Genomic DNA, 83,800 nt, shown 5'->3' with positions numbered 1-83,800 from the left:
TGAAATTGAAATTGCCGTGAAGATGCGGTGTACCCGCGGCTAGACGGAAAGACCCCGTGAACCTTTACTACAGCTTGACACTGAACATTGACCCTACATGTGTAGGATAGGTGGGAGGCTTTGAAGCGTTGTCGCTAGATGACGTGGAGCCGACCTTGAAATACCACCCTTGTAGTGTTGATGTTCTAACGTTGGTCCCTTATCGGGATTGCGGACAGTGTCTGGTGGGTAGTTTGACTGGGGCGGTCTCCTCCCAAAGAGTAACGGAGGAGCACGAAGGTTGGCTAAGTATGGTCGGACATCATACGGTTAGTGCAATGGCATAAGCCAGCTTAACTGCGAGACAGACACGTCGAGCAGGTACGAAAGTAGGTCATAGTGATCCGGTGGTTCTGTATGGAAGGGCCATCGCTCAACGGATAAAAGGTACTCCGGGGATAACAGGCTGATACCGCCCAAGAGTTCATATCGACGGCGGTGTTTGGCACCTCGATGTCGGCTCATCACATCCTGGGGCTGAAGTCGGTCCCAAGGGTATGGCTGTTCGCCATTTAAAGTGGTACGCGAGCTGGGTTTAGAACGTCGTGAGACAGTTCGGTCCCTATCTGCCGTGGGCGTTTGAGAATTGAGGGGAGCTGCTCCTAGTACGAGAGGACCGGAGTGGACGAACCGCTGGTGTTTGGGTTGTTATGCCAATAGCATTGCCCAGTAGCTACGTTCGGAACTGATAACCGCTGAAAGCATCTAAGCGGGAAGCAGGCCTCGAGATTAATTCTCACTAGGACTTTAAGTCCTCTGAAGGGCCGTTGGAGACTACAACGTTGATAGGCAAGGTGTGTAAGTGCTGTGAGGCATTGAGCTAACTTGTACTAATTACCCGTGAGGCTTAACCATACAACACCTAAAGGGTGTTGCTTATAGATACTTTATTTAGAAACCATGAATACTTGTTAGTGCTCATGAGGTATTTCAGCTTTTTCGAATGTTAAAGACAACAGTTTTTGCCTGGTGGCAATAGCGTTGTGGACCCACCTGACTCCATGCCGAACTCAGAAGTGAAACGCAACTGCGCCGATGATAGTGTGGGGCTTCCCCATGTGAAAGTAGGTCACCGCCAGGCTCTCATTATCGAAAAGGGCTTCCCGATTGGGAAGCCCTTTTTGTTTGTGTTTAGCGTGGCCTGCTTTCAAAAGTAGGGCGGAGGCGGTTAAAGATAAAACGCAGTTTTGTTCCGCTGAAGCACAAGCAGCTATGGCGCGCACCTGACCACCGCTAGGCTCCTATACTAAGCCCTCGTCTTACGACGAGGGCTTTTTTATTGCCTGCGGTTTAGTCGCCCAGGCATACCAATCACTCGAACCTCTATAGATTCATCAACAGCACTAACCTAGCGCATCACAGACATCACCCTCTTGTACATACAAGGTCGACCAGTGATTACGTTTGGCGTGTTTTTTAGCAAGGCTCGCCCGCTTGCTTAACTCGTTGATACTTAGTGGTCGCATGTGTTCATCGTCTAAGTCTATGCAGATAGTGTTGAGGGACTTTTTCTTAAGGTATTGGATTCTAGGAGGTATACTAGGTGTGTGGTTGGGTCAAAATTCGAAATAACAAAACCCTCTTGTTGCTAGCAGGCTTTAGATTCTGACTTACATGATAGTTGTAGGGCTTATTAAAACCTTAGATTAGAAAGGTACTTTCGAATTAGTCAAACAACTCTGGGTGGAGCTGGCCAAGCTCACTCCCGTTGAAGTGAGTATCCGATTCTTCGACGACTGTGGAACTAATGATTATTCTGAGAGCAGGAGGCGTTGGCGCAATTCTTACTAAAAAGAGTTTTCGAGCTTACAACCGGTAAACTGAGGATGATTTGGCTTGAACAAAACTGCTAGTGGTAAACAAAACTAGTTTTGCTTACCACCTATGCTTTTACTTAACTAGGCGTTTGAATCTTAATATAGGGTTTTAAACTCGGAACACTATTCAAACTAATTTTTTCAGGGAGTTTGTGTTGTGCTTCTATAAGCATATCTACAGCTGGTTTAATATCACCTAGCTTCACCAAAGCGTTAATCTGGTGAATATATAGTTGTGGTAAAGGAGTCTTTTCAATCTCTGCTTTATTCCATAGCAAGTACTGTCGTAGTGTTTCCTCGCCGCCATTAGTTGCTGAAACAAGCTTATAGGATACACGTTCAAAGTTTGGATATATATCGTTAGCCAGTTTGTCATTAGCTTTTGCTTGGTCGTTTAAGCCTAGGGCTCGTAAAGCAACTGAGCGATTATAAAAATGTTCAGTTCTGGCTTGCCTCTTTAACAGCTTTTCTGACCATGCTAGGTAGCCTTTAAGTTCTTCTTTGAGATCTAAAGACAAAGCTGCGTTTAACCTAAATGACATAGCGTTGAATTCATAGCGAGTTTGCAAGGGTACTGGATTGATCACTTCTTCGAGCAAAGCTGCATTTGTACTACCGGTTCGTTCAAATTGGGTGATTTTATGGATGGCCTGTAATCCAGTTGCCATGAACACGATAGTGAAGCATGGAATTAGAACTCCAAATATCTTTGGGGCAAATTTAGCCGGGAACGTTTTGACTACAATTTCTTCATTTTTTAGGATCTGACTGATTAATGTGCAGAATAGAATCCATAAGACCGCAGAGTGATAAAAAGGCAGTTCAGTCATGCAGTGAAGTAGGCTAGGAAACAATATTGCAAAATAAAATAATCCCTTAGCCCAGCTTTGTTTGAGCATGCTCGTTATTATTAGGAAAGCCATCGCGAACAAAGCTGTGACTGGCAGAAGTCCACCTTCAACCGCCCAATAAGCTAGTTCGTTATGGGGGTGAGCTACATTAAAATGATAACCATCGATTAAGCTTTGTTGATTAAGTAAAGCTTGCGCCCCATGGTAAACACCGTCATAAGCACCATAACCCCAACCTAGCAACGGTTGCTGCTTAAACAGCTGCCAACTAACCTCAAGCATTGTTACTCTATAAGCTGTTGTTACGCCTCCTAAGGCATCTCTTGCTTCGTTAGAATTGAATAGTTCGGGAAGCGTAGGTGCAAAAACGCCCAACAAAATACTAACTAGCCACCATCTAAGGTGCGATAAATTTGCAGTTCTAAATAGGTTAGGAGCCATTAGCGGGAGTATTAGAAACAACGCTACTACTGTTGTCCTAGATCCTGTTAAGAAACATACCCATGTTGCTGCAAAGCTAGTTACAAGTATAAGTAAGAGCTGCCATTTTTTGTTTATAGCTTGTTGTGACAACAACCAAGCGGATATGGCAATGCCAAACAGCACAAAGGTTCCTAATACATTCGGTTGCTGAAAAATGCCGGCAGCTCTGGTTGAATTAACATTAAAGCCGACCCAATTACCCTCTGTTAATAGGTGCATTTGGGTTAATGCATAAAGGCTCTCGATTAAGACTGCTGCAACAATCACGTACATCATTTGGTGCCATTGCTTTTGGCTTATTTCGAGCTGAATAATGGAGAAGATAAGCAGTAAACCTGCTGCCAATCCGATTAAACGGTCTAAAGCAAAAGCGCCAAATTCAGCATTTGGATAAAACAGTGGGATCCATAAGCCCAAAGCACAAATAGCTAAACCGATAAGTGTTTTGTTATAGCGCAAAGTTTGCGATTGACTCACTTTAATAAGGCCAAGGCCGATGAGAATGCTAGCAAAGCACCATATAACCAAATTAAAAGGGAGGGCTAGGCCTGTTCCACCTTGGTTGTGTTGAAAGTAATGCATGCCTAGCAACATCATTGCAGAAAATACATAAAAAAAAGTACGCTCTAGGCTAAACTTCGATAGCATGTTACATCCTTGATAATCTGGCTTTTGGCCTTATTTTTGATTTATTAGCATTGGTTTTAAGAATCGGGCAGTATGTGAGCGCGGTTCACTAACGATATCTTCCGGAGTGCCAGCAACTAGAATTTCTCCGCCACCTTTGCCCCCTTCTGGCCCAAGATCGACAATCCAATCTGCGGTTTTAACGACATCTAGGTTGTGTTCAATTACAACAATAGTATTACCATGGTCACGTAAGCGATGAATAACCTCTAACAGCAACTCAATATCATGAAAGTGCAAGCCTGTGGTTGGTTCATCAAGAATATAAAGGGTTTGCCCTGTATCGCGCTTGCTAAGTTCGCGAGCGAGCTTAACTCGTTGAGCTTCGCCGCCCGATAAGGTAGTAGCCGACTGACCGAGCTTGATGTAGGTAAGGCCAACATCAATCAAGGTTTGCAATTTTCTGGCAATCGCTGGCACAGCATCAAAGAAGGGGCGAGCTTCCTCTACCGTCATTTCCAGAATTTGATGAATACTCTTGCCTTTATACTTAATCTCTAAAGTTTCGCGGTTATAGCGTTTGCTTTTACATACGTCGCAGGGCACATACACATCGGGTAAAAAATGCATCTCTACTTTAATAACGCCGTCTCCTTGGCAGGCTTCACAGCGGCCACCTTTTACGTTAAAGCTAAAGCGACCGGGTTTGTAACCTCTTGAACGGGCTTCTTGCGTTGCAGCGAATAATTCACGAATAGGAGTGAAGATCCCGGTATAGGTAGCGGGGTTGGAACGCGGTGTTCTGCCGATCGGGCTTTGGTCTATATCAACCACTTTATCGAGTTTATCGAGGCCTTTTACCGATTTGTGTGGAGCGATATCTTCGCCAGCTGCACCATTGAGCGCCTTTTGAGCAATTTTATATAAAGTATCGTTGATTAAGGTAGATTTACCGCTACCCGATACACCTGTTATACAGGTAAGCAGGCCTAGTGGGATATGCAAATCTACATTCTTGAGGTTGTTGCCACTAGCGCCGAGTAGGCTTAAGTAATCGCCTGAGCCTTCTTGTCGCTTGCTAGGTACTGCTATCGATTTACTGCCAGATAAATACTGTCCAGTAAGTGAGCTTGGGGTATCAATCACTTGTTGCATTGAACCTTGAGCAACAACTTCTCCGCCATGTACACCAGCGCCTGGGCCAATGTCTACGATATAGTCTGCGGCTCGAATGGCATCTTCATCATGTTCTACCACTATTACGGTATTGCCCAAATCACGTAGATGGTTGAGAGTGGCGAGTAAGCGCTCGTTATCGCGTTGGTGTAAGCCGATAGACGGTTCGTCGAGCACATACATAACACCGACTAGACCTGCGCCAATTTGGCTGGCGAGTCTTATTCGTTGCGCTTCGCCGCCAGATAATGTGTCGGCACTGCGATCTAACGAAAGGTAATCGAGGCCCACGTTGATTAAAAACTTAAGCCTCTCACAAATCTCTTTTAGGATTTTGTCGGCAATTTGTGCTCGTTGGCCTGTTAGATTGAGCGCTTCAAAAAAGTCCATGGCTTCGCCAATGGACTTACAGCTCACTTCCGGAAGGTTAGTTCTACCAATAAATACATTGCGAGCTTCTTCGCGCAACCGACTGCCGCCACAGCCTGGACATTCTTGGTTGCTAATGAATTTGGCCAACTCTTCGCGTACCGCGTTTGATTCGGTTTCTTTATAGCGGCGACGCATATTGGGAATGATCCCTTCAAAAGGGTGTTTGCGCACGGTAACATCACCGCGATCGTTCATGTATTTGAACTCAATACTGGTGCGGCCCGAGCCATGCAAAATCACTTTTTGGTGTTTGTCGCTAAGGTCTTGAAAGGCCATATCTAAGTTAAACTCGAAATGCGCCGCTAATGACTTGAGCATTTGGTAATAGTAGAAGTTGCGTTTGTCCCAACCGCGGATGGCACCGCCTGATAAACTAAGCTCAGGATTTACAATCACCTTCTTATCGTCGAAGAATTGATCCACACCTAAACCATCACAGGTTTGGCAAGCCCCAGCTGGGTTATTAAAGGAGAATATCCTTGGCTCTAGTTCGGTCATACTGTAGCCACATATTGGGCAGGCAAAATTTGCCGAGAACAGTTGGCGAGTTTCGCCGCTGTCCATGTCAACTAAAATGGCAGTGCCCTCGGCAAGCTCTAGGGCTGTTTCAAAAGATTCGGCCAAACGTTGGGCTAAATCTTCACTGGCGCGAACTTTAAAGCGATCAATCACCACTTCAATATTGTGTTTTTTGTGCAGCTCTAGCTCTGGAGGATCGCTTAAGTCACACACTTCTCCATCTATGCGTGCCCGAATAAAACCTTGTGCCGCTAAGTTTTCCAGAGTTTTTACATGTTCGCCTTTGCGGTCTCGTATTATCGGGGCTAACAACATCAGCTTGCTATTTTCTGGCTCCTCAAAAACTTTATCAACCATTTGGCTAATGGTTTGTGCAGCTAGCGGTTCGTTATGATGAGGACAGCGAGGCTCACCGACGCGAGCATAAAGTAAGCGCAAATAGTCGTAAATTTCGGTAATGGTTCCCACTGTAGAGCGCGGGTTGTGAGATGTTGATTTTTGCTCGATAGAAATAGCTGGTGATAAACCTTCGATATGATCAACATCGGGCTTTTCCATTAATGACAGGAACTGGCGAGCATAAGCAGAAAGAGACTCTACATAGCGTCGCTGACCTTCTGCGTAAAGTGTATCGAATGCGAGAGAAGATTTCCCAGATCCCGACAAGCCAGTGATAACAATTAGCTTATCGCGAGGGAGGGTCAGTGAAATGTTCTTAAGGTTGTGGGTGCGGGCACCACGAATATCAATACTGTCCATTGTTAGCTGTTCACTGCTGCACTAAATCGCCCAGTATTACACATAATTTATTGAAATGCGCCGTTGAAAAGCCGAGCGCTTACTTATTACTTGCTGACCATCTTGCGCTGGTTTGCGGCTTGCTGCTTGTGATAGCATTGCCGGTTCTTTAATGACGTATTTTTGATGGTTATGAACCTAGACGAACGATTAAACCCTACAGAGAAGCGCGCAGCCTATTCATTGGCTTTGTTATTTGCCTTGCGCATGGCCGGTTTGTTTATGTTAATGCCAGTATTAGCCGTTTATGGCCAAGAACTTGTGGGCTTCTCGCCTTTGTGGGTGGGCTTCGCAATTGGTGCCTATGGCTTAACCCAGGCAATGTTTCAAATCCCCATGGGTTGGTTGTCCGACAAAGTTGGCCGTAAGCCGATTATCTTCTTGGGATTAAGTATTTTTGCGTTTGGCTCAGTAGTGGCTGCTACAGCTGATTCTATTTATGGCATCGCGTTAGGGCGTGCCTTGCAAGGCATGGGCGCTATCGCTAGCACGGTGATGGCCTTAGCTGCTGATTTAAGCCGAGAAACCCAGCGTGCGAAAGTAATGGCCTTTATTGGTGTTAGCATTGGTTTATCGTTTGCTGCCTCACTGGTTTTAGGGCCCATTCTCTCTGCTTATCTTGGCTTGTCGGGTCTGTTTTGGTTGATTGCTGTATTATCCCTGTTCGCAATGTTTGTGGTGCAATTTGCTGTACCAAGTGCTGATTCTAAAGCACCTAGTGGTGAAGTAAGTGCTAACTCTAAACAGATGCTTGAGTTACTTAAACATCCTCAGTTGCTGCGCTTAGATTGGGGGGTGTTTACCTTACACTTAGTGCTTACCGCTTTGTTTGTTGTAATGCCGTTTCGTTTGCTTGACGCAGGCCTAAATGCCGAAAATCATTGGCAAGTGTATTTGCCAGCTGTTCTTATTTCTTTTGTATTGATGGTGCCCTTGTTGATCATTGCAGCGAAGCGTAATCAGCAGCGTGCTTTCTTCATATTTGCTATTAGTTTGTTGTTATTTGCCAACGCTTTGTTATTGATTAACGGTTCCTCGGTTTGGGTGTTGGGAGTAATTTTGGCAGTGTTTTTTGTTGGCTTTAATTATTTGGAAGCCAGTTTACCAGCGCTAATTTCTAATTTGTGCCCTCCGGGCAACAAAGGCGCTGCACTTGGTGTATTTTCTACTAGTCAGTTTTTGGGGGCATTTATAGGTGGCTCTAGTGCTGGCGTTTTGTACACGGCTGGCGGGGCAAATTTAGTAAGTTGGTTTGCTATTGCTCTATTGATTATTTGGATCGTTGTGAGTTTAGGATTGCGTGCGCAAAGTGGCATAAAAAGTTATTCATTAACGATATCATCTCCCGATCAACCTGCTAGCATTTTAGAAAAACTGCAGGTTTTACCTGGGGTTGTAGAAGCAGTTGTTATTGCAAGTGACAATACTGTTTACCTTAAAGTTAAAACAAAAGAATTTGAATTGGCTAGAGCATTGGATTTGGTGCGTGCAGCCTAGTATGATAGCGGGTCTTCCTCGCCACAACAGATAGAACATAGGAGCGATATACATGGCCACTCGGGGCATTAATAAAGTAATTTTGGTTGGTAACTTAGGACAAGATCCTGAAGTTCGTTTTATGCCAAACGGAGGGGCCGTCGCCAATATTACTATTGCAACTTCAGAAAGCTGGAGAGACAAGCAAAGTGGTGAACAAAAAGAGCGTACTGAATGGCACCGTGTAGTGTTGTTTGGCAAGTTAGCCGAAGTTGCAGGCGAGTACCTTAAAAAAGGTTCGCAAGTATACATTGAAGGTCAATTACAAACACGTAAGTGGCAAGACCAAAGTGGCCAAGATCGCTACTCTACCGAAGTGGTTGTGCAGGGCTTTAATGGCGTGATGCAAATGCTAGGTGGACGTCAAGGTGGTGGGCAAGGGCAAAACATGGGTGGTGGTGCCCCGCAGCAACAAGGTAACTGGGGCGGCCAACAGCAACAAGCTGCGCCTCAAGCAGCCCCTGCTCAGCAAGGTGGTTTCCAGCAACAAGCTCCGCAGCAGCAAGCGCCTCAGCAAGGTGGTTATCAGCAACAGCCTAAACCAGCTCCGGCACCTCAACAAGCTCCACAGCAGGCAACTCAGCAGTTTAATGAGCCTCCTATGGACTTTGATGATGATATCCCGTTCTAAAAACAGGATTTCTTAGAAGTGTACGAATACTAATTAAGCCCTTACTTATAAGGGCTTTTTTGTATCCGTAAGTTTTCAAAACACTACTTCAGGCTGCTGAGAAGTTGCTTTAGATGAATTACCGGAATGGCATAACTGATCGCGCTTGGGTCAGCCAACACGGCTTCTTTGGTCGTTTTGACAAAAACTTTATTGATGATAGCGATAACTTCGCCTGTTTCTGGGTGATAGAGGGGGCTGCCACTATTACCAGGATAGGCAGTGGCATCAAGTTGATAAATATTATAGGGTGATTTGAGACGTTTTAATTGAGCAAGGTTTAGTTCGCTGGCATTTCTCGCCGGTATAACCACGGGTGTAATACTTGAGATAATCCCGCGGTGCGTAACTGGATATAGGCCTAATACAGCACCTATTGGGAAGCCCGTGAAGGCATATAGTTCTCCTTCGTGAACTTTCTGGTTTGAAAGCATTAGCGGTTTTAGGGCTTTGCCTTCAATTTTTAGTATGGCTAAATCGTGTTGTTCAATGCTAGCAACTACGCTGGCAATACGTAGTTCTGGCGAGCGACCTTGGCCAACAAATACAACTAACTTTTCGTTTTGTTGTTGGTTTAGGCTTTTTGGGATCACATGTGCATTGGTGGCGATAAGGTGAGAGCCAACAACAAATCCGGTACCGCGCAAGCTGGCTCTAGGAGAATTTAGTTTATTGTAGGTGCCAATTCCTACAACAGACGGTTTGATTTTTTCTATAGTGTCTGCAAGTGCGCTGGAAGCTTCTACACTAAACAGAGATGAAAAAGAGGCTAGGATTACGATGAAGGCGAGTTTCATACTATATTCTTCCTTGAATGACCTTTTAATCTTAATTTTTACTATGCATTAGAGCAAGTTGCTATGTTGTTCGTGGTTATATGCAGGCGAATGGATGTCGTCAATCTTATAAGGCTAACTAGTTATGAGTTTTAATTACGAAGATGCGTTTTCTCGGAATATCGGTTGGGTAACGGAAGCAGAGCAACAGGTGTTACGTGGAAAGCGTGTTGCAATGGCGGGGGCCGGGGGCGTTGGCAGTGAGCACATTGTTACCTTGGCGCGCTTGGGGGTTGGCAAGTTTCACATTTCTGATTTTGATGAATATGAAGTTCACAACTTTAATCGTCAAGCTGGCGCGTTTATGTCTACCGTTGGCCAAGACAAAGTAAAAGTAATGGAAAACATCTGCTTAGATATAAACCCTGAAGCGGAGGTGAAGTCCTTCCCTGAAGGTATTTTTGAGCACAATGTTGATGAGTTCCTTGAAGGTGTGGACGTATATGTAGATAGCCTAGACTTTTTTGCCTTGGCTGCGCGAAAGTTGGTCTTTCAAAAGTGTTTAGAGAAAAAGATCCCCTTAGTTACTGCTGCCCCGTTAGGTATGGGCTGTGCATTTTTGTGTTTTATGCCTGGCAGTATGAATTACGAAGAGTATTTTCGATTTGAAGATGCCACTAGTGAAAACGAGCAATATATTAAGTTCTTAATTGGTTTATCCCCCGCAATGTTGCAGCGCCCTTATCTAGTTGACCCTAGTCGAGCAGATTTTCACGCTAAAAAAGGACCATCGATGCCTATGGCGGTGAAGATGTGTGGTGGTATAGCGGGTACGTATGTTTTAAAAATCCTACTTAATCGTGGAGATCTAATTACCGCACCTTACGGTTTACATTTTGATGCTTATCGAAATCGATTTAAGAAAACGTGGCGACCAATGGGTAATCGTAATCCCTTGCAGCGAATGGTATTTAAGATAGCCAAAAAGATAGTTTTAAAAGAAGAAAGCTGAGCGTTTTTTATGTCAGTAAGTTTTACACATCATAATTGATTTATTTGTTTTTAGAGTATAACTATTTGTTAATATTGATTAATTATATTTGGCCCGAGTTTTGCTTTATGCACGGTCTTTATATCTAAACGCTATTACCAAATTGGATGGGTGAAATGAACAAATTGAAACTTACTTGCTTGGCTGCAGGCCTAGGATTTGCAAGTATTTCTGCTAACGCTGAACTAATCACTGAATGGAATTACTCGAATGATGCGGGTTTTAAAGAGTGGAGTTCAAACGCTGGCCAACTAGGTATTGATACCGGCGGCGCAACAGCCGATGAGTTTGATCCTCTTTTTGGTGGTGAGTTACCTAAAAGCCTTGCATGGGGTACACCATACGGCGCTGTAAATCCTCAACTTATCAAAAGTTCACTTGAGATTGACGACGCTCAGTCTGGTCAAGTAAGTACAAGTGTAGTTGACGGTGTTGGTGCATTGGATTTCGTAACAGGTACAGGCCTTACCCATGAAAACTGGGGTGTAACTGGCAATACTTTGTCTTCAGCAGTTTTGTTTGATGGCTTGTTTCTGCAACCTCTAGCTCCTTTTGTTGGCCCTGCACTTCCTGCGCCGGTTCTTGAGTTTGATGTATTGTTTGAAGAAACGTACAACACTCCTACTAATGACACCTGTAAATACGGTGATACTAAAGTAGGTGAAGCTGGCATTAATGAAGCTGGTTGTGCTGACTTATTCACATTGGTACTAGATGACGGAGTTACGTTTACTGAAGTTGGTGACGATATCTACCTTCAAAACAGCTTCATTCTACCAATTCCTGGTTTTGACGATTACGTGTATACCTTAACTACTCGTCTTCAAGGCTTAACTGTATTAGATAATCTAGATTGTGGTCCTGACTCTACATGTATTGGTTTCTTAACTGAAGAAAACCAGAAGAACGAATTAAAGGCAGCTTTCGCTATTTCTGCTGCTCAAGTAACTGAGCCAGGTACTTTAGCTATCTTTGGCTTAGGTTTGCTAGGTTTGGCTTCTGTTCGTCGCCGCGCTTAATTAGCTGCTCTTATATAATTACTGCTGCGCTTTCGCAGCAGTAATTTTTTATTTCCTTCAAGAAACTCTCACTTCCAAAGCTCAAATTCTCAATCGTAACTGTCTTGTTCGAAGGTTCTGCTTTCTCATCTACCTTTATAGTGCTTAGCAACTTAACAGCAGAATGTTGTTTGTTGGTCCAAGGTAAATCGTTAATTGGATTTAGTAAGGGTAATCTTCATACATTAAGCTTTAGAACAAGGATCTTAAGGATCTTAAGGATCTTAAGGATCTTTTACGGTGGTAAACATAATGGGTTTTTGTGTCAGTAATTTTTACATCCTATTTACTTCAATGATTTGGTTATTTCTTAAGCTACTGCTTTTAAAGGTTTTTTAAAGTTGGCACCTAGATTGCTTTGTATGACTTGTATTTCGAATCGTACTGACCAAATGGATGGGTGACATGAACAAATTAAAACTTACATGCTTGGCGGCTAGCTTAGGTTTTGCAAGCATCTCTGCTAACGCTGCTCTTATCACTGACTGGGATTACCTAAACGAAGCTGGTTTCGATCAGTGGACTTCTGATGCTGGTTCAATTGACCCAACGGGTATTGATGCAACTGGCGAAACTTTAGATGATTTTGACCCACTTTTTGGTGGCGAGCTTCCTAAGTCTCTTGCTTGGGGTGACCCGTACGCTGCTGAAAACCCAGATCTTAAGAAAAGTGCTTTGAATATTGAAGATTCTAAATCAGGTACTGTGACTACCAGTGTTGTAGATGGTGTTGGTGCTCTAGCATTTTCAGAAGGTACTGGCCTTGTACACGAAAACTGGGGTGTAACTGGTGATACTCTAGTAGCAGCTACATTGTTTGATGGTTTGTTCCTTGCACCTACAGCACCTGTTGCTTTCCCATTAGCTCCAGCACCTGTACTTCAGTTCGGTGTGATTTTTGAAGAAACCTACAACACACCAACTAACAATGTTTGTAAGTACGAGCCAACTCAGTTGGTAGGACAAGCCGGTATTAACCAAGAAGGCTGTTCTGACTTATTCACTATCGTGTTGGGTCCAGATGTTACATACACAGAAGTGGGTGATGACATTTACTTAACAAATAGCTTCGTACTACCAATTCCAGGTTACGATGACTATGTATACACCCTAACTACTCGCCTACAAGGTTTAGAAGTATTAGGTGATATTGATTGTGGACCAAACGCAACTTGTATTGGCTTCCTTACAGAAGAAGATAAAACTAACGAATTGAAAGCTGGTTTCGCTATCTCTGCTGCACAAGTATCAGAGCCAGGAACATTAGCTATCTTTGGATTAGGTCTATTAGGCTTGGCAGCTGTTCGTCGCCGCGCATAATGCTTAATTAAAAGTCGCTAAGTTTTAGCATTGTACATCCAAAGCGCAGCCTAGTTCTGCGCTTTGTTTTTTCTGCAAGCCTGCCTTTTATAATTCTAAATTGTTTCTAAAATCTAAATGTTATGTTTAGAAAGTTTGAAGCTTTGAGAGCGCTTTATGATCCGAAACAAACATGTGAAAAACCTAGCAAGTATCCCTTATCTTGGGGCTGTTGTGAGAGGTGGCATTTCGTTATTGGTTAAGCGAGAAGCTAAGCTAATTGCTCAGCACTTTGCAGAGTATCTTCGCCCGGTAGTTGCTTATAAAACCGATACCGTACAAGAAGCATTTCGAATTCGTCATGACGTATACTGTGAGGAACTTAATTTTGAGCCAGTCCGTGAAAACGGTATGGAACAAGATGAGTTTGATGAATACTCTCGCTTTTGTTTAATCGAGCACAAACCTAGTACCAACTATGCAGGCTGTGTGCGAATAGTATCTCCTTCTAGTAAAGATGAGTTACTGCCCATCGAGAAGTTTTGTTCTAATGCTATTGAAGGTGCTAAATATCACCCTTCGCAATTTGCTAGAAGCGAAATTTGTGAAATATCGCGTTTAGCGGTTCGCCCACAATTCCGACGTCGTAAAGCGGATAACTTTGATGGTGCTGCCTCTGGTGCGATCAATGAGCAAACCTATTCTGAGGAAGAGTTACGTTGCTTTCCTTTTTTAGCTATTGGTTTGTATTTGTCTATTGCCGCTCTAGCTGTGCGAGCTGGCACCCATCACGCGTTTGTTATGATGGAGCCGCGTCTTGCTAGAAGTATGAGCTTTTTAGGCATTAAGTTTGAGCAGCTTGGTCCAGCTATTGAGTATCATGGCTTACGTGCGCCTTACTACATTAGTGCAGGAACACTTACACGTACGTTACCGGTAGGCTTTCAAGTCTTGATGCGTAATATTGATAAAGAGGTAGAGAAGGGTTGTCTAGCAGCAAGAAACAATGATGACAATGATGACTATATTAAAAAAATGTATTCACCGAGTTTCTATAAAAATGACTCTCCGAACATATCGTTACGAGAGAGCCATAAATGGTGTGAATCTAAAGGTTTATATTTGCCCCAATAAAGTCTTATTAGGGCTATATAGATTAATTTAGCTGAGCTTCTAGTTCAGCTTTTTTATTGGCTAACTCTGGCTCAATATTTATTAATCCATCGAGTAGCTGTTTAGCTTCTTTGGTTTGCTTATTTGCAATTAGTGCTTCTGCTAAATGCAAACCTACCTCATTACTAGCATCTTGCTTGTAACTATCTTCAAGCGCTTTAGTTGCTTCTACTATTTTCCCTGACTTAAGTAACATGTAGCCGTAGGTGTCTTTTACCTGTGGTATATCCGGCTTTAGTTCGTGGGCTTGCTTGGCGTAAGTTAAGGCTACTTCAAATTCGTTTAAGTCATGATAAACCCAAGCGAGGTTGTTCCAGGCAACAAAGTTATCCGGCTGATCTTTAATGATCGCTTGGTACTCCTCAATTGCTTGCTGCGGGTTAGCTTTCATTTGCAGTTCTGCAAGTTGCAGTTGAAGAGGTTTTGCCGCTTCGCCATGAACATCGATAGCTTGTCTAATGAAAGCAACGGCTTGCTCGATTTTATCTGCTTCTTTGTATGATTTGATTAACAGGTTGGCGGTTTGGGTACTTGGATAAGCTTCATATAGTTTATTGAAAGTGTCCGTTGCCGCAGGCCAGTTTTCTTGAACTAAATAAATGTAACCTTGCTGCTGCAAAACCGCTGGTGTGTTCATTTGATTTGCATCAAGGTTGTTTAGGGCATCTTGGCTGGCTACGGCATCACCCGCTTTTAACTGCAATACAGAATGAACAAACAGTAAACGTTGGTTGTTTTTATATAGTTTTACTGCTCTATTGCTTAAGGCTACGGCTTCTTTCAAGTTACCAGAAGATTCTAAGATGTTGATGTTCTTAACATACGCCGGTAGCGAGAGAGGAGAGTTTTCTAGCCAAGCTTGATAACTTAAAATGGCCTTCTCTTGATTATCCGTTTCTAGGTACAAATCACCGATCAATTGCCAAACTCTGTCTTCACGGGTTAAAGCATCAATTTGCTCAAAAGATTCAATGGCTTTAGGAAATTCTCGGGTAAATAAATAGTATCGGCCTAACTGTTCTTTCAACAATGAAGAATCTGGAGCCTCGGCAAGTTGTTTATCAAGAAGTGCCTTTACCTCCTCAGTCTTTTCTATCTGAGAAGCGTGACTCATTAGAAACTCAAAAACACGTAAGTTTTCGGGCTGCTCGGTTTTAACCTCGTAGGTTATCTCATAGGCTTTTTCTACTTCGCCTTTTTGCACATAAACCGATGAGCTAAATAGTTTTGCTGCTAGGTCATCAGGTTGGTCTTTTAATATTGATTGATAAGCTGCGAGAGCTTCATCATAGCGCTCTTGCTGCTCAAGAATGGCACCTTTAAATAGTTTTACACTTTGATCTTCTGGGTGAGCATCTATCCAGCTATCCAGAGACTTTAGCACTTCATCAGCTTTTCCTTGGCGGAAGTAATGAGTCTGTAAACCTAAAAATGCTTGGGCATGAGCAGGATCTTCAGCTAGCACCTCTTCGAGTATGCCAATTCCATCTAAATCATTTTGTTTAAGCTTAAGTAAACCCAGTTTGGCCTTTTCTGATAAGCCGCCTGAACTTGCAGCTTTTTCGGCAATTTGTACTGCTTCTTCGGTGCGACCTAAACGGTTGAGCTGCATGCTCACTGTGCTTAAGAAGTCGCTGTCTTGGCCCTCAGCAACCGATGCTTGGTTAAGCTGATTGAAGGCGTTATCTAATTGGCCAATTCTAAATTGAGTGGTTACGTATAAACGTTGTGCCAGGGCATTCTGAGGATCTTTAGTAATCACTCGTTCTAGTTGAGTTAAGGCTTGTTCGTACTTTTGTAATTTGTAAGCAGAGATACCCGCAACAATTTGGGTAGCAGTGTTATGAGAACCACTTTGCAAGGCTTTAGTTGATAAGGTAAATGCATTCTCAAAATCTTCATCTTGAAAACGTACATAAGCTTTAAGTTGATTGCTAAGCATGTGGTTTGGTGCGATTTTCAAAATACTGTCTAAGTATTTCTCCGCTTCGCTAAATTGCTTATTTTTTACTAAAGCTTGTGCCAAATACAAAGTGAACTGAGCAGCATCTGGAGCCAGTTCCACCGCTTTGCTGTATGACTCTACTGCTACTTCTGTGTCATTAGACATAGACGCAAGGTGGCCTTTTAGCAGCCATACATCGGTATTGTCTGGTACTTCTTGGCTTAGCTGTTCCAGTGTTTCGTTGGCAGCCCCAAATTGTTGATCTGCTGCTGAGATACTGGCTTTTACCATCCGCGAGTAGGTGCCTTCAAAACCAAGCTCTTGGGCCTGGTTTAAGGTGGTTTTAGCCGGATCAAATTGCCCATTTCTAAATAGCGAAAGGGCGTGGATTGCCAGTAATTCGGTTTCTAGCTCAGCCTCAAAGGGTCTATTTTGAGTAATCAATTCGCCTATCTTTTCAGGCTCATTTTGATTTAAATAGGTTCTAGCTAGTAGGGGAATGAGTTGCTGTTTTTCAGCGTTTAAGTCTAAGGCTCTAAGTAGCTCTTTTTCTGCTGCTGGATAGTTACCACGTTCTAGGTAAATTTCACCCAAATTCAAGCGTGCCTGTGCCAATGAGGCATCTTTTTTTATGGCATTTTTTAGTTCGATGATTGCAGCGTTCTGATCATTTTTTGCTAAGTATTCGGTAGCCTTAGATAAGTGCTGTTCTGCGGTGTCCCCACCACAGGCAGTTAATGCGATGGTTAAGGCACTAACTGCCAGAATTTTCTTCATTCCAAACCTATGATTACTCATATTATTCCCTGTTTGTTGGATTGATAAATCACATTAAAATAATACAGCTTAATTAACCCGATGTCTTACTTTGTAGCGTGTTTTGTTTTTATGTGGATTTTGACCCTTACTTTCTGTTCCAATATGCGGTTTAATTAGCATTAGAAAACTGTTTTCAAATTTAAATGGATGTATACATGGACGTGAGTATTGCCGTAATTGGTTTAGGTTATGTTGGCCTGCCGTTGGCTGTAGAGTTTGCTAAAAAACGCAGTGTGGTTGGTTTTGATATTAATCAAGGACGAGTGACTGAGCTTCAGCAAGGTGAAGACCTTACCCAAGAGGTTAGTAATCAAGAGCTACAAGACGTTGCTGGCAATATGTCTTACAGCTGCAACATTGAAGACTTAGCAAAATGTAACGTGTTCATTGTGACCGTTCCTACTCCAATTACTGAGCATAAACAGCCAGATCTAACACCTTTGGTACGCGCCAGCGAAACAGTTGCTAAAGTACTTAAACCTAATGACATTGTTATTTACGAATCTACGGTGTATCCAGGTGCAACCGAAGAGCAATGTGTGCCTGTTTTAGAGAAGAACTCGGGCCTTAAGTTTAATAGTGACTTCTATGTTGGTTACAGCCCTGAACGTATCAATCCAGGCGATAAGACTCACCGTGTTTCTACAATTAAAAAAATTACCTCTGGCTCAACCCCAGAAATCGCCACTATCGTCGATGATCTTTACGCTGAAATAGTAGTAGTGGGCACCCACAAAGCTAGCAGCATTAAAGTGGCAGAAGCGGCTAAAGTTATTGAGAATACTCAGCGTGACGTAAATATCGCGCTTATCAACGAATTAGCGCTCATCTTTAATCGATTAGATATTGATACCGAAGCAGTACTAGAAGCCGCCGGCACTAAGTGGAACTTCTTACCATTCCGCCCTGGCTTAGTTGGTGGTCACTGTATTGGTGTCGACCCTTACTACTTAACGCATAAAGCTGAGTCTATTGGTTACCGCCCGGAAGTGATTCTTGCAGGTCGAAGAATTAACGACAATATGGGTCGTTATGTTGTATCACAGTGTATTAAGTCAATGGTGAAACGTAATATCTCGGTAGTAGAAAGTAAGATTTTGATTTTAGGTTTAACCTTTAAAGAAAATTGCCCTGATATTCGAAATACCAAAGTTATCGATATTGTTCACGAGTTTGCAGATTACGGTGTTCAAGTCGACACTTACGACCCATGGGCAGACAAAGAAGAATGTCATGAAGAGTACGGTATTGATTTAGTAGAAAGCCCACAGGCTGGTAATTACGACGCAATCATTTTAGCTGTTGCTCACCAGCAGTTTAAAGATATGTCAGTAGAACAAATACGTGCCTTTGGTAAAAAAGACCACGTACTTTACGACCTTAAATATCTATTGCCAGTTGGCGCCAGTGATTTGCGTTTGTAATGGGGACTGATACCGTGCAGCGTTTTCAACAAGTTTGTGAGCAACTAAAAGCAGAGCCTAAAGTATGGGCAATTACTGGTGTGGCGGGTTTTATTGGCTCTAACTTATTAGAAGCCTTATTAAAGTTAAACCAAAAGGTAATTGGCTTAGATAACTTTGCCACAGGGCATCAGCATAACTTAGACGAAGTAAAAGGTTTGGTCAGTGAGCAACAATGGCAGCAATTTCGCTTTGTAGAAGGCGACATTCGAGACCAAGCAACTTGTCAGGAGTTTCTATCTGGTGCTGATTTTGTGTTGCACCAAGCAGCCCTTGGCTCGGTTCCTCGCTCGATAAATGACCCTATTACCACCAATGAAGTAAACATTTCTGGTTACTTGAATATGTTGCAGGCAGCTAAAGAGCAACAGGTATCTGCCTTTGTTTATGCTGCGTCTAGTTCAACTTATGGCGATCACCCAGATTTACCTAAAGTAGAAGATAAAATTGGCAATCCGTTATCGCCTTATGCCGTGACCAAGTATGTTAACGAGCTCTATAGTTCAGTATTTCAACGTACTTACAATTTCCCATCTATTGGTTTGCGTTACTTTAACGTGTTTGGCCCTCGTCAAGATCCCAATGGCGCATATGCGGCGGTTATTCCTAAGTGGACATCTGCACTGATTGACGAAGAGCAGGTATTTATTAATGGCGATGGCGAAACCAGCCGAGACTTTTGCTTCATTGACAATGTGGTGCAAATGAACATTTTGGCTGCAACAGCTGGCTTAGAAAGCAGTGAAGTATTCAATGTAGCTCTGAATGACCAAACCAGCTTAACTCAACTCTATGACTTACTGTGTGAAAACCTATCTAAGTACGGGGTTGTGCGCTCTGCCAAGCCGGAGTATCGCGATTTTCGGGCTGGTGATGTACGTCATTCGCGCGCTGACATTAGTAAAGCTGAGCAATTGTTGGGGTATGCGCCAGAGTTCACTATTGGTCAGGGTTTAGCTATCGCCATGCCTTGGTATATTGAGCAATCTAAAGCGAACTAAAGCTGTAGATTGACAGCGCTGAAGATCTTTTTAAGGAAGAAAAGATTAAGTAGTGGAAACCAGCAGTAAGCTTGATGCTGGTTTCTTTTTTAGCCATTTGCTGAGGTTGTTTAGCATATCTAAATGAGAGATGCCGATACTTTACAGTGGCGTGAAATTCGCTCACTAGACCAACTTGTTGCTCTACAAGAGCAGTGGCAGGCCCTTAGTCAGTTATGCCAAGCAGACATGTTTAACTGTCCTGGTTGGTTAGTACATTGGACTAATCAGTTTTGGGACAAGCACTGTGAGCTTTATTGTATGGCTGGGTTTGCCAATGAAAAGTTGGTGGTGTTAGCGCCTTTTTACACACGGCGCAGCGCTAAGCTGTTGGGGATAAAACAGCTATTTTTACTTGGTCAGGGAGAACCTGAGCACGCGGAGGTAGCATCTGAGTACCCTGATGTACTGCTAAATCAAGACTATCAGGCAGAGGCCTCAAAGGTTCTGATAGCTTGGCTGTCTAAGATTAGCTTTGATGTATTTTTTGCTCGCGCGGTAATAGAGCAAAGCTTTCTGCATCAATTGTTTAACAATGTGCCTAACATTCAGCTTGCCGAAGCCCGACGTTATTCTTTAGAAGTAAAGCCGTGGTCTATAAAGCAGCTTAGCCGCAATGCTCGCTCGCAGTGGCGCAGAGCCGATAAAGCTTTAGCTGAGAAAGGGGCAGAGTTTAGATGGTTAACAAGCTCTGAAATTGAACAGTATTGGCCAAGCTTGGTGGCGTTTCATCAGACGAGGTGGCAAAACAAAGGCAAGCTTGGTGCATTTTCCGATCAGCGTTTTAGCCAATTTCATCAGCAGTTTCGCCAGCAGCACCCTGATTCAGTCGCTATGAGTGGTGTGTTTATTAAGCAGCAGCCTTTAGCATTAAACTTCTATTTGCTAGAACAGCAGAAGTTACATTTTTATCAATCTGGCTGGGATGAAAAACAGTTTTCGCAATGTTCACCCGGATTCGCACTTCATGTATGGAGTATTTTAAACAGCAAAGCTGTGCTTTATGACTTTATGATGGGCGCCACCGCGCAAAGCTATAAAGCAAAGTTTTCATGTGACGAAACCAACTTGGTTAATATGTCGCTGATTAATTCCCCATGGAGGATCAGACTATTCAAGCTCGTCGACAAAATCCTTTAGCGGCAGACGTAACACCGCTAGGTAGAAGGCCTTTACCCATTAAGGAAAAAACAGCACCTTTGGCTTTCTTTTTCCTTTGCCTATACAGCATTGCGGTGCTGATTCGGCCGCATGAATTTTCGCTATCAACGGCTAATTTCATCATCATTAAGGTATTTGCCATTCTTTCCTTTGGCTTTACTTTGATTACCTTAAGACCAATAAAGCTGCAGCCTCAACACTATTTGTTACTGGGCTTAGTGCCATTGATTATGATGTCGGCATTTTTAAATGGTTGGGGCACCGGGGGGATTTTTCAGGCGCAACGCCTATTTGTAAGCTCCATTATTCCTTTTTTCCTTTACAGCGCGTTAATCGCTACCCCAGGTAGGCAGCGCTTACTCATGTATATATGCATCGCTGCAGCCTTGGTGATGGTATACAACGGACATATTCAACAAGCCTCATTTAACGGAAAGTATGGCATTGGCATTGGCGATAGTATTACTGTTGGCCGTGAAGAGATGCGCATCACTTACCTCGGATTCTTTAGTGACCCTAACGATTTAGGTATGTTCTTGGTAATGAATATGCCTTTTGTCGCTTACTTTTTTGGTCGAGGTGGTGCGGTTGTAAAAATAGCAATGCTGGCTATTTTAGTGGCGTTTGGCTACGGCGTATATATGACCGGGTCTCGGGGCACATTGCTGGGCTCTGTTGCAGTAATTGGTCTGTATTTCCTCATTAGTAATGCTGGTGCGCGGCTTATTTTATTTGCATGTTTAAGCGCGCCAATTGCTGCTACCTTATTGGCATCGTTTGGTGGCTTATCTTCGACAGAGTCCTCTGCTGCTGGGCGCTTAGACGCTTGGTACGATGGCATTCAAATGCTTATCCATAACCCTGTTTTTGGGGTAGGTATGGGTAACTTTATGGATCATCACGGCAAAGTGGCCCATAACTCCTATGTGCATGTGGCAGCGGAATTAGGTGTACCTGGCTACAGCCTGTGGGGCGGTGCGCTAATTCTTAATATGCTGGTGGGTTACGCGATCTTGAAGCGATTCAATCGTTATCCCAACGATGATGATCCGCAAGACTTAGAAGTGAGTGAAGAGAAATCAGAACAGTACAAAGAAGAAGCTAACCTGAATAAAGCGTTATTTTATTCGATGATTGGTTTTATGGTGACAGCCTTTTTCTTAAGTCGTCAGTTCACTCTGCTGATGTTTATTTTTATGGGGATGCAAACCGCTAGTCATTTACGCTTGATGAAGTTGCGCCCAGATTTAGAAGAAATGTTTTCAGCCAAAATGGTTTGGCGATGTATGGGTTATAGCTGGGCGGTAATCGTTGCTGTTTACATGACCTTAAAGGTTGGTTTATAGCCACCACAAATTGAATAACTCGGCTGAACACGGCCGAAGGCAAAGGATTAACTAGGTTAAAAATGCAATTATTTTACTACAAGGATGAAGTGGGCAATTTTGGTGATGACCTTAACCCATGGTTATGGCCCAAGTTACTTCCTGACTTTTTTAATGACGATTCTTCAGAGTTGCTGGTGGGCATTGGTACTTTGTTGAACCACCGGTTACCCAATGACAAAACCTTACACATTGTTGGCTCTGGTGTGGGCTATGGTCAACTGCCAGCGGTTACCGATAAGTGGAAGGTTCACGCTGTTCGTGGACCATACAGTGCTAAAGCTTTAGATCTTGACCCTAGTACCGTTGTGACAGATTCAGCCTTATTACTGCGCAATGTGATGGAGCCGACTCATAAAGAAAACGGTGATATTGGCTTTATGCCGCATTACTTGAGTTGTCGTAGTGCCGACTGGGAGAATATTGCCGAAGCTTGTGGCTTTAGGTTTATTTCTCCTGAGTGGTCGGTAGACAAGGTGTTTGCAGAGATGGCGCAATGCCGATTGATGCTAACAGAAGCGATGCACGGTGCTATTGTTGCCGATGCGCTACGCCTTCCTTGGAAGGCGGTTATCTTGGGTGACCATGTCAATCAGGTTAAATGGCAGGATTGGCTATCAACGGTGGATATGCAGTATCAACCTGAAAGTGTGCCTAACTATTTTTATAGTGCAGGCACGAGCTCGGTTAATGCCATTAAAGATGAAGTGAAGCGCCAACTACAAAGTGTCGGTTTTGGCAAAAGTTGGTATAAACCCAAGCCGCGCAACTCGAGCGCTAAGGTTCGTTCTGACGTTTGTTCTCAACTGAGTGCTATTGCTAATAGTGCCCAAGGGGAGTTAAGTGGTGAGGCTATCCAGAACCAGTTGATTCTTAGACTTAATCAAAGCTTAGACGCTTTACAGGCGTAGCTAATCAGGAGGGTATAAGCGATGACAGTTGCAGTCAGCATTATCATTCCTGCCTATAACTCGGCGGCTTTTATCGACAAAGCCATCGAGTCTATCTTGGCGCAAAGCTTTGATGATTATGAGATCATTGTTGTAGATGATGGATCTAAAGATGATACCGTTGCGAGCTTGGAAAAGTATCAGGCAAAGATACAGTTAATTAGCCAGCAAAATGGTGGCGCGTCTAAGGCAAGAAATACCGGTATTCAAGCGGCAACAGGAGAGTTTGTTGCCTTTCTCGATTCTGATGACTTATGGCGTCCACAGAAGTTGATGGATCAAGTTAACGCTATGCGTGCTCAGCCCGACTGGGTGGCCTGTTATACCGAGACATCCTACAAGGCTGATGAAGAAACCCTCAACCAACAAAGTGAGCAAGCTCCGGAGCTAGTCTCTAAGGACTTACAGCAAGTCTTTTTACATCCTTATTTGGTGACATCTTCATTTATGGTGCGCCGAGAAGTGCTTAATAAGGTGGGGTTGTTTGATGAAAGCTTAAAAACCGCTGAGGATATAGACCTGTACCTGCGTATTGCAGAGCAAGGGCTAATTGGTTTATTGCAAACAAGCTTAGTGTGGAAAGCCGATATAGAGGGAAGCTTAGGCAGTTTGTTATCGTCTTATCAAGACAACCTTGATGTTGTAGATGCGTTCTTAGCTCGACAAGGTAGTAATAGCGCCAGTTGGGGGGATCTGGTTGGTAAAGTGAAGGCCAAGATCTACCTAGATTGGGGGAAAGACTTATTATGGAATGAGCAATGCTTTGCTGCCTTTAAAGCATTGTCTCAGTCTTTAAGCTTGAAGTTTTCTGGTGCTACCGTTTGGCTAATGATAAAAGCGCTTATTAAAGCAGCGCTGAGCCCGCTGCGGGGCTCGAAGTAACATACCCTATGCTGGGTCTGTTGTACTTAACCGCAGAAGTGCAACAGACTTTAGCCGTTACGTTTAAGCATGCTAAGTACTTCTTTAATCGAAGCCCTATCTAATAGCAGCATCAAGCCCAAGTAAGTTATCCCACCCAAAGTGATTTGCAGCAGCAACGCCACTACGATGTCTGCTTCAATAAATGATTTAGCACCATAAACCACCGCAAACATTGCTGCGCCCGATAGCATTGGGGCTAACAGCAACTTAACAAATTGGCTGAACTGCGTATTTAAGGTTTGGCTATTTCGCCAAGCTACGATTAAGTAGGCAATCGGAAATCCACACAACCACGCTAAAGCTAAGCCGGTTGCACCATAGCGAGCTGCGACCATTATGCTTATAAACATGATCACCACCATAAAGCATAAGTTCACCAGCATGTGGTTCACTTTCTTTAAGCTTTTTAGAGCGGGGTTAAATAACTCTTCACTGAAGCGAAGTGGCATAATCATTAACATAATGGTGGTTGGTATTACTGCGCCTAACCATTTTTCGCCGAGTAGCAGCGGAATCACCAAATCGGTGACTGAAGCCAAGCCCCAAAAAATGGGCAAGGTTAAGCTAATGCATAAACGCTGTGCCTTCAGCACATAGTTGGCGATGAGCTTTGGTTGATCTTGTATTTGAGAAAATGCAGGGAAGGCCACTTGTCGAAGTAAGGGCATGATTTTCTTCTGCGGCATTAGCGCTACTTGCAAGCCAATGGCATACAGGCCTACCTCGGTTGGCGTCATTATCCTACCGGCAATCGCTACATCCATATGCATGAATACATAAAACAATACTGATTGAATAGACAACATACCGCCAAATTTAAGCATGGCGGTTATATCGTTTATCTTAAAGCTAGGTAGAAAATCAATCGGTTTGGCTGCAAAGGTCAGCGCGGCTCGCAAGCCAATAAAGATTATTTCGCCAATGACCAAAGACCAAAATCCATAGCCTAAATAAGCCATCACTAAGGTTGACACTGCCGCTACGATATTGGAGATAGCGGCAATAATCGATACTCGCTTAAACTCCATGTTCTTAGCTAGTAAGGCGGCAGGAATCACTTCTAAAGCTAAGATAATAAAACACCAAGCATTCACTTTTAAAATTTGGCTTACTATGTCTGATTTATAGTAGCTGCCGGCCACATCAGCCAAGGAATACTGCAGCGCGAAAAAGCCAAGGTGGCTAACAATAATAGCGCCAAATAACTGCTTTAAACTCTGCTTAGTTAAGTTCTTCTCTTGAATAATTGACGAAGCAAATAGGGAGCCTAGTAATAAGTTAAGAAAACCAAACAGTACGTCTGACATAGCAACCAGGCCATAGTCGTCTGGGCTTAATAAGCGAATGACCCAAAATGTCATAGCCCAGCGCAGTATTTGGGTAACAATTTTCCCCATGGCTACCCATTTTAAGGAAGATAGAACTTGATTTTTTAGCTTGGAATCTTTGGTCATGTTAAGGCTTTTGGCTCGAGAGGAACAAATTAGTGGTATTGCTTGGGGTGATATAAACCTAAGCTAGACAACAGTTTTTTTAGCTGGTTTTTAAATAGCAAAAAGACTTTGGCCGGTGAACGCTTGAGGAACAACATAGTGGCCGAAAGGTAGTGATGAGCAGCAAAGCGATATCCCTGCTGTTTAGCCCAAACCACTATTTCTTTTAGCAGTGGGTCCTTGCTAATTAGAACTTCATTAATGAATGCTTGCTTGTGTTGCTGGTAAACCTCTAAGTCAAAGTTGTCTTTATATAGCTCAAGTTTACCGGCCAAATCTAAGGTCAGTAGGGTGCGTAAACACTTATCGCAGTGTGAGCAATTGCCCGCTCTATCACCTTTCACGCAAACATCTAATACTTTGTACGAATCTGGGTTGCTACTAATACGCAGGGTTTTTTCTACGCGCGAGTGCTCGCTACCCACCGAGTGACATTGCAAGCTTTCAGTAGCCAAGAGCGGCATACTAAAAGCGTCGCTATATGCCATGTCGTAGCTCTCGCCAACAAATAAATCTTGATAGCTGTAGGCGGATGAATATAAAAAGTGGCCAATGAATTGTTGAAACAACATCGGGATAGCGGCATTTCGCAGAGTGTGAGTTAACTGAAAATCCAAACTACGGCCATAGAAGTCATTCATATTTGAGTTAACAGTAATGAACGGAAGCTGCCAAGTATCGGCTGTTTCTTTTAATTGTTGGTAGCGTTCGCGAAATAGGCGCTCTTCTCCCGGCCCGTGAGAACCCACATTATTGTAAAGTAGATGAGTAACCTTGAGCGCTTTAGGGGGGCTATCTGAAAAGTAGTCGGTAATGGTGCAAAACGAATCTACGCCCGCAGAAAAGCCAGTGATAACGCCGGTAGCTGACGAGCTTTGTGTATTGCAGTGCTCGGCGGTAATGTTCACTCGCTGCAAATAAGGAATGGTTTGGGTCAGTATAGTTTGGTAAGCGCCATTTAAACTAAATAGTAAACGCTCAGACACGCTACCTTTAACATGAATGTTTTCATTGGCTAACATTGCTGGAAGTAATAAAGCCATTAAGGCAGTGTCACCGCTACTCGACAGTTCTTGTTGGGCAAGGTTGTCAACTTCAAACCAAAGTTGTTGATGACTTCCTTTTAGTTCGAAATCCACTTGATAAACAAGCGCACTGCCTTTCGCCACAATAGTAACTGGACCGATGTCCATATCGCGTTTTCCTTAACACTACATCATCAAGCTCAATGCTGATTAGGCTAACGTATAAAACAACAAATTAGTAGTAATCTTGGCGTTTAAATTCACGCCTGTTTAGCGTTACTATAATGCCTAAGTAAAAGGAATTGCTCGATTAATGGAAGACCTCGCTAACCCAGTAGTAGATGTTTGTTGTTTACTTAAATGTTAGGGTAAGTAGCAAAGGTGTTTCATTGAACCTAGTTAATAACAGCGCTTGAGAAAAGCGAGTAAGCAACTTGCCTGTTCAATACTTTGAGCCTTGTACACATTAGTTATCATACGGATATGGAAGTCAACGATGGCCATTTACCCATCTTTTTTACGAAGCTGCTTAATGCCCGCCTACGAGGCGATTAAAGGCAAAGACTTGTTAAAGCACTTAGGTGCTTATGAGCAACGCCTTTCATGGACTAAAGAGCAGTTGTTAGCTCATCAATGGCAAGAGCTACAAAAACTGCTGCAGCATGCTTACCACAATACTCAGTATTATCCTCGGGTTTGGGCTGAAGCAGGCATTAAAGATCCGCGTGATATTAGCAACATGCGTGACTTCGAGGCTTTGCCGATAGTCACCAAAAACGATATTAAGCAGCACTACGCTGAGTTTGTTTCGAGCAAACATCCAAACAATATCCGTAAGTCCACCGGTGGCTCTACCGGACAGCCTTTCCACTTTGAGCTGGACCTCAACAGTAATACTCGCCGAGAAGCTGTTATGTGGCGAGGTTATGGCTGGCTAGGCGCAGGATTAGGCCAAAAAACCTTGTACTTATGGGGAGCCGATTTAGGCCAGCCATCGCGCTTTAAAACCATTAAAAATGCGCTTTACCACAGCTTTTATAATCGAAAAATGCTCAATTCTTTTGCTATGACTCAAGATAACAAACAAGAGTATGTTGATGATATTAATGACTATAGACCAACAGCTATGGTGTCTTACGTAAACCCGCTTTATGAGCTGGCTCGTTATATTAACGACCAAGGAATAAAAGTGTGGCGCCCCAGCACTATTTTAACAGGGGCTGAACCTTTACATGACTTTCAACGAGAAGAGATAGAGAAAGCTTTTAAAACGCCAGTGTACAACACTTTTGGTTGTCGAGAATTTATGTTGATGGCGGCAGATTGCCAAGAACAACGTAATTTGCACATGAACATCGACCACTTAGTGATAGAAACAATCGATAGCCAAGGACAGGTGGTAACAGAGACCAGCGGTGACCTCTTGGTTACCGATCTCTATAACTATGGGATGCCTTTGATTCGTTATGTAAATGGCGATCGCGCAACGATTAACCATCAGGCCTGCAGTTGTGGAAACCCTTTGCCAATTATGTCTAGCATTGATGGGCGTAAGCTAGACATTATAAAAACGCCGTCGGGTGGCAGTATTCCTGGCGAGTTGTTCCCACATTTATTTAAAGAGTTTGTCGGCATTTCGCGCTTTCAAGTTGTTCAACAGCAACTTGAACAAGTTACTCTAAAAATTGTAGCTAATGAGCAATTTAGTGAAGCAGATAAAACCGCCATTAGTGATGAAATAAACAAGTATAGCAATGGTGAACTGATGCTTAATTTTGAGTTAGTGGATGATATTCCGTTAACAGCCAGCGGCAAACACAGGGTAACTATTTGTGAAGTCTAAGCCAGCAATGGTGATTATCACCAATTTATACCCTCTCCCTTGGGAACCTAATCGCGCTAAGTTTAATCACCAGCAATTTGAATTGTTAAAGTCTGAGTATCAGTTAAGCCTGTTAGTTCCGGTAGCCTTTCCTGAATGGTTTAAACATCGTAAGCAGATTACACAATCAGAAGAGTTACGTTACGCTCCGTATTTTTACACGCCAAAAGTGGGGCGTCGTTTTTATAGCGTGATGATGTTTTTGTCTTTGCTATTGCATTCTGGATTGTGGTTAAAGCGCAAGCAAGTCAAAATCTTAATGGCAAGTTGGGCTTTCCCAGAAGCAGTTGCAACTAGTTGGATAGCTAAACTGTTTAAAGCGCGCTTTTTCTTTAAGGTACATGGCAGTGATATTAACCAATTAGCAAAAGATCCCGCACGTGCAAAACAAATAAAAAATGCCAGTCAAAGTGCACTGGGTATCTTGTCTGTATCGAAAGCTTTAGCTAAAGAAATGCAGCGACTAGGAATAGAGCAATCTAAGGTTTCTGTTATCTACAATGGCGTCAATCATCAAAAATTTGGTGGTGAAAGTGACAAACCAATAGCACAAGACTACATCTTATATGTAGGGAACCTAAAGCCAGACAAAGGCGTTGTAGAGCTCTATGAGGGCTTTGCTAAGATTGCCACTAAACAGCCGGCATTAAACCTGGTTTATGCTGGTACTGGTGCCAAACGAGCGATCATTGAGCAACAAGCGCAAGCTGATGGCTTAACGGAGCGAGTGACATTTTTGGGCTCTGTTGCGCACGCCGATCTACCAGCTTGGATAGGCAATGCTGAACTTCTCGCCTTGCCCAGCTACGCAGAGGGGGTGCCTAATGTTGTATTGGAAGCGATGGCGGCTGGCACACCGGTATTAGCTACTGAGGTTGGGGGCATTCCCGAGGTGATGGATACTCGCTGTTGTGGCGTGCTTATTCCGCCGAAGAGTTCGACGGCGGTGGCAGAGGGGCTAGAGCTGATACTGGATAAACAGTGGGATAAACAGGCGATTAAGCTGCATGCTAGTCAGTTTTCTTGGTCGCTTAATCAACAACAATTTCTCGCAATGTTGAAAAATGGTGAAGTTTAAAAGATAAGTTAATAATTTGCTGGGGCTAAGCAGGTATTTTGTTACACTAACAAGCTTGCTTAAGCTCTTAGTATTGGCACAAATGGATTTGTAGTTAATGTTGAATAAGATCAAATATCTTATACGTAGTAAAGTTCTGCCTGATAGTTGGTTTCTGATTAAAAGAAGCCCGCGCGAGGCTGCGCTTTATTTAACCTTTGATGATGGACCTTATCCAGAGTACACCACAGCTTTATTGGCGCTGCTTGCTAAGCATCAAGCTAAAGCAACTTTCTTTGTATTAGGGGCGCGAGCAGAAAAATTTCCTGAGCTCACACGCCAAATTGCTGAGCAAGGTCATAGCCTTGCCAACCATTCTTACAATCATCCCCGCTTTGATCATATCAGTGCCGCTGAGCGCAAGTTGCAGATAGAACAGACCAACAACGCTATTCAAAACCTTACTCAGCAACCGTGTCGCTTATTCCGCTCCCCGCAAGGACGTTGGAGCAGTTCTTTACTGGTTTATTTGATTCGGCGTGGGATTACAGCAGTGCATTGGAGCCGCGACTCCTTAGATTACAAAAAAGAGCCTAGTGCAACACTAATAAAACGCTTTAACGAGCAACCAGTAAGCGCAGGCGATATTATTTTATTTCATGATGACAACAACCTTTGCATTGACGCTCTAGCGGAATTAATCCCTAAGTGGCAAGCGCAAGGTTTTGAACTTAAAGCATTGGAGAGCTGAGTTAAATGAACATTTTGTTCCACCACCGAACACGTGGCCGAGGGGCCGAAGGTGTACATATTCGTGGTGTGGTTAAAGGCCTGCGTGAACTAGGCCACAAGGTAAGCATTTTATCTCTGCCTGGTGCTGATCCGGAAGAAGAGCTGGCAGCGCCGAAACAGCAGCAAGCGGCTAAACCGCCTGCTAAAAAGAGCTTATTTTCTCGCCTGGCTGAGTTAACCAAACATACCCCAGAATTTGTGTTTGAACTGTTTGAGCTGGCTTTTAATGTGTTGGCTTGGTGGCGCTTACGTAAAGCGGTTAAAGAGCAGCAAATAGAATTTGTTTATGAGCGCTATTCATTGTTCATGTTTGCTAGTGTGTGGTGGGCAAAGCGCCATAACATCCCGATTGTGTTGGAAATTAATGACTCCTGTTTAGTGCATCGTGTACGTGAACTATTTTTTCAACGTTTTGCTCGCTCAATTGAGAAGTGGATTTTTAGTAACGCTACTGGTTTAGTGTTTATTTCTAGTCGCTTTCAACAAGTTGCTCAAGATGCTTACCCAAATATTGCTCCCTCAGTGATTTCGCCAAATGCTGCAGATTTAGATCAGTTTATTATCGATGATGCTGCTGCTTTAGCCTTACGCCAAAAGCTAGAGGTAGAAGATAAAGTTGTCGTTGGCTACGTTGGTGCTTTTGTACATTGGCACGGTATCGACTGGTTTGTTGATTTGATCGCTGAGCGCCTAAAAGATTATCCCAACATTGTTTTATTGTTGGTAGGCGATGGCGTTTGTTATCAAAGTATTAAACAACGCATTGCTGATGCAGGGGCAGAGAAGCAAATTATTATGCCCGGCAGAGTCGCCCATGACCAAGTGCCGACCTATTTATCTGCCATGGACTTTGGCATTTTGCCGGATTCAAATGACTATGGCTCACCGATGAAACTGTTTGAGTTTATGGCTATGGGCAAAGGTATGGTTGCTCCTGACTTTACGCCTATTGCTGAAGTTGTAGCCGACGGCGAAACCAGTTGGTTGTTTAAAGCAAACGACCGTGATTCTTGCGTAGAAAAGGTGCTCAGCCTTTCTTCTCAAGTGGAACAGCAGCAGCAAGTTGGTCTGCAAGCTAGAGCTTATATCGAGCGTGAAAGGCAGTGGCGTCATAATGCTGAACAACTATTAACCTTGGTGAAATGATGGAAAATATCAAAGCTGATTTTCGTCGTAAGCAAGAAATTTTCAGATTAGATGGCGCGTCTGTAAGCATGTTGAGGATAGTTATGGCAGATGGTTCTAGCGCCAATATTATCTATCGCTGGATGCGGTGGTGTGCCAATCATAACTTGGGCTTGCTTGCCTATTTCTTCCAATGGTTGAATAAGTTTATGAATGGTTGCGTGATTGGTTCTGGTGCGGAATTTGGCCCAGGTTTTGTGATTATGCACCCTGTAGGCATTGTGATTAATTCTAAGGTAAAGGGCGGTAGTAACATTACTTTAGAAAGTGGTGTGGTGATTGGAGATGAAAAGGGCAAATCACCGCGTTTAGGCTCTGAGCTATTTGTCGGTGCTGGCGCCAAAATTATTGGTGACTTAGATGTTGCTGACCAGGTAAAAGTTGGCGCTAATGCTGTGTTAACTAAATCTGCAGAAGAAGGCGCAACCATGTTAGGTATTCCCGCTAAAGCATATCGCCGAAAGTCAGCCGAGATGGAGCAGTAAATGGAATTGTTATTTTGGTTGGCAGTGGGTTTAATTGGCTACAGTTATGCTGCTTATCCAGTTGTACTGCTAATGATTAGCGGTATTAAACAAGCGGTTCGTGATACCCGTTATCTCTGGCGTCGCCGAGAACGTCGTTCACTAGAAGCTAAAGAGTGGCCGTCTGTTTCAATTATTATTGCCGCTTATAATGAAGAGAGCTGTTTGCAGCAGCGGGTAGACAATTTACTGCAACTTAGTTACCCCAAAGACAAACTTACCATTCATATTGGCTCTGATGGCAGCACGGATAAATCTGCAGAAATTTTACAAGCGGTGGAGGCGAGCAATTTTAAAGCCCATATCTTTGAGCAAAATCGCGGCAAAATAAACGTACTTAATGACTTGGTGGAATTGGCCGAAGACCCTATTTTAGTCATGTCTGATGCCAACACCCATTTTGAAGTGGACGCTATCGAAAACCTAGTTAGGCACTTTGATAGTGACGACATTGGGGCTGTTTGTGGGGAACTGCATTTAGTTGATTCTGAATCAGCTGATAACAAAGACGGCATCTACTGGCGTTACGAGCAAATGCTCAAATTTCATGAGTCGCGTTTAGGTGCTCTACTCGGAGCTAATGGCGCTATTTACGCTATTGCTAAACCCTTATATCAGGCGCTACCTGCCAACACCATTGTTGATGATTTCATGATTGTGATGAACGTGTCTAAGGCGGGGAAAAAGGTGTTGTATGAACCAAACGCAGTAGCGTTTGAAGAAGTAGCGCCTTCTCTACACGATGAAGAAAAACGTCGAATTCGCATAGGTACCGGTAATTACCAAGCTTTTACTCGTTGTTTATGGGCACTAAACCCACTGCAAGGTGCACGCTTTTTTGCTTACCTTAGCCATAAAGTGTTGCGCTGGTTTACCCCGCATTTAATGCTGATTGCCTTACTGTGTAACCTAATGCTGGTGGCTAAGCCTTTGTATGCCAGCTTGTTGGCCGTTCAATTGGCCGGCTACTTGGTGGCAGCTTGGGGGAACAGTCGTAGTAAGCGCGGCAAAAGTGTACCTGGCAGCATTGCATTTCTAACTTTTTTTGTATCTATGAATATGGCTTTATTAAAAGGCTTCTACTCATTCTTGTTTAAAAATGTGCAAGGCACATGGCAAAGGACATCACGGTGATAATCTTTTTAGCTTTAATTGTATTGCTGCTAGTTGGCGCAGCAGCGGTAACCTTAATTATTCGAAAGAAGCACATGCATTTATGGTTACCTCATTACCTAAAACAAAAGTTTAGAGCTAAGGCAAAATTTGAAGGGCCAACCCACGTATTGTTTTGTTTTGTAGATCACTATGAGCCGCAGTGGGGCAAAAATATCAGCCTTGAGCAAGAGCGAGCTCGTGTGGACCGCTGGTTTAATGAATACCCGGTAGTGGCTGGCAAACACCAAGATGCAGATGGTTGCCATCCAAAACATTCGTTTTTCTACCCAGAAGAAGAGTATCGCTATGAACACTTAGCTAAGGTAGCCGATATTTGTGCGCGTGGTTTTGGGGAAATTGAAGTTCACCTACACCATGAAGACGATACCAGTGATAATTTACGTAAAACCTTGGAGGGCTTCACCGGGTTATTGCATGAAAAACACGGTGCCTTTGTACGTAGTGAAGAGACTGGCAAGCTGCAATACGCGTTTATTCACGGAAACTGGACCTTAGATAACTCCCACCCTGAGGGGAAATTATGTGGCGTAAATGATGAGTTGATTGTGCTACGGGAAACAGGTTGCTTTGTTGATTATACCTTCCCGTCTGCTCCGAGTGTTACCCAACCCGCAACGGTGAACGCGATTTATTATGCCAAAGACGATCCTCATGCGCCGAAGTCGCATGACACTGGCAAAATGGTCAAAGTAGGCGGTCAAATGTGGGGTGATTTAATGCTAATTAATGGCCCGTTAGATCTTAACTGGAAAGCGCGTAAAAAAGGCATTTTCCCGCAAATTGAGAACTCCGATATTCGCACCAGTATGATGCCGACTAAAGATCGTGTTGATTTGTGGGTTAAGGCAAATATTCATGTCGAAGGTCGACCGGAGTGGCGCTTCATTAAGATCCATACCCATGGCACCCAAGAAGCAGACATGCCCACTTTGCTAGGTAAACCCTTCGATGACATGTGTAGTTACCTGGAAAGCAAGTATAACGATGGTGAAAACTACGTATTGCACTATGTGTCGGCGCGTGAGATGTACAACATGGCTAAAGCTGCCGAAGCTGGAGAGTCGGGCAATCCAAATCAGTATCGAGACTATCTAGTTAAAGCGCCTAATTATAAAACTTTAGATGAGCATACGGATGCTGAATAAAGCCAAGATAAGGCAGTTTTTTTTCGGTAAGCGTAGCGTCTCTCAAAAGCGCTGGCAGCAACGTGTGCCCGGCATTTATGTTTTTAATTATCATCGAATTGGCGACGCACGCTTTAGTGAGTTTGACCCTAACGTTTTTAGCTGTACCGCAGAGCAGTTTGAACAACATTTGCTGTTTTATAAACAAGAGTTTGAAGTATTAGATGAAGCCGCGTTAATCGCTTTACTTGATTCGGGTGAAGCAATTACCAAACCCTATGCCTTAATCACATTTGATGACGGCTATATTGATAGCTACCAGCATGCCTTTCCTTTGTTAACAAAACATCAGCTTAGCGCAGTGTTTTTTGTGGTGACTGAATACACCAATGGTGGCATTTTTGCCTGGTGGGACGAGGTAGCTTGGCTAGTTAAGCATTGTCAGTCTAATACATTAAAACTAAAACACTGGTCCCACGCTGTAGACTTAAGTGGCAAAAACCAAACTCAGAATATCCGTAAACTGCTTTATGCCTTCAAGGAAGACCATAGTTTCTCCATGGAAGAGAAGTTAGATATGTTAAAAGCAGAGTGTAAAGCGCCTCCAATGCCCAGCTCACATAGCTTGTTTGCAAACTGGCAGCAACTAAAGGAAATGGCAGAGGGTGGAATGACTATTGGCTCACATACACGCAGCCATCCGATTTTAGCGCACTTATCATTAGAGCAGCAGCGCGAAGAGTTAACCCAATCGCGAGATTTCATCGAGAGCAAACTGGGTACTGCGGTTTCTATGCTTGCCTATCCAGTAGGGCGAACTGACAGTTTTACTGAGCAAACCCAAGCGCTTGCACAAGAGTGTGGTTACCGTTTGGCATTCTCCTTTATGAATGGCATCAATACTCAGCTAGATGCGCAGAGCGCTTACCAACTAAAGCGGATCTCAGTAGACGGCAATAAAGAAGTGGATTCGCTGAAAGTACAAGTTATGGAGTTAAATACCAAGCATCGAGCTTAACTAGGCTTGCTCAACCCGTACATTTGCACTTAACTGAATAAGCAAAAGTAAACGCCTTTTTCACATAGAGGATATGGAATATGCAAGGATTTGCTATTAATGCTTCAAGCTTAGTCTGGCGGCCGTTAGTTGTTTATTTACTGTTTTTGGTGGCTGCTGTTAGCAATGTGGCAAAAGCAAGTGTTGAGCTAAATGTTAAAACTCTTCCCAGCACGAATAAGTTCCACTACATCGTTATCCCATTTCCTAACTTTACAGTCTCAGAACAACAGGGCTTTACTCTAAAGCAGCAGGGGGTAAGCCTTAAGTTTACCGCTCATGCTCATTTACTTTGGCCAAAACTTAAAAGCACTGCATTCTATCGAGGTGTATTGTTTAAAGTTGAAGGTTTGGAGCAAGGAAGTGTAGAGCTCAGTTGGGGAGAAGGTTTGGCGAAGCCGGACCAGGCCCTAAGCTTTGAAGAAGCTCAGCTAGCTGAGCTGCACTACCCCGAAGCTTGGCTCAATAAAGCGCTGTACTCCCCGCTAATTTATAACGCAAATAATATTGATTGGGGTTGGTTAGACAATGCTTATTGGCGTTACGCGGCTTACAGCGCCGATGAAGCTATTATTGAGCAGGTGAGTAAACCTAAAGATCCCGCCAAGAAAACCACATTACCCACTAATAGTGCAGCGCCCTGGTTGTATGACCGACCTTTCACCTTTTATCAGCTGTATTTTAAGACTGCAGACCCAGTTTGGAAGAAAACAGCTCACCAGCAAGCGCAGTTTTTTATGAGTCAGCTCGATGACAATGGTGACTTTGCACTGAAAGGCTCGGCCGATCTTAAATACATGTTAAGTAGTGGCCTGCTAATTGACTACCTTTTCTATCCACATCGGTCGACCAAGCTGGCTATTGAAAAAATGACTCAAAAAGGACTGGCTTGGCCAGCCCGCTATTCAACTCAATTAGGCTTTTGGACAGAGCGTCATCTGTCAGTTGCTTTGAGTTTGGCGTTAAACCAATGGGAATTACAAAGCGATGAGCAGTCCTCTAAGCGGGTAGAACAGCTACTTGAAGGTATTCGCGAGGACTTATGGGTGAGCGCTCCGGGGCAAGGTGGCTGTATAAAACACAGTTTAAAAGCCCATTCTAATAAAAATAGTAAAGACATGGTGTGTTCTCCGTGGATGTCGGCATTGGTGGTAGAACAGCTGTGGCGTTACTTTTGGATGACTGATGATCAAAGAGCAGCGGATTTGATTATCGACTTTTCTGACATGCTGCTACATCACGGTTTATATACAGTGGAGTATAAAGGTAAAACTTTGTACATACCGGATTACTTGGTGTTTTTTAAGCAGTCTATTTTTCAAGATAGAAACTCATGGACTGAGCGACAACATGCTTGCGATGTAGCCGGTATGGTTTACAAAGGGGTGTATCTAAAACGACAGCGTCAACAAGATGAATTCCTGCTAGAACTGCTTGCTCAAGAATTGCTGAATACCTGTGAGGGCACAATGGATAAGAAAGGGAAAAAAGCCATGAGTAACCCCAACTGGTCGCTAAAACCACTTAGAAAATTTAACTGGTGGTTTGCCAGCAATGGCTCGTTAACCTGGTTGTTGAAACAATAATTGGGTGTCTTGGTATTTAAGTAATTGCATCGAGAGCGCCTGTTTGGCTTCACGACAGTCGTTGTCGAGACACAAGGCAGAAGCGGCCACAATTGCGCTTTGGCGTTGCCCAGAGAGGATTTCGCTGAAACGTTGAGCTCGCAGAGCAGAACGATTTGATACCATGCCTTTAGCGCCTGCATAGCTATAAGCTAACACGCCTGGTCGGTTGGCTGCAGAGCGGAAGTAAATGAAGTTAATTGCTTGTTCTGTCTCTGAGCTATCAATTCGCAGATTCTCAGGTACTACTTCATTTAAGTAAAATGAGGCTTTGTTGTCTAAGCCTAAGCCACTAAACAAAAACACCCAATGATTGAGCTCTACTTGATTAACACTAAGGCTTTGTTGCTCAACGGACTGATACTGGGCCACTTGAAGGGCTGGGTGGTAACTGGTTGTTGCTTTAGCATCTTCGGTGTTTAGTTTATTGGCATCCCATACTGGCCAATCAATTAGGCTGGGTGAAAAAATCAATAGCGCCAAAATAACAAAGGCTAAACCGCGAACCGAAGGGCCTTCTGTTTGCTTTACTTTAGTTTGAGCTACTAACTCGCTGGACAGCTTCCCACCAACGTAAAAAGCTAATAACAAGTATGGGATATATAAATACCAGCCAAGGTTATTATGGTCATAAATTATTTCACTTTGCATCTGCGTTTCATGGCCGATCAAAATGATTGTGATGATCCGAACCCAGTTAACGATTAACGCGCCAAACATGCAAATAGCAAAAAAGATTAAAGCATTTTTAACACTGCGAATATTGAAATAGATATATAACAAACACAAAAACAAAGAAGTAATAAAGTAGCGTAAGCCACTACAGCCGTTAGCTATTTCGAATTGCCCTGAAGGAATTGACACTACATTTCCTTCAAAGTAACTAGGAACATGGGTATAGGCCATAACCATCTCTACAACGGTGGTCGATAAGCTTTGTAAAGGTGGTGACAAAATGCCCCAAATCGGAGTGGCAAAGAGGAGCACCAGGGCATACACGTAAAGGCTTTTATGGTGTTTGAAGATACTCAATAAGCTAAATAGTAAAACAAAGGGTAACAGCGCTCTAACGGGCAAGCTAATTTGGCTTAAGTAAAGCAGCAACTCTATGGCTAAACTGGCAATTAACAATACCAACCACAAGCTAGCACCTTGACGAAACTGCAGTTGTTGACGGCAATCGTAAAGCACATATAGAGCAACAATTGGGATTAAGAATGCATGCGAGTAGGTGCCATCATCAAAGCTATAGCGCCAAATATCTAATACTACCGGCCAAAAGAGCAAGGCAATTAAGGCGGTAGTACCAAGAACAACAGCGGCTTGAAGTAAGCCGCTGTTGTTTAGTTTGTTGCTTGACTCTGTTGCTACCAAAGATTAACGCCCTTTTCCGAACAAAATAATCTCTGCAGTGCGCACTAGTATCAAAAGGTCGAGTAGGAAGCTTCGGTGTTTGATGTAGTAAAGGTCAAACTTTAGCTTCTCAAGTGCATCCGCTTCAGTGCTTCCATAAGGGTACTTAAGCTGAGCCCAGCCAGTTAAGCCTGGTTTAACGTTGTGACGCTGGTTGTAATAAGGAATTGATAATACCAACTCTTTTACAAACGCAGGGCGCTCTGGTCGGGGCCCTACAAAACCCATATCGCCTACCAATACGTTATAAATTTGCGGCAGCTCATCGACGCGGTATTTACGAATAAAGTTACCCACTTTGGTTACCCGAGGGTCTTCTTTTTGCGCCCATTTAGCCCCATCTTTTTCAGCATCGGTGCGCATACTGCGGAACTTGTAAATGTTAAATGGTTGACCGTTTAAACCAATCCGTTCTTGCGAGTAGAGCACGGGGGCTCGAATGCCTTCCTCTAACTTAATCATGATGACGGTAATTAACATCAATGGCCAAGTGAGGAACAATACGATGAGGCCTAAGAAGGTGTTACATACCCAATCTAAAGAGCTACGTAAATAGTTGGTAGAATGGAAACCATTGCTGTAAATAACCCATGAAGGATAAATAAGATTTACTGCAATTTGCCCTGATTCGCGCTCGATGAAGTCGATAATATCGGTGATTTCAACGCCACGCAGTTTACATAAAAATAAACTATCTACCGGCAAGTTGGCGCGCCGCTCATCGGCTGCAATCACTATTTCTTCTACGCCGTTGGCCAGTACAAACGACTCTAAGGGCTGGTCAAGCTCTAGAATAGTTTCGCGTTGAATACCGTCATCAGAATCACCAGGCATACGAATAAAGCCGGCCATTTCAAAGCTTACACGGTCAGATTTACGGCGCATGCGTTTTTCAATAATACTGGCGCGTTCACCGGCTCCTAATACCAAAATTCGTTTGCGGCCCATATGCTCATATTGCATTTTAAGCGCAAAGTAACGAATAGTGGTTAAGCCCATCATGACTGCGGCGTAAAGCAGCTCGCGGAAATTACCAGGAAGAACATCTAAAGGCGTAAGTACATAAATAACCGAAGATATGAAATAACCTAAGGCAATACTTACCAATAAACGACGTATTACTCCACGAAAGGTTTCACGAATTTTTTGGTTATATAAGCCAACTGACAATATTGACAGTTGTATTGGGAAGGTAAATGCCAAACAGTGTAATAACAGTATTCCTTCGCCATAGGCGGGGATGCCTTCAAAGCCGCTAAAGCGGAGAAGTTCAACACCAATGACAAAAACCCCGATGAGCACCAAAAATTCGGCAAGAATGATCGCTCTACTACCGGGATCTAGATTATGAAATTTCGAACCAGCCACGCTTCTTCCTTGAAACAAGATATTAAATATAGTTTTAAGACTAATCAGTATACCGAGATTTAAACGCAGAGCCACAAAAAATCGGTGTTACTTGTGCCCAGCTAGTTAAACCTAAGTTTGTTACCTGCACTTTACATTTCCACCAGCCAGTAGATAAATGTCGATATATTAAAACTATTTAGCTCAAGAGATTTACAACATGCGCGCTCGCACACTATCATGGAAAAAAGGACCACCTCAATCAATGTTATTTTGATGGACTCTCAGCGAAATGGACAGTGCTATGAAAAAACTCAACCAAGTAGTAATTAAATTGCTCTCGTTTATGGCGATAGGGCTTTTCCTAACCGCTTGCTCGAACAACCTACCTACTTTACCTGGCGCGTCGGTTCATCCGTCGCTTACTGCTAACCCAGCTGATTACAAATATCTGATCGGCCCAGGTGATGAACTCAACATCTTTGTATGGCGTAACCCTGAAATATCGGGCACCTTCATTGTGCGTCCAGACGGCATGGTGTCTACCTCACTAGTTGAAGACTTAGAGGTATCGGGTAAAACACCAACTGAATTAGCCCGCCTGATTGAATCAGAATTAGCGGAGTTTATTCGTGACCCGATCGTAACAGTTACTGTTGAAGGCTTTATTGGACCATTTAGCGAACAGGTTAGAGTAATTGGTGAAGCTTTCGAGCCTCAAGCAATTAACTATCGCGAAGATATGACGCTGCTGGATGTGATGATTCAGGTAGGTGGTCTAACAGAATACGCTGATGGCGATAACGCCCGCTTAGTTCGAGTGGTTAGCGGTGAGCAGCGTTCATATAAAGTACTTGTTGGTAAATTGATTCAAGACGGTGAGATTGAAGCCAATGTAGACGTTCTTCCTGGTGATATTATCATTATCCCAGAAGCATGGTTTTAGTCGGAGTAGTCGTATAAATGCAAGATTTAATTGAGGACTTTCTGCAATACCTGCGAGGGGTATGGTTAAAGCGCCGTTATATTTTAATCGCACTGTGGATTATTTGCCCAATTGGCTGGATAGCCGTGACATTGATGCCAAATCAATACACTGCCGAGGCTCGGGTTTACGCAGATACTCGCTCATTATTGCAGCCTCTACTTAAAGGTTTAGCCATCCAAACTGACCCCAGTCAGGAGTTAGCGATGATGGTTAAAACGTTGCTGAGTCGTAGCAATCTGGAAAAAATTGCTCGGGCTAGTGATGCTGACGTTAGGGTAAATAACAGCACTGAATATGACGCTTTGCTAGATAGCCTAAAAGAAACCATCGAGATCGACAAAACGCGTCGAGAAAACCTCTATACCATTAGTTTTGAAGCCGACTCACCACAGTACGTTCGTGATGTAGTGCAAGCGGCATTGGACGTATTTGTAGAGAATACGCTCGGTGAAAAGCGCCAAGATACTGATACCGCCAACTCATTTATTAATCAGCAGATTGAAGAGTATGAAACGCGCCTGATTGAAGCGGAAAAACGCCTAGCTTCTTTCAAGCAGGAATACACAGCCTTTTTGCCCGGTAAAGAATCTACTTATTACAGTAATCTCGAGAACGTTAAAAAGCAGTTAGAAGAGACTCGCTTACAACTTAGTGAGGCCGAAACCAAGTTGGTTTCAGCCAGAGCGCAATTGGCTAGTGAAGAGGTATTGGCCTCCCAACAAACCGCACGTGTTCGAACGGAGTTTGATGATCGTATTTTGGCAATGCAAACACGCTTAGACGACTTGTTGTTGCGCTATACCGAGCGCCATCCTGATGTGGTGGAAGTGCAGCGTCAATTGGCGTCTTTGCAAAAGCAAAAAGAAAATGCCTTAACTACTGCAAAAACGCCTGCAGCTCTCGCCTCAGAATCGGTGATCTATCAAGATCTCAAGATTACCGTTAGTCAAATTGAAAACGATGTAGCTTCACTTAAAGTTCGCGAGCAAAGACACAAAGAGAAAGTCGATAACTTAGAGGAGCAGCTACGCCAGGTGCCTGACGTAGAAGCAAAGCTTACTGGGCTTAACCGTAACTATGAGATTACCAAGTCTAAGTATGAAGACTTGTTATCGCGCAGAGAGAGCGCGCTTATTTCACAAAGTGCCGGCAAAACTACCGACGACATTAAGTTTAGGGTTATTGATGCTCCAAGGGTTCCCATTGAGCCTTCTGGTCCGAAACGTCCGCTATTAATTGCCGGGGTGCTGATTTTTGCCCTAGCTGTTGGGGTTGGTTTGTCGCTGGCCTTTAGCCAAGTGAACCCAGTGGTTTCAAGCATCCAGCAATTATACCAGCAAACTGGTTACCCTGTTCTAGGAGTGGTATCTGCCACAGAAAGCTCTGGTTTGTTGAAAGTAGAAAAACGTAAGATGCGAGTGTTTGTATTGTCTAACGCGGTTTTACTATGTGGCTTTGTTGGCTTTATGGTGATCAACCTATTGCCAAACTTACACAGTAAAATTATTACCGGTTTAGGTGGATTGCTATGAGTACCATAGAAAAAGCAATGGGCAAGCTTGCTAAACAAGCCCAAGCCAAGCAAGAGGGTAGTGAACAGCCTGAAGCTGCTGAGTCAAACCAAGCTGCGGCTAGTAGCAGTGTGCCTTCTACAGAAAAGCGTGAAAAGCCGGTATTGCAAATAGACTCCGCAGTGTTAAAACGTTTAGGCATGCTGTCAGATATTCGCTCTCGCGAAACAAGAATGCTCAGTGATGAGTACCGAAGCATTAAGCGTAAGCTGATTAAAAATGCATTTGAGCCAGGTCTAATACCGAAAAATAAAAGTAACTTGATCATGGTTACTAGTGCTAACCCCGGGGAAGGTAAAACATTCACTTCAATTAATTTAGCGCTGAGCTTAGCCTTGGAAAAGGATAAAACAGTACTGTTAATTGATTCTGACGTGTTAAAGCCAACTGTGAGTAAAACCTTGGGTATTGGTCAACACATGGGCTTGATGGAGTATCTATTAGGTGAAACTGATGACATTGCTGATGTTATCTATCACACCAATATACCTAATTTAAGAATTATGCCGGCAGGCATGCCGCATCACTTGAGCAATGAGTTGTTGGCCAGTGATAAAATGCGCTCTCTTACTGAAGAGCTAAATAGCCGTTATTCCGACCGCGTCGTATTGTTTGATAGCCCACCGGTACTCGGGGTAAACGAAACGGTGGTATTGTCTAACTTCATTGGGCAAGCGGTGGTGGTAGTTGAACAAGATGGAACCAAGCTCGCTGCGATTAGATCTGCTGTATCGCAATTTAGCGATGAGCTGGCGATCGGATATGTATTGAATAAAGCAGTACACGGCAAAACAGGGACTTACGGATATGGCTACGGATATGGCTATGGTTATGAGGAAGAACGCAGCGCCTAGAGCAGTTGTTGCGCTTGCTATTGCTGTTGGGATATCAAGCTCGGTTAATGCCGCAGAGGTAGAGTTTCGCCCAGAAATCGGTGCGGAGCTAGTTTATACCGATAATGCAGGTCTTACCGAAGAAGCTCCAGAGTCTGGTGAAATTGGCGTGTTGTCAGCGGGCATTGTCTCTGAAGTTATTGGTAAAGACGGTGAACTCTCCCTAGATTATCGGGCAAGGCAAACCTACCACTCTTACGATTCCGAAAAAAATAAGCTTTATCACGAGCTAGATTTTACTGGTGATAAAAAACTGGGGAAATCTGGCTTTAGTGTCGATGCTGTTGCATCTGTTGATATTCTGCCCGCAGAGGTAAGTAGCAATGCTATTACCGATGTGATTTCTGGAGACTTGATTCAAGGCAGCGAGTTAGGCCTAGGTTTAAACTATCAATCAAACCCCCGTAAATGGATAGATCTAAACGCTCGAGTTGCCAGTAGCTTGTATCGTTATGAAGACGACCGTGGCAATAACAACGACTATGACGCATCACTGCTATTTAAAAATGGTCAAAAAGTAAATTCAGTATTTTGGTTAATTGATTCTAGCTACATTCGCCGTGAAGCGCGGGGGAACTCTTCAGAAACTGAAAATATTAAATATAAAGGTGAGTTGGGTTTGCAGCAGCGTTCTGGCTTCAGCCCCTTTATTCGCTACTATGCTGAGAGTTACTTGCAAGGTGTTAGCTCATCGGAAAAGGTGGGAGAGTCAGAAAGCTGGGGACCAGCAGTTCGTTACTTTCGCTCTCGTTTAAGCTACTTCGAACTGAGCTATAACTTTTCTCTAGATAAAGATAAAAACGAAGATTATGTGGGGGCTGCGGTTAATCTCGAGCCGAATCGCCGCACCAAATTGTTCTTTGAATATAGTAAGCGTTTTTATGGTGATGCCTATGAATTCACCTTCTTTCACCAAAAGCGCCGTATTAGTACCGACATTAGCTACATTGAAGAGCCCACCAGCTTCGATCGCCGTTTCTTTGTTGAAGGTGATAGTGTAGAAGAGCAAAAGCTTGATAAAACCTTTAGATGGAATACTGGCTTAGACCTTCGCCGCTCAGGGCTAGATTTTGAGTTACGCCATCAAACCCGCGAAGGTTTGCGTGACGTAACGGATTTTGTTAAAGACACAACTTATGGTGGCGGAATCAGCTTAGACCATAAGTTAAGTCGTAAGCTGATCATTGCCTTTGCATTTGATTACGACCACTACACATTTGATCGCCTCAATGGCATCGACCAAGTGGATAAGTACAGTCGCTATGATCTGTCACTAAATCAAGACCTCATCGAAGGGTTCTTCCTCACTTATCGCTACCAATTTACTCATCGTAGCTCCAATATAGTGGGCAGAACCTATGACGAAAACCGAGTATCGATTAACGCGACTAAGCAGTTTTAAGTATGTATGAATCATTTTTTGGCTTAAGTGATAAACCATTTAAGCTTAGCCCTGACCCTAAGTTTTTTTTTGCTAGCCCTCACCATGATCGCGCGGTGTCTTATCTGCGTTATGGCTTATCTCAAGGTGAAGGTTTTATTGTTGTAACGGGGCCAATTGGTACCGGAAAAACCACCATCGCCAGAAGCTTATTAGCCTCGGTGGACGACTCAATTGTGGCTGCTCAAATTGCGACAACTAAACTTAACCCCGACGAACTAGTTCGCTTAGTTGCAGCCCAATTTAGTATTGATGTAGAAGGCTTGAATAAGGCCGATATTCTAAAGCGATTTGAACAATATTTGCTTACTTTAAATAAGCAAGGAAAACGCGCATTATTAGTGGTAGATGAAGCTCAGAACTTGCCAGCAGAAACCGTTGAAGAACTGCGAATGCTGTCTAACTTTCAACTCAACGACAAACCTCTTTTTCAGAGTTTCTTACTTGGACAGGAAGAGCTAAAACCGATTATTGAACTGCCAGAAATGGAGCAGTTTAGGCAACGAATAATAGCATCTTGTCACCTAAAACCTTTAGATGCGGAGCAAACCCAAGGTTATATATTGCACCGCCTCAAGCAGGTGGGTTGGAATGAAAACCCTAAGTTAGATGATGATATTTTCCAGCAAATTGCTGACTTTACTAAAGGTATTCCACGAAAGATTAATATCTTTGCTGACCGACTGTTTTTATATGCGTTTTTGGAAGACTTACACGCGATTAGCCAAGCAGACGTAGCTGCAGTTATTGAAGAGATGGGCGGTGAGCTTTCTGGCTCTTTACAAGGTACGCCAGAACAGCAGGGGGTCTCGGATATTGATGCGGTGTTGGGACGCCAATATGAAGACGGTACCGGTGTTAATGCCAGTATTGGTAATGCTGCTATTGGTGATAGTCAGTTAAAAGCAAAACTACTAGATGTGTCTAGCTATCTTGAAGAAGTAGTGTTGCGAAAAATTAAAATCATTCGCTATCTAGATAAAATGATAGAGAAGAAGCGCAAAGAAATCGTCGAGTTAAGCGAAAATAGCTAAGTATTTCTCATTACCCGCTGTCACAAAGCCTAGCTTGGAAATGGAAGGTCACGTTTGAGTATTATTGTTGGTTTATTAGGCTACAGCATTGCAGCGGTGGTGTACCTGCTATTCAGCTTACTGTTGCTCACCACTAAACAAAGCGGCTTCCAGCGCCAAGCATTGAGCTTGGTGGTGTTTTTTACGCTGCTTTGGGCTAGCGCTGGGGTTGCTCAAATGTGGATAGCCCTTCCTCTTGGCTATTTGTTTGGTATCGAGAGCCTTCGTAATGCACTGTGGTTCCTATTGCTTTATGCCACCATCGCTCCACGTTTCGAGCTTAGTAATTTTGTTCGCGGTCCTTGGCGAAAAAAAGGTTTGCTGCTTGGCCTGATATTTATCGCATGTCTCCAAGTAAGCACTGCTTTGGCAGGCCTGCAGTTAAATCAGTTTTGGTTGGTAACCCAGCTATCACAAACTGTTATTGGTCTGTGGTTAATAGAGCAGTTATATCGACGCATTGATGTTAGTGCTCGCCCCACTATTAAACCTATGTGCCTTGGTTTGGGCGGCATGTTTGCTTTCGACTTTGCGCTGTATGCCAATGCCTTAATTACTTCAGGGATCTCTTTTGATTTTTGGAGCCTACGTGGATTTGTTGCCATTTTAGCTGCGCCGCTGGTGTTATTAAGTGCGCGTAGGATCAAACGTTGGTCGACCAAAATCTATGTGTCACGTGATGTCATTTACCATAGCACTCTGTTATTGGTGGCCGGCGGTTACTTACTGGTTATGGCTTTAGTCGGTTATTACATCAGGTATGCTGGTGGTGACTGGGGCAGCATGGCGCAAAATGGCTTCTTTGCCTTAAGCGCGTTAATTCTAGTTAGCTTGTTTTTATCTGAACGCTTACGCAAGCGTTTAAAAGTGCAAATCACTAAACACTTTTTCGCCAATAAATATGAATACCGTGAAGAGTGGATGAAGTTTGCAGCGGTGCTTGAAGAAGATGGCGTTTCGCCCTATAGCATTGCACTTAAGGCAATTAACCAGCCTTTCGATTGTCAGTATGCTGGTTTGGCGATCGTAGAAAACAGCCGCTATGTAGTTAAAGCCACTTATAACATTCGAGATGATGACTCTCAGGCTCAGTTATGTTTAGACCACTTGGCTGGGCAAGCCATCGAGCACCAATGGATTGTTGATATTGAAGAGTTAAAAGAAGATACCAGTGTGGTGCCTTTTCAAGTCTCCACTAGCCAGTTACAGCAAATCACAAAGTTTTGTTATGTCATTCCAATGAGTACCAGTGCTGGCTTTAAGGGGGTGATTTTGCTGTCTGCGCCCTCTGCTATCCATAGTGTAAATTGGGAAGACCGAGATTTGATGCGCGCAATTAGTCGCCAACTGGCGGTATTTCTTAACTTGCACCGTTCTAACTTGGCGTTGGCCGAAAGCCAACAGTTTGATACCTTTAATCGCATGTCTGCTTATCTGGTGCATGACCTTAAAAATGTCTTGGCGCAATTGCAGCTGATGTCGAAAAATGCGGTTAAGCATAAACATAACCCTGAATTTATTGATGACGCGTTTGAAACGGTAGACTCTGCAGCCAATCGTTTGGCTAAAGTTGTGGCGCATCTCAGCAAGAAACAACGAGTTGATACCGTAGTTGCACCTTTTCAGCTAAAAGCGGCACTTGAGCAAGTTGCGCAATCGCGTTCTATTAGTAAGCCTATTCCGCAGTTAGCGTTCAGCTTAAGCGAGAACTTTGAACTGGTGGGTGACCAAGATCGCTTTGTAAATGTGGTTTCGCATCTAGTGCAAAATGCGCAAGATGCTACGGCAGAAGACGGCTTGATCAGTATACGTGCTGGCAAGCAAGCTAATGAATGTTTAATAGAAATACAAGACAACGGCGAAGGAATGAGCGTAGAATTTATTGATACACGCTTATTTAAGCCGTTTGATACTACCAAGGGCAATGCTGGCATGGGTGTAGGCGCCTATGATGCGAAGCGATTTGTCGAAGAGCTTGGTGGGCATATACAAGTTACGAGTAATGTTGGCGAGGGTAGCTTATTTAAGTTGTACTTGCCCATTCACAAAATTTAGCTGGCCTAATGCGCCAGCAAAGCTGATGGAAGAAATAACATGGAAACGTTACTGGTTGTTGAAGACGACCCAGGTATTCAAAAACAGTTAAAGTGGAGCTTTAGCGACTACGAAGTCATTATTGCTGGTGATAGAAAGGAAGCCATCACTGCTCTACGTCGTTATGAGCCTAAAGTGGTGACTTTAGATTTGGGTTTACCGCCAGATGAGGCCAATGCCAGTGAAGGCTTGGCAACGCTAAAAGAAATGCTGGAGTTAAACCCAAAGCTTAAAGTTATTGTTATTACCGGTAACGAAGATAAAGAAAACGCCCTAAGCGCTATCGCCATGGGGGCGCATGACTTTTATCAAAAACCGATTGATGATGACACCATGTCGGTAATTATCGCTAGAGCCTTCTGGGTTGCCAATATAGAGTTAGAAAACGAGACTCTAAAGGGTGCATCCTTAGATAACAACGGCTTTTTGGGTAACTCTCCGCAAGTTCAAAAAGTTTGCCGTATGGTGGAGCGCATTGCCCCTACCGAGGTAACCACACTGTTGTTAGGTGAAAGTGGTACGGGTAAAGAAGTGCTTGCTCGCGCTATTCACCAACAAAGCCCACGTAAAGATAAACCTTTTATCGCCATTAACTGTGCCTCTATTCCAGAAAACTTGCTTGAAAGCGAGCTATTTGGTTTTGAAAAAGGCGCGTTTACTGGGGCACATAAAACCACCGAAGGTAAGATTGAGTGTGCTAATGGCGGTACCTTATTTTTAGATGAAATCGGCGATATGCCGTATCCGTTACAAGCTAAGATTCTTCGCTTCTTGCAAGAGAAAGTGGTTGAGCGAGTAGGCGGACGTAAAGAAATCGCCGTTGATGTGAAAATTGTTTGTGCAACCCACCAAAACTTGCAAAACATGGTTGAGCAAAAAGAGTTTCGTGAAGATTTATTTTACCGAATTAGTGAGATCACCATTAATATCCCACCGCTTCGCGACCGCGGTGAAGATGTGGTGTTGTTAGCACGTGCTTTCTTGCAAAATTATAACAAGCAAATGCAGCGTAATATTAATAACTTTAGTGATGACGCTATTACTGCTTTAAGTAATCACCGTTGGCCTGGCAATATTCGCGAGCTGCAAAATAAGGTGAAGTCGGCAGTTATCATGGCCGACAATAAGCAAATTACCGCCGATGACTTGGCCCTGCCAATTGGCGATGAAGAGCAAGTTAAACTGGCGCTAAATCTTCGCCATGTGCGCGAAGCTGCCGAGAAGCAAGCAATTAATAAAGCCTTGGCGCTAAGCAACGGCAATATTTCTAATACCGCTGGTCTGCTTGGTGTTACTCGCCCAACCTTGTATTCTTTGCTTGATAAATACGGTTTGAAAACTGACTAAGGTCGGTTTATTTTTAAAGCGGCGAGAGCCGCTTGTTGTAGTTACTCAATTAGGCCCCACATGGACAAGTCACAAACAGAAATGAATATATTGGTCACCCCAGAGATGGCCAATTTCTCCGGTAAGATGCATGGTGGAGCCATGTTGAAAAAGTTGGATGAAGTGGCCTATACCACCGCTATTCAATATTGTGGGAATTACGCGGTAACGCTATCGGTGGACCAAGTTCTATTTAAGAACCCGGTAGAGATTGGTGAATTTGTTACTTTTTTAGCTTCGGTAAATTATACCGGCCGTACCTCCATGGAAATTGGCATTAAAGTGGTTGCCAAAAATCTTAAAGAGCAAACCGTTCGCCATACCCACTCTTGTTTCTTCACGATGGTAGCGGTTGACGAGCTAGGTAACTCTGCAGAAGTCCCACCATTGCAGCCAAACACAGAAGTCGCTAAACGGCGATTTAATGATGCGCTACGACGCCGCCAGCGGCGCATGGAGAAAGCATAAACAACTAAAAAGGCCTGCTATATTTTGCAGGCCTTTTTCTTGTTTGGAGGGGAGATTAATAGCCATTTAGTCGGTCGAAGTACTCAGGCAAAAATAGCGATATTTGCGGTATGTAAGTAATTAAGATCAGGAAGAATAGTAATAAGCTTAACCAAGGTAAGCATGCCTTAATTACCCACCCCATACTCTTTCCAGTTATCCCCGCTGTAACAAAGAGGTTTAAACCAACCGGCGGAGTAAGCATTCCTATTTCCATATTCACTACCATAATGATCCCAAGGTGAATGGGATCTATGCCCAGTTGTGTCGCAATAGGGAACAAGATGGGCGCCATGATAAGCAAAATGGCGGAAGGCTCCATAAAGTTACCAGCAATCAGCAACAAGATATTCACTACTACCAAGAATGCCCAAGGCTGAAGACCATAGGCCACAATGGACTCGGCAATCATGTGAGGAATGCGCTCGGTGGTTAATACATGCGCAAACAACATTGCGTTAGCAATAATGAATAGCAGCATAATGCTCACCTTTGCCGCATCCTTAAGCACTTGGCGAACTTCCGGATCACTGACTGACTTAAAGATACTAACAGGGAATAGCATTAAGTTACGGGCAACCGCCGAGCCTATGTTTTCGCCTTCATTCTGCCAAGCTTGGTGTTTAATTGGGCCAATATCTCGATAGCCATAAACCGACACTAAAAAGGCATAAATTGCTGCCACCGATGCAGCCTCGGTTGGGCTAGCTACGCCGCCATAAATTGAGCCAAGAACAATCACAATCAGCATTAAGCCACCAGTGGCTTTAAGTGCCGAAATCGCCCATTTTTTGCAACCCGGATAGGCTTGAGCTGGCAAGTTTTTTACTCGCGCAACAATATAAATGGCAATCATTAAAATGGTGCCCATCATGATCCCAGGAATAAACCCTGCCATAAACATACGCGAAGCCGATACTTCGGTAGCTGCGGCGTAAACTAGCATCACAATCGAAGGTGGGATCAAAATGCCAAGCGTACCTGCATTGGCAATCACACCGGCTGCCAGCGATTCTGGGTAACCAGAGCGCACCATGCCCGCAATTACAATAGAGCCAATGGCTGCTACGGTAGCTGGGCTAGAGCCAGATACTGCCGCAAATAGCATACAAGCCAATACCGAGGCCATGGCTAGGCCGCCACGAATGTGTCCCACACTATCCATGGCAAAATTAATGAGCCTGCGAGCGACACCGCCTGTGGATAAAAAGGCTGATGACAAGATGAAAAAGGGGATGGCTAACAAAGTGTAGTGTTCAGAGGTGGCTTCAAATAGCTTTAATGCTACTGAGGCTAAAGAGTCGTTAGAAAACAATAGAATGGTTGTCATGCTAGCAAAGCCAAGCGCGATGGCGATAGGCATGCCAATAATCATGCATACAAACAGTAGAATAAACAGAGTAAAAGTTGTCATGGTCAGTTCCTTTGCCGCAAGTGCTTATTGTTTTTTTAGTTCGTCGGCGAGTTGCATGCTTTCTTTGGCTTCATCGGCCAGGTGAAAGCCGTCTTGCTGGTTGGTTAGTACTTTCCAGCCCACTTCTAGGAAGCGAATGACCAACAGTACAAAGCCAATAAACAACACACTCATGGTTTTCCACTTTTCTATGGGCAGATCTTCCATCTCAATGCCAATACGCGCTAGCTTGCTTAGGTAAACCCAAGAGCCATACATAAATAGACAGCAATAAAACAAACATAGGCTTAGCGCTATTAAGGTAAGCCACTTGCGTTGGTTGGGGGGAAGCACCTTTACAAAGGCATCTACGCCAATATGAGCGCCTTCTCGTACGCCCCAGCTCGCGCCTAGTAGTACTAACCATGCTGAGCAATACAAGGTGACTTCTTGTACCCAATGAATGCCGGCGTTGAATACAAAACGCATGATCACTTCTACAAATACCAGTAGCGTCATGGTCACCAACAATAATGCGATGAAGTTTTCTTCAAAGCGGCGGAACCAAGCAACAAACTTCATGTGATGTCCTTATCCAAGAGCGTAAGTCGATGAATGAGCGCAGAGCGAGGGGACTCTGCGCTTCTTCACTTACTGGTTAGCAGCGACTGCAGCATCAATAATGTTTTTGCCAATTTCACTTTCGAATTGCTGCCACACAGGTTTCATTGCTTCTACCCATTGCTGACGTTGCTCTGGGCTTAGAGAAATGATTTCTGAACGGTTTGAAGCCATGATGTTGGCCTTATCTTTCTCGGCTTTTTGCGCTGCTATTTGGTTACCGTGTGCAACTGCTTCGTCTAGAGCTGCCTTTAACTCACTGCGTATGTCGTCCGGTAGCTCATGCCAAAACTCGGCTGAAGTAACAATTAGGTAGTCCAATACACCGTGGTTTGACTCGGTAATGCTGGCTTGTACTTCAAAGAATTTTTTAGAATAAATGTTGGACCAGGTATTTTCTTGGCCATCAATGGCGCGGGTTTGTAGCAGAGTAAAAACCTCTGAAAAGGGCTTTTTAAGTGGCACAGCATCAACGGCTTCAAACTGAGCGGCTAATACATCGGAAGACATAATGCGGAACTTTTTGCCTTTTGCATCGGCAGGGGTATAAAGCGGCTCGTTAGCCGATAGCTGTTTCATGCCGTTGTGTAAGTAACCTAAACCTACTAAGCCTTTACTTTCAAGTGAAGACAACAACTCTTGTCCGGCACTACTGGCTTGGAAGCGCTCAACAGCCGCCATATCTTGGAATAGGAAAGGAAGGTCGAATACTTGTAGTTTTTTAGTGTATTTTTTGAATTTAGACAGCGAAGGTGAGATCAGCTCAACATCACCCAGTAGCAGGGCCTCTAGCTCTTTCCCGTCTCCGTATAGCTGAGAGTTTGGATAAACTTTAACTTCTACTTTTCCGGGTAAGCGTTGGTCGACGAGTTCTTTAAATTTTAAAGCCATTTGGCCTTTAGGAGTATTTTCTGCAACAACATGTGAGAATTTCAGCTCGATGGGGGCGGCATTTACAGCGCTGGCAAATGCAATGCTTAAAGCGGTGAGCGTACTTGCTAATAGCTTCATTTTATTCTTCCTTGTGTAGGGTTGGTTGTTTACAACGCTACACCTTAGAGCAAGCAGTAAGCCAAGTTTTCAGTTGGGATCTAAGTGTTTGAATAAATGAGATTAGTTGTTTTTTTCTTAATCGGTGAATCTATCTACAGCTAAAGTTATGGGGGGATTCGCCCCCATCTAATAATGGAAAATGGGTCGGTTTCCCCCCATTACTCGGGTTCGACTTCTTTGTAGTCGCCCTTGTCTAATTGATACTTTTTCATCTTTTCGTAAAGGGTTTTACGGCCGATTTGTAGCTCTTCCTGCACGGTCTTTAAATGGCCTTTATGGCGCTGTAGTGCATCTTGCAGCAAGGTGCGTTCAAAACGATAAAGCTGTTCCATTAAACTCAGTGACTGCTGGTGGTTTTGACTCTCGCTAAATGCCGCATCTTCGCCCATCAATACCCAACGCTCAGCTAGGTTACGTAGCTCGCGAACATTGCCGGGCCAGTCATGGTTAACTAATTCGGCTAAACGTGACGGCGAGACTTCGGGGCTATTTAACTGATAGCGAGCAGCAGCTACCCGCAGAAAGTTTTCCAATAGTAATGGAATGTCTTCAGCACGTTCACGTAAAGCGGGTATGTGCACCTCAACAACGTTTAAGCGGTAATACAAATCGCTGCGAAACTCACCTTGCTCGCCCAGATCTTTTAAATCACTTTTGGTGGCGGCAATAACGCGAATATTAAGCGCAGTGGCTTGGTTGCTGCCTAATGGTTCTACGCTGCGCTCTTCCAGCACCCGTAGCAGCTTAATCTGCAGCGCCATTGGCATGCTCTCTATCTCGTCGAGAAATAAGGTGCCGTGATTGGCAAAGGCAATTTTGCCTATGCGCTTTTTTTGTGCTCCGGTAAATGCACCCGCTTCGTGGCCAAATAACTCGCTTTCAATCATTGTTTCTGGCACTGCACCACAGTTGATTGCCACAAAAGGCTGTTTGGCGCGCACGCTATGGTCATGTAAAAAGCGCGCAACCAGTTCTTTACCGGTGCCAGTTTCACCATGAATTAATACATCAGCAGGGGTATCTTTAATATGGCTAAGAATTTTGCGCATGCGGGTGATTGCGGGCGTAGAGCCAAGTATCCGTGGCCCTGGGCCACTTTGAGCGTCCAACTCCGCTTTTAACTCGCGGTTTTCTAAGGTGAGTCGGCGCTTTTCTATGGCTCTTTGCAGAACATCTAATAAGTGGCTGGTGGAAAAAGGTTTCTCTAAGAAATCATATGCACCATCGCGAATCGCCTTAATGGCCATAGATATATCACCATGGCCAGTAAGCAGAATAATCGGTAAATCGGTATCAATTTGATGGGCTTGTTGCATCATCTCTAAGCCGCTTAAACCTGGCATATTGATGTCGGAAATGATTACGCCTGGCCAGGTAGGTTTAATTTGCCGTAAAGCCTGTTCGGCATTTTCAAAGCGCAGACATTCGTAGTCTTCTAACTCTAAAGTTTGTCCCAGAGAGCGCAAAATATCGGGATCGTCATCAATGATTATTACCGGTGTATACACAGTTACCTCTAGTGTTAACTATTAGCAGGTGGGGTGTGAGTGCGTAAACGAATAACAAACTCAGGGCCAATATCCGCTAAGTTACTCACGCTCAGTTCGCCTTCAAAAGACTCGATTAAACGTTTAGATATTGCCATGCCTAAACCCAAGCCTTGTTTTTTGGTAGTGAAAAAGGGTTCAAATATGCGTTGCTGTTGTTCCTCACTTAACATTGGTCCGTTATCCCAAATAGCAATGCACTGCCAGTTGTCTTGCTGATATTGTCTAATGCCTAGTCGGGGAGATTGAATGCCTTCTAGGGCGTCAATGGCATTGTTAACAAGGTTTATTAATACTTGCTCTAGTTGAATGGCGTCGGCTTTTACCCATTGCTCATCTTGGCCGCTAAATTCAATTTTAATGTTATTGGCGACAATTCGGTTGGCGAGAATAGATAGGGCAGCGTTAATCGAAACTGCGCTAGATACCGCACTGGTTTGTCCGCTGGACTTCCTCGAGAAAATCTTAAATTTAGCAATCATTTTACTCATCATAGAGGTGAGTTTAATGATGTCTTGTAGGTTGTGAGTCACTTGTTCATGTTGCTGTTTTTGTTGGAAGCGCAGGGCGTTTTCGGCATAGCTTTGCATGGCCGTTAACGGTTGGTTTAGTTCGTGATTTATCCCCGCAGAGAGCTCCCCTAGGGTGGCAAGTTTAGCGGCTTGCACCAGTTCATCTTCAGTTTTTTTAAGGGTATTGGCGGTACGGCGATAGTCATCAATGGCTTGCTGTAATTGTTGATTGCTTTGAGTAAGCTCGGCGGTGCGTTGCGTAACTCTTTCTTCTAATTGATGGTTGGCCTGGGCTTGCATTGCACGGCTTAGTTGTAGCTGTCGCCAATATAAATAAAGCAATACCAAGCCAAGATAAAATAGCGAACTTAAAAATAGCGCCTCAGCTATATCGCCTATATAACCACTGTCTTTAGATAAAGCATATAAACGCCAACCGGCGGTGGGCAATACTCGGTTGGTGCTAATGTAGTCTACTCGTTGGCCGCCGTAATTGGGCAAGTTAATACTGTTTGGGCGTAAGTCTTGCGCCATATTTTTTAGCTGGTGTTCGCCATATTGGCGAGAGTTGATTAGCTGCTGACGCAACGATTCTGGCAAGGCTTTAATGCTGCGGTAAAGCCAGTGAGCTTGCGAGGCGTAAAAAACCACACCGTGTTTGTCGGTGAGTAGGTACTCAAAGTTAGGGTCTCGCCAGCTCTTATCAATAATGTTTAGCGCGACTTTTACCACTATTACCCCAACTACCCGTTGTTGTATTTTTACTGGCGCAGAAAAGTAATAGCCGCGAATGCCTGAGCGAGAGCCCAAGGCAAAGTATTGCCCGTATTTACCTAAGATAGCGGTTTGGAAATAGGGACGGTAGCTATAGTTACTACCCACAAACGAGCGTGCACTTTGCCAATTACTCGAGGCCAAGGTGGTGCCGCTAGGGTCGAGTAAGTAGGTAACATCACTACCTTGTAGATCGTTTACATGTTGCAGGTAGAGGTTAAGAGCGTGACGACGCTGGCTGGTAACATTAAGACTAAGTGGCTCGGACAGTTGCTGCTGAATCGCCAGCACCTTAGGGAAGTTGCGAAATCTATCCAGCTCATGCTGAATACTGCGTTGTAAACGTTGGCTTTCTTCAAGTAGTTGGCTTTGCTGTTGCTGCTTAGCTTGGTATTGCTCAGTGACACCCGCCAGCAATGACAGTAGCAACCAAGCTAGCACTAGCAGCAGCTTTTGCCTTAAGGGAATATTGTTTTTTGAACGCTGTTCCATCGCGAACCAATTAACCAAGGGAATAAAATAAGCTTATATAACAATTGCCGATATTGCTGGTTGTTCAGTCACATAGTGCAAATTGTGAACGGATTGCTCGCTGCTAAGTGACTATATATTACCTACGGTTATAAAAAATCCCGTTTTATTCTTTATTGTCTTAGGTCGTGCTTGGGTAGACTAGCTGCAATTGTGAATCTAGGGTGCGATAAAATGCTGTTAAAGGAACTTTCGTCATTGGCTAGTCCATTGTCTGAGCAACAGGTTAGCCTGCTGCAACAGGCTACGGCTGAGCTGTCGGTAACTCAACTCGCCTGGGTAAGTGGTTACCTGGCGGGCGTAGGACAAAACGCCGGTCAATTGGCACCGCTTGCGCAAGCACAACCTGCAGGCAAACTAACTATTCTTTATGCTTCTCAAACGGGCAATGCCAAAGGTGTTGCGGAAGAGTTGCATGCTGCTGCTCAAGCTCAAGACATTAATGCCGAAGTTGTTAATGTGGCTGATTACAAAGCAAAAAGCCTGAAGAATGAAACCCATTTGTTGATTGTTGCCAGTACTAATGGTGAAGGCGAGCCACCTGATGATGCTATTGAGTTCCACGAGTTTTTAGCCTCTAAAAAAGCACCTAAACTGGATAACTTGAAATACAGTGTATTGGCTTTAGGCGATTCAAGTTATGAGTTTTTCTGCCAAACCGGTAAAGATCTTGATGAGCGTTTAGCGGCTTTAGGCGCAGAGCGTGTATGTGAGCGTGTTGATTGTGATGTTGATTACGACAAAGACGCTGCAAGCTGGACTGAGCAAGCATTAGCCGAAGTTAAGCAAACCTTAAGCGCAGAAGCGACTGGCTCGGTGGTTAGCTTGCCGGTAAACGCTCCAGCAGCTAGTCAATATAACAAAAAGAACCCTTATGCTGCTGAGCTGAGCTTAAGCCAGAAGATCACTGGTCGTGATTCAGCGAAAGATGTTCGCCATGTTGAAATTGACTTAGCTGATTCAGGCATTCAATACCAAGCCGGTGATGCCCTAGGCGTATGGTTTGAAAATGACCGCGAGTTAGTGGCTAAAATTATCGCGCGTTTAGGTTTTAAAGAAGACCAAACCGTTAGTATTGACGACCAAGAATTTAGCTTAGCCGACGCACTAACTGAAAAGTTAGAAATTACTCAAACTAGTGGCGCGTTTGTTGAAGCTTGGGCTAATTGGTCTGCCAGCAAAAAACTGCAAACTGTGGTTGCCGATAAAGACAAACTGCGAGAGTACGCCGCTAATCATCAAGTGATTGATGTATTGCTAGAGAAAAAAGCCAAAGTGGCTGCACAAGATTTTGTTGATGCTTTGCGTAAAATTACTCCGCGACTTTACTCTATTGCTTCTGCTCAAGCAGAAGTAGAAGAAGAGGTTCATTTAACGGTTGGTGTAGTGAGCTACCAACAGGGTGATGAACAGCGTTTGGGTGGTGCTTCTGGTTTCTTAGGCGCACGTGCTGAAGAAGGCGCTCAAGTTAAAGTATTTGTTGAGCATAACGACAACTTCCGCTTGCCAAGCAACCCTGATACGCCAGTAATTATGGTTGGTCCAGGTACGGGCATCGCGCCATTCCGCGCATTTATGCAACAGCGTGATGCCGGCGATGCTGAAGGTAAAAACTGGTTGTTCTTTGGTGATCAAACCTTTACTCAAGACTTCTTATATCAAACCGAATGGCAAGGCTACTTGAAATCAGGCTTGTTAAGTAAGTTAGACGTAGCATTCTCGCGTGATCAAGCGGAGAAAATCTATGTGCAAGATCGCCTAAGAGAAAATGCTGAAGAAGTTTTTCAATGGTTAGAAGAAGGTGCCCACCTATACATTTGTGGTGATGCTAACCGCATGGCGAAAGATGTTCACCAAGCCCTTATCGATATTATTGCTGAGCAAGGCAAACAAAGCCCTGAGCAAGCAGAAGAGTATTTAAAACAGTTACGCAGCGCTAAGCGTTACCAGAAGGATGTTTACTAATGAGTTCGGATCTAATTGTTGAAGGCAAGTTGTCAGATAATGAGCGCCTAAAGCGAGAGAGTAACTTCCTGCGTGGCACTATTGAAGCTGACCTAAGTGATCGTATCACTGGTGGGTTTACAGCAGATAACTTCCAGTTAATTCGTTTCCACGGTATGTACCAGCAAGATGATCGTGATATTCGTGCCGAGCGAACCAAGCAAAAGCTAGAGCCGCTGCACAATGTAATGTTACGTGCGCGTATGCCTGGCGGGATTATTCAGCCTAAGCAGTGGTTGGCCATTGATAAGTTTGCTACCGAGCACACTATGTATGGCAGTATTCGTTTAACCACACGTCAAACTTTTCAGTTTCACGGCGTATTAAAGCCAAACATTAAATTAATGCACCAAACACTTAACAGTATTGGCATTGATTCAATTGCAACCGCCGGTGATGTTAACCGAAACGTATTATGTACCAGCAATCCGGTTGAATCTGAACTGCACCAAGAAGCTTACGAGTGGGCGACTAAAATCAGTGAACACCTATTACCTAAAACTCGCGCTTACGCCGAGATTTGGCTAGATGGTGAAAAGGTTGAAGGTGGCGAAGAGGAGCCTATTTTAGGTTCTAATTACTTACCGCGTAAATTTAAAACCACGGTAGTGATCCCACCTCATAATGACATAGACGTGCACGCTAACGACCTTAACTTTGTTGCGATTGCTGATAACGGTAAGTTAGTAGGTTTTAACGTATTGGTAGGCGGTGGCCTTGCGATGACTCACGGTGATAAGTCTACTTACCCGCGTCGCGCCGATGACTTTGGTTTTGTTCCTCTTGATAAAACCTTAGATGTGGCTGCGGCAGTAGTAACTACGCAGCGCGACTGGGGTAACCGAGTTAATCGCAAAAATGCTAAAACCAAATACACGCTTGACCGAGTGGGTAGCGATACCTTTAAGCAAGAGGTTGAAAAGCGCGCTGGCATTAACTTCGAAGCAAGTCGCCCCTATGAGTTTACCTCTCGCGGTGACCGTATTGGCTGGGTAGAAGGCATTGACGGTAAGTACCACTTAACGGTATTTATTGAAAACGGCCGCTTGTTAGATTACCCAGAAAAGGCCTTGAAAACCGGCGTTGCCAAAATTGCTGAAATTCACAAAGGTGATTTCCGCATGACCGCTAACCAAAACTTAGTTATTGCGGGTGTAGCAGCTAAAGACAAAGCCAAAATAGAAAAGCTTGCACGTGAACATGGCTTAATTGATGATAGTCACAGTTCGCAGCGTCTAAATTCTATGGCTTGTGTTGCGTTCCCAACGTGTCCACTAGCCATGGCTGAAGCCGAGCGTTACTTGCCAGGTTTAGTTGACGATGTAGAGCAATTGCTGGCTAAGCACGCAATGAACGATGAGCACATTATTTTACGAGTAACTGGCTGTCCTAACGGTTGTGGCCGCGCCATGCTTGCCGAAGCAGGCTTGGTGGGCAAAGGACCTGGTAAGTACAACTTATATCTAGGTGGTAACCAAAGCGGAACACGTATTCCAAAACTCTATTTAGAGGGCATTGGTGAGCAAGAAATCTTGTCTGAATTAGACGGTTTAATTGCTCGCTGGGCTAAAGAGCGTGAGCAAGATGAAGCTTTTGGTGACTTTGTAATTCGTGCTGGAATTGTCGCTGAAGTAAAAGTAAGCGTTAGGGATTTTCATGACTAACTTAGATTTGGAGCAACTGGCTGCACTCCCTGTTGAGGCCCGTGTTGCTGAGTTATCTGAAGTAAATAAAGAACTTGAAGGAATGAGTGCACAACAACGTGCGGCTTGGGCCCTAGAGAACTTGCCCCAGCAAGTAGTATTAACCTCTAGCTTTGGCATTCAAGCTGCGGTTAGTTTGCACCTGTTGACGCAAATTAAGCCTGATATTCCGGTGATACTTACCGATACAGGCTACTTGTTTCCTGAAACATACCGCTTTATTGATGAGCTAACTGAACGCTTAAACCTTAACTTACAGGTATATAAGTCGAAGCAGTCTAACGCTTGGCAAGAGGCGCGTTTTGGTAAGCTTTGGGAGCAAGGTGTTGAAGGTTTAAAGCAATACAACACCTTGAATAAAGTTGAGCCTATGCAGCGCGCTTTTAAAGAGCTAGAAGTTAAGAGCTGGTTCTCTGGTTTACGTCGCAGTCAGTCGTCTTCTCGTTCAGACTTACCTGTGCTGCAAATTCAAAATGGTGCCTTCAAGATATTACCCATTATCGATTGGAGTAATAAAGATGTGCACTATTACTTAAAAGATCACAACTTGCCTTATCACCCTTTGTGGGAACAAGGCTATGTGTCGGTTGGGGATGTGCAAACCTCACAACCCTTGCAAGCTGGGATGAGTGAAGAAGATACTCGCTTCTTCGGCTTGAAGCGAGAATGTGGCTTACACGAAGAAGTAGCTGGCAGCGGTATTTAGATTTGTCAGAGTTAAACCAAAACGCGGCCTTAGCCGCGTTTTTTGTTTTTAAAACTTAGTGAAGCTCAAAATAGTTATGTAATAGTTGTTCTAAATGCTCTTGATAAGAAGCAATAGGCTGAGTAGTAATCAGTTTAGCCAGCTCATCACCAATGGGAGTAAAGCGATGGTAAAGCAGCCTAGCGCCTTTATAGCGAGGTTTTAAAGCATAGTGTGCTTGCCCATGTATCAATGGTGTGTCGTGATGTGATGAAGGGCGGATCTCGAGTTCCTTATCGAAAATTAACCCTAAGTCAGTTAACTGCAAAACATGGTGATAAGGCATGCGATGCTGTCCTAAGCTAATTTTGTCTAATTTGGCTCTTACCAAACCTAAATTACTAGCTGGCCTTGCAACGCCGGTTAAGATCTTGTTGTTAGTTTCTCCACCTACACTAGAGCTTAATTCACAGGCGGTTTGAAACCACATTGCTTCACGTTGCGTCATTAGTTTTAAGGTGCGCAGCGCTTTAACCGAAAAGCTACCAGGAGTAGCAAGCTCTTGGCTTAGAATATCGGCCCACAACATTTGCATTGATTTAACTTGGGTATTGCTAGCTAAGTGCAAAAACTCGGTCAACCAATCAGCGTCAGGTTCACTGCCTACGTCTTGTTCACTGGTTTTTTGTGCGGCAAAGTAGAAAATACTTTCTAGGTTTTTTTGTTGCGTAGCTAGTTCAACGGTAGTCCTAACCTTAGCGCGTTGTGACCAGGTAGAAGCAGCCTTTTCCTTATGTAATAGGGCATCTAAACCGCGCTGCTTAGCTATTTTGGCTAATTGCAGTTTACTGTTCTCAACTTGGCTGTTTTTGTTCTCGATGATCGGCTTATCTGACATGAATTACTCCTCGCTGCCTCATTTTTACTGAGGATTCACCGATAAAGCAAGTTTGCAATCATTGTTAAAAGTGTTAAATTTAGGTTAACTGGTGATAAGGGGGTGGTTGTGTTAAAAAACCTTACCGTATGGACTAAACGACATAAAGTTCTAACTGTTTTAATGAGTGCTTACGTTGTTAGCTTGTTGGTGTTAATGACAATGTTTGAATAGGCGTAATTAAGTTTACGCCTATCAACTTTTCACTGTTGTTTGAGTTAGATATTTGCTTCAATCAAACCAATCACCTGATCGATTTCTTGTTGATTTAACTCTCCATCCTTAGCAAATAAAACGGTGCCGCTGGCATCAAGTAGAATAATGGCCGAAGACTTTGCTTTTAGCTGCCATAGCTCAAACAACTCTCCTTTTTTATCTAGTACGAAGCTCGCTTTTGGAAAGGCTTTTTTGTTTTTCTTTAGTTTCCCTTTTACAAAACCAGAAGTGCCAAAGATGGCGTCATCTAGATTTACTATGGTTACTGTTTGGTAAACATCATCGCCAAATTTGGCTTGCTTTACTGCTTCGATCATTGGTGCATTGAGTTCTTTAGCACTCGTTCGCCCGGCCATCGCTTGAATAAGCATCACCTTGCCGTTAAGTTGTTGGGTGCTCCAAGCGCTATAGCTGATATCGTCGCCAGCAAGCTGTAGTTCCCCTGCGTTATCGATATCAATGCTAGGTAGGTTGCCGCCAGTATTTACGTTAAGTGCCATCGCCCATGCTGGTAGTAGGCTTAAAAGTAGTAATAGATGCTTCACGTGGTAATCCTTTATGCTTGGCTGAGTTAATCAGGTCAGACCTGTGTGAAACATTTATAACAAAAAATCAACAAATCTTAATAGAGGGCATCGCTAATCAATTGTACTTCTGCGAGCAACATCTCTTTTATGAGCTCTGACGAACCTGAAACAAGGGTATGAGCACTATCTCCAATGATTATTGTAGGTCCTTCGATACCGCTGCTGGCATCAATGGTTAACCAAGCGGGTGAAGCACTTCCAACGCTGTCTGCCGGATATACCATATACAAAGGATAGTTGGGTGCCAGTTCACTTAATACTAGCGCGAGCAATAAGGCGCGCTCATCGCTATCGGCTCGGTTGTCTTTTAATACATCTACCGGAGAAGTAAAGCTGTAATTGTTCTCCTGTTTGCTGGGTATAGTAAGTAACCAAGCTTGAGCTTCTGCAAGTGATCTATTCAAATCTCCCTGCTGGGTGAAGTGCTCAATAATTGGATTTACGCGGTCGCGATTTTGATAAAACAGCTGTGAGTAATTAGGGCGAACACAGGGGTACTGCGCCCCTTGTGGGTGTAAGCATGGCAGCAGCCCTAGGTGACGAAATGCATCGTGAGTATATTGTTCATAGGCATCCCACAGCATTTTTGAAGAGGGGCTGTCACTGTCACTACGCAGTGCTTGAAGGATGTCATCTAAACGGGTTTCGGGGTCATCGACATACTGGTTAATCATTGCAACAGCATGTTCTAAGCGTGGGCTTAAATAAGCGCTAATTGCCTGCGATGGGTAAGTTAGGCTGTAACTTAACCGAAAGGTTTCTACTTCAGACTGATGAATTAAATCTTCAGAAAATTGAAGTTTTAGCTGCTGATATTGACCTTGTGTATCAGACCATTGCCATTCGCCATAGAATGTATTGTCACCAAGTTGTTCATTGGCAGCAATGCTAAGAGACTGATTACTAAAAAGTAAGCTGCTTAAACAAAGCAAGCCCAGTGCAGCAGTTCGACTCATAATCGCCTCTCAGTGCTAATTAGCTATACCTTAAGTAAATAGCACTGATTGGCGAGTTTGCTAAATTTTGTTAATTATTTGTTACTTTGGGCAGGCGCCTTTTTGATAAGTATTTATCTCAGGATCGCCACAGGCAGAACAGGCATTACCGTACTCTTTCAACTCACCACCCACTTCGCCACATACTGGGTCATATTCCATAGTACAAATCTGTGGACGAGGTTCTTCACAGCTACCATCAACCTTGAGCATTGACTCTGGAGTTTGGCTACAGGCCATTAAAATAAGAGTAAAAAATGCGATAACAACGTGCTTAATCATGAGCAATCACCTAAACTTTTAAAGGCTTTAGATTGTAGATGATAAACTTATGATGCGTCGACTGAAATACGCTTTTATTACTATGTTTCTGCTGGCTTTTTCTGCCACTGCTGGCCCTATTATTGTGCAAAAAAGCTCAGACCCAAACAAGGTTGATGCCTTTGAGCTACAAAAAGAGCTGCTAGAGCAACATTTATGGCAGGAGCAGCTGCGCAATCAAGCTCAACTGCAGTGGTTAAGAGAGCTTCCCATTGGTTGTGTTTTTAACGCAACTGGCGACTATCAATGTGGTTTAAATTGGTATCGACCATACCGCTACCAGCAACAGCAGTTATATATTCAAATTCCTGATCCAGAAACAACCCGCAGAAATACACATTAGCTTCAATAATTTGTGGCGTTAAGTGCTATTCTAGGCGCTGGTTTTTGCTTTCAAACATATTGTATTTATGCATATTCATATTTTAGGTATTTGTGGCACCTTTATGGGTGGTTTGGCGATGCTTGCACGTGAGTCTGGAATGCGTGTAACGGGCAGTGATTTAAACGTATATCCACCCATGAGCACGCAATTGGAGTCCTTAGGTATAGAGCTTATTCAGGGTTATGATCCTGTCCAATTAGAGCCTGCTCCTGATCTAGTGGTAGTAGGGAATGCCATGAGTCGGGGCAACCCTTGTGTTGAATATGTTTTAGACAAAGGCCTCAAATACTGCTCCGGTCCAGAGTGGCTTAAACAGTATATTTTACCCGAAAAGTGGGTATTGGCGGTGGCAGGCACACACGGTAAAACGACTACAGCAAGTATGCTAGCGTGGATTTTGGAAGATAACGATATGGCGCCCGGTTACCTTATCGGTGGTGTTCCGCGTAACTTTTCAGGGTCTGCTCGATTAGGTGATACGCCATTTTTTGTGGTGGAAGCAGACGAGTATGACAGCGCATTTTTTGATAAACGCTCCAAATTTGTTCATTATCAACCGCGCACTTTGGTATTAAACAACTTAGAGTTTGACCATGCTGATATATTTGACGATTTGGCTGCAATTCAAAAGCAGTTTCATCACTTAATGAGAATAGTTCCAGCTTCTGGCCGAGTTATCGCACCAAAAAATAATGAAGCAATTCAGCAGGTTATTAAGCAAGGATGTTGGTCTGATCTGGAGCAAACTGGAGACGGTGAAGCGTGGCAGTGGCACGCTAATAAAAGTGATTGTAGCGAGCTGGATATAGTATTAAATGGTCAATCCCAAGGTATTTTAAGTTGGGATTTAATTGGTCAGCACAATGCTGAGAATGCCTTAATGGCAATTGCCGCAGCCCGTCATGTTGGGGTTTTGCCTAGCCTTGCTATTGATAGCTTACAAACATTCTTACCACCTAAACGACGCCTCGAATTGTTAGCTGAGCAAAATGGTATTCGTTTATTTGATGACTTTGCCCATCATCCAAGTGCAATCAGTAGTACCTTAGCTGGTTTACGCGCCCAAGTAGGAAAGCAGCGAATTATTGCAATTTTAGAGGCGCGCTCTAACACCATGAAAATGGGCGTACATCAAGAACGTTTAGCCGAGAGTTTACAAGTGGCCGACGTGGTATTTTTGTATCAGCCAGATCAAAGCAACCAATACATTGCTAATACAGCAGCCACGCTTAAGCAGGCGAAGGTCGCTAGCAGTATTGCCGAGATAGTTGAGCAAGTAGCTGAAATGATGGCCGAAGGTGATCAGATTTTGGTAATGAGCAATGGCGGGTTTGAAGGTATACACACTAAGCTTAGTGCGTTAATCAAGGATTAAAAAAGGGCCCTTAGGGCCCTTACTACTTACTTACCCGGTGGGCGCAGTAGTGACAATACAAAGTCATTCAAGAAATCTACAACTTCTTGGCGCTCTGGGCTGTCTGGTCGATTAATCATTTGCACTGCTAGGTACAATCCTGCGTTAATCGCTTGAGCAGCTTGTAAAGCATTTAGCGCGCTACTGATTTCTTTGCTATCGAAGCCCGATTGAATGCTCTCGCCAATTTGTTGGTTGATTTTAGCCATTACAGCGCTAAAACGTGGCCATACGTCTTCACGTACTGAAGAGCTCCACTCTAGCCAAATGTGAGTCACATCTGAGTTGCTGTAAGCCAGTTCTACCAAAGCTGACAAATGATGCTGGATAGCAGTAATCGCATTTTCATCAGTTGGGTAAGTTTGCTCAACCAAACCTAACATAGTTTGTTCTACCTCAGATAGAACAGCATCCACTAGGTCTTCACGGGTATTAAAGTAGTTAAAAACAGTTGCTACCGATACGTTTGCTAGTTCAGCGATTTCGGCGTGACCTGCACGACCAATACCACGACGGGCAAAAATTTCAACAGCGCATTGCATGAGCTGTTTACGGCGAACTTCTGGTGACAGCCGGGTACGGCGTCTTAAGGTGCTAGTTTGCATAGTTTGTTCTCGCGTTTGTTATTTCAATTATTATTTTTTATGAGGCATTTCTTGTTTACCATTTCAGATAAAAATCATCTAAAATGTGTCGTTCAGTGAAAAAGAACCGACGACATGCGAATGCCTTTCAATTAAATCATAGTGTATTTACAAGCTAATTAATAGCTATTGATATAAACAACTAATGATTTGTTTGTTAATTTATTGATAATTCGTATATTTGTTTTTCTTTTTTCATTCATGCTAGATAAGTTTTTGCTGAGATACTCAGCCAATTGATAGGTCGACATTATGAAACATCGCGTAGAAGAAATGATCAGCGAGCAGGAAATTGCTCAACGAGTAGCAGAAATTGGTAAGGAGATTGAACAAAAGTTCTCATCTGACCGTAAATTGGTACTGGTTGGCTTATTACGTGGCTCTTGTATTTTTCTGTCTGATTTGGCGCGTAAAATTGATCGTAGCTTAACGCTCGATTTCATGACGGTATCAAGCTACGGCAGTAGCATGGTAAGTACCCGAGACGTTCGTGTACTAAAAGATTTAGATGATGATATTAAAGGCTGCGACGTGATCATCGTAGAAGATATTATCGATACCGGTAATACCTTAAGCAAAGTGAGAGAAATGCTGTCTTTGCGTGAGCCAAACAGCGTATCTATTTGTACTTTGCTAGATAAGCCTTCACGCCGAGAAGTTGAAGTGCCTGTTGATTGGGCTGGATTCACTATTCCTGACGAATTTGTGATTGGCTATGGCCTTGATTTTGACCAGTACTACCGCAATCTACCCTATGTGGGCAAAGTGATACCGCTAGACTAAGTGGTTAATCATTGGGCCCTAAGGGCCCATTTTTTTATTGTTAATTTAAGTTGTGATTATGCAGGCGTTAGCGATTCAAGGTTTGAAGAAAACCTACCCCGGTGGGGTGCAAGCGGTAAAAGGCTTCGATTTAGTGGTTGAGCAAGGAGATTTCTTTGCGTTGTTAGGCCCAAATGGAGCAGGTAAGTCGACCTCGATTGGGGTGATTACCTCCTTGGTAAATAAGTCTGCTGGCTCGGTTAAGATTTTTGGGCATGACATTGATACCGATTTGGAAGCTGCAAAGTCTTATGTTGGCCTTGTTCCCCAAGAGTTTAACTTCAACCAATTTGAAACAGTGTTGCAAATTGTGGTGAATCAAGCTGGTTACTATGGCGTGCCGCGGCCTCTTGCTATGCAGCGCGCAGAAAAGTACCTCGCCCAATTGGACCTGTGGGAAAAGCGCAATGCTCGAGCGCGTGAATTATCTGGCGGTATGAAGCGCCGATTGATGATTGCGCGTGCCTTAATGCATGAGCCAAAGTTGCTTATCTTGGATGAGCCTACCGCCGGTGTAGACATAGAGCTACGTCGTTCAATGTGGGATTTTTTAAAGCAGCTTAACAGCCAAGGCATAACCATTATTTTAACTACTCACTATCTAGAAGAAGCTGAAATGCTGTGCCGCAATATCGGTATTATCGATAAGGGTGAGCTGGTAGAAAACACTTCAATGAAGCAGCTTCTCTCAAAGTTAAACCTAGAAACTTTTATTTTTGATATCGAAAGCCGCCAACAAGCAGTGGAGCTAGCGGGTTTTGAATCACGCTTAGTTGACGACCACACCTTGGAAGTTGATGTTGAAAAAAGCCAAGGCTTAAATGCGGTGTTTCGCTTGCTGGATGAAACAGGCGTGGTGGTTCATAGCATGCGCAATAAAGCCAATCGTTTAGAAGAGTTGTTTGTAACCTTAGTGGCTCAAGGGAGGCAAGCATGAAGCTCGCATTGTATGGCACCGCGTTAAAAAGCATTTTAAGTAAAGAAATCATTCGGTTTGGGCGCATTTGGGTACAAACCCTGGTACCGCCTGCCATTACTATGAGCCTGTATTTTGTTATTTTTGGTAACTTAATTGGTTCACGAATTGGCCAAATGGGTGGCTTTAGCTACATGGAATTTATTGTTCCTGGATTGATTATGATGTCGGTAATTACCAACTCATACTCTAATGTGGCATCTTCGTTTTTTAGCTGTAAGTTTCAGCGAAACATTGAAGAGCTGCTCGTCGCGCCGGTACCAAACTACATCATCATTTTTGGTTTTGTTGGTGGTGGTGTTGCTCGTGGCTTATGTGTTGGCTTTATTGTAACAATGGTATCGCTATTCTTTGTTCCTTTGCAGTTACACAGTGTTGCCGCGATTATGCTCACGGTGTTGTTAACCTCAATACTGTTTGCATTAGGTGGGCTTATTAATGCGATTTACGCCAATACCTTTGATGACATTAGCATCATCCCTACCTTTATCTTGACGCCGCTTACTTATTTGGGAGGGGTATTCTATTCAATTAGTTTACTGCCTGAGTTTTGGCAGGGAGTGTCGCAAATCAATCCGATTGTTTACATGGTTAACGCCTTTCGATTTGGCTTCTTGGGCATAACCGATGTATCGCTGTATTTATCATTTAGCATGATCTTGGGCTTCATCGCCATTTTGTATACCTGGGCGTATATCTTGATCAAACGCGGTTACGGGTTGAGAGCATAATGGAAGGCAATTCTCGTAGCGTTAGCTCTAACCAGCAAGGTATTCACGAAAACTTAAACAAGGTGGTACAGCGCCACCTTGATGAAGAGTTCAAAAAGCCTTATCGCCAGCATACTCTAGAAGCATTTTTGCAGTTAGAAAAGCAGGTAGAGGCGGCGGCGCGACCTCTGGTGTTTGATTCTTGCTGTGGTACGGGTGTGAGCACTGCTGCCTTGGCTGAATTGCACCCTGATGCTTTGGTGATTGGCATGGATAAATCTGCTCATCGGCTAACTAAGCACCAGGCGCATTTTGACCAAGCTGGGCAAAACTACTTGCTACTGCAAGTGGATTTAAACGATTTTTGGCGTTTGGCCGTGGAAGCTGGGTGGCAGCCTAGTCATCATTACATCTTGTACCCGAATCCTTGGCCAAAGTCGCGACACTTGCAGCGTCGTTGGCACGGCAGTGCAGTGTTCCCTTATTTGCTTAAGCTTGGTGGGCAACTCGAACTGCGCAGTAACTGGCAAACTTACTTGGAAGAGTTTCAAGTAGCGCTAGAATTAGCTGGCCATTCAAGCCAGCTAAATAGCTTTAAAACCGATACACCAATTACTGCTTTTGAACGTAAATATCAAAACAGTGGCCAGCAACTTTGGCAGCTGCGTAGCCACATAGACTAGCTAATGTTTAGCGTGCTGCTGCGCTTCTAAATGGGCTATTCCAGCATCAAATAGTTGGTATAGCCCTTCCAGTACTTTACTCGCCTGCTGAAAATACTCATTCACCGAAATAGTCGGCTGAGGTTTGTTGATCAGCTCAACCTCTATGGTATCAAGTAGCTGTTCCAACAAGGGCTGATAAGCTGGGTCATTGGGAATAAAGCTGTGAGCAAAATGGTTGAGTGATTGCGAATCAATTTGGGCGATTTTATTGTGCAAGAAAGCCAAACGGATCCGCTCAACACTGCTGCTTTGTTTGGCGGCTGCCAAACCGCTGCCTAGCGCCCTTACTTGACCAATTGATTCAGCTGTTTCCAACAGTTCAAACCACAAAAAGTCGATGTTTTTATGTTGCTTACTTAGGCTAGATAAGCAGTAAAAGCTGGCTAGGTCTTGAGACAAAAACAGCAAGTTTTTGATCATCAAACTGTGTTGAGCAATATTGTTTTCTAAGTTATTGCTTGGCCAATTTTGCTGTAGTCTCGGCCAGTGTTGATTAAAGCTATCCCAACGAGCTTGGCGCGATACAAAGCTGTCTTCGCTTAAACTAAGGTGGGCGCTTACAATTTGCTTTTGTTGTGCATTTAATGCGGCAGATTGCTGTTGGTCGCCGTTTAGAATGGCACAACTTAGGCCGCGATGTTTTTGCAGCGAAACCACTAAATTCTTTAGCTGCTTTAATGCTGCAAGGCCTGCGTACTGCTGCTGAGTACGGCGCTTGGCTAATAACCAAGAGATAGCAACTGATATTAGCAGCAGGCTAATTACGCTAGTGGCAATAATAACGCTAGTATTCATATTACGCTCCTTGCTGACTTAACACGCTAAGGTGTTTGGCAATGTCGGCGCTTTGCTCGGCACTGGCGGTGTTCTCTCGGGCGGAGTCTGCTACTTGGTTGATGTGAGCAGAAAGCTCGATAGTTGCCGCGTGTTGTTGTTCACTGTTGCTCGCTATCATTTCTGTTTGGGCTTGAAGCTCTTGGTTTTTGGTGTAAATCAGCTTAAGTTGTTGGCGTGAATTATCCACAGTGTCTTGAATCTCTTGAGCTTGGGTGGTTAGTTGAGTGATGTGCTCGAGCACTTCATTAATGTTGCGTTGTACTTCACGCATACTGTCGCTGATTTCGTTGGCAGATTGATGACTGCGGTTAGCGAGATTTCTTACTTCGTTGGCCACAATGGCAAAGCCGCGACCATGCTCACCGGCACGAGCGGCTTCGATGGAGGCGTTAAGTGCCAATAAGTTCGTTTGTTCAGCTATTTCTTCAATGGTTTTTGAAATGCTGCTTACGGTGTTCGATTTTTGGTGTAATTGGGTCACCTTCTCAAGGCTAACTTCTCCTTTAGCCACCATTTTTTCGGTACCTTGTTGAGCAACTAAAGCAGCCTCTTGGCCCAACTCCGAGAAGCGCTTGGCTTCAAAGCTGGCTTCCGCTACTCGCTTAACTTGCTCGGCAACATCTTTAATGCTTTCACTCATTTCTACTACCGCGCTGGCGGATGCTTGGCTAGCATCTGCTTGTTGCACTGCCCCTGAAGCTACCGACTGAGCCTGCAATGACAATTCTTTTGAGCAGTGACTGATTTCGTCTAAGGCATCTTGCTGTTCTAATACTCGGCGTTGCTGTTCTCTTAGCAGTTCGAGTTGCTGGTGACGGGTATCTTGGAATAGGTAGCTGGCTAAGCCTTTACTGTGTACCTTGTCTGGTTGCTCAATTTGTTGCATTAACAGTTTGAGCACACTTAAGGTGAGGCCACTTAAACACAAGCTTAAACAGACTAAAGCGAGGTTAGCGAGGCTTTGCTGCTGTTGTAGGTCAATAATGCTCAATCCTATAAGCACTAAAAAACCAAACAGAAAGCTATAAAAAATAGTGGCTGCACTACGCATTTAAACTCCTTTATACGTATCCGCATATTTACTTATTAGGAGTCAAAGCAAAGACTGTTCCCTTTTGAGTATTTTGTTTAAAAGAGTCGCTGGTGGCCAGTTGGGTGAGTTGCAATATTTGCTGATGATAGTGGCGAAGTTGGCTTAGGTTTTGGCAGTGGGCAAGTGCTTGCCAATGTAAAACAATCTGTTCTACCTTGGCACAGTAGCGGTAGTTGTTTTGAGCTTGTAGCAACACCATTATTTCTTCAATTTGCTCTTTGGTGCCATCTAGCTCAGCAGGCGAAAACAGCGGGTCAGAGAGCTTCTGAGCCTGCATGCGCCAATGCCTTCTTGTCATATGATTGAGCGATTGTAGCAATTGTGTATGTTCAATCTGTTGTTGATTATCAGCTCGACGATGGCTTGATACTATTGATGGAATAGGTATTAATGCTAAGACAAATAACACCAGCAATACCAGATAAATACTTAGCACGACCGCTCCCTGCGCTACAAACTTCAATCTTTAGTTCTTTACAGCAAAAAACAAACCAAAGCTTTGGTAAGTCCTTAATAAGGCAAACTTATCGCTAGTTTTGATTTTATTGTTGGAGAGATATTTTAGTGATGTTGCGGAGAGGTTAAATGTAAGGATTTATTTGCTGTTTTATGACAAAAGGTACAAAAATGGCGCACGTAGATGGTGCGCCATTTTAAAGCCTGCACAGCTTTGGTGCTAAGCTAATTGAACTGGAATATCTTTGCTGGTTCTAACGATATCGTTGTTCTCGTTTAGGTAAACCAAAGAAGGTTTATGAGACTTAGCTTCTTCGTTGCTCATGCCAACATAAGCACAAATAATGACTCGGTCGCCCACGGCTGCGCGACGTGCTGCTGCGCCATTTACTGAGATGATTTTTGAGCCGCGTTCACCAGAGATTGCGTAAGTAGAAAAACGCTCGCCATTCTCAATATTATAGATATCAATTTTCTCGTATTCGAGAATACCTGCTTGATCCAAAACATCCTGGTCGATAGCACAAGAGCCTTCATAGTTGAGCTCTGCATGGGTTACGCGTGCTTGGTGAAGTTTGCCTTTTAGCATAGTGGTTTGCATTGACGTTCTCTCTTTTAATCGACGAAATTAGTGTAGTTCAATCACGCAGTTATCTATTAGCCTTACTTCTCCGAGGAAGGCGGCCATTAGAATAACAGCAGAGCGAGATTGGGGGGTTAGGGGGCTTAGGCTTTCGGCGTCTACGATATCGATACCGTCGCACTTAAATCCGTTGTTTTCCAGCGTTTGTTGGGCTGCTTTGCTAAGTTCAGCTTGATTGCTGTGGCTTAGCTGTGATGCGATGTTCCGCATCTCTTTTGCTAATAATGGCGCGGTTTGCAGCTGCTCGCCGCTTAAGCGGCTGTTGCGTGAGCTCATGGCTAAACCACTCGCTTCTCTTACCGTAGCAAGGCCAATAATTTCAATCGGCAGTAACAGGTCTGTCGTCATCTTGCGAATAAGCGCGAGCTGCTGATAATCTTTTTCGCCAAATACTGCCAAATGTGGCTGCACCAGATTAAACAGCTTACAAACCACAGTCGAGACGCCGTCAAAATGACCAGGGCGTAGTTCGCCTTCCAAAATGTCTGAAAGAACAGGCACTGTTACTTTAGTCTCTGCTTCCAAACCATTTGGGTAAAGCTCTTCAGCGCTAGGGGTAAATACAAAATCAGCCCCAGCTTGGTTTAGCGCTGTAATATCTTGTTCTAGGGTGCGAGGGTAGTTGGCTAAATCACTGTTGTTGTTAAATTGCAGCGGATTAACAAAGATAGACACCACCACTACATCGCAGCTTTTTTGGGCTTCATTAACTAGCGCAATATGGCCAGCATGCAGATTGCCCATGGTGGGAACAAAGCCAATTTTTCGACCTTTTAGGCGTGCGGCATCTAGGGCCGAGCGCAATTCACTCGGCTGTTCTACAACTTTAAGCATTAACTGAAACTCTGCGCTTCACCTGGGAACTCACCTGAAGCAACTTGCTCTAAATAGAGACTAATTGCACCGCGAATATCGCCGGTTTCAGCTAAGAAGTTTTTAGAAAACTTAGGAATATGGCCTTTGCTAATGCCAAAAGCATCATGCATTACGAGGATTTGGCCATCGGTTACGTTACCTGCGCCAATGCCAATTACCGGAATGCTTAAGGCTTCCGTGATGAGTTTAGCGAGTTCAGTGGGAATGCATTCTAAAACCAACAATTGAACACCGGCTGCTTCAAGTTGCTTAGCATGCTGCAACATCTCTTGAGCTTGTTGCTCGCCGCGGCCTTGAACTTTATAACCACCAAACAAATGCACTGATTGAGGCGTTAAACCAAGGTGACCACATACTGGAACGCCGCGCTCAACCAAGCCTTTAATGGTAGGGCTTAACCATTCTCCACCTTCTACTTTTACCATTTGCGCACCGGCTTGCATAAGCTTGGCGGCGTTTTGGTAAGTTTGCTCTGGAGTGGCATAAGACATAAAAGGCATGTCGGCTACGATCATAGTTTTTTCGGTGCCACGAGCAACACAACGAGTATGGTAGGCAATATCATCAATGCTTACTGCCAAGGTATCTTTGTGACCTTGCAGCACCATGCCTAGTGAATCCCCAATTAACAGCATATGCATGCCTAACTCATCAAACAATGCAGCAAAGCTGGCATCGTAAGCGGTGATACAGGAGAATTTCTCGTTGTTTTGTTTAAACTTTTGTAAGTGAGAAACTGTAAATCTGCTCATAGTTCGTTACCGTTTGCCTCAAACTACGAGGCAAATTTGTTAGTGAATATTAGCTTTAAGCCCACTCTTGGGGGCATTTAAAAACTTGTAAGCCGTTGCTGTCGATAGATTCTGCTAACTGTTGCACCAAACTTCCGTCTGGTAAGCATAAATCATTGGCAATTTCAGCGAGCGGTAATAATACAAACTCTCGCTGCTTCATTCCATAGTGCGGCACGGTTAGTCGTGGTGTATCGATGATTTGTTTGCCATAAAGCAATATATCGAGGTCTAGAGTCCTGGGGCCCCAACGTTGTTCTTTACGTTCGCGACCTTGTTCTAATTCGATCTTTTGGCAAAGGTCGAGTAAGTCGAGTGGTGCCAAATCAGTTTCTAGCTGGAGTACTGCATTCAGATAGTCTGGCTGATCTTGTGGCCCCATTGGACGACTTTGATACAGTGAAGAGCTAGCAACAACATCGAGTTCAGCCGAGGCAGCTAGAGCACGCCTAGCTGCGATGGCTTGATGGAGCGGGTTGACTAAATTACTGCCTAAGGCCAGGAAGCAAGTGGTCATTATTAACTGTCAGTCTTTTTTGGCTTACGCGGACGACGGCGGCTTTTGCTGCGGCCTGAGTTTTTATTTAACTCGCGAACCATGGTATTGCGGCCTTGCTCGTTACTGCGTTGCCATTGCTGCCACCATTGGGCCAACTCGCTAAGGTGTTTGTCTTGAGTGGCTTTAGCACGCAACTCTAAAAAGTCGAAAGCAGCTCTAAAGCGCGGATGACCAAAGGTTTGGAAAGCACGTTTACCAAAACGACGATCTAGGCGAGCCTGTAGCTGCCATATTTCGCGAATGCCAGTGGTGAAGCGTTTTGGTATCGCTACGCTCTTACACTGTTGGTCGAGCAACCAGTTCATCGCCATTGCCGATGCGTCATGCTCGCCTAAAGAAAGCTCTATGAGTAATTCATCTTTCTTTATTTCCAATAGTGGCCACAGCAGTGCTGCAAATACAAAGGCAGGTGTTACTTTTTGGTCGCCACGTACCCGCTTATCGGTGCTGGCTAAGGCCATGAGCATAAAACGTAGCTCTGGTGCGTCTTCATCCCATTGTTGTAACAAGGGTTTTAACAGCGGGAACAGCGGATAAAGCAGCTGAGTATCGGCCAGCATTTTGAAGGTAGATTTACCATCACCGCCTAAGAATAGTTTTAAACATTCTTCAAATAGGCGCGCTGCGGGAATATCTTTCAGCAGGGGACCATATTGTGCAATCGGGTCACAGCTTTCAGGCGCAATGCTAAAGTCCAGTTTAACCGCAAAACGTACGGCTCGAAGCATCCTTACGGGATCTTCACGGTAGCGCGTTTCTGGATCACCAATTAATTGTAAGCGGCGCTCAGCAATATCATTTATACCACCCGCAAAGTCGACAACTGAAAAGTCGGCAATGTTGTAATACAGCGCATTTACGGTGAAGTCACGACGCTCTGCATCTTCATCGATGCTGCCGTACACGTTGTCGCGCAGTAACATGCCTTCTTCACTACGTTTAGATTCGGTATTGGCATTGGCGCTGTCATGATGACCACGGAAGGTGGCTACTTCAATGATTTCTCGGCCAAATAAAATGTGCGCCAAACGAAAACGGCGGCCAACTAAACGACAGTTGCGGAATAAGGCTTTAATCTGCTCAGGGGTAGCATTGGTTGCAATGTCAAAGTCTTTAGGTTGCTTGCCTAGCAATAAGTCACGCACGCCACCGCCCACTAAATAAGCGTTGTAGCCCGACTTGTGTAAGCGATAAAGCACCTTAAGGGCGTTTTCGCTGATGTCTTGGCGAGAAATATTGTGCTCAGCACGAGGGATCACCTGTTGCTCCAAGCCTACTGGCTCAGCGCTATTTGGCTTGATGATCCGCTTATATACTTTGGCGAGTTTGCGTAAAATGGGTGCCCCCTTGAGCGCGCATTATCTACATGGTGAAAAATAAGGCGCTAATATAGCTTTTTTACAAAGAAATACAACTAATTCACTGGCTGTCTAGTGAGATTTTTGGTACCGCAGAAAGCCGCCAATTTGCTAGAGCCTTGATTAGTATTTGCTCACAGCTTAGTTCAAGCCAGTCGGCTTCGCTCGTTTGCCCTAAATATCTTAAGGCTTGCAGCATCAATTGCTGATTTTGCTTGCCCGAAATGGAAGGCGCATGATTTTGCTTACTGAGTTTATTGCCACTTTCATCAACCACTAAAGGAAGATGTAAATAATTTGGGGCGGGTTTCGCTAAAAGCTCAAAAATGGCCAACTGCCTACCGGTGGTAAGAATTAAATCTGCACCTCTTACAACTTCGGTAATACCTTGTTCGGCGTCATCTAAACTCACTGCTAGATTATAGGCATATAGGCCGTCACGGCGTTTTATGATGAAGTCTTCTTTGGCCAGGGCAGCTGGAATATTTACTGTGCCGTAAGCCACATCTTCAAATTGTTCAATGGCCCGCGTGCTTTGTAATCGCACAGCATGATCTTGGCCAGTTAACTGTAGATTGCGACAAGTACCAAGGTAGTAGCCGCCGGAAGCTTTTATTTGCTTGCGGGTACATTGGCAAAAGTAAGCACTGTCTTGGTTTAGCCAACGGTTAATTTGATCTTGGTATGCTTCTAGACGCTGGCTTTGATATAAGACTTCTCCATCCCAATGCAGACCAAACTGTTCTAGCTGTTGCAGGATAAGTTTACTCGCACCGGCTTGTTCTCTCGGCGGATCGATGTCTTCAATGCGAACTAACCATTGACCTTGGTGATGACGAGCTTGCAGGTAGCTGCCAACGGCGGCAACTAAAGAGCCTAAGTGCAAGGGGCCTGAAGGGGAAGGGGCAAAACGGCCTACGTAGGGCTTAGCGCTCATAGTAAAATTCTTACAATATAAAGCTAGGCAGATAGAGTGATTAGCTTATCTGCCTTGGCTTTAAACAAAAACTAGCCGACCAGTTGTTTCTCTTTGATCTCAGCTAAGGTTTTGCAATCGATACACAGATCAGCTGTTGGTCTAGCTTCTAAACGGCGAATGCCGATTTCCACACCACAGGCATCACAAAAACCGAAGTCATCTTCAATTTTAAGTAAGGTCTTCTCGATTTTTTTGATCAGCTTGCGTTCGCGGTCGCGAGTACGAAGTTCAAGGCTGAATTCTTCCTCTTGCGCTGCGCGGTCAACTGGATCAGGGAAGTTAGCCGCTTCGTCTTTCATATGCGTTACAGTGCGATCAACTTCTTCACGAAGTTGGTTGCGCCACGCTTCAAGAATAGTTCGGAAGTGGTCTAACTGAGCATCGTTCATGTACTCTTCGCCAGGCTGAGCTTGATATGGTTCAACCCCTGCGATAGAGAGCACACCTAGTGTTTTCTTTTTGCCGTCTGGCATACTTCTCTCCCAAATTCCGTACGACTTTTTTCGTTAAACAGTCGAGGATGTAAATTAGGCGGGTATCTATAGCAGAAAGGCTAACGTACCGCAAATGAATTGCCATGAATTTGCCAATTCTGCCTAAGCTCGGTAAAAGAAATTAGACTGTTTGCTGTTTTTTTGACCACTCCTCTAAAGTAGTAAATGTTTTGCTGATGTTGTCATAAAAATGTCACCGTCATCCCTATCATCTAGCCGTTATTTGCAAAATGTTCCAGTTTGCCATGAGTCAAACTTAGCTCAATTTCATGTAAATATTAATGTACAAGTCAGTACAGCACTGACCGATCTAGTACACCGGCACGGCATGATCTAGCGTGCATTGCTGAGGGCTTAGTTTGGCTTTGTATGCCAATACTTCTACTCCTTGCTGCTTAGCTAATTCTAGTAATTCTGCGTAAGTTGGGTCGATGTGAGCAGCAGCTTGAACAGTATTTATTCCGCTGTGTAATACGGCAAACAACAATATCGCGCGATGACCTTGTTGCTTCATTTCAATTAGTTCTCGTAAATGCTTTTGACCGCGGGTGCTTACTGCATCTGGGAAGTAGCCTTTACCGTTTTGCAGCAAGGTACAAGACTTCACCTCTATGTAGCACTTTTCACGCTTTGGGTCTTCCAGCAAAAAATCGATACGGCTGTTTTCGCTGCCATATTTTACTTCGCGGCGAAGCTGAGCATAGCCGCTTAGCTCGGTAATAATGTCTTGTTGAATCGCTTGTTCAACCCACTCGTTTGCTTTGGCGGTATTCACACAAATAGTATCACCGTCTTTGGTTTGGCTGAGCTCCCAGCTAAGTGAGTACTTACGTTTAGGGTTGCTTGATTGACTGTACCAAACAGTGTTACCAGGCTCGGCACAACCGGTCATAGCGCCTGTGTTGGCACAGTAAATGGTGGTTTCACTGCCGTCTTCAAGAACCACATCGGCGAGAAAACGTTTGTAGCGTTTGATTAAGGTGGCAGCTTTTAATGGTGATTCAAATGACATACAGCGTTGTTAAGCGAGTAAATAGTGAATGCATGCTAACACTTAAGCACTAAGCTGGAGAATAAGTTTACTTGGGTCACTCTCACGCTTTGGGTACACTAGCCGGATTTAGTGTTTCGCAATAATGGAGCGGTTTTGAGCGCATTGCCTGTTACCCAGATATTCCCTGATTTATTGGCGAGTTTGAGCAGTAAACAACAGTTTATAGTGTGCGCTCCACCGGGGGCCGGTAAGTCGACAGCATTACCGCTAATGTTACTGCAACAAGCAAAGCTTAAAGGCAAAATTATTTTGCTGGAGCCACGGCGTTTAGCTGCGCGCAATATCGCAGAGTTTTTGGCAAGCCAATTGGGCGAATCGGTGGGGGAGCGAGTTGGCTACCAAATGCGCGGTGACAAGCGACATTCTTCTCAGACCCGATTATTAGTGGTAACCGAAGGCATATTAACCCGCTTGATTCAGCAAGATCCTGAGCTGGATGGCGTTGCGATGGTGATCTTCGATGAATTTCACGAGCGCAGCATTCATGCCGATTTAGGTTTAGCGCTTAGTCTAGAAGTGCAGCAGGCTTTTAACCCAGAGTTAAAGCTAATGGTTATGTCGGCTACGCTTGAAAGTGAAGCCTTGAGCAAGCTATTGCCCGAGGCGCAGATACTCGAAAGCCAAGGTCGCAGTTTTTCCATCACTTATAGCTATCACTCCATTAAGCGAGATTGGCAATGGAGCGAGCGGTTTGCTCAGTTAGTGGCAAAAGCCATGACCGAGCAATCTGGCAGCGTGTTAGCGTTTTTGCCGGGTAACGCTGAAATTCGCCAAGTTGAGCAGCACTTGCGGCCATTATTGTCGGCCGAGTATCAGTTACATAGCCTTTACGGCAAGTTAAGTTTAGCCGAGCAACAAGCGGCTATTAGTCCGACGCAAGACGGCAAACATAAAATCGTATTGGCCACCAATATTGCCGAAACCAGTTTAACCATTGATGGCATTAGTTGTGTGGTAGACAGCGGTTTAGAGCGCCAAGCAAGTTATCACGCCAATAGTGGAACCACGCGCTTACAAACCAAAATGATTTGCAAGGCATCTGCGATACAGCGAGCAGGGCGAGCAGGGCGCTTACAAGCTGGTCATTGTTATCGCGCCTACAGCGAAGAGCAGTTAAATCATCGCCCCTTTGCTGCTAGCCCAGAGATCACTCGCAGTGAGTTAAGTCGTTTGGTGATTGAACTCCTACATTGGGGAGCCGACGCCAGTGAATTGCAATGGCTAGACATGCCACCTAGCGCTCACCTTGGACAAGCCAGGCAATTGTTGAGTGACTTAGCCTTACTAAAGGATGGGCGTTTAAGTGATCGAGCGGAGCAACTAAATAGCAGTGGTGTTGGGCCACGAATGTTAGCCATGTTAGATCAAGCTCAGCAATGGCAGCAGCAACACCATGTTGAAGGATTGTTGTGGCGAGCTTGTGAGTTAGCCGCTTTGCTAGATAGCAATAACTCACATCAAAGTGATCAACTTAGCCAAGCATTTACAGCCTTAAAAGGCCTGGCTAAGCAGCAATATCAGCAACAATTAAAACAACTGGCGCAGCGCTTTAAGGTTAAAGCGACTGGGGGCGTAGCGGAGCATTGGGATGGCTTGTTGTTGGCCCAAGCGTTTCCCGACAGAATCGCCTTAAAGCGCCAAGGGCGCAATTATACCTGCAGTGGTGGTTTTGGTTTAGCGCTTGACGAGCAGCAACATCAATTGAGTAAAAGCGATGCCTTAGTGGTGTGCGATCTATATTGGCCAGAGGGACGAAACCAAGGCAAAGTTGCGCTGGCTTGCCAGCTAGATTTACCGCAACTAAAAGCCTTACAAGCAGAGCGCTTTACTAGCAGGTTACATTGCCAGTGGTCCGACTCTGCTAAACGAATCGTCGCCGAAAAACAGCAATGCTTAGGTGAGTTGGTATTAAGTGCCAAAGCAGCTGAGCAGCTTGAAGCAGAACAAGTGGTAAGTGCTTGGCTTAAGCAGATTCGAGTTAAAGGCTTTGCTTGGTTGCCAGTTGGCGATAAGGCCAACGCTTGGCTTGAGCGGGTACGTTGTGCTCAACAGTGGTTTAGTGAACTGGCGATGGCAGATTTTAGCGAAGAAGCGCTGTTAGAGGATGCAGAGCAATGGCTAGCTATGCACTTGGCGAGTTGCAGAACATGGCAGCAGCTTAAAAATATCGATTGGTTGGCGGCCTTAAAGTCGCGGCTAGATTGGCAGCAACAGCAACAAATCGAAAGTTTAGTGCCTAGCCACTATTTAGCACCTTCCGGTAATCGTGCGGCCATTCGTTACCAGCTAGGGCAAGCTCCGGTTGTGGCTATTAAACTGCAGGAGATGTTTGGCCAACCGCAGTCTCCGCAGCTAGGCAATAAAGTTGCTATTACCCTAGAGTTGCTCTCTCCTGGCGGCAAACCCTTGCAGCTTACTCAAGATTTAGCCAGCTTTTGGCTGTCTGCCTATGTGGAAGTTAAAAAAGAGATGAAAGGGCGCTACCCTAAGCACCCTTGGCCTGATGATCCGGTTAGTGCGCAAGCCACTCATAAAACTAAACGTCAGCTTAATTTATCCAAGTAAGTAAAACCTTCAGCATTTTATAACCACCATATTGTAATGTTATTCGTGACAGTTTGTGATGTTGGCGATGCTATATCCAAACAATTTGTATCGGTATTATGTGCCGGCAGTCGCCAATCAACAGCGAGCTGCTTAACGCGTAATTAAGGACGAGTTACTTCTTAATACGGTTTGGTTATCTAATAGAGTTAACCAATGATGATTCTTTACAAATGGCGAGAATACATACTATGAATAAAAAGACTATACTGAGCGCACTAATTATTTCTTCAGTTTCTGTAGGCGCTCACGCAGCCAATGCAGATGTAGATTGGTTTGTTGGTGGTGGTGTTGGTTATCAAGCTGACAATATCAAAGGTGAATATACTGGCGGAGATGATGACGCAACGTTTCAGTTACGTGGTGGTGCCATCATTAACGAAAATCACCGTGTGATGGGCACTTATGCTTACATGGATGAATTAAGTCAAAATACCTTTTTAGCATCTTACGATTACATCCACCCGGTTAGTGAGAAATTTAGCGTATTTGCTGGTGCTTCTATTGGTGCGGCAGACAGCGAAATTAATAATCAAAGCTCCACAGAATTTGTATGGGGCGGACAAGCTGGCATGATGTATCGCATCAATAGTAACTGGAGTGCAGAACTTGCTTACCGTTACTTAGACCAAGATTATCAATCGCACGGAGTTAAAATAAACGATACGCAGCAAGTTTATATGTCGGTAGATTACCGTTTCTAATTTTGCTCAGTTTGGGCTGAGCATGGATGTTAGCCCTAGCTCTTATTTACAGTAATAACTAAATTTATTTGTCTTGCTTTCTGTTACGATTATTCTATTCATTTACTTCAATTGGAGTGCTTTTCTTTGTCTACGCTCCCGCTTATTTCAATACGTTCAAGGTTTTGCTTAGCTTTACTGCTATTTATGGTCGTTGGCTGCAGTTCACCAGAGAGAAATGCTGCTCAAGAATCTGAGTTAATGTATCCATTAGCCACCGCTGGGCTGCGGTATTGGGATGGCGAAAGCACCGAAATTACTGAGCATAATATTGAGCAAGAGTATCAAAGCATCCTCGACAGTCGAGCGCGAAACAACGGTGTGGGAAGTGACATTTACCACTTGGCGTTGTCGGGAGGTGGAGTAAATGGTGCCTTTTCGGCTGGTGTATTAAACGCTTGGACGGCTAACGGTGATAGGCCAGAGTTTGACTTGGTGACTGGGGTATCAACCGGCGCGATTGTCTCAGTTTTTGCGTATTTGGGCAGTGACTATGATTCAACCCTAAAAAATTATTATACCGAAACGCCAATGAGCAGTTTATTTCAGGTTAAAAGCATTTGGAGCTTACTGCGTGGGGAAGCGGTACTTGATACTGCAGGCTTTGAGGATCAAGTACGAAGTTACATTGATGCCGACATTGTTAAGCAGTTAGCAGAGCAACGGGCTAAAGGACGTTTATTAGTTATTGGAACAACTAACCTGGATAACGAAAAAATGTCTTTGTGGGATGTGGGAAAGATTGCTCAAGTAGGCAGTGACGAGGCCATCACACTGATTCAAAATATCATTATTGCAAGTAGTTCTGTACCTGGTGCATTTCCAGCAAAAAGCATTGTTATTGATGATGGGCAGCAGCGCTTTGAAGAATTACACGTAGACGGTGGCGTATCTCGGCAAGTGTTTTTGGTGCCTCAATGGGCTTACTATAACCTACCCTTTGAACGTAATCCTCAGCATGTCTTTGTCATTCGCAATGGCTTGTTAAAACCACATTATCAAGTCACCAATAATAACCTTACAGATATCGGTTTACGTTCCATTTCAACTATCATCCGCAATCAAGGAATTGGCGATGTAGAGCATATTTATCACTTTGCTCAACACAATCAAATGAGCTTTAGGCTTGCCTATATCGATAATGACTTTTCTAAAATAAGTGATGAAGCTTTTACCAAAGAGTACATGACCAGCCTGTACCAATACGGCTACCAGAAAACCATAGCCGATTCTTTGTGGGAAAATGTACCTCCTAGCTTGCAGCATGTTCAATAAACCTGCCGCATCGCCAAGCAAAAATACGCACTGTGTAACGCGCGCCGTATTATGCCTACTGCGTATTAATTTTACGCAGTAGCTCGCTGGCGCCGAGACAAAACTAGCTTGGTCATCCCATAGCTTTTCTCATGAAGTGGTTTTTCTAGCTCTGCATTCTGCGGCAAGGTTGTCTGGCGCTTGTGCCACCCTCTCTTTACTCTGCTCTTGTAAGCTTCGCTGACTAGGATTGACTTTCACCTTGGGAGCACTTTATTGCTCTTATAGTTCTTATTAAGCCAATATTGCCTATGGGATGGGGTAGAGATCATAAATTAAGCGTTTGCCAGTTGATTGTATATTTATATATGAATAATTTATTTACAAATGAATCCTTGAGGTTGGGTTTGCAGAGCAGGGAAGTGCAGTAAATGGATGCTTGGATTATTTACATCATTGGCAGTATCAACTTCATCAATTTTACCGCGGCATTCAGTATTTACTGTGTTGCGACTAAGCAAATGGAGTCTCGATGAAAACCGATAGTAACCGCGTTGCCATGGCTAAAATCTGCCTAATGTATTTCTTCTATAACTTTTTCTGGTCTTTAAGCTCTGGATCGTTGTTTTCAGTTTGGCTAAATGATCGCGTGGGTATTGATGGCTCGCAGATAGGAGTGTTGTTTGGTTTGCAAACCGGCATAGCCGTGTTGTTTAAACCTGCCTTTGGTTACATATTGGATAAGTTAGGGCTTAAAAAGCACCTAATTTATTTTATTGCAGTACTGAGTTTAGCCATTGGGCCGTTCTACATTTATGTTTATGGCCCTTTGTTGGCAAACAGCGCAACCTTTGCACTT

72 protein-coding genes and 2 rRNA genes (2 of these 74 only partly in view) are annotated in these 83,800 nt (G+C 44.0%); 44 read left to right on the top strand and 30 right to left on the bottom strand.

Annotated elements, in window-relative coordinates; all coding sequences use genetic code 11:
• Positions 1 to 894 (top strand): 23S ribosomal RNA (locus tag K5620_RS18525) (it extends 1,996 nt beyond the left edge of the window).
• 110 nt (positions 895 to 1,004) lie between these two features.
• A 5S ribosomal RNA gene (rrf, locus tag K5620_RS18520) occupies positions 1,005 to 1,120 on the top strand.
• A gap of 262 nt (positions 1,121 to 1,382) precedes the next feature.
• Here the strand turns inward: rrf and K5620_RS21845 are convergent.
• The 3 genes from K5620_RS21845 to uvrA form a co-directional block, all read right to left on the bottom strand.
• Positions 1,383 to 1,505, bottom strand: coding sequence for a hypothetical protein (locus K5620_RS21845; RefSeq protein WP_016403883.1), 123 nt, complete (start codon positions 1,503 to 1,505; stop codon positions 1,383 to 1,385).
• Positions 1,506 to 1,933: 428 nt separating this feature from the next.
• Complete coding sequence (locus K5620_RS18515) at positions 1,934 to 3,667, bottom strand: PglL family O-oligosaccharyltransferase (protein ID WP_215426493.1); 1,734 nt, start codon at positions 3,665 to 3,667, stop codon at positions 1,934 to 1,936.
• A 201-nt stretch (positions 3,668 to 3,868) separates the two neighbouring features.
• Positions 3,869 to 6,703, bottom strand: coding sequence for an excinuclease ABC subunit UvrA (gene uvrA, locus K5620_RS18510; protein WP_016403881.1), 2,835 nt, complete (start codon positions 6,701 to 6,703; stop codon positions 3,869 to 3,871).
• Positions 6,704 to 6,874: 171 nt separating this feature from the next.
• On the opposite strand from uvrA, the gene K5620_RS18505 reads away from it, so the two are divergent.
• On the top strand, positions 6,875 to 8,239 hold the full coding sequence (locus K5620_RS18505; protein ID WP_016403880.1) for an MFS transporter: 1,365 nt from the start codon (positions 6,875 to 6,877) through the stop codon (positions 8,237 to 8,239).
• Between the two features lie 52 nt (positions 8,240 to 8,291).
• Positions 8,292 to 8,909 (top strand): single-stranded DNA-binding protein, encoded by a 618-nt coding sequence (locus K5620_RS18500; protein WP_016403879.1) that lies wholly within the window; start codon positions 8,292 to 8,294, stop codon positions 8,907 to 8,909.
• Positions 8,910 to 8,992: 83 nt separating this feature from the next.
• Here K5620_RS18500 and K5620_RS18495 read toward each other — a convergent pair whose 3' ends face one another.
• Positions 8,993 to 9,745: a S1 family peptidase gene (locus K5620_RS18495; protein WP_016403878.1), complete on the bottom strand. Its 753-nt coding sequence runs from the start codon at positions 9,743 to 9,745 to the stop codon at positions 8,993 to 8,995.
• Positions 9,746 to 9,869: 124 nt separating this feature from the next.
• Here K5620_RS18495 and K5620_RS18490 point away from each other — a divergent pair, with 124 nt between their 5' ends.
• The 4 genes from K5620_RS18490 (at position 9,870) to K5620_RS18475 (ending at position 14,266) form a co-directional block, all read left to right on the top strand.
• A complete protein-coding gene (locus K5620_RS18490) occupies positions 9,870 to 10,736 on the top strand; it encodes a ThiF family adenylyltransferase (RefSeq protein ID WP_016403877.1) in 867 nt (288 codons plus the stop codon).
• 155 nt (positions 10,737 to 10,891) lie between these two features.
• A complete protein-coding gene (locus tag K5620_RS18485; RefSeq protein ID WP_016403876.1) occupies positions 10,892 to 11,794 on the top strand; it encodes a THxN family PEP-CTERM protein in 903 nt (300 codons plus the stop codon).
• 444 nt (positions 11,795 to 12,238) lie between these two features.
• Complete coding sequence (locus K5620_RS18480) at positions 12,239 to 13,153, top strand: THxN family PEP-CTERM protein (protein WP_016403875.1); 915 nt, start codon at positions 12,239 to 12,241, stop codon at positions 13,151 to 13,153.
• A gap of 156 nt (positions 13,154 to 13,309) precedes the next feature.
• Complete coding sequence (locus tag K5620_RS18475) at positions 13,310 to 14,266, top strand: PEP-CTERM/exosortase system-associated acyltransferase (RefSeq protein ID WP_016403874.1); 957 nt, start codon at positions 13,310 to 13,312, stop codon at positions 14,264 to 14,266.
• A gap of 22 nt (positions 14,267 to 14,288) precedes the next feature.
• Here the strand turns inward: K5620_RS18475 and prsT are convergent, their stop codons facing one another.
• A complete protein-coding gene (gene prsT, locus K5620_RS18470; protein WP_221077415.1) occupies positions 14,289 to 17,048 on the bottom strand; it encodes an XrtA/PEP-CTERM system TPR-repeat protein PrsT in 2,760 nt (919 codons plus the stop codon).
• 176 nt (positions 17,049 to 17,224) lie between these two features.
• On the opposite strand from prsT, the gene tviB reads away from it, so the two are divergent.
• The 6 genes from tviB to K5620_RS18440 all read left to right on the top strand — a co-directional run bounded on the left by tviB (position 17,225) and on the right by K5620_RS18440 (position 23,950).
• Complete coding sequence (tviB, locus tag K5620_RS18465) at positions 17,225 to 18,493, top strand: Vi polysaccharide biosynthesis UDP-N-acetylglucosamine C-6 dehydrogenase TviB (RefSeq protein WP_016403871.1); 1,269 nt, start codon at positions 17,225 to 17,227, stop codon at positions 18,491 to 18,493.
• A gap of 14 nt (positions 18,494 to 18,507) precedes the next feature.
• Complete coding sequence (locus tag K5620_RS18460) at positions 18,508 to 19,533, top strand: SDR family oxidoreductase (RefSeq protein ID WP_016403870.1); 1,026 nt, start codon at positions 18,508 to 18,510, stop codon at positions 19,531 to 19,533.
• A gap of 123 nt (positions 19,534 to 19,656) precedes the next feature.
• Positions 19,657 to 20,712: a GNAT family N-acetyltransferase gene (locus K5620_RS18455; protein ID WP_016403869.1), complete on the top strand. Its 1,056-nt coding sequence runs from the start codon at positions 19,657 to 19,659 to the stop codon at positions 20,710 to 20,712.
• A complete protein-coding gene (locus tag K5620_RS18450; RefSeq protein WP_084682028.1) occupies positions 20,670 to 22,079 on the top strand; it encodes an O-antigen ligase family protein in 1,410 nt (469 codons plus the stop codon). The genes K5620_RS18455 and K5620_RS18450 overlap by 43 nt, the downstream gene beginning before the upstream one ends.
• Before the next feature lie 62 nt (positions 22,080 to 22,141).
• The gene (locus K5620_RS18445) at positions 22,142 to 23,029 is read left to right on the top strand and encodes a polysaccharide pyruvyl transferase family protein (protein WP_040307673.1); all 888 of its coding nucleotides are present in this window, start codon (positions 22,142 to 22,144) and stop codon (positions 23,027 to 23,029) included.
• Positions 23,030 to 23,050: 21 nt separating this feature from the next.
• On the top strand, positions 23,051 to 23,950 hold the full coding sequence (locus K5620_RS18440; protein ID WP_016403866.1) for a glycosyltransferase family 2 protein: 900 nt from the start codon (positions 23,051 to 23,053) through the stop codon (positions 23,948 to 23,950).
• A gap of 50 nt (positions 23,951 to 24,000) precedes the next feature.
• Here K5620_RS18440 and K5620_RS18435 read toward each other — a convergent pair whose 3' ends face one another.
• Together K5620_RS18435 and K5620_RS18430 are read right to left on the bottom strand one after the other, a co-directional pair.
• Positions 24,001 to 25,446, bottom strand: a complete 1,446-nt coding sequence (locus K5620_RS18435; protein ID WP_016403865.1) for a lipopolysaccharide biosynthesis protein — start codon at positions 25,444 to 25,446, stop codon at positions 24,001 to 24,003.
• Positions 25,447 to 25,475: 29 nt separating this feature from the next.
• Positions 25,476 to 26,678 carry a hypothetical protein gene (locus tag K5620_RS18430; protein ID WP_016403864.1) on the bottom strand — a complete coding sequence of 401 codons (1,203 nt, stop codon included), beginning with the start codon at positions 26,676 to 26,678 and terminating at the stop codon, positions 25,476 to 25,478.
• Between the two features lie 328 nt (positions 26,679 to 27,006).
• Between K5620_RS18430 and K5620_RS18425 the strand changes: the two genes are divergently transcribed.
• From K5620_RS18425 to K5620_RS18385, 9 genes are all read left to right on the top strand, one after another.
• Positions 27,007 to 28,353, top strand: coding sequence for a phenylacetate--CoA ligase family protein (locus K5620_RS18425; protein ID WP_016403863.1), 1,347 nt, complete (start codon positions 27,007 to 27,009; stop codon positions 28,351 to 28,353).
• Positions 28,343 to 29,470 (top strand): glycosyltransferase, encoded by a 1,128-nt coding sequence (locus K5620_RS18420; protein WP_016403862.1) that lies wholly within the window; start codon positions 28,343 to 28,345, stop codon positions 29,468 to 29,470. The genes K5620_RS18425 and K5620_RS18420 overlap by 11 nt, the downstream gene beginning before the upstream one ends.
• Positions 29,471 to 29,567: 97 nt before the next feature.
• Positions 29,568 to 30,200 (top strand): polysaccharide deacetylase family protein, encoded by a 633-nt coding sequence (locus tag K5620_RS18415; RefSeq protein ID WP_016403861.1) that lies wholly within the window; start codon positions 29,568 to 29,570, stop codon positions 30,198 to 30,200.
• A 5-nt stretch (positions 30,201 to 30,205) separates the two neighbouring features.
• Positions 30,206 to 31,387, top strand: coding sequence for a glycosyltransferase family 4 protein (locus K5620_RS18410; RefSeq protein WP_016403860.1), 1,182 nt, complete (start codon positions 30,206 to 30,208; stop codon positions 31,385 to 31,387).
• Complete coding sequence (locus K5620_RS18405; RefSeq protein ID WP_246612300.1) at positions 31,384 to 31,911, top strand: serine O-acetyltransferase; 528 nt, start codon at positions 31,384 to 31,386, stop codon at positions 31,909 to 31,911. The genes K5620_RS18410 and K5620_RS18405 overlap by 4 nt, the downstream gene beginning before the upstream one ends.
• The gene (locus K5620_RS18400; protein WP_221077414.1) at positions 31,912 to 33,084 is read left to right on the top strand and encodes a glycosyltransferase family 2 protein; all 1,173 of its coding nucleotides are present in this window, start codon (positions 31,912 to 31,914) and stop codon (positions 33,082 to 33,084) included. It abuts the gene before it with no gap.
• Positions 33,081 to 34,271, top strand: a complete 1,191-nt coding sequence (locus tag K5620_RS18395) for a hypothetical protein (protein WP_221077413.1) — start codon at positions 33,081 to 33,083, stop codon at positions 34,269 to 34,271. Before K5620_RS18400 ends, K5620_RS18395 begins: the two co-directional genes overlap by 4 nt.
• On the top strand, positions 34,261 to 35,268 hold the full coding sequence (locus tag K5620_RS18390) for a polysaccharide deacetylase family protein (RefSeq protein ID WP_221077412.1): 1,008 nt from the start codon (positions 34,261 to 34,263) through the stop codon (positions 35,266 to 35,268). Before K5620_RS18395 ends, K5620_RS18390 begins: the two co-directional genes overlap by 11 nt.
• 80 nt (positions 35,269 to 35,348) lie before the next feature.
• Positions 35,349 to 36,893, top strand: coding sequence for a hypothetical protein (locus tag K5620_RS18385; RefSeq protein ID WP_016404021.1), 1,545 nt, complete (start codon positions 35,349 to 35,351; stop codon positions 36,891 to 36,893).
• Here K5620_RS18385 and xrt read toward each other — a convergent pair.
• Positions 36,870 to 38,306: an exosortase gene (gene xrt / locus K5620_RS18380; RefSeq protein ID WP_016404020.1), complete on the bottom strand. Its 1,437-nt coding sequence runs from the start codon at positions 38,304 to 38,306 to the stop codon at positions 36,870 to 36,872. The genes K5620_RS18385 and xrt overlap by 24 nt on opposite strands.
• Before the next feature lie 3 nt (positions 38,307 to 38,309).
• Complete coding sequence (locus K5620_RS18375; protein WP_016404019.1) at positions 38,310 to 39,713, bottom strand: TIGR03013 family XrtA/PEP-CTERM system glycosyltransferase; 1,404 nt, start codon at positions 39,711 to 39,713, stop codon at positions 38,310 to 38,312.
• A 283-nt stretch (positions 39,714 to 39,996) separates the two neighbouring features.
• On the opposite strand from K5620_RS18375, the gene K5620_RS18370 reads away from it, so the two are divergent.
• From K5620_RS18370 to K5620_RS18335, 8 genes are read left to right on the top strand one after another with little or no spacing between them, the layout of a single operon-like run.
• Entirely contained in the window at positions 39,997 to 40,638 is a 642-nt protein-coding gene (locus tag K5620_RS18370) for an XrtA/PEP-CTERM system exopolysaccharide export protein (RefSeq protein ID WP_194164229.1), read from the top strand.
• A 17-nt stretch (positions 40,639 to 40,655) separates the two neighbouring features.
• A complete protein-coding gene (locus K5620_RS18365; RefSeq protein WP_016404017.1) occupies positions 40,656 to 42,212 on the top strand; it encodes an XrtA system polysaccharide chain length determinant in 1,557 nt (518 codons plus the stop codon).
• On the top strand, positions 42,209 to 43,105 hold the full coding sequence (locus K5620_RS18360; protein WP_016404016.1) for an XrtA-associated tyrosine autokinase: 897 nt from the start codon (positions 42,209 to 42,211) through the stop codon (positions 43,103 to 43,105). The genes K5620_RS18365 and K5620_RS18360 overlap by 4 nt, the downstream gene beginning before the upstream one ends.
• Positions 43,059 to 44,546, top strand: coding sequence for a TIGR03016 family PEP-CTERM system-associated outer membrane protein (locus K5620_RS18355; protein WP_084682040.1), 1,488 nt, complete (start codon positions 43,059 to 43,061; stop codon positions 44,544 to 44,546). Before K5620_RS18360 ends, K5620_RS18355 begins: the two co-directional genes overlap by 47 nt.
• Before the next feature lie 2 nt (positions 44,547 to 44,548).
• A complete protein-coding gene (locus K5620_RS18350; protein ID WP_016404014.1) occupies positions 44,549 to 45,619 on the top strand; it encodes an XrtA/PEP-CTERM system-associated ATPase in 1,071 nt (356 codons plus the stop codon).
• Between the two features lie 54 nt (positions 45,620 to 45,673).
• Positions 45,674 to 47,713 carry an XrtA/PEP-CTERM system histidine kinase PrsK gene (gene prsK, locus K5620_RS18345; protein WP_221077411.1) on the top strand — a complete coding sequence of 680 codons (2,040 nt, stop codon included), beginning with the start codon at positions 45,674 to 45,676 and terminating at the stop codon, positions 47,711 to 47,713.
• 39 nt (positions 47,714 to 47,752) lie between these two features.
• Positions 47,753 to 49,099, top strand: coding sequence for a PEP-CTERM-box response regulator transcription factor (prsR, locus tag K5620_RS18340; protein WP_016403557.1), 1,347 nt, complete (start codon positions 47,753 to 47,755; stop codon positions 49,097 to 49,099).
• A 60-nt stretch (positions 49,100 to 49,159) separates the two neighbouring features.
• Complete coding sequence (locus K5620_RS18335; RefSeq protein ID WP_016403558.1) at positions 49,160 to 49,606, top strand: acyl-CoA thioesterase; 447 nt, start codon at positions 49,160 to 49,162, stop codon at positions 49,604 to 49,606.
• A gap of 55 nt (positions 49,607 to 49,661) precedes the next feature.
• Here the strand turns inward: K5620_RS18335 and K5620_RS18330 are convergent, their stop codons facing one another.
• The 5 genes from K5620_RS18330 to K5620_RS18310 form a co-directional block, all read right to left on the bottom strand.
• Positions 49,662 to 51,059: a TRAP transporter large permease gene (locus K5620_RS18330; RefSeq protein ID WP_016403559.1), complete on the bottom strand. Its 1,398-nt coding sequence runs from the start codon at positions 51,057 to 51,059 to the stop codon at positions 49,662 to 49,664.
• Between the two features lie 24 nt (positions 51,060 to 51,083).
• Positions 51,084 to 51,620: a TRAP transporter small permease gene (locus tag K5620_RS18325; protein WP_016403560.1), complete on the bottom strand. Its 537-nt coding sequence runs from the start codon at positions 51,618 to 51,620 to the stop codon at positions 51,084 to 51,086.
• 69 nt (positions 51,621 to 51,689) lie between these two features.
• Entirely contained in the window at positions 51,690 to 52,670 is a 981-nt protein-coding gene (locus tag K5620_RS18320) for a TRAP transporter substrate-binding protein (RefSeq protein ID WP_016403561.1), read from the bottom strand.
• A gap of 200 nt (positions 52,671 to 52,870) precedes the next feature.
• On the bottom strand, positions 52,871 to 54,220 hold the full coding sequence (locus K5620_RS18315; RefSeq protein WP_016403562.1) for a sigma-54-dependent transcriptional regulator: 1,350 nt from the start codon (positions 54,218 to 54,220) through the stop codon (positions 52,871 to 52,873).
• A gap of 14 nt (positions 54,221 to 54,234) precedes the next feature.
• On the bottom strand, positions 54,235 to 56,037 hold the full coding sequence (locus K5620_RS18310; protein WP_221077410.1) for an ATP-binding protein: 1,803 nt from the start codon (positions 56,035 to 56,037) through the stop codon (positions 54,235 to 54,237).
• A 213-nt stretch (positions 56,038 to 56,250) separates the two neighbouring features.
• Here K5620_RS18310 and K5620_RS18305 point away from each other — a divergent pair, with 213 nt between their 5' ends.
• Genes K5620_RS18305 through K5620_RS18295 form a run of 3 tightly spaced genes read left to right on the top strand, consistent with a single transcriptional unit; the run spans position 56,251 to position 60,489 of the window.
• Positions 56,251 to 58,041: an assimilatory sulfite reductase (NADPH) flavoprotein subunit gene (locus K5620_RS18305; protein WP_040307604.1), complete on the top strand. Its 1,791-nt coding sequence runs from the start codon at positions 56,251 to 56,253 to the stop codon at positions 58,039 to 58,041.
• Positions 58,041 to 59,744, top strand: a complete 1,704-nt coding sequence (gene cysI / locus K5620_RS18300) for an assimilatory sulfite reductase (NADPH) hemoprotein subunit (RefSeq protein WP_016403565.1) — start codon at positions 58,041 to 58,043, stop codon at positions 59,742 to 59,744. The genes K5620_RS18305 and cysI overlap by 1 nt, the downstream gene beginning before the upstream one ends.
• Positions 59,737 to 60,489 carry a phosphoadenylyl-sulfate reductase gene (locus K5620_RS18295; protein WP_016403566.1) on the top strand — a complete coding sequence of 251 codons (753 nt, stop codon included), beginning with the start codon at positions 59,737 to 59,739 and terminating at the stop codon, positions 60,487 to 60,489. The genes cysI and K5620_RS18295 overlap by 8 nt, the downstream gene beginning before the upstream one ends.
• 55 nt (positions 60,490 to 60,544) lie before the next feature.
• Here the strand turns inward: K5620_RS18295 and K5620_RS18290 are convergent, their stop codons facing one another.
• From K5620_RS18290 to K5620_RS18275, 4 genes are all read right to left on the bottom strand, one after another.
• Entirely contained in the window at positions 60,545 to 61,366 is an 822-nt protein-coding gene (locus K5620_RS18290; protein ID WP_016403567.1) for a TIGR03899 family protein, read from the bottom strand.
• Positions 61,367 to 61,623: 257 nt separating this feature from the next.
• Positions 61,624 to 62,166 carry a YtfJ family protein gene (locus K5620_RS18285; protein ID WP_016403568.1) on the bottom strand — a complete coding sequence of 181 codons (543 nt, stop codon included), beginning with the start codon at positions 62,164 to 62,166 and terminating at the stop codon, positions 61,624 to 61,626.
• A gap of 77 nt (positions 62,167 to 62,243) precedes the next feature.
• Positions 62,244 to 63,164, bottom strand: coding sequence for a hypothetical protein (locus K5620_RS18280; RefSeq protein WP_016403569.1), 921 nt, complete (start codon positions 63,162 to 63,164; stop codon positions 62,244 to 62,246).
• An 81-nt stretch (positions 63,165 to 63,245) separates the two neighbouring features.
• Positions 63,246 to 63,485: a Kazal-type serine protease inhibitor family protein gene (locus K5620_RS18275; protein ID WP_016403570.1), complete on the bottom strand. Its 240-nt coding sequence runs from the start codon at positions 63,483 to 63,485 to the stop codon at positions 63,246 to 63,248.
• Between the two features lie 49 nt (positions 63,486 to 63,534).
• On the opposite strand from K5620_RS18275, the gene K5620_RS18270 reads away from it, so the two are divergent.
• Both K5620_RS18270 and mpl read left to right on the top strand, forming a co-directional pair.
• Positions 63,535 to 63,867 carry a hypothetical protein gene (locus K5620_RS18270; RefSeq protein ID WP_051147667.1) on the top strand — a complete coding sequence of 111 codons (333 nt, stop codon included), beginning with the start codon at positions 63,535 to 63,537 and terminating at the stop codon, positions 63,865 to 63,867.
• A gap of 67 nt (positions 63,868 to 63,934) precedes the next feature.
• A complete protein-coding gene (gene mpl / locus K5620_RS18265) occupies positions 63,935 to 65,284 on the top strand; it encodes a UDP-N-acetylmuramate:L-alanyl-gamma-D-glutamyl-meso-diaminopimelate ligase (RefSeq protein WP_016403572.1) in 1,350 nt (449 codons plus the stop codon).
• A 26-nt stretch (positions 65,285 to 65,310) separates the two neighbouring features.
• Here the strand turns inward: mpl and K5620_RS18260 are convergent, their stop codons facing one another.
• On the bottom strand, positions 65,311 to 65,928 hold the full coding sequence (locus tag K5620_RS18260; RefSeq protein WP_016403573.1) for a TetR/AcrR family transcriptional regulator: 618 nt from the start codon (positions 65,926 to 65,928) through the stop codon (positions 65,311 to 65,313).
• 291 nt (positions 65,929 to 66,219) lie between these two features.
• Here K5620_RS18260 and hpt point away from each other — a divergent pair, with 291 nt between their 5' ends.
• From hpt to trmB, 4 genes are read left to right on the top strand one after another with little or no spacing between them, the layout of a single operon-like run.
• The gene (gene hpt, locus K5620_RS18255) at positions 66,220 to 66,750 is read left to right on the top strand and encodes a hypoxanthine phosphoribosyltransferase (protein ID WP_016403574.1); all 531 of its coding nucleotides are present in this window, start codon (positions 66,220 to 66,222) and stop codon (positions 66,748 to 66,750) included.
• Between the two features lie 58 nt (positions 66,751 to 66,808).
• Positions 66,809 to 67,726 carry an ABC transporter ATP-binding protein gene (locus tag K5620_RS18250; protein WP_016403575.1) on the top strand — a complete coding sequence of 306 codons (918 nt, stop codon included), beginning with the start codon at positions 66,809 to 66,811 and terminating at the stop codon, positions 67,724 to 67,726.
• A complete protein-coding gene (locus K5620_RS18245) occupies positions 67,723 to 68,496 on the top strand; it encodes an ABC transporter permease (RefSeq protein WP_016403576.1) in 774 nt (257 codons plus the stop codon). The genes K5620_RS18250 and K5620_RS18245 overlap by 4 nt, the downstream gene beginning before the upstream one ends.
• Complete coding sequence (trmB, locus tag K5620_RS18240) at positions 68,493 to 69,158, top strand: tRNA (guanine(46)-N(7))-methyltransferase TrmB (RefSeq protein WP_040307605.1); 666 nt, start codon at positions 68,493 to 68,495, stop codon at positions 69,156 to 69,158. Before K5620_RS18245 ends, trmB begins: the two co-directional genes overlap by 4 nt.
• Here the strand turns inward: trmB and K5620_RS18235 are convergent, their stop codons facing one another.
• The 11 genes from K5620_RS18235 to sfsA form a co-directional block, all read right to left on the bottom strand.
• Positions 69,159 to 69,995 (bottom strand): nitrate- and nitrite sensing domain-containing protein, encoded by an 837-nt coding sequence (locus tag K5620_RS18235; protein WP_016403578.1) that lies wholly within the window; start codon positions 69,993 to 69,995, stop codon positions 69,159 to 69,161.
• A 1-nt stretch (position 69,996) separates the two neighbouring features.
• Positions 69,997 to 71,088: a methyl-accepting chemotaxis protein gene (locus K5620_RS18230; protein WP_016403579.1), complete on the bottom strand. Its 1,092-nt coding sequence runs from the start codon at positions 71,086 to 71,088 to the stop codon at positions 69,997 to 69,999.
• Positions 71,089 to 71,116: 28 nt separating this feature from the next.
• Entirely contained in the window at positions 71,117 to 71,566 is a 450-nt protein-coding gene (locus tag K5620_RS18225; protein ID WP_152785940.1) for a hypothetical protein, read from the bottom strand.
• A gap of 240 nt (positions 71,567 to 71,806) precedes the next feature.
• A complete protein-coding gene (gene panD / locus K5620_RS18220) occupies positions 71,807 to 72,187 on the bottom strand; it encodes an aspartate 1-decarboxylase (protein WP_016403581.1) in 381 nt (126 codons plus the stop codon).
• A gap of 27 nt (positions 72,188 to 72,214) precedes the next feature.
• Positions 72,215 to 73,063, bottom strand: coding sequence for a pantoate--beta-alanine ligase (panC, locus tag K5620_RS18215; RefSeq protein ID WP_016403582.1), 849 nt, complete (start codon positions 73,061 to 73,063; stop codon positions 72,215 to 72,217).
• Positions 73,063 to 73,857, bottom strand: a complete 795-nt coding sequence (gene panB, locus K5620_RS18210) for a 3-methyl-2-oxobutanoate hydroxymethyltransferase (RefSeq protein WP_016403583.1) — start codon at positions 73,855 to 73,857, stop codon at positions 73,063 to 73,065. Before panB ends, panC begins: the two co-directional genes overlap by 1 nt.
• 55 nt (positions 73,858 to 73,912) lie before the next feature.
• Positions 73,913 to 74,413: a 2-amino-4-hydroxy-6-hydroxymethyldihydropteridine diphosphokinase gene (gene folK, locus K5620_RS18205; RefSeq protein WP_016403584.1), complete on the bottom strand. Its 501-nt coding sequence runs from the start codon at positions 74,411 to 74,413 to the stop codon at positions 73,913 to 73,915.
• A 2-nt stretch (positions 74,414 to 74,415) separates the two neighbouring features.
• Entirely contained in the window at positions 74,416 to 75,714 is a 1,299-nt protein-coding gene (pcnB, locus tag K5620_RS18200) for a polynucleotide adenylyltransferase PcnB (RefSeq protein ID WP_246612299.1), read from the bottom strand.
• 160 nt (positions 75,715 to 75,874) lie between these two features.
• On the bottom strand, positions 75,875 to 76,750 hold the full coding sequence (gene gluQRS / locus K5620_RS18195) for a tRNA glutamyl-Q(34) synthetase GluQRS (RefSeq protein ID WP_016403586.1): 876 nt from the start codon (positions 76,748 to 76,750) through the stop codon (positions 75,875 to 75,877).
• A 71-nt stretch (positions 76,751 to 76,821) separates the two neighbouring features.
• Positions 76,822 to 77,265: an RNA polymerase-binding protein DksA gene (gene dksA / locus K5620_RS18190; protein WP_016403587.1), complete on the bottom strand. Its 444-nt coding sequence runs from the start codon at positions 77,263 to 77,265 to the stop codon at positions 76,822 to 76,824.
• A 331-nt stretch (positions 77,266 to 77,596) separates the two neighbouring features.
• Positions 77,597 to 78,298, bottom strand: coding sequence for a DNA/RNA nuclease SfsA (sfsA, locus tag K5620_RS18185; RefSeq protein ID WP_016403588.1), 702 nt, complete (start codon positions 78,296 to 78,298; stop codon positions 77,597 to 77,599).
• Between the two features lie 135 nt (positions 78,299 to 78,433).
• Between sfsA and hrpB the strand changes: the two genes are divergently transcribed.
• The 4 genes from hrpB to K5620_RS18165 form a co-directional block, all read left to right on the top strand.
• Positions 78,434 to 80,905, top strand: coding sequence for an ATP-dependent helicase HrpB (gene hrpB, locus K5620_RS18180; RefSeq protein ID WP_016403589.1), 2,472 nt, complete (start codon positions 78,434 to 78,436; stop codon positions 80,903 to 80,905).
• Positions 80,906 to 81,135: 230 nt separating this feature from the next.
• On the top strand, positions 81,136 to 81,648 hold the full coding sequence (locus K5620_RS18175; RefSeq protein ID WP_016403590.1) for an outer membrane beta-barrel protein: 513 nt from the start codon (positions 81,136 to 81,138) through the stop codon (positions 81,646 to 81,648).
• Between the two features lie 126 nt (positions 81,649 to 81,774).
• The gene (locus K5620_RS18170; protein WP_040307607.1) at positions 81,775 to 82,962 is read left to right on the top strand and encodes a patatin-like phospholipase family protein; all 1,188 of its coding nucleotides are present in this window, start codon (positions 81,775 to 81,777) and stop codon (positions 82,960 to 82,962) included.
• A 511-nt stretch (positions 82,963 to 83,473) separates the two neighbouring features.
• Positions 83,474 to 83,800: the beginning of an oligosaccharide MFS transporter gene (locus K5620_RS18165; RefSeq protein WP_016403593.1), read on the top strand. The gene runs 936 nt beyond the window's last position; 327 of the gene's 1,263 nt are visible here — the first part of the coding sequence; its start codon is at positions 83,474 to 83,476; its stop codon lies off the right edge, out of view.

It is taken from the genome of Agarivorans albus (genome assembly GCF_019670105.1).
GTDB classification, from domain to species: Bacteria; Pseudomonadota; Gammaproteobacteria; order Enterobacterales; family Celerinatantimonadaceae; genus Agarivorans; species Agarivorans albus.
The sequence above is the reverse complement of the archived record's forward strand: the minus strand, read 5'-3'. Positions and strand labels throughout refer to the sequence as shown.

What these genes read in the sequence shown, in the direction of transcription:
- K5620_RS21845 (WP_016403883.1), bottom strand. Translation starts at nt 1,505, where the DNA reads ATGCGACCACTAAGTATCAACGAGTTAAGCAAGCGGGCGAGCCTTGCT.
- uvrA (WP_016403881.1), bottom strand. Translation starts at nt 6,703, where the DNA reads ATGGACAGTATTGATATTCGTGGTGCCCGCACCCACAACCTTAAGAAC.
- K5620_RS18505 (WP_016403880.1), top strand. Translation starts at nt 6,875, where the DNA reads ATGAACCTAGACGAACGATTAAACCCTACAGAGAAGCGCGCAGCCTAT.
- K5620_RS18500 (WP_016403879.1), top strand. Translation starts at nt 8,292, where the DNA reads ATGGCCACTCGGGGCATTAATAAAGTAATTTTGGTTGGTAACTTAGGA.
- K5620_RS18495 (WP_016403878.1), bottom strand. Translation starts at nt 9,745, where the DNA reads ATGAAACTCGCCTTCATCGTAATCCTAGCCTCTTTTTCATCTCTGTTT.
- K5620_RS18490 (WP_016403877.1), top strand. Translation starts at nt 9,870, where the DNA reads ATGAGTTTTAATTACGAAGATGCGTTTTCTCGGAATATCGGTTGGGTA.
- K5620_RS18485 (WP_016403876.1), top strand. Translation starts at nt 10,892, where the DNA reads ATGAACAAATTGAAACTTACTTGCTTGGCTGCAGGCCTAGGATTTGCA.
- K5620_RS18480 (WP_016403875.1), top strand. Translation starts at nt 12,239, where the DNA reads ATGAACAAATTAAAACTTACATGCTTGGCGGCTAGCTTAGGTTTTGCA.
- K5620_RS18475 (WP_016403874.1), top strand. Translation starts at nt 13,310, where the DNA reads ATGATCCGAAACAAACATGTGAAAAACCTAGCAAGTATCCCTTATCTT.
- prsT (WP_221077415.1), bottom strand. Translation starts at nt 17,048, where the DNA reads ATGAGTAATCATAGGTTTGGAATGAAGAAAATTCTGGCAGTTAGTGCC.
- tviB (WP_016403871.1), top strand. Translation starts at nt 17,225, where the DNA reads ATGGACGTGAGTATTGCCGTAATTGGTTTAGGTTATGTTGGCCTGCCG.
- K5620_RS18455 (WP_016403869.1), top strand. Translation starts at nt 19,657, where the DNA reads ATGAGAGATGCCGATACTTTACAGTGGCGTGAAATTCGCTCACTAGAC.
- K5620_RS18450 (WP_084682028.1), top strand. Translation starts at nt 20,670, where the DNA reads ATGGAGGATCAGACTATTCAAGCTCGTCGACAAAATCCTTTAGCGGCA.
- K5620_RS18445 (WP_040307673.1), top strand. Translation starts at nt 22,142, where the DNA reads ATGCAATTATTTTACTACAAGGATGAAGTGGGCAATTTTGGTGATGAC.
- K5620_RS18440 (WP_016403866.1), top strand. Translation starts at nt 23,051, where the DNA reads ATGACAGTTGCAGTCAGCATTATCATTCCTGCCTATAACTCGGCGGCT.
- K5620_RS18435 (WP_016403865.1), bottom strand. Translation starts at nt 25,446, where the DNA reads ATGACCAAAGATTCCAAGCTAAAAAATCAAGTTCTATCTTCCTTAAAA.
- K5620_RS18430 (WP_016403864.1), bottom strand. Translation starts at nt 26,678, where the DNA reads ATGGACATCGGTCCAGTTACTATTGTGGCGAAAGGCAGTGCGCTTGTT.
- K5620_RS18425 (WP_016403863.1), top strand. Translation starts at nt 27,007, where the DNA reads ATGGCCATTTACCCATCTTTTTTACGAAGCTGCTTAATGCCCGCCTAC.
- K5620_RS18415 (WP_016403861.1), top strand. Translation starts at nt 29,568, where the DNA reads ATGTTGAATAAGATCAAATATCTTATACGTAGTAAAGTTCTGCCTGAT.
- K5620_RS18410 (WP_016403860.1), top strand. Translation starts at nt 30,206, where the DNA reads ATGAACATTTTGTTCCACCACCGAACACGTGGCCGAGGGGCCGAAGGT.
- K5620_RS18405 (WP_246612300.1), top strand. Translation starts at nt 31,384, where the DNA reads ATGATGGAAAATATCAAAGCTGATTTTCGTCGTAAGCAAGAAATTTTC.
- K5620_RS18400 (WP_221077414.1), top strand. Translation starts at nt 31,912, where the DNA reads ATGGAATTGTTATTTTGGTTGGCAGTGGGTTTAATTGGCTACAGTTAT.
- K5620_RS18390 (WP_221077412.1), top strand. Translation starts at nt 34,261, where the DNA reads ATGCTGAATAAAGCCAAGATAAGGCAGTTTTTTTTCGGTAAGCGTAGC.
- K5620_RS18385 (WP_016404021.1), top strand. Translation starts at nt 35,349, where the DNA reads ATGCAAGGATTTGCTATTAATGCTTCAAGCTTAGTCTGGCGGCCGTTA.
- K5620_RS18370 (WP_194164229.1), top strand. Translation starts at nt 39,997, where the DNA reads ATGAAAAAACTCAACCAAGTAGTAATTAAATTGCTCTCGTTTATGGCG.
- K5620_RS18365 (WP_016404017.1), top strand. Translation starts at nt 40,656, where the DNA reads ATGCAAGATTTAATTGAGGACTTTCTGCAATACCTGCGAGGGGTATGG.
- K5620_RS18360 (WP_016404016.1), top strand. Translation starts at nt 42,209, where the DNA reads ATGAGTACCATAGAAAAAGCAATGGGCAAGCTTGCTAAACAAGCCCAA.
- K5620_RS18355 (WP_084682040.1), top strand. Translation starts at nt 43,059, where the DNA reads ATGGCTACGGATATGGCTATGGTTATGAGGAAGAACGCAGCGCCTAGA.
- K5620_RS18350 (WP_016404014.1), top strand. Translation starts at nt 44,549, where the DNA reads ATGTATGAATCATTTTTTGGCTTAAGTGATAAACCATTTAAGCTTAGC.
- prsR (WP_016403557.1), top strand. Translation starts at nt 47,753, where the DNA reads ATGGAAACGTTACTGGTTGTTGAAGACGACCCAGGTATTCAAAAACAG.
- K5620_RS18335 (WP_016403558.1), top strand. Translation starts at nt 49,160, where the DNA reads ATGGACAAGTCACAAACAGAAATGAATATATTGGTCACCCCAGAGATG.
- K5620_RS18330 (WP_016403559.1), bottom strand. Translation starts at nt 51,059, where the DNA reads ATGACAACTTTTACTCTGTTTATTCTACTGTTTGTATGCATGATTATT.
- K5620_RS18325 (WP_016403560.1), bottom strand. Translation starts at nt 51,620, where the DNA reads ATGAAGTTTGTTGCTTGGTTCCGCCGCTTTGAAGAAAACTTCATCGCA.
- K5620_RS18320 (WP_016403561.1), bottom strand. Translation starts at nt 52,670, where the DNA reads ATGAAGCTATTAGCAAGTACGCTCACCGCTTTAAGCATTGCATTTGCC.
- K5620_RS18310 (WP_221077410.1), bottom strand. Translation starts at nt 56,037, where the DNA reads ATGGAACAGCGTTCAAAAAACAATATTCCCTTAAGGCAAAAGCTGCTG.
- K5620_RS18305 (WP_040307604.1), top strand. Translation starts at nt 56,251, where the DNA reads ATGCTGTTAAAGGAACTTTCGTCATTGGCTAGTCCATTGTCTGAGCAA.
- cysI (WP_016403565.1), top strand. Translation starts at nt 58,041, where the DNA reads ATGAGTTCGGATCTAATTGTTGAAGGCAAGTTGTCAGATAATGAGCGC.
- K5620_RS18295 (WP_016403566.1), top strand. Translation starts at nt 59,737, where the DNA reads ATGACTAACTTAGATTTGGAGCAACTGGCTGCACTCCCTGTTGAGGCC.
- K5620_RS18290 (WP_016403567.1), bottom strand. Translation starts at nt 61,366, where the DNA reads ATGTCAGATAAGCCGATCATCGAGAACAAAAACAGCCAAGTTGAGAAC.
- K5620_RS18280 (WP_016403569.1), bottom strand. Translation starts at nt 63,164, where the DNA reads ATGAGTCGAACTGCTGCACTGGGCTTGCTTTGTTTAAGCAGCTTACTT.
- K5620_RS18275 (WP_016403570.1), bottom strand. Translation starts at nt 63,485, where the DNA reads ATGATTAAGCACGTTGTTATCGCATTTTTTACTCTTATTTTAATGGCC.
- K5620_RS18270 (WP_051147667.1), top strand. Translation starts at nt 63,535, where the DNA reads ATGATGCGTCGACTGAAATACGCTTTTATTACTATGTTTCTGCTGGCT.
- mpl (WP_016403572.1), top strand. Translation starts at nt 63,935, where the DNA reads ATGCATATTCATATTTTAGGTATTTGTGGCACCTTTATGGGTGGTTTG.
- K5620_RS18260 (WP_016403573.1), bottom strand. Translation starts at nt 65,928, where the DNA reads ATGCAAACTAGCACCTTAAGACGCCGTACCCGGCTGTCACCAGAAGTT.
- hpt (WP_016403574.1), top strand. Translation starts at nt 66,220, where the DNA reads ATGAAACATCGCGTAGAAGAAATGATCAGCGAGCAGGAAATTGCTCAA.
- K5620_RS18250 (WP_016403575.1), top strand. Translation starts at nt 66,809, where the DNA reads ATGCAGGCGTTAGCGATTCAAGGTTTGAAGAAAACCTACCCCGGTGGG.
- K5620_RS18245 (WP_016403576.1), top strand. Translation starts at nt 67,723, where the DNA reads ATGAAGCTCGCATTGTATGGCACCGCGTTAAAAAGCATTTTAAGTAAA.
- K5620_RS18235 (WP_016403578.1), bottom strand. Translation starts at nt 69,995, where the DNA reads ATGAATACTAGCGTTATTATTGCCACTAGCGTAATTAGCCTGCTGCTA.
- K5620_RS18230 (WP_016403579.1), bottom strand. Translation starts at nt 71,088, where the DNA reads ATGCGTAGTGCAGCCACTATTTTTTATAGCTTTCTGTTTGGTTTTTTA.
- panD (WP_016403581.1), bottom strand. Translation starts at nt 72,187, where the DNA reads ATGCAAACCACTATGCTAAAAGGCAAACTTCACCAAGCACGCGTAACC.
- panC (WP_016403582.1), bottom strand. Translation starts at nt 73,063, where the DNA reads ATGCTTAAAGTTGTAGAACAGCCGAGTGAATTGCGCTCGGCCCTAGAT.
- panB (WP_016403583.1), bottom strand. Translation starts at nt 73,857, where the DNA reads ATGAGCAGATTTACAGTTTCTCACTTACAAAAGTTTAAACAAAACAAC.
- folK (WP_016403584.1), bottom strand. Translation starts at nt 74,413, where the DNA reads ATGACCACTTGCTTCCTGGCCTTAGGCAGTAATTTAGTCAACCCGCTC.
- gluQRS (WP_016403586.1), bottom strand. Translation starts at nt 76,750, where the DNA reads ATGAGCGCTAAGCCCTACGTAGGCCGTTTTGCCCCTTCCCCTTCAGGC.
- dksA (WP_016403587.1), bottom strand. Translation starts at nt 77,265, where the DNA reads ATGCCAGACGGCAAAAAGAAAACACTAGGTGTGCTCTCTATCGCAGGG.
- sfsA (WP_016403588.1), bottom strand. Translation starts at nt 78,298, where the DNA reads ATGTCATTTGAATCACCATTAAAAGCTGCCACCTTAATCAAACGCTAC.
- K5620_RS18175 (WP_016403590.1), top strand. Translation starts at nt 81,136, where the DNA reads ATGAATAAAAAGACTATACTGAGCGCACTAATTATTTCTTCAGTTTCT.